We start from the raw sequence: 115,343 nt of genomic DNA, 5'->3' as shown, positions 1-115,343 counted from the left end.
GCGCCACCGGCCAGAACTCACTCGAAGCGAAGCGAGCCGTGATGAACGATCGTGTCGGCATCGGAGCCCAGCAGGCAGCGGGGGCCGCCGCGAAGCCGGCCGCCCCCGCGGCGCTGCCCGATGTGCCGCCGCCCAGCGACTGGATCGGCACCATCGACATCCCTTACCGCAACAGCGTTGTCACCAAGTCGGAGGGCGACCTGTGGCCGAACTGCTGGGCCGCCGACGACGCCGTCTACGCGGCCTGGGGTGACGGCGCCGGCTTCGCGCCGGCCAACACTTTCGTCGACGTCGGCACCGCAAGAATCACCGGCGACGTCAACAATCTCAGCGGCAGCAACACCGCCACCGCCGACGGTGTCAGCCAGGTGTGGACCAAGGGCGGGTTCACCCGCAAACCCACCGGCATGACCTGCGTCGGCAACACCCTGTACCTGGCCGTGCAAGACCTGGCGATCAACTTCGACCAGGCGCCGGCCGCCACCATCGTCAAATCCACCGACGGCGGCAAGACCTGGACCTGGGACAAGCGCGCGCCGATGTTCCCCGACCACGTCTTCACCACCATCTGGTTCGCCGACTACGGCAAGGGCGGCGGCGATGCCAGCAGCCCGGACGAAGGCGACAAGTACGTCTACGCCTACGGTCTCGACGGCAACTGGCGCGAATCGCCCCCGCCGTTCAACACCGTGCCGGACCCGCAGGACGTGTTCCTGGCCAGGGTGCCGAAAGACAAGGTGCAGCAGCGCCTCGCCTGGCAGTTCTTCTCCGGCTACCGCGCCGACGGCACCACGCCCACCTGGAGCAAGCGCATCTCCGACAAGAAGTCGGTGCTGCGGGACACCCGCCGCGACTACCCGCTGACCTTCAACGGCGGTGACGGCGAAGGGCTTTCGGTGATCAGCCAGGGCGGTGTGGTCTACAACAAGGCGCTGGGCAAGTACATCTACACCAGCTGGTCCGAGTTCAACTACCACTTCTACGAGTCCGACACCCCGTGGGGCCCGTGGAGCCGGATGGCCGACCAGAACTTCACCTCGTTCGACGACCGGGCCGTGCAGTACGGCGGCTACGGCACCACCTTCCCGTCCAAGTTCATCTCCGCCGACGGGAAAACCATGTGGCTGCAAAGCAATCGCTGCTGCCCAGGTCAGATCGGCTACTCGTTCGCGCTGCGCAAGGTGCAGCTGGAACCGGCGCAGGACGGGGTAGCCAACCCGGCACCGTCCGACGCCAACCTGGCCCGCGACCCCGGCACCCAGCCGATTTCCCGGTCGGTGCGGCAGGCCAGCCTCGCCGCGCTGAACGACGGCGTGAGCACCGGTTCCATCGACGACTACGACGGTGAGATCAAGAACGAATCGTTCTGGGGATACACCTGGCCGCAGTCCCGCCGGATGAACCAGCTCACCTTCACCACCGGAACCCCGGCCGCCGACGGTGGCTGGTTCGTCGCGGCCCCGCGGGTGCAGTACCGCGAGGACGGCGTGTGGAAGAACGTGCCCGGCGCGCTGTACACCACGCCGTTCAAGCCGGGCGCCGCCGACGGCACCAACGCCACCTACACGGTGCAGTTCCCGCCCGTCACCGGCGACGGGATCCGCATCGTCGGCGCACCGGGTGGCGACCACCGCTACTCGTCGATCGCCGAGATCAGCGTCGGGCACCGCGCCGGGCAGCTGATCGACGGCGGGTTCGAGAACACCGGCGGCTACGGCGAGGCCTGGACCTTCCGCGGCACCGCCCCGCACGGCATCGACAACGGCTGCTGCTCCCGCACCGGAAAACGCAACGCCTGGGTGCGCACCCAGGAGGCCCTCGGCCCGCAGTACGTGGAGCAGACCATCGCCGTCACGCCGGGCAGCACCATTGACGTGAGCGCCTGGATCCGCACCTTCGACCCGGTCACCACCGCCTACCTCGGGTTGCGCTGGGACGGCGGCGAAAACATTGCCAAGCTCACCACCAGCAACGGCGAGTACCGGCAGTACCAGCACAGCGTCACCGTGCCGGCCGGCGTCACCACAGCGACCGTGGTGACCGGCTACTCCGCCGACGGCGGCGACGCGATCTTCCAGCTGGACGACGTATCGGTGGCGGTCCGCTGATCGCCGCGCTGGTCTAGTCCCCGTCAGCCACGGTCCTCGCACCCCGCCGGATGCGAGGACCGTGGCTTTTGTTCCGGCGATGGCGCTCGCTAGGCGACGCTAGGGAAGTTGCTAGAAGGCCGAATACTCCGCGATCGGAGCGGTGCGTGTGGCGCTGGGCGGGGAGTGCGGCTCCGGTGGCGACCGGGTGGGGTGCGTGCGGCGCTGGAGATCGGGCGGGTACGGGCGGCGCTGGCGGTGCGGACGGCTCTAGCTGCGCCCGCCCCGGCGGCCGGCCCGGCGGATCACAGCTGTGTTTGCACGTCACAGCTGGGTTCGCCGACCAGCGCAGCTGTGATGTGCAAACTGAGCTGTGATGCGCAAACTGAGCTGTGATCTGCCCGGGACAGGGTTGGGAACCTGGGAATCGGGGAGGGGGTTGACCTCGGCGCTCGGCTACATCGCCGGGGCGAGATCGGCGAAGTGCATCAGGTGCAGCTTGGACGCCACCGGGATGGTGCGGGTCTCGCCGTTGCGGTGCTTGGCGACGATCAGGTCGGCCTCGCCGGCGCGCGGGTCTTCGGAGTCGTAGGCGTCCGGCCGGTGCACCAGGATCACCACGTCGGCGTCCTGCTCCAGCGAGCCGGACTCGCGCAGGTCGGAGATCATCGGCCGCTTGTCGGTGCGCTGCTCGGGGCCGCGGTTCAGCTGGGACAGCGCCACCACCGGCACCTCGAGTTCTTTGGCCAGCAGCTTCATCTGCCGGGAGAACTCGCTGACCTCCTGCTGCCGCGACTCCACCTTCTTGCCGGACGTCATCAGCTGCAGATAGTCGACGACGATCAGCTTCAGATCGTGCCGCTGCTTGAGTCGGCGGGCCTTGGCGCGGATCTCCATGATCGTCATGTTGGGGCTGTCGTCGATGAACAGCGGCGCCTCGGAGATGTCGCCCATCCGCTTCATGATCCGTTGCCAGTCGCGGTCGGTCATCGCGCCGCCGCGCATCGACGAGAACTTGACCTCGGCCTCCGCCGACAGCAGCCGCATGGTGAGGTCGTTGCGGCTCATCTCCAGCGAGAAGAACACGGTGGTGAGTTGGTGTTTGATGGCGGCGGTGCGGGCCATGTCCATGCCGACGGTGGACTTTCCCATGCCCGGCCGGCCGGCGACGATCACCATCTGACCGGGGTGCAGGCCGTTGGTGAGCGCGTCGAGATCGGTGTAGCCGGTGGGGATTCCGGACGCGGTACCGCCGTTGGCGGCGATGGCGTCGATCTCGTCCAGCGTCGGCTGCAGCAGGGTTTCCAGCAGGACGTAGTCCTCGGCGGTGCGCCGCTCGGTGACCTCGTAGATCTCGGCCTGCGCCCGGTCGACGATCTCGTCCACCTCGCCGCCGCCCAGCTCGCCGGCGGCGCCGCCGTAGCCGAGCTGCACGATGGTGGTGCCGGCCGACACCAGCCGCCGCAGGATGGCCTTCTCGGCGACGATCTGCGCGTAGTAGCCGGCGTTGGCGGCGGTCGGCACCGTTGACGTCAGGTGGTGCAGGTAGGTGGCGCCGCCGGCCCTGGCCAGTTGGCCGTTGCGGTCGAGTTCGGCGGAGACGGTGATCGGGTCGGCCGGCTCGCCCTTGGCGTACAGGTCGAGCACCGCGTCGAAGATCAGCGAGTGGGCCGGCTTGTAGAAGTCGGAGACCCGCAGCGACTCAACCACATCGGCGATGGCGTCCTTGCTCAGCAACATGCCGCCCAGCACCGACTGCTCGGCCGGTAGGTCTTGCGGTGGCTGCCTGTCGTAGCGGCGGTCCGCCCGATCCTGGCCCTCGCCGTTGACCCCTGCCGCGTCGCCGGCAGTTCCGGTGATGATGCCGGCCGTCATGAAGCTCCTGCCTTCCCTTCTTGTTGAGTCGGTGCCAGTAATCCTGGGTGTTGCGGGTGTTGCGGGTGTCGCGGGTGTTGCGGTGCTCTTGTCGCGCGTATGCGGTGCCGGTGCACCGGCTGGCGGCTACCTAGCAGGTGTACCGGCCGGCACCGACAGCGGGACGCGCCACGCCGGTGGGTGCGGCGGCCAACGCCGATCGGTGCGGCGGCGCTGTCGGAGCGGCAGGTGGCGCGGTGGGTTGGTGCGGTGGGTGGGTGCGGTCGTGAGTGCCGTGGGTGGGGCCGGTCAGTCGACGTTATGCGGGACTGTGCCGCGCTCCAACTGTCGATGTGAACGGCACTGTTGATGCGGTGTTGACAGGTGGTTGACAGGTCACCGTTGGTGCAGGTGACGACGCCGGGACGAAACACCCCGATTGTGGACAGACTGGGGAAATGTTTCCCGTGCTCTCGCGTCGTTCCAGGTGAGCACCGATCCAGCAGAGCCGTCAGTTGTGGACAACCGAGAAAATCTCGCGGTCCCCCGGCCGGCGGCGGCGCGTCACCGGCCCACCGCGGATCTCCGCGGAGGCGGGTTCGTCGTGCCGGAGGAGCGCAAATCCAGCGGGGCCCGGGCGCACCGTCTACGGTTCGTCTATGACCAGCCAGCAGCCCGGCCAGGGCGATCCGTGGGATGCACGCCGAGAGTCGTCCGAGGGTTACCAGGACAGCGCCGCCTCGGGTGGCGAGAAGCAACCCGGGTACCAGCAGGGTGGTTATCAGCAAGGCGGGTACCAGCAGGGTGGTTATCAACAGGGCGGGTACGAGCAGGGCGGCTATCAACAGGGTGCCGCGCAGGGCGGTTATCCCCAGCCCGGATATCCACAGGGCAGCTACCCGGGCGCGCCCGGCGGTCCGGTGCAGAGCACCAAGCCGAAGCCGCCCGGGACCGTCACCGGCGCGATGATCATCTACGTGCTGCAGGTGCTGTTCAGCATCATCGCGGTCTTCATGGTGGTGAACAGCGACATCTGGAAGCAGGCCCTGAACGACGCCACCAGCAACCAGACGGATCTGGGCGGCGCATCGGTTGACACCGTGATCAACACCGCCAAAACGCTGACCATCGTGATCGGTGTGGTACTTGCCGGGCTGATCCTGATGTTCGCGTTCTTCATGTGGGGTGGCCGGAACTGGGCAAGGGTGGTGCTGACTGTGCTGTCGGCGCTGAGCATCCTGTCGGCGCTGACTTCCGCAGCGGGAGCCGTCTCCGGTTCGGTGACGGTCAACGGCCGCACCTACGAGGCCGGCAGCAACTGGTCGAGCTGGGTGAGCCTGGTGCTGGCGATTCTGGCGATCGTGCTGATGTACCTGCCGCAGTCGAACCTGTACTTCCGGGAATCGAAGATCTACCGGTCGCAGCCCTACCGAGTCTGAGCCCCACCTGTCTGAGCCTTACCCTTCTGCGCCGCAACCGCCCGAGCCGCGACCGCCCGAGCCGCGACCGCGCGCGAGCCGCAACCGCTCGAGCCTCACCCAGCCGGCTCGTCCAGCAACAGCAGCCGCGGCCGGGCGGCGGCGCCGCGCCGCACGCACAATCGGCGTCGTTCCGGTCCGGCCAACCGCCGACCGCCGGCGCCGACCCCGGTGCGGGCCCCGACCCCGGCGGCATCCTCGTCGTCCCGCTGCTCACCCTGGTGGCGCACACCTCGTTCGCCACCGCGGTGGCGGTCAGCCTGGTGTCGGTGGTGTCGTGCTCGTGCGCCAGCGCGCCACGGTTCCTGACTGCCGGCCTGGCCAACCTGCGGCTGGCGGTGGTGCTGGAGGTGGCGACCACCGCAGGGGCACTGGCCGGGCTACTGCTGATCGCATCGATCCCGAACCCGTTGCTGTATGGGATCTTTGCGGCAATCCTGGTGGTCTCGGCTGTTCAGATGCTGGCCGGACGGCGGGAGGCGGTGCCGCCGCAGGGTTCGCGGTACCGTGCGCTGGACGGCACGGTGAGCGACGGCAACGGCGGCACCGCCCGCTATCAGGTGTCCAGGCTGCCGCTGGGCGTGACCATGATGTTCGGTGCCGGCACGCTGTCGGCGTTGCTGGGCATCGGCAGCGGGGTGCTCAAGATCCCGGCGATGGATGCGGCCATGCGGCTGCCGATCAAGGCGTCGTCGGCCACCGCGAACCTGATGATCGGGGTGACGGCCTGCGGGGCGGCGGGGGCGACGCTGATCTCCGGCGGGCTCGACCTGCGGCTGGCAGCGCCTGTCGTCCTCGGCTCGCTGGCCGGGTCGGTGCTCGGCGCCCGAATCCTGGTCCGCGCAACGGGTTCGGCGCTGCGGGTGGTGTTCACGGTTGTGCTCATCGCGGTGGCGGTGCCGATGGCGGCCCGCGCGTTCGGGCTCAACCTCGGGGTATCGGCATGACGGACTTTGGCCAGGACGCTGCCGACGACGAACGCCGGTTGAGCGAGCGGATCGCCACCGTCTTCCGGGTCGGCGTCGCGCTGGCAGCCGGGTTGCTGGCGCTGGGCACCCTGCTGTCGTCCGGCGCAGGCCCCGGCACCGCACCGTCCGGCATGGCGCCCGGCACGGCCGCATCCGACACGGCGCCCGGCACAGCATCCGCCGCGGCAGCGGCGGGCACCGCGCTGCTGATCGTCGGCTGCGGGTTGTTGCTGATACTGCCGGTGATCCGGCTGTTGATGATGGCCGTGCACTACGGCGCCCGCCGCCGGGGCAGTCGGGTCTTCGCCGCCGTCGCGGTGCTGGTGCTCGCCCTGGTCGGCGTCCAGCGGCCGTCGGTCTGCTGCACTGAGCCGCACTGCACTGGGTTGCACTGCACTGGGCTGCACTGGTTGCACTGCACGGCACTGACACCACACAGCCGCAGCGGCTCGCGGCGAGCCGAACCGACCGCGCCGACCTAGCATGAAACCCATGACACGCACCGGAGCACTTGTCGAGGCGGCATCATGACCAGCGCCGGAGGCGCCGGCGGCACTGTTGTCCGGTGCCCGCACTGCGGCACCAACAACCGGGTCCGCCCGAACGCGACCGGGACCCCACGCTGCGCCAAGTGTCACCAACCGCTGCCCTGGGTGGTGAGCGCCGACCAGGCCACCTTCCAGGCCGAGACCACCAGCTCGGTACCGGTGATCGTCGACTTCTGGGCGCCGTGGTGCGGCCCCTGCCGGATGATCTCGCCGGTGCTGGAGAAGCTCGCCGAGCGGTACGCCGGCCGACTCAAGGTGGTCAAGGTCAACGTGGACGAGAACCAGCAGCTGGCCCAGCGCTACCAGGCGATGAGCATCCCGCTGTTGGTGCTGATCGAGGACGGCAAAGAGGTGGACCGGCAGGTCGGCGCGGTGCCGCAGGCCCGCCTCGTCGACTGGATCGAACCCCGGCTCCGCCCCGCCACCGGCGCCGATGCGGCCGGGCACAACCACAGCTGACAACCACAGCCGGCAACCACAACCACAGGCGCTGCCGCCGTCGGCCCATCGCCACCGGCGGGCTGCGGTTCGAGCCCGAGCGCCGGTGGAGCGGTGACGTCGCCCGTGACGTGATCCGTCAGCGGTGATCGACACCTGCAGCGAAAACCCCAGCGGGGCCGCCCGAAATGGACGGCCCCGCTGGGGTTTTGCCGAAACGTGCTGGCGCAGATCAGCTTTCGCCGACGACCACCACGGTGAAGGTGGCGCTGACCTCGGGGTGCAGCTTGACCGTGACCGGGTGCTTGCCGGTGGTCTTGATGTGCCCGTCGGTGACGATGGTGCGGCGGTCGAGGGTCGGGCCGCCGGCCTTGCGGACAGCGTCGGCGACGTCGGCGTTGGTGATGGAGCCGAACAGCTTCTTGCCGTCGCCGGTGGTGCGGGAGGTGATGGAGACGTTCAGCGCCTCCAGCGCGGTCTTGACCTCGTTGGCGTGCTCGGTGCCGCGGATCTCGCGGGCGTTCTGCGCGCGCTTGATGGTCTGCACCTGCTTCTCGGCGCCCTTGGTGGCCGGCACGGCCATGCCCTGCGGCAGCAGGAAGTTACGGCCGTAGCCGTCCTTCACCTCGACGATATCGCCGGGGGCACCGAGGTTCTCCACATCGGTGGTAAGGATGAGCTTCATGATCTGATCTTTCTCCTTGGTCGGTAGCTGAGATCAGCGGGCGGTCGAGGTGTAGGGCAGCAGGGCGACCTCGCGGGCGTTCTTGACGGCGGTCGCGATGTCCCGCTGGTGCTGCACGCAGTTGCCGGTCACCCGGCGGGCGCGGATCTTGCCGCGGTCGGAGATGAAGCGGCGCAGCAGCGCGGTGTCCTTGTAGTCGATCACCGGTGCGGTGTCTTTGCAGAAGGCGCAGACCTTCTTCTTCGGCTTGCGCACGGGGGGCTTGGGCATGACATGAACTCCTGAAAATGATGGCCGGCTACCGGCTTTGGCCAGCAGCGGCGGGAAAGTTGGTGGGGTATCGGCGCTTTGAGTGCTCCAGTGATGCCGGCGATGTCAGTGATGTCGGCGACATCGCCGGAAACCGAAGCGTGCTTAGAAGGGAGGCTCGTCGGAGTAGCCGCCGCCGGAACCGCCGGCGGGCGGGGCGCTGCTCCACGGATCGTCCGCCGGGGCCTGTTGCCGGCCACCGGAGTTACCGCCGCCGCCGGAGGAGCCGTAGCCGCCCCCGCCGCCGTCGGAACGGGAGACCTTCTGCACCTTGGCGGTGGCGTACCGCAGCGACGGGCCGATCTCGTCGACGTCCAGCTCGATGACGGTGCGCTTCTCGCCCTCTTTGGTCTCAAACGAGCGCTGCTTCAACCGGCCCTGAACGATCACCCGGGCACCCCTGGTGAGCGACTCGGCCATGTTCTCGGCGGCCTGCCGCCACAGCGAACAACGCAGGAACAGCGCCTCGCCGTCCTTCCATTCGCCGGTGTTCCGGTCGAAGGTGCGGGGCGTCGACGCCACGGTGAAGCTGGCGACGGCCGCGCCGGAGGAGGTGAAGCGCAGTTCCGGGTCGGCGGTCAGGTTGCCGACGACGGTGATGACGGTTTCGCCTGCCATCTGCGCGTCCTCAGCTGGCGGCCGCGGCGGCGGTCGGGCGCTTGGGGGCCGGCGGGCGGGTGATCTTGGTGCGCATCACCGACTCGTTGAGGTTCAGCTGGCGGTCGAGCTCGTCGACCACCTCAGAGGTGGCGTTCACGTCGATGACGACGTAGATGCCCTCGGACTGCTTGCGGATCTCGTAGGCCAGCCGGCGCTTGCCCCAGATGTCGACGTTCTCCACGGTGCCGCCGCCGTTGCGGATGACGTTGAGGAAGGTGTCGACCGAGGTGGGAACGGTGCGCTCGTCGATGCTGGGCTCGAGGATGAGCAGAAGCTCGTAGTGACGCGGAGCGGTGGTGTCGCTCAACGTGCACCTCCTATGGACTCGAATCGGCCACGGCGTTTCCGTGGCAGGAGGGTGGTGCGGCGCTGTCGGCACCATCGGGGCGCCAACAGCAGGCGGCCCATCGCAGCGCCGGTGCGCTGGACGGGCAGCACCCATGTTACCAGCGCAGATCGGCCGGCCGCGCCGCTCGCCGCTGCGACCCAACTCGGGCTCCGGGCCCGGCACTACCGGCCGGCTACGGCGTGATGCCGGCGCAGGACGGTGCCGCTCAGCCGCCGCTCAGCCGTCGGACCCGCCCGCCTTCGCCGCGGTTGCCGCCTTGGACAACATCGGCACGTACTGCTCGAGCATCCACGGCAGGCTCAGCACGTTGACCGCCGAGGTGGCCTGCACCAGCGCCGGGTCGGTGATCGGGACGTAGCCGCCGGACTTCACCGCGGGCAGCGCCTTGAACAGCGGGTTCGCCTCGGTCTGCTGCTGCAGCTGGCTGGACAGGTACCAGGCCACCAGCACCTGTGACGGGTAGTTGCCGATCGATTCAAGGCTGGTGCTCAGCGAGAAGCTCGGCGCGTCCGCCGGCCGGTCGAACGCCGGCGTGGTGGCGAAGCCCAGCTGGTTCAGCAGCTGCACCCTTGAGTCGTTGTTGAAGTAGAAGTTGTACTTGCCGGCCTCGGTGGCGCTGCCGAACGCGACCGTGACGCCCTTGAACTCCGGGTGCGCCGCCGCGGTGTCGGCGATCAGCTTGTCGGTCTGGCTGACCAATGCCGCGGCGGCCTTGGACCGGCCCAAAGCCTTGCCGACCATGGTGATCTGGTCCTGCCAGCTGGTCAGCCAGGCCTGCCCCGGATAGCCAACGGTCGGCGCGATCTGGCTGAGCCTGGCGTACTGCTCCTCGGTGACGCCGGAGTTCACCGCCAGGATGACGTCCGGCTTGAGCGCGAGCACCGCCTCGTACGGGATCTCCGCGCTGCTGGCGTCGATCAGCGTCGGCTGTTCACCGCCCAGCCGTTCGGTCAGCCATGGCGGCAGGTTCGCGGAGCCGACCTCGATCTTCTGCATGCCGACGGGCACAACGCCGAGCGCCACCGCCGCTTCCGGGCTGCCCCAGCCCAGCGCCACCACCCGCTTGGGCTCGGCCGGGATGGTGGCCTTGCCCAGGGTGCTGTCGATGGTCACCGGGAAGGTGTCGGTGACGCCGGCCGGTAGCGCCGACCCGGCACTGCTCTGCGCGCCGGCCGAACCGGCAGCACTCACCGAGCCAGCACTCACCGAGCCAGCACCGGCCGAGCCAGCACCGGCCGAGCCGGCAGCACCCGCCGAGCCAGCACCGGCCGAGCCACCGGCTCCGGAGCCGGGATCCGTTGCGGCGGAGCCACTTCCGGCGACCACCGAGCCGCCGTCGGCGCCGGCTGTGGTGCCTGGACCGCTGGTCCCGGCGGCCCCGGCCGTCCCTGGACCGGACGACGAGTCGGCAGCGGGAGTGCTGGACCCGCAACCGGCCAACACGGCCAGCGCGGTGGCGGCAGCGACCAGCGCGGACCAGCGTCCGGTCCGGACCCGGGCCGGGGCATTCTTCGGCAGCTTCACGGTCAACTCCATACTCTCCTCTGTCTTGTTGTCGCTGTCTTGTTGTCGGTCTACTTGTCTGCTCATGCGGTGCCGCCTGTGCTTCCGGCGCGCCAGCACCGACAGCCCCGGACGCCGGCGCCGCGCCGCCGCCGGAGGCATCCAGCATGGGACCTGCGTAAGCACAGACCTGCCCAGCACAGACCTAACCCGGCACAGACTCACCCAGAGCGGCTGTGCCGCAACGGGTTCGGCAGCTCCGGGCGGCGTCGGCCGGTGTTGCTCCTGCTGGTTGCTACCGCTGGTTGCTCCTGCTTGGCGGCGCGGGGTTCGACGGCGGCCGGGCAGTTGGTTGCTGGTGCTCAGCCGGATCCGGCACCCGCCTGCTCTTAGGTCAGGCTAACCTATTCCGGTGAGACGGACGGCGCGCGGTGCGGGGACTCCCGTCAAGCCCGCCGGCACGCTCACCGGGCGGCGGGTCGCGGTGTTGACTGCGGCGCTCGCGGCGCTGCTGGTGGTGTGCGTGTTGAGCATCGCGATCGGCGAGAACCTCATCGGCCCGGCCGCCGTGCTGCGCGGGCTGTTCGCACCGCCGGGCAGCATCGAGCACAACATCGTCTGGGCCTCCAGGGTGCCGCGCACCGTCGTCGGTCTGGTGGTCGGGTTGGCGTTGGCGCTGGCCGGCGGCGTCATCCAGGCCCTGACCCGCAACCCACTGGCCGACCCCGGCATCCTCGGCGTCAACGCCGGCGCCGCCTTCGTGGTGGCGATCGGCATTGCCGTGCTCGGTGTCGACCGGCCGATCGGCTACGTGTGGTTCGCGCTGGTCGGGGCGGCCGTCACCACGGTGGCCGTCTATGCGATCGGCGGTGGCCGCGGTCGGGCCACCCCGGTGCGGCTGACGCTCGCCGGGGTGGCGCTGGGCGCGGTGCTGGCCGGCATCACCCAGGGCATCACGCTGCTCAACCCGAGGGCGTTCGACGAGTTCAGGGCGTGGAGCGCCGGCACGCTGGCCGGGCGCTACCTGGACACGGTGTGGCAGGTGCTGCCGTTCGTGGTGCTCGGCGCGCTGCTGGTGGCGGTGCTGCCGCGCAACCTCAACGGCATGGCGATGGGCGAGGACACCGCCACCGCGCTGGGCATCAACGTCGGCCGCACCAGGGCCGGCGCGGTGCTGGCGGTGACGCTGCTGGCCGGCGCGGCCACCGCGCTCGCCGGGCCGATCGCCTTTGTCGGGCTGATGGTTCCGCACCTTGCCCGCTGGTTGGTCGGCGCCGACCAGCGCTGGATCCTGGCGGTGTCGGCCGTCGGCGGCCCGATGCTGGTGCTGCTCGCCGACGTCATCGGGCGGGTCATCATCCGCCCCGACGAGATGCCGGTGTCGATCGTCGCGGCGTTCGTCGGGGCGCCGGTGCTGATCGCCCTGGTCCGGCGCAAGGGGGCGAGCGGGCTGTGACCGTACTGCCGAAACCCCTTGCGCCGCACCAACCGTCGTCGCGCTCGGCACACGTGCGGACCCGGCTGGTGGTTACCGTGCTGCTGGTGCTCGCGGCGTTGGTGGCGATCTACCTGCTGGGCAGCGGCGACGTGCAGGTCAGCCCCGGCAATGCGATCAGGGCGGTGTTCGGTGCCGGTGATCCGGCCGATGTGCTTGCGGTGCAGCAGTGGCGGTTGCCGCGGGTGCTGTCGGCGCTGCTGGTCGGGGCGATGCTGGGTGTCGCCGGCGCGATCTTCCAATCGCTCACCCGCAATCCGCTCGGCAGCCCCGACATCATCGGCTTCAACACCGGCGCCTACACCGGCGCGCTGGTGGTGCTGCTGGTGACCGGGTCGTCCGCGCCGCTCGGGGTGACGGCGGGGGCGTTGCTGGGCGGGCTCGGTACCGCCGTTGCGGTGTACCTGCTGGCGTATCGCCAAGGGGTGCAAGGGTTCCGGCTGATCATTGTCGGTATCGCGCTGAGTGCGATGCTGACCGCCGCGAACAGCTGGCTGATTCTGAAAGCCGAACTGCCGCAGGCGATCGGCGCCGCGCAGTGGGGCGCCGGCAGCCTCAACGACGCCACCTGGGGCAGCACCCTCGGCGTCTGCGTTGCCGCCGCGGTGCTGCTGGCGCCGTGCCTGTGGGCGACCCGGCCGCTGCGGCAGTTGGAACTCGGTGACGACCTGGCCGCTGCGCTCGGCCTGCGGGTGGAGCCGGCCCGGCGCGCGCTGCTGGTGCTCGGGGTGCTGCTCACCGCGGTCAGCGCTGCCAGCTACGGGCCGATCGCGTTCGTCGCGCTCGCCGCGCCGCAGCTGGCGAGGAGGCTCACCAGCGCCAGCGGTGCCGGTCTCGGCGCCGCGGCGGCCATGGGCGCTTTGGTGCTGCTGGCCAGCGACGGGCTCGCCCAGCGCCTGGTGACCGGCGGAACGCTTCCGGCAGGAGTGGTGACGGTGTGCGTCGGCGGGCTGTACCTGGTGTGGTTGCTGTTCCGAGAGGCGCGCCGAACATGACCACAGCACACTCCGCCGCCGGGACCGGGCCAGGGCAGCCCGCCGACCGGCTGCGCGCCGAACAGGTCAGCCTCGGCTACGCCGCCGCGGACGTCATCACCGAGCTGTCGCTGCGCATCCCGGACGACCGGTTCACGGTGATCGTCGGGCCGAACGCCTGCGGCAAGTCGACGTTGCTGCGCGCGCTGGCCAGGCTGTTGCCGGCGCGCGGCGGGTCGATCCTGTTGGACGGCAAGGACATTCACTCGCTGCCGGCCAAGCAGGTCGCCAGGGTGCTCGGCTTGCTACCGCAGACCTCGACGGCGCCGGAGGGCATCAGGGTGCGCGAGCTGGTGGCCCGCGGCCGGTACCCCTACCAGCGGCTGTGGAGCTCGTGGACCGACGCCGACGAGGCCGCGGTGGCGGAGGCCATGGCGGCCACCGAGATCACCGAGCTCGCCGACCGGCTGGTCGAGGAGCTGTCCGGCGGGCAGCGGCAGCGAGTGTGGATCGCGTTGGTGCTGGCCCAGCAGACGCCGCTGGTGCTGCTCGACGAGCCGACCACCTTTCTCGACGTCGGCCACCAGTACGCGCTGCTGAACCTGTGTCGTGATCTGCAGCGTCGGCACGGCCGGACGGTGGTGGCGGTGCTGCACGACCTGAACCAGGCCTGCCGCTACGCCGACCATCTGGTGGTGATGGACGCCGGCCGGATCGTGGCGGAGGGCGCGCCGGCCACGGTGATCACGCCCGAGCTGGTGGAGCGCACCTTCGAGCTGCCCTGCCGGGTGGTGCCCGACCCGGTGACCGGCTCACCGATGGTGGTGCCCGAGCTGAAATGACGCTTTGATCGCCGTCACGGACGCCGTGACGGAGTGCGTCCGGGGCCGGGCGTGTTCAGAAGGGCACCGCGGTGAGCACCACGTTGTCGGCGTAATGCCCGTTGGCGAAGGCGCCGCCGCAGGTGACCAGCGCCAGCCGACGCTCGCCGCGGGTGCCGCTCCACACCCACTCCGGCAGCGCCTGCTTGGAGAACGACTGCAGCGCAGTGGTTTTCCAGCGGGTCACCACGCCGTCAACGGTCAGGTAGATGGCATCGCCCGGCTGCAGCGTGTGCATCCAGAACAGCGCCCCGGTGCCCTGCCGCCGGTTGTCGACGTGCCCGGCGATCAGCATGGTGCCGGCATCGGAGTCCGCGGGGGCGGACCCGGCCCAGCGAGTCACCTGGTTCACTCGCTCCGGCAGCACCAGCGAGCCGTCGTCGAGGCCGCTGGTGGCGACCACCGCGTCCACCCCGAGTGCCGGGATCACCAGCCGGTTCGGCGCCAGCGCGCCGGCCGGCTGTTGGGGTCGCTGCGTGGGGTCGGCCGCAGCCGAGTGCGCCTGCGGGGTGATGTCGGCCTGCGGGTCGTCCGGTTCGCTGAGCGTGCCGCTGGTGGCGACGGCCGGGGCCGGCCTTGCGCCTGCGCCGCCAGGGTTGCCCGCCCCGGGGCCGACCGACGCCTGGCCAGATCCGTCGGGCCAGCCGGACCGGTCGGCCGCGGCTGACCGGCCGGGGCCGGCGGAGCTACCGCCCGGCGCGGACCCGCCCTGGCGCCGCAACGACGGCGGGGCGCCGGTGACCGGATCGGCCACCGACGCCTGCGCGAAGTCGCGGCTGGGCAGCGGCGCCGCGCTGGCGGCCGGCCCGCTGTCGCGGGTTCCGACCACCACCAGCGCGGCGCCGGCCAGCGCCGCGGCCACCAGCAGACCGGCGATCACGCCGATCGACCAGCGGCCGCCGCGCCGACGCGGAGCGGCGCCCCGCGGACTGCCTGATGGGGTGCGGTCGACCATTGGTCAGTGCTTGCGCTGACGCCGCACCAACAGCGCCAACCCGACACCGGCCGCGGCCAGCAGCGCGAACCCGGCCAGCGCGGCCACCGGGCTCTTGCCCCCGTCAGCCGGCAGGGTGCCGAAGCCCGCGTTGATCTCACCGGTCGTCATCGGCGGTGGTCCCGGCTGTTCGCTCGACCCGGTGGCCGGCGAGGTGTAGGTCGAACCGACGGTGCTGCTCACCGGCGTGCTCGACCCGGGAACGCTCGAACCAGGAACGCTCGAACCAGGAACGCTCGAACCGGGAACGCTCGAATCAGGAACGCTCGACCCCGGCTGCTGACTCGACACCGGCGGTTGGTCGCTTGAGGTGGGCGGCTGTTCGCTGGAGGTCGGGGGCTGCTCGCTCGAGGTAGGCGGCTGTTCGCTGGAGGTCGGGGGCTGCTCACTTGAGGTGGGCGGCTGCTCACTTGAGGTGGGCGGCTGTTCGCTGGAGGTCGGGGGCTGCTCACTTGAGGTGGGCGGCTGCTCACTTGAGGTGGGCGGCTCACTGGAGGTGGGTGGCTCGCTGGTCGGCGGAACCGCCGTCACCGGGTTCTCCAGGTTCACCTCAACGGTGCCACCGGCGCCGATGGTGACCTCCGCACCGCCATCCGTGGCGCGCACTCCGTCACCGGAGAAAACCGGTGTGCCGTAACGCACCTGGTCGGTATCGGTGGGCTGCACCTCCGACAGCGTCACCACGGTGCCGTCCGGCAGATCGGCCAGCGATGCGGTGCCGTCGGCCTGCAGGGTCCAGCTGCCGGTCACCTCCTCGCCGTCGGCACCGGGGTAGCGGTAGTTGACGGTGTACTCGGCGTCGGACACCTGATCGGCGGCGTCGCCGGTCACCTTCTTGGTGATCTGCATGCCGCCGGTGGACGGGAAGACGTTGGTGGCGGTCACCGCGATGGTGGCGGGCGACTCGGTGGTGACGTTGATGGGCCCGGACGGATCGAAGGTCACCGATTCGGCGCCGTGATCCTCGGTTTCCGTTGGGGTGCAGGTGGATCCGACGGGAATGTCGCTGACGGTCGCGGACGCACCGGCGGCCACCGACACCGTCTTCGGGAAGCCGGCGACCGGCTCACCGTTGCCGGCGACGCACTGCAGCGACAAGTCGTAAGAGACGTCGGCCGGCGCGGCGCCGGTCACCTTCTTGGTGATGCTGATCGAACGGGGCGAGTCGCCGGCGCCGTTACCGCCGGAGGTGATCTTGTAGGTGACGTCGCGGTTGACGGTGATCCCGGAACCGGTGGCGGTGTTGCCGAACACGTCACCGTCCTGCACACCGTCGGGCAGCGGCGTCTGGTAGGCGATCACGTACATGCCGCCTGGGGTCTTGTTGATGTTGGGCACCGTCACGGTGAAGGTGTTGCTGCCGTCGACGTAGTCGAGCGTGTGGTGCTCGCCCTCCGCGCCCCACTGGGCGTTCTTGGTGGGACCGTTGTCCCAGTCGCCCGGGGCCAGGTAGCCCACTCCGATGCGCTTGTTGCTCAGGCTGAGCCCTGGCTGAAGAGTGTCGGTCAGCACCAGCGTGTCCTCGAGCTCCTCGACCGGAACCAAGATCGTCCACTGGATCGCGGTGCCGTTGAAGGTGACGTCGCCCAGCTTGATCGGCTGGTTCGGCTGCTTCCAACCGCCGCTGCCGGGGCTGATCCCGCCGCCGCCCGGCAGCTCGGTGCTGATGGTGACGTTGTTCCCGGTCTCGAAATCGAGCGTCTTGGAATCGGTCTGCTTGCTCGCCGTGGCGGTGAAATCCAGTGTGCCGGAGACATTGTCGTGGGTGTCGACGTAATCGCTCAGGGTGCAGACGAAGGTGGTGTCCTGCACCTGGCAGGTGCCGATGCTGGATCCGTCCGGCGCTGTCAGGTCGAAGCTGCTGCGATACCCGGTGATGGTCGACGGGAAGCTCAGGGTGAAGGTGTCGCCCGCCTTCGCGGTGTCCGGCACCTGCCATTCGGCTTCCATCGAGAACCGCTCGCCGACCTTCAACTGCTTGGTCGGGTCTCCGGTGATCTTCACGGAGGTCACAGCTCCCGGAATTTCGGCGGCCGACGCGGCGGTCGCAATCGGCAGCGCGAGCAGGCCGATCACGGCCAGCAGGATGGTGATGATCCGGACCGGCTTTCGGCCGGCCGGCTTGGTGTAGTTCACGTAACAACTCCCCGGCCTACTGCGACGGGGTCTCTCCCCGCACGCAAGCGAGGACCTTGCCCCGCTCGTACAGGAGACGGGAGTGGTCACGAACGGTCACGGCAATGTGGGACGCATCACCCGTACCGGCTATTTCGGCGGTGGCGTATGCGCGCTCGGTGCCGGTTTCGCCGCGTTCGTGGGACTACGTAGCGCTTCCGCGCAACTTGCGGCGGGGCGCGTTGCGCCACCCGGGCGAACGTGCCGGGCGGTCCTGGACGGGTCAGCTTTGGACGGTTCAGCCGGGGACGGTCCGCTCGCGGGTGGTGGTCCGCCGGCGGTTCGGTGACCAGCGCCTGCGGTGCCGGATCCGACGCCGGCGAGCTCACCGGCAGCCGCGGGACGATCGTCACGGCGACGGCGGACCCGGCGCCACAGCGTCGGCAGCGACGGCAACGTGAAGCGGTCCGGTGCGCCGTCCAGCACGCCACCGGAAGGATCGTCGTCACCGGCCAGCCGCACCAGATCGTGCTGGGGCCGCAGCATGTCGCGGAACACCAGTACCGCGAGGTACGCCACCATCAGCCCGCGGACGATGGCCAGCACCGCGAACACCTGCACCGGCAGGCCGGTCTTGTTGTCGTTGACGTAGGCGAACTGGAACATCAGCAGCAGCCAGACACCGGCCTCGATCAGCTGCCAGATGATCACCGGCCGCCAGCGCGGCAGCGCCAGCACCACCAGCGGCACCAGCCACAGCGAATACTGCGGCGACCACACCTTGTTGGTGAGCAGGAAGGCCACCACCACCAGGAACGCCAGCTGCGCGAACCGCGGCCGGCGCTGCACCGACAGCCCGAAATAGCCGATCGCGGCGCAGCACAACAGGAACAGCACCAGCGACAGATTGTTCACCGTCGACGGGGTGTCGGAGCCGGGCTCCGGCGCCCACATGTTCGGGTCGGTGAAGGTGGCGAACAGGAAGTACCAGGAGTCGTACTCGGGTGGCCGGGTGGAGTTCAGCCGGAAGAACTCGTTCCACGCCTCCGGGTACCACAGCAGCAGCGGCAGGTTCGTCGCCAACCAGGCAAGGCCGGCGGCGACCAACGTCTTGGCGAAGGCGCCGAGCTTGCCGGCGCGCAGGCACAGGATGAACAGCGGCCCGAGCAGCAGCCCCGGGTACAGCTTGGCGGCCATCCCGAGCCCGAGCAGCACCCCGGCCAGCACCGGCCGTCTGGTGGCCCAGGCCCACATGCCGCCGGCGCACAGCCCGATCGCCAACAGGTCCCAGTTGGTGAACGCGTGCACCACCAGCAGCGGCGACAGACACATGATGGCGGTGTCCCAGACCCGGCGCCTGTTGATCTTCGCCGTGCACGCCACCGCCCAGAGATAGAACAGTCCGAGGAAGATCGCTCCGAGCGTGAAGTAGGCGGCCACGTCCAGTGGTACCGGCAGGATCGACGAACTCTTGGCGACGTTGAGGTACCCCTCGGTGACCCAGCTGATGCCCCACTGGAACAGGCCGGTCACCGCCGGGTACTCCAGGTAGCGCACCTGGCCGAGGTCGGCGATGTCGCTGACCGGCTGCAGCTGACCGCCGACCACCTGCTGGTAGCCGTCCTCGGCGCTGCCGACGATGTCCTGATCGGACAGCGTCACCGTGCCCTTGCTGGTGTTCGCGACGAGGTTGCCGTCCTGCTCGTGCACCGACCCGGCCGGGTAGATGCGCCGCTCCCCGCCGCTCTTCAGTTCGATGAACGAGTTGGCGTAGGGGAAATCCTTGGGACGGTCGAAGCCGCGGCTGCCGTACAGCGGGACGACGTCGTTGTAGCAGCCGGTGAGCCACGGCCGCTGGCCGGACTGATCCAGTTGCGCCACACCGCTTTTCGCGTCCTGCTGGATGCACGCCGACTTGGCCAGCCAGCCGAAGATCAACATCCCGATGGTCATCAACAGGCACACCCGCAGCGGGGTGAGGATCTTGTTCCGGCCGACCTGCGCGTGCCGGCCGAGCGGGCCGCCGATCAGCGCTGAGGCGCGCCGGGCGCTCGGGTCGGTCCAGGTCGGGATGACCCGCTCGGTGGGATCCAACGACGCCGCGGCCGGCGGCTGCTCAGGGGCGACCTTGGTGTCGCCCGGCTCGCCGGTGCCGGTGCCGGTGTCGGTACCGGCACCGGTGCCGGTGGGCTCGGCGCGCCCGCCGGAATCGCCGGCAGCGCCGGTGGTGGGCTCGGCGCCCCGACTCGCATCGCTCACCCGCGAGAGCCTACTGGCCGCGGATCTGTGCCGATGTCGTCGATCCGGGTCGCGTGGAGTTCTCACGCCCGAAATCGGGCCCGAACACCCCACGCGACCCGGATTCGCGACAACCACTGCCGGCGACAAGCACACCCGGCGACAACCAGCGCCGGGCGACAACCAGCGGCGGTTGGGCCGGCGGAGGTCAGGTGAGCGCGGCGCCGGCCTTGTCGATCAGGTCGGCGATGGCCTTCGGCTGCGAGGCAAGGGAGGCGTGGCTGGCGTCCAGCTCGATGGTCTCGCGGGGCTGCATGCGCTCGGCCATCCGGCGTTCGTTCTCCGGATTGAACATGCGGTCCTGGGTGGAGACCTGGTACCAGGACGGCTTGCAGCGCCAGGCCGGGGTGCTGACGTTGTCGCCGAAGGTGGATGCCAGCGGGGCCTTCTGGGTCACCGCCATCACCAGCGACTCGTCTTCGTCCAGGTCTTGGCAAAAGCTCTCACGGTACTTGTCCTGCGGCAGCCAGAGGTAGCCGTCGGAGTCCTGGGTGATGTTGTCGAACGCCGCGGGCGGTGCCTGCTGGCTGATGCCGCCCGGCGACTCGCCGGCGTCCGGTGCGAACGCGGCGACGTAGACCAGCCCGGCGACCTTGTCGTCGTTGCCGGCCTCGGTGATCACCGCGCCGCCGTACGAATGGCCGACCAGCAGCACCGGCCCGTCCGCCTGGCTGATCATCTTGGCGGTGCGGCCGGCGTCGTCGGCCAGCGAGGTGAGCGGGATCTCGACGGCGTTGAGCTTGTCGTAGCCGCGGCGGTGCAGTTCCAGGATCACCTTGCCCCAGTGGGCGGCCCCGCCCCAGAAACCGTGAACCAGGATGACGTGCGGTTTGTCTGCCATGACACTTTTTGCGATGGCGTGCAGATGCCGGGCGGCGCCCGCTGACCGGAGCGTAGGGGCCGGGCCCGGCGGGCGCCCGCTGAAACAACGGAGCGAACACGCCCACCAGCGGAGACCACATCTCGACGTGACATACTCGCGGTTTGTCACCTTGTATGTACGGCGTGCAGTGTCGCCGCCGGTGCTCGATCGCAACCGTCTGGAGTCGCCGTGTCCGTCCAACCCCCAGTCCCACCGCAAGCCCAGCCGGCCTCATCGCAAGCCGCCGCGCACTCCAAGGGGGCGGCGATCAAGGTGGCCGTCGTCGGGGTAGGCAACTGCGCGTCGGCGCTGGTCCAGGGGGTGCGCTACTACGCAGACGCCGCGCCGGACGCCGAGGTGCCCGGCCTGATGCACGTGCGGTTCGGTGACTATCACGTCGGCGATCTCGAGTTCGTGGCCGCGTTCGACGTCGACACCAAGAAGGTGGGCCTTGACCTCGCCGACGCGATCGGCGCCAGCGAGAACAACACCATCACCTTCGCCGAGGTGCCACCCACGGGCGTCACGGTGCAGCGCGGCCGCACTCTTGACGGTCTCGGCCGGTACTACCGCGAGGCCGTCACCGAGTCCGATGCCGAGCCGGTCGATGTGGTGGCGGCGCTGCAGGAGTCGGGAGCGCAGGTGGTGGTCTGCTATCTGCCGGTGGGCAGCGAGCAGGCCGCGCAGTTCTACGCGCAGTGCGCTATCGACGCCGGCTGCGCCTTTGTCAACGCGCTGCCGGTGTTCATCGCCAGCACGCCGCAGTGGGCCGAGAAGTTCACCGCCGCCGGGTTGCCGATCGTCGGCGACGACATCAAATCGCAAGTGGGAGCGACGATTACCCACCGGGTGCTGGCGAAGCTGTTCGCCGATCGAGGGGTGCACCTGGACCGGACCATGCAGCTGAACGTCGGCGGCAACATGGACTTCGCCAACATGCTGGAGCGGGAGCGCCTGGAGTCCAAGAAGGTGTCGAAGACCCAGGCCGTCACCAGCCAGGTCGATCACGAGCTTGGTGCCGGCAATGTGCACATCGGCCCCAGCGACTACGTTGCCTGGCTGGACGACCGCAAGTGGGCCTACGTGCGGCTGGAGGGCAGGGCCTTCGGTGACGTCCCGCTGAGCCTTGAGTACAAGCTGGAGGTGTGGGACTCGCCGAACTCGGCCGGCGTCATCATCGACGCGGTGCGGGCGGCGAAGATCGCGCTTGACCGCGGCATCGGCGGGCCGCTGCTCGGGCCGTCCTCGTACTTCATGAAGTCGCCGCCGGAGCAGTATCCGGACGACGTCGCCCGCGACAAGGTCGAGGCCTTCATCGCAGGCAGCTGACGTCCGTCCCCGGACTCCGCCGGCCGGGCGCGGGTCAGGTGGCGGCGGTGCGCCGATTGCGGGCGCTGCGTTTGCTGTGCGGCGGCGCGGTTTCGTCGCCGTGGAAGCCCATCACGAACGACGCCACCAGGTGGTTCCACGAGCAGGTGCGGCAGACCTCGACCTGGTACACGTCGAACTCGCCGACCCGGGCGGCAAGGCGCTCCAGCTCTTCCGGGGTGCGGGCCGAGCCGGCCAGGTGCTTGATCTCGTCGCCGTAGATCCAGAAGACGTTGGTCAGTTCCTCTTTGCGGCACACCGGGCACAGCACATCGGTGGGGGTGCCGTGGAACTTGGCCGCCCGCACCAGGTACGGGGAGGCGTCGCAGACCTCGCTGACACCGGTCTGGCCGCGCATCACCTCAGCGAGGACGGCGCGCCGCTTGAGCGCGTAGTCCACGAAGCCCCGCTGAGTTCTCACCCGGATCAGCGTACGCCCGGCACCCGTCGCAGGTCGGGTGAGTGCACAGCCTCGGCTCCGTCCCGGCAACCGCGAACTGAGCATCTTCGCCGGGAGACAGCCGGGGAGCCGCCGGGGCCGGGAACAAAACAGCGGCCCCGTCCGCTGACCGGGTGCAGGTGTCAAGCGGCCGCAGCGGCGGCCGGCACCAACGCACAGCGTCGACAGCCGGCGCCGCCGGCGCGAAGGGAGCAGCAGCGTGGAAACCGTCATCGGCATCATCGCGTTCATCGTGACGTTGGTTGGCGTGCTGGCCGCGCTGGGTTACACCGGCTACCTGTACCAACTGCAGCGGGTGGCGCAGCAGCGCGCCGGCGGTGAGGCCGCGATCGCCAGGGTGCGCAAGCGGATGCCGGTCTCGCTGGGGGCCAGCGGCGCCGCGATTCTCGGCCTGTTGCTGACCATGGGCGGCATCCCGCTGGACGTCGTCGGGATCATCCTCGGCGGCGGCGCAGGCTTGTTCGCTGCCGGTCAGCTCAAGCAGGCGAACAAGCAGCTCTGACCCTTCCGGCGCACCGCTGCCGCAGCTCCTTCCGCCCCGTGCCGATGACCTGTGCCGAGGAAGGTTTCGACCTGAGCTGCCTCCAGTGGGCCGAAACCCCTCCGTATCCGGCTGGACCGGCCACTGGCGGCAGCAGAAGTACAAGCCCGGCGGGTTGACAGACCCGTTCGGTGAGCGGGCGATGCTGCCAGCATGATGAGCAGCGTGACCGCGCTGCTGGAGCAGGCGCTGCCAGTGCTCATCTTCTTGGTGAGCATCACGGTGGTGGCCGAGATCGCCGAACTGGCGGGTGTTTTCGCCCTTGCCGGGCACTGGGCGGCCCGCGCCGCCGGCGGGCGCACCGTGCTGCTGTGGCTGCTGGTGGTGGTGCTGGCCACCGGGTGCACCATCGTGCTGAGCCTGGACACCACCGCGGTGCTGCTCACCCCGGTGGTGATCGCGGTGGCCAGGCGCACCGGGGTCGATCCGGTGCCGTTGGCCATGACGACGCTCTGGCTGGCGAACACCGCATCGCTGTTGCTGCCGGTGTCGAATCTGTCGAATTTGCTGGCGCTGCACCACTTTTCGCAGTTCGGTGGGCACCGCAGCTACCTGAGCGTCGCCTGGCGGCCGGCGCTGGCCGCGATCGTGGTGACCGTGCTGCTGCTGGCGCTGTTGCATCACCGGCGGCTGCGGGGCCGCTACTCGCCGGCGCCGGAAGAGCCGTGCGCGGACCGGCCGCTGCGGGCCATGGTCGCGGTGGTGTGTGTGCTGCTCGGCCCGGTGTTCGTCGTAGGGGTGATGCCCGCGGTCGCGGCCACCGGCGCCGCGCTGCTGCTGCTGGCGCTGCTCGCGGTGCGCGACCGGCAGGCGCTGCGCCGCATCAGGGTGCCGTGGCGGATGGTGCTGGCGATCGCCGCCTTGTTCGCGGTGGTGCGCTGGTTGGGCGGGTTGTTCCTGGACCGGTGGCTGGCCGCGGCCGTCGGAAGTGGCAACGGTGTGCTCGACCACCTGCGGATCGCCGGCATCGGCGGCGGCGGCGCGAACCTGATCAACAACCTGCCCGCGTACCTGGCCCTCGAACCGGCCGCGGCGGACAGCCCCGAGCGGCTGCTGGCGCTGCTGGTCGGCGTCAACGTCGGCCCGCTGGTGGTGCTGTGGGCGTCGTTGGCCACGCTGCTGTGGCGCGACCGCTGCGTCCGGCTCGGGGTGCGCATCCCGCTGACGACGCTGGCCTGGCAGGGCGCGCTGTTGGCCGGGCTCGCCGTTCCCGTTGCGGCGCTGGTGATCTGACCGGGGTTGCGGCTCAGCGAGTGCGGGCCACCCTGGTCTCGTCCCACACCGGCTCGTCCGACGAGTAGACGGTGCCGTCGGCGCCGAACACCAGGTGCCGGTCGAAGCGACGGGCGAACCAGCGGTCGTGGGTGACGGCGAGCACGGTCCCCTCGAATGCGTCCAGCGCGTGTTCCAGCGCCTCCGCCGAGTGCAGGTCGAGGTTGTCGGTCGGTTCGTCGAGCAGCAGCAGGGTCGCCCCGGACAACTCCAGCAGCAAGATCTGGAACCGTGCCTGCTGGCCGCCGGAGAGGGTGTCGAAGGTCTGCTCGCCGGACCGGGCCAGCTCGTAGCGGTCCAGCACCCTGGCCGCCTCCTCGCGCGGTCGGCCGCGCCGGTGCTCGTCGCCGCGATGCAGGATGTCCAGCAGGGTCCGGCCGCGCAGTGCAGGATGCTGGTGGGTCTGGGCGAACCAGCCGGGCCGCACCCGCGAGCCGAGCACCGCAGATCCGTTGTGCCGCACCGGTTTCGGGATGATGTCACCCACCGGTTGGTGCTCGACGTCCGGGTCGGTGCCGCCGGCGGCGAGCAGCCGCAGGAAGTGCGACTTGCCGGAACCGTTGCTGCCCAACACCGTCACCCGCTCGCCGAAGAAGATCTCGAGGTCGAACGGTTTCATCAGCTGCTCGGCCGAACCCGCCGAGCCGGCACCGGCACCGGCGGCAGCGCCGGAAGCGGTGACAGCCCCGGAAGCAGCGCCGGCGTCGGAAACAGCGCCCGAACCGGAAGATGCGGTGGAATCCGGGTCAGAGCCGTTGCCCAGCAACAACTCCAGCTGCCGGCAGACCACCGCCCGCTTGGCGGTGCGGCCGCCGGCGAGCCGCATCTTGACCTGCTGACGCAGCGGCTGCGCCTCCGGCGGCCCGGCGTCCTCGAAGCGGCGCAACCGGGTCTGCGCGGAGTGGTAGCGCGAGGCCATATCGCTGTTGTAGGCGGCCTTTTGCTTGTACATCAACACCAGCGCCTTGATCTTGGCGTGCTCTTCGTCCCAGCGCTTGCGCAGTTCCTCCAGCCGCTCGAAACGCTCGGTGCGGGCGGTGTCGTAGCTGGAGAACGGGCCGGGATGCACCCACAGGGTGCTGCCGGCGGCGCCGCGCTCCAGGGTGGCGACCCTGGTGGCCACCCGGTTCAGCAACTCCCTGTCGTGGCTGACGAACAGCACCGTCTTCGGTGAGTTGATCAGCGCATGTTCCAGCTCGCGTTTGGCCGGGACGTCGAGATAGTTGTCCGGCTCGTCCAGCAACAGCACCTCGTCGGGTCCGCGCAGCAGCGCCTGCAGCACCACCCGATTCTGCTCGCCGCCGGACAGCGAGTTGACCGAACGGAACTTGGCGCGGTCGTAGGGAACGCCGAGCGCGGCCACCGTGCAGACGTCCCACAGGGTTTCGTGGTCGTAACCACCGGCGTCCGCCCAGTCGGCCAGCGCCTGCGCGTAGGCCAGCTGGGTGGGCTCGTCGTCGCGGTCCATCAGCGCAAGCTCGGCGGCGTCAACGGCGTACGCCGCCTGCTGAATCTTCTGCGGCGCAACGGAAATCAGCAGATCACGCACCGTGGAGTCGTCCCGCACCGAACCGATGAACTGGCTCATCACGCCCAGCCCGCCGGAGCGGGTGACGCTGCCGTCGCTGGGCGCGAGCTCGCCGGAGATGATCCGGCTCAGTGTGGTCTTGCCGGTGCCGTTCGGGCCGATCAGCGCCATCTTGGCGCCCTCGCCGACCCGCAGGTTCACCTCGTTCAGCAGCGGTCGCCCGTCCGGCAGGTCGAAGCTGACGGTGTTGATGTCCAGGTGTCCCACGCCGCCTCACGATGCCAGGCGGGGCGCCGGGCGCCAACCGAGTTATCAGGCCGGACGGTCGGTGTGCCGGATCAGCCGGATCAGTGGCAGCACCCGGGGCGCCGCCTTGGCCTGGTACTCGGCGAACCCCGGCTCGCCGTCGAGGATGCGCTGGAAGTAGCTGTCGTACTCGGCGTCGCCGACGAACTCCGCCCTGACCCCGGTGGTCGCGATCTCGCCGTCGGCGGCGACCTCCACCTCGGCGTCGGGGTGGGCTCGCAGATTGCCGACCCAGGCCGGGTCGTCCGGCGCCCCGCCGTTGGGGCCGATGATCAGCCAGCCGTCCGGGTCGTCGAACCGGCGCAGCGGCGTGACGTAGTCGGTGCCGGTGCTGGCGCCGCGGTGGTGCAGCAACAGCAGCGTCGGGCCGAAGTTCACCGGCTCGCCCACCACGCCGCCGTTGCTGCGGAACTCGTCGATGATCTGCTGATTGAAGTCGCTCATACCCACTCCACAAGTCGTCGTCGCCCGCTGGTATTCCACCCGGCCGGCTGCGGTCCCGCCGGCCGGAGATTCCGATGGTTCGACGCTACCGGGGCGGCGGGCTGTGGCACCGTAGGGGCGTTCCGACCAGACCGAGACCACCAGGGGAGCCATGCCCGGTACACGGACATCAGGCACACGGACATCAGGCACACGGACATCGGGCATACGGACACCCGGTGCGCGGATGTCAGGTGCGCGGACGTCAGGCGCGCCGGCATCGGGCGCACGGAGCTCGGGTCCATCACGGCGCGTCACCGCGCTGGTGCTGGGGCTGCCGGTGCTGCTGGTGGCCGGCTGCACCTCCGATTCCGGCGAGGCGCAGTCGGCGAGCACCCCTGGCACCGCCGTCACCGGCGCGACGGGCGGACCCCGTCCGGCACCGGAGCGCCAGGTACCGCCGCGCCCGACGAGAGGCCCCGGCGGGAGCGGTCCCGGTGGGAGCGGCCCAGCGACCAGCGGTGCGCCGGCGTCGTCAGCGGGTGGTGCCGGTCAGGAGCTGGGCAGCCCGCCCTGCGTCAAGCTGCCGGCGATCGCCGCTGCCACCCTGAAACCGGTGACCGACAGCCCGTCCGGCGACAAGTCCGAGAGTCTCAAGTTCGGCGGCCGGGTCAGCTGGGACGGCAAGCTCACCGTGTCCGTTGCGGCGCCGACCAAGGAGTACACGCCGACGGCGCAGGAGAAGCAGGACGCCGTCCGCCAGTTCTCCGCGGAGGGAAAGGAGTCGGACAAGAAGATCACCCCGGCGTATCGCCTGCTGCCGGTCACCGTCGCCAACAACACCGGCGAGGCCTACGACGCGACCCGGGTGCTGTCCGGCAGCCTCTACTCCGGCCTGGAGACCGGCGACACCCTCGGCGCCGTTCAGGGCGCGTGGCTGGGCGAGCGGCCCGAATCGCTGGTACTGGCCGACGGTGAGCAGACCACGCTCGAGTTGCCGATCGCGGTGGCGGACGGCCGCAGCATCCAGTTCCTCCCCGAGCCGTGGGGTTCCAGCTCGGACGCCACCTTCAGCACTCAGGGCACCATCGACACCGCGTCGTACTCCAAGCCCGACGACGAAAAGGGCGTGGCTGCGGCCGCTTTCGGCAAGCCGGCTGAGGCCAACGGCGTGACGGTGGTGGCCACCGCGCCGGCGCCGTACCGCCCGTCGCCGGCGTCCGGAGCGGTCACCGCCAAGGGCGCGATGGCGGGGTCGGTGACGCTGACCAACACCAACGACGAGCCGGTCGACCTGCGTCGGGTGCAGGTGAACCCGGTGGTCGGAACCGCGGCCTGCGGCGTGATCTCTGACCCGGCGCTCGGCACCGGACTCGGCCCACAACTGTTGGCGCCCAAGGCCTCTGCCACCGTGCCCTACGCCTTCTCCGCCGCCGACCCGGCTGCCGGTGACGTCCGGTTGACGCTCACCGTGCCGGAGGCCGGGCCCGACCCTGACATGTCGGACAACGCTCAGGTGTTCTTCAGCGGCAAACCCGGCAGCGAGCCGCCCGCGCCGGCCGACCCGGCCAAGACGGCAGCAGCGGTGATCCCGGTGGCGAAGGGCACCAGCAGCGGGATGACCTTCGGCAAGCCGGTGCGCTGGCAGGACGCCACCCAGGCCACGGTCGCGGTGTCCGCGCCCAAGCCGCTGCCCAAAGACGTGGTGAAGCGGGAGGGCTCGGTGGTCGCGGAGCCCGGCGCCAGGGCCGTCACCGTCACGCTCACCCTGCAGGGAACCGGCGCCAAGACGATGGAAAGTGACCCTGGGGTGCTGGTGGTGGGCGACGGCAAGGTGGCCGCCGTTTCCGACGTTGACACCGAGTCGGGCGAGGGCAGCGTGCAGTGGACCGGCACCTTCTACGTTCCCGGTGCCGACAAGCCCACCGTGGTGCTGGCACCGCCCGGCCGGGAACCGGTGTGGGCAGCGGGGAGCAACCCCGGCGAGCTTGAGATCGGGGTGGTGCCGCCGGCTCCCGGCCCGGCCCTGTCGACGACCCTCGACAAGCCGGTGGAACTGCCGGGCGGGTTGAGCATGCAGGTCTTTGCGCCGAAGCCGGACGCCCAGGAGAGTTCCGACGCCGCAACAGGTTCCGCCGATGACGAGCCGTCCGCGTCGAGCCCGCGTGCCCTCGGGCAGATTCGCTTGACGAACACCTCGGACAAGGCCGTGCCGATAGCGCCCCAGGTGATCCTGGTGGACGGGGACGGCCGCCAGCTCAGCCAGCGGAGCACGCACAGCAGCGGTGAGGCGGGCGCGTTGGTCGACGCGGCCTCGCCGCTGCCGCCCGGCGCCACCCTCACCACCCCGTACTACGTTCCGCCGGGGGCTCGGCCGGTGCTGGCCACACCCGGTGGCGCCTCCGGGTGGGTGCGGCTGCAGGACTGACCGCGGGCCGCGTCCGCACCGGCCCGTGACAGCGCTGGTCCGTTCTCGCTGGGTTGTTGTCGCGCGGGGCGTCGTCGCTCCGGGTCGTTGTCGCGCTGGGTTGTTGCGCCGGGCGCGTCAGCGCAGGTAGCGCGAGAACCATTGCACCGCAAGGCGATCGAACTCGGCGGCGCCAGGGAGCTGGGGTGCGGGGTCGATGCCGGGTTGCTCGGCAAGGGCGTGCGCGACGCGGTCGACGCGCACCCACTCGGCACTGGCACCGGCACCGGCACCGGCGCTCGCCTGGTCGCCGGTGCCGGAGTCGGTTCCGGGGCGCTGGCGGTAGGCCTGCTGCAGGGCGGTGACGAATCGCTCTGCCGGGTCGAGCATTCCGGACGGATCGTCGTCGGCGCCGCTGATCACCAGCACAGCGGGGGCGCCGTGCGCGGCGATCTCGCCGGCGCGCGCCGGGTAGTCCATCCGGTCGGCGATCAGCTCGGACTCCGGCGTCCAGGTGTAGGTGATCCCGAACTCCTTGGCCATGCTGGCGACCGCCGGCCGGAGCTGGATCATCGGGTTCATCAGCACGGCCGCCCGCACCGGGGCCAGCCCGGCGGCCAACACCTCGGCCGCAACGCCGCCGCCGGCCGAGCCGCCCATGATGCCGAGCGGCCCCGCACCGAACCCGAACTCCGCCGACAGCGCGGCCAGAACCCCTGGAAACTCTTGGGACGCTTGCCGATTCACCGGGTCGTGACCGTTCAGCACCGCGTCGGTCATCCATCCCTGCTGGACCTGGTCGGCCTCGTCCGGGTCGATGCGCCGAGGCGTCTGCGGCAGCGCCAGGTAGAGCTTCCAGGCGTCCAGACCGTCCAACGGGATGGCCGCGTGAAAGGCTTCCGGCGTCATCGGAGAGTCCATCAGATGCCAGCCGGCGACAACCGGGGCCTGCGCGGAACTGCCGGGGATCAACAGATAGGGCACGTCCTGCGCGGTGCCGGTGATCGGAGTGGTCATGGTGCGCTCCTTGCGGTTCGCTCTACGAGAGACAAGCTGTACACCGTCCAACATAACTGGACAACGTACAGTTAACAAGACGGGGAGGGGTGGCTGGTGGACACAGCGCAGCAGCAAGGCAACGGCCGCGGCGTCGGACAGCGCGCGGGGCTGACCAGGGACGCCGTGGTGCGGGCCGCCAGGGAGATCCTGGATACCGATGGCTACCCGGCATTGAGCATGCGCTCGCTGGCCAGGGCGCTCGGCGTTCGGCCGAACACGTTGTACAGCCACGTTTCCGACAAGCTCGAGCTGGTGGACGCACTGTTGGACGACCGGCTCGGCGCCGTGGTGATTTCCCGTTCGCGTGACCCGCAGCGTCGGGTGCGGGACATGATGCGCTCCACCTACGACGTGCTGGTCGGCACCCCCGGTTTGGTGCCGCTGTACCTCACCAGGCAGGGCGCCAGCGGCGAGAACGCGCAGCGGCTTGGCCGTGCGCTGCGGGCCGACCTTGGTGAGCTCGGCCTGCCGGAGGCCCAGCGGCAACCGGCGCTGAGCACCCTGGTGGTGCACACCATTGGGTTCGCGGCCTATGCGACCGCGGATCCGGCGCGGGACGACGCCAGGCCGGCCCGCCCGGCCGCGGAGGCGCGCGCCGAGTTCCATCGCTCGCTGGACTGGCTGCTCGACGGCATGCTGAGTCGCGACGGTGCCCGTGCTGCGTCCGGAGCGCCCGATGCCGGCAGCGAGGACCCCGCTCGAGGGCGCGGCTAGCGTCAGCCGCCGGATGCTCGCGACCGCCGGCGGCTGGGCAGCCGGGTGATGACCACGCCGACCAGGCTGAGCACCCCGCCCAGCACGGTCAGCCACGCCGGCACCTCGCCCAACAGCAACCACCCGAGTGCGAAGGCCAGCGCCGGCACCACGTACGAGGATGCGCTGAGTACCCCGGCCGGCGTGCCCGACAGTGCATAGGCCCAGGTGGAGAAGGCGATGGCGGTGGGGAACACCCCGAGATAGATCACCGCCCAGATCGCCCCGCCGGAGGCCCGGCCCAGTTCGGAGAAGAAGGCAGGGGCGAACACCGCGCAGGCAACGCAGCCGATCAGGCAGCCGAAGAACGTCGCCGTCATCGGATTCACCAGGCCGAGCGCCTGCTTCTGCACCAGCACCCCGACGGCGTACAGCGCGGCCGCCGCCAGCCCGAGCAGCACGCCCAGCAGGTTGATCTTCCCGGTGAAGGTGGACGCCCCGATCACCACCACCCCGACGAACGCCACCCCCATGCCGATCGCCAGGTTCCGCGGAAACCCTTCTCCCAGAAAGGCTCCGGCGTACGCCGCGATCAATAGTGGCCCAATGTTCACCAGTACGGCGGCGGTGCCGGCATCGACGTGCACCTCGGCCGCGTTGAGCGCCACCGTGTAGCCGCCGAACCAGGCGACGCCGTAGATCGCGATCAGCGCCAATGCCCGGCCGCTTGGCCGGCGCACCCGTGCCGACTGTCGGCGCGGCCCCGGCAGCCAGCCGGTCAGCAGCGCGATCACGCCGAGGGCGGCGGTGCCGGCCAGCAGCCGCCCGAACGCCATCGCGCCCGGCGAGAACTCGTCACCGATACCGCGGATCGCGACGAACGCGGTGGCCCACAACACCATCGTGACACCGGTGGCGAGCAGTGCGGAGGTAGTGGGAACAGAACGGGGTGCGGCAACGGTCACCGCGTCATCCTGCCCCCGCCGACCGAGCCGGGACCAGCGAGAATCGGACACGGCTTCGCCCGGTTCCCGCCACGGGCATCCCACCGATGACCCCCACCGATGATCTCCCCGCCGGCCTTGCACATCACAGCCGAGTTCGCGCGTCACAGCTCGGTTCGTCAGCCATCTCGGCTGTGATGTGCAATCTCAGCTGTGAGGTGCGAGCCCGACCGAGCCAGGGAACTCTGGGACCATGGCGGGGTGAGCACCTTGCAGATTGCCGCCGTGCAGTTCTCCGCCGGCCCCGATCCCGCGGACAACCTGGAGCGGATCGGCGCGCTTGCCAGGACGGTGGCCGGGGCCGAGCTGATCGTCTTCCCCGAGGCCAGCATGGCGCGTTTCGGTACCAGGCTCACCGAGGTGGCCGAGCCGCCGGACGGACGGTTCGCCGACGGGGTGCGGGCGCTGGCCGCCGAACTCGGCAGCACCCTGGTGGTTGGCATGTTCACCCCCGCCGTCGACGACACTCCCGCAGCCGTCGACACTCCCGCAGCCGTCGACACTCCCGCTGCCGACACTCCCGCGGACGACACTCCCGCCGCCGGCGACACTCCCGCAGCCGGCGCGCCCAGGCCGCGGGTGCGGAACACCGTGCTGATCACCGGGCCCGGCGGCGAATGGGTTTACCACAAGATCCATCTGTACGACGCTTTCGGCGGCAAGGAGAGCACGGTGGTGCAGCCCGGTGCCGAGCTGGTCACCTTCGGCTGCGGCGGGCTGACGGTCGGCGTTGCCACCTGCTACGACCTGCGCTTTGCCGATCAGTTCACCGCGCTCGGCCAGGCGGGCGCCGAGCTGGTGGTGGTGCCGGCATCGTGGGGTGACGGGCCGGGCAAGGCCGAGCAGTGGGATCTGCTCACCAGGGTGCGCGCGATGGATGCGCAAAGTTGGCTGCTGGCAAGCGATCAGCCGGTTCCCGACCCGCTGCCCCGGGTCGCGGCCGGCTCCCCGCTCGGGGTGGGGCGCAGCGCATTGGTCGACCCGCTCGGCGGTCTGCGCGCCCGGCTGGACCACCGGCCCGGGGTGCTCGTCGCCACCGTCGACTCCGACACCGTCGAGCAGGCCCGCGCGCTGCTGCCGCTGCTGTAGCCCGAACCGGCGCGGCGCTGCTGCCCGACAGATCGGATGCTGATCCACTTCTGCCGGACGGTTCCGCCGCGGTAGTTGCACCTGGCCGGCGGCAGCGGACGACATCCGGCGCCGACTCGTCGCTCGCGGTCTCGGCGAGCAGGACGCCTGACCCCTGACGCGGCGGTCCTGGTGGCGGGCCGGCGCCGTCCTGCCTAACCTCGGAACGAGTCGACCCGAGGAGAAGCCAGATGACCAGCGCTGCGACGGACAAGGGCGGCACGACGCTGTCCGACTCGTACGACTACGTGATTGTCGGTGGGGGTGTGGTGTCGTACTCGGCGGCCAAGGCCATCCACCAGCAGGACCCGAAGGCGAGCATTGCGGTGATCGGCGCCGATCCCAACCGTGCGGTGTACCGGCCGGATCTGTCGAAGAAGCTGTGGACCGACCCGAAGTACGACTTCGACCAGATCTGGCTGCACACCGACACCGACGCGGATGCGGACGTGGCCACCGGCACCACTGTGGTGAGCATCGATCCGGCGCAGCGCACGGTGACCACCGATTCCGGGCAGACCATCGGCTACCGCACGCTGCTGCTGGCCACCGGCGGTGACCCGAAACAGCTGGAGGGACTGCCGGCCGGCGAGCGCGTCATCTACTACCGCACGGTGGCCGACTACCGGCGGTTGCGGTCGCTCACCGGGCCGGGAACCAGCGCGATCGTCGTCGGCGGTGGGTACATCGGCTCGGAGGTCGCTGCCGGGCTGGCTGTGACGGACACCGAGGTGACGTTGGTGTATCCGGCAGAGCACTTGCTGGGCAACATGTTTCCCGCCGATATCGTCGAGCACATCGAAGCACAGTTCACCGCGCACGGGGTGAAGCTGGTGCCGGGCACCAGGGTGACGGGCGGTGCGCTGCGCCACCATCGAGGTGCCGAGGGCGAGGCCGCTGAGACGGTGTTGTTGAACACCGACACCGGCGAGCAACTCTCGGCGGAGGTGGTGGTTCTCGGTCTTGGTATCAGCGTCGACGACGAGCTGGCCGCCGACGCCGGACTGCGGGTGGACGACGGCGTCGTGGTCGACGCGGACCTGCGTACGTCGGATCAAAACATTTATGCCGCAGGCGATGTCGCCAACTACCCGGACAAGCTGCTCGGCCGCCGCAGAGTGGAGCACGTGGACAATGCCGAAGCCATGGGTAAGCGCGCCGGCGCGAACATGGCCGGCGACGTCGCGCCTTACGACTACACCCCGCTGTTCTTCTCCGACCTGTTCGACGACGGCTACGAAGCGGTTGGCCGGCTGGACAGTTCGCTGACCATGGTGCAGGACTGGAACTCCGAGCACAGCGCCGCGGTGGTCTACTACGCCGTGCCGGTGCAGGGTGAGAAGTTGCAGGTGGTCGGCGTGCTGCTGTGGAACATCTTCGGCAAGACCGACGAGGCCCGCGCGGTGATCGCCGGCACCGAGCAAAAGCCCGCCACGGCAGGTCAACTTGCCGGCAGTATCGACCCGGCGTCCTGAGCCGGTGGCACCGGCGCGCGGCAACCGCTGCATGACGTCTGCTGAGTGATACCGCTCACCGCCGGCGCCGGCGTCCGCTGAGTGAGATATACCGCCGGTATACAACGAACTGGTAACGCTGGATCGTGCTGCCACTACAACGCGTCCCGCCGTCAACGGAGTTGCCGGTGTCCCAACGTTTTCGGTGGTCAGAGCGTTGCCAACGTTCGGTGACTGCGCACTTTTGGGACCGCATCGAAGCGCTAACCGATGTGCGACGGCCAGTTTCGGCGCCTGCCGGGATTCGCGTTGCCGACCCGATCGTGGCTAAGGTTGTCGGCGCATTCGTACGCTGTTCTCGGTTGGGGCACGGGAGAGACGAGCGCCGCCAATGCGCTTCGCAACGGACCGCATGAGTCGATGACGACGGCGGTCGGTTGTCACTTTCCGTCCGGGAGGGGCAGCCCGACAGGAAGGTAGCTATTGTCCACCCCGCCATCGTTGAGCAAACCCGCGCCGAACCAGCCGCCGGATCAGGCCGCGACACCGGCTGCCTCACCCGCCGTCAGGGTGCAGGACGTCTACAAGGTCTTCGGCCGCCGCGAGGGCGAACTGGTCAGGCGGCTCAAGGCCGGTGAAGATTCGGAACAGCTCAAGGGCCTTGGCACCGCCGCGGTGATCGACGCAACGTTCGATGTCGGCGCCGGCGAGATCTTCGTGGTGATGGGCCTGTCCGGCTCGGGCAAATCGACGTTGATCCGCACCATCAACGGACTCTGGAAGCCTTCTGCCGGAAAGGTTTTCGTCGGTGACGCCGACATCACCTCGGTGTCCGACTCACGGTTGCGCAGCATCAGGCGGGATCGAATCTCGATGGTGTTCCAGCACTTTGCGCTGCTGCCGCACCGCACCGTCCGGGAAAACGCCGCCTACGCCTTGAAAGAGCGCGGCGTCGGCAAGGCCGAACGGCTGGACCGGGCCGACCACTGGCTCGACGTCGTCGGCCTGAAGGGTTGGGGCGACAGGTATCCCAACCAACTGTCCGGCGGCATGCAACAGCGCGTCGGGCTCGCGCGGGCGCTGGCGGCCGAGACCGACATTCTGCTGATGGACGAGGCATTCTCGGCGCTGGACCCGTTGATCCGGCGGGAGATGCAGGATCAGCTGATCGAACTGCAGTCGACCCTCGGCAAGACCATCGTGTTCATCACCCACGACCTCAACGAGGCCATGTACGTCGGCGACCGGGTCGCGGTGATGCGGTCGGGTCGGATCGTGCAGATCGGCACCGCCGAGCAGATTCTCACCGACCCGGCCAACGACTACGTCGCCAGGTTCACCGCCGAGGTGGACAGGGCCAAGGTGCTCACCGCCGCGTCGGTGATGGAACAACCCGGCGCGGTGGTGCCGTTGACCAGCGGGCCGCGCGGCGCCGTCAACGAGATGCGGCAGCACCAGACCTCCGGGGTGCTGGTGGTCGACCGGGACCGCCGGTTGCTCGGCTACGTGACCGACAGCGACGTGGTCGCCGCCGTCAAGCAGGGCAGTACCGACCTGGAATCGCTGATTCGCCGCGATGGCCTTGTCACCGTGCAGGAGAGCACCCCGGTCGCCGACATGTTCGCGCCCGCCGCCGAATCGCCGGTGCCGCTGGCCGTGATCGGCGACAACGGGCGACTGCGCGGCGTGGTGCCCCGGGTCGGCCTGCTGGCGTCGATGGCGCCGCCGGCCGGCGAGCCGAACCCGATCGGCCGGCCGACCCCCATCGAGCCGTCCGGCGCTGAGCCTTCCGAGCCCGCGACCGAAAACCAGGCCGGCCCGGCCGAGCGCGCCGCCGCTGCGGAAAGCGCATCCATATCCGATCCATTAACCAAGCCGTCAAGAACCGGAGCCGAAGGGGAGGTGAGCTGAGATGGCCGATGTGATGAACCCGAAGATCCCGTTCGGCGACGTCGTCGAGAACGCCTTCGACTGGCTCACCACCCACGCCACCTGGCTGTTCGACTTCATCAAGACGGTGGTCACCGGCTTTTACGACGGCCTGTACCAGGTGCTGTCGACCCCGCCGTACTGGGTGATCATCCTGGTGTTCGCGGCGATCGCGCTGTTGGCCGGCGGCCTGCGCCGAGGGTGGCCGATCGCGCTGTTCGCGGTGATCGGCTTCTACCTGATTCGCGGCTTCGACCAGTGGCTGAACGCGATGAGCACGGTGGCGCTGGTGCTTGTATCCGTGGTGATCGCGCTGGTCCTGGCGATACCGATCGGCATCCTGGCGGCCAAGAGCCGCACCGTCTCGGCGATCGTGCGGCCGGTGCTCGACCTGATGCAGACCCTGCCGGGGCTGGTCTACCTGGTGCCGGTGATCATCATCTTCGGCATCGGCCCGACCCCGGGAGTGGTTGCCACGCTGGTGTTCTGCATGCCGCCGGGGATTCGGCTCACCGAGCTGGCGATCCGTCAGGTGGACCGCGAGGTGGTGGAAGCGGGGCAGGCCTTCGGTTCCAGCCCCGGCCGGATCCTGCGCGGTATCCAGATCCCGCTGGCCATGCCGACCATCATGGCCGGCGTCAACCAGGTGATCATGCTGGCGCTGTCCATGGTGGTGATCGCCGGGTTCGCCGGTGCCGGCGGTCTCGGCGGCCAGGTGAACCAGGCCCTGCAGACCCTCGACCTCGGCCTCGGCGCCGAGGCCGGGCTCGCCGTGGTGATCATCGCCGTCTATCTCGACCGGATCAGCTCGCTCGCCGGCAAACGGCGCGATCCGGCCGGCCGCTGACAAGACCCGACACACCGGCCGCCGCGTCCGCACGGCCGGAGGAGATAACACCGATCGAAGGGATTCACACGATGAGGCGCAAGCTTTCCGTGCTCACCGCGGTGCTGGCTGCCGGCACCGTCGCGCTGGCCGGCTGCGGCAGCTCCAACACCGACGCCGGTGCCAGCAGCAACGACTCGGCCACCACGGGCGACACCGCTGGTGACACCGGCGCACCCGCCGGTGATGGTTCCACCGCTGGTTCCGGTGCCGCTGGGTCCGGTGACGGCGCCGCTGGGTCGGGTGCCGCCGGTTCCGACTCGGCCGGGTCGGGTGCTGCCGGTTCCGATGCTGCCGGCTCCGGCGCGTCCAGTGCTGCAGGGTCCGCCGGGGGCGCGGCCGGTACCGACCAGGCCGGTTGCGACATGACCGCCGGAGTCAAGGACGCCAGCTCGATGCAGGCGGACAGCGAAAAGTCCATCACCATCGGCTCTTTCAGTGGTTGGGACGAGTCCACCGCGACCGCCTACCTGATGAAGAACGTCCTCGAGTCGGACGGCTACACCGTCGACGTCAAGACCCTGGATGCCGCACCGGCCTTCGTCGCGGCCGCCAAGGGCGACGTCGACGTGCTCACCGACGTGTGGCTGCCGACCACCCACAAGACCTACATCGACAAGTACGGCGACCAGCTGGAGCCGCTGGGCTGCTGGTACGACAACGCCAAGCTGACCATCGCGGTGAACTCGTCGTCGCCGGCCAAGTCGATCGAGGACCTGAAGTCCATGGCCGGTGAATACAACAACACGCTGGTCGGCATCGAGCCAGGCGCCGGCGAGACCGGTGTCGTCAAGGACACCATGATCCCGGCGTACGGCCTGCAGGACATCACGTTCACCACCTCGTCGACCTCGGCCATGCTGGCCTCGATCGTCAAGGCGGAGAAGGACAAGACCAACGTCGCGGTGACACTGTGGAAGCCGCACTGGGCCTACGCCGCCTACGACATCCGCGATCTGGAAGACCCGAAGGGCGCCATGGGCGGCAAGGAAGGCCTGTGGAACTACGCCACCAAGGGCTTCGAGGCCAAGTACCCCAAGGCGGCCCAGCTGTTCAAGAACATGATCATCCCGGACGCCGATCTGTCGGAGCTGGAAGATCTGATGACCCAGAAGTACGACGGCAAGAACCCGGACGCCGCCGTTGACGAGTGGCTGAAGGGCAAGCCCGAGTTCGCCAAGCAGCTGGCCGCCGGCGAACTGAAGTAACACCCCGCCGCCGCACCAGCGCTCGCGACCTCAACGCCGCGGCACCAGCGCCGACAAACGCCGCCCCCGTCGACCACCTCTGGGTGACGGGGGCGGCGTCGTTGTGCCCTCTCGGGCCGCTGCCGATGCGCTGCCGATACGCTCGCCGGCGGCGGCGCCACTGGCGAGCGTTACGGGACGATGGAGACCATCCGGCCGGGAACGACGACCACCTTCTTCGGCGTTGAAACACCCTGCGCGGCCAGCGCTTCCACAATCTTCGGGTCGGCCAGTGCGGCCGCCTCGATCGCTGCCGGATCGGCGTCGGCGGGCACCGAGATGCGCGATCGCACCTTGCCCTTCACCTGGATCGGGTACTCCACCGACTCCTGCACCAGCAGCGCCGGATCGGCCTGCGGGAACGGCCCGTGTGCCAGCGATGCGTTGTGCCCCAGCCGCTTCCACAGCTCCTCGGCGATGTGCGGGGCCAGCGGAGCCGTCATCAGCACCAGCGGCTCGGCCACTTCGCGGGAGATCACCCCGCCACCCTTGGTGACGTGGTTGGTCAGCACGATCAGCTTGGCCACCGCGGTGTTGTAGCTCATCTGCTGGTAGTCGCTGCGCACCCCGTCGATGGTGCGGTGCAGCAGCGCCCTGGTCTCTTCGGCGTCCGGCCCTTCGGTCGCCGCCGCGTCGACATCCCTGGTCTCGCCGGTGTTCTCGTCGACGATCAGCCGCCACAGCCGCTGCAGGTAGCGCTGCGAGCCGACCACATCGCGGGTCTGCCACGGCCGGGAATCGGCCAGTGGGCCCATGTTCATCTCGTACAGCCGGAACACGTCGGCGCCGTAGCGCGCACACATGTCGTCCGGGGTCACCACGTTGTTCAGCGACTTGCCCATCTTGCCGTACTCACGCTCCACCGGCTTGCCCTGATAGGTGAAGACATTGGCCGGATCTTCGATCACCTCCTCGGCAGGGACGTACACGCCGCGCTCGTCGGTGTAGGCGTAGGCCTGGATGTACCCCTGGTTGAACAACCGGCGGAACGGCTCCTCGCTCGACACGTGCCCCAGGTCGAACAGCGCCTTGTGCCAGAACCTGGCGTACAGCAGGTGCAGCACCGCGTGCTCGACGCCGCCGACGTACAGGTCGACGCCGCCGGGATCGCCTGCCACGTCAGCGTTCTTGCCCATCCAGTAGCGCTCGTTCTCCGGGGCGACGAACTGCTTGGAGTTGGTCGGGTCCAGGTAGCGCAGCTCGTACCAGCAGGAGCCGGCCCACTGCGGCATCACGTTCAGCTCGCGGGTGTAGGTCTGCTCGCCGTCGCCCAGATCCAGCGTGGCGGTGGTCCACTCGGTGGCCTTGCCCAGCGGCGGGACCGGCTCGGTGTTCGGATCGTTCGGGTCCAGCTTCGCCGGGCTGTAGTCGTCCAGCTCCGGCAGTGTCAGCGGCAGCTGGTCGTCCGGCAGGGCGTGGGCGATGCCGTCGGCGTCGTAGACGATCGGGAACGGCTCACCCCAGTAGCGCTGCCGGGAGAACAGCCAGTCGCGCAGCTTGTACTGGGTGCGTGGAGCGCCGAATCCCTTGCGCTGCAACCACTCGATCATCTCGGCCTTGGCCTGCTCCGCTGGCTTGCCGTTCAGATCGATCTCGTCGTTGGCCGAGTTGATCATCGGGCCGGAGCCGGTGTAGGCCGCGTCGTCGGGGAAGCCGTCCGGGCGCTGCACGGTGGGAATCACCGGCAGCCCGAACGCCTGCGCGAACTCGATGTCGCGGGTGTCTTCGGCTGGCACCGCCATGATGGCGCCGGTGCCGTATCCCATCAGCACGTAGTCGGCGATGAACACCGGAATCTGTTTGCCGGTGGCGGGATTGACGAAGTACGCGCCGGTGAAGACGCCGGTCTTGTCCTTGTTCTCCTGCCGGTCCAGGTCCGACTTGCGGGACGCCGCCAGCCGGTAGTCGGCCACCGCCTGCCGCGGGGTGTCGGCACCGCCGGTCCAGCGCGGGTCGACGCCGTCCGGCCAGGCGTCGGCCGTCAGCTGCTGCACCAGCGGGTGCTCGGGTGCCAGCACCAGATACGTTGCCCCGAACAGGGTGTCGGGGCGAGTGGTGTACACCTCGATCTCGGCGCCGGTCGCGTCCGTGCCGCCGGCGGCGCCGGGTGAGCCGGCCTGCCCGAACCGCACGGTGGCGCCGGTGCTGCGGCCGATCCAGTTGCGCTGCATCGACTTCACCGACTCCGGCCAGTCCAGCCGGTCCAGGTCGTCTAGCAGCCGGTCACCGTATGCGGTGATCCGCATCATCCACTGCCGCATGTTGCGGCGGAAGACCGGGAAGTTCCCGATCTCGCTGCGCCCGTCGGCCGTCACCTCTTCGTTGCTCAGCACGGTGCCCAGGCCTGGTGCCCAGTTGACCGGAGCCTCGGCGATGTAGGCCAGCCGGTGCCCGTCGATGATCTCCGCCTGCTCGGTGCGGCTCAGGTCGGTCCAGGCCCGGCCGTCCGCCAACTGCCGTGAGCCCGACTCGAACTCGCCGACCAGGTCGGCGATCGGCCTTGCCCTGCCCTTGCCGCGCTGCCCGCCTCCCGGTGCCGGGTCGGCGTCCGGATCGAACCAGGCCTCGAACAGCTGGGTGAAGATCCACTGTGTCCACCGCACGAACTCGGGGTCGGTGGTGGCGACGCTGCGGCGTTCGTCGTGCCCCAGCCCCAGCAGTTCCAGCTGGTCGCGGTAGCGCTTGATGTTCTGCGCGGTGGTGACCGCGGGGTGGGTGCCGGTGCGGATGGCGTACTGCTCAGCGGGCAGCCCGAACGAGTCGAAGCCCAGCGTGTGCAGCACGTTGTGGCCGGTCATCCGCAGATAGCGGGCCCAGACGTCGGTGCCGATGTAACCCAGCGGATGCCCGACGTGCAGTCCGGCGCCCGACGGGTACGGGAACATGTCCAGCACGTAGCACTTGTCCGAGGGCACCGGAGCGCCGTCGGAGGGTGCCAGGTCGCCCACCGGGTTCGGGGCGTGGAAGGTGCCGTTGCTGCGCCAGTAGTCGCGCCAGTACCGCTCGATCTGATTGGCCAGCTCGGCGGTGTACCGGTACGGCGGGGTCTCGGTGGCCGGCTGACCGGCCGGTGTCGCTGCGGCGGCGGTTTCAGTGGCGGCAGCGGTTTCAGCGGCGGGCTGGGTGTCGGCGACGCCGCTCGGCGCCGAGCCGGCCGGACCGGAACTGGTGGTGTCGGTGCGCTGGGTGGTCACGATGCTCACGTGCTTTCTGGTCTTCGGGGCCGGCTGCCGGCCCGGTTTGCTCGAGGTGGTGCCGGCGCCGTAGCCCGGGGACACCGGCGCCGAACAGCAAAAATCCCCTCGGCCCCGGTGGGCACGAAGGGATCGCCGCGCTGACTCTGCTCGCCGCTGGTCGCGGCGGATGGTCAGCGCGGCCCGGGAAGCAGCAGGTGATGGGCCATGTCATCAGTCTAAACCGACGCGCAACCCGTCCGGCCGGTGCGGCCGGAAGGCAGCGCGCTGCATCGGCTGGTTCATCACCAGCTGCAACCGTCGTCGATTCCCGCTCCGATCGGCCCGATTCGTCGCACTGGTGCAGCAGGTGATGAATTTCCCGCGGCGGCGATGAGTTCTGCCGGGCGCGGTGGTTGTAGCGGTGTCCGGATGGCGCTGAGCTCACCGGGCCCGGCACCACGGTTCTGACTATCCGTACACCCGCTCACAACCTCAGGAGTTCCCATGCCTCGCAAGTGCATCGCCGGCCTTTTCACCTCCATCGACGGCGTTGTCGAAGCGCCGAACCTGTTCCAGGGCGACGCCTTCGACGACAAGCTCGGCGAGCTGATCGGCCAGAGCCTGCAGTCGGTCGACGACGTGGTGCTCGGCCGGGTGTCGTACATCGAGTGGGCCGAGTACTGGCCCGGCAACGACGACGACTTCGGCGCCTTCATCAACCCGGTGCGCAAGCACGTCGCCTCGCGCACCCTGACCGGCCCGTTGGAGTGGAACAACTCGACGCTGATCGAGGGTGATCTTGTTGAGTTCGTCAGGGCGCTGAAACAGACCGACGGCGGCGACATCGCCGTCAACGGCAGCATCTCTGTGGTGCGGCAGCTGTTCCTTGCCGGTGTGATCGACGAACTGCTGCTCACCGTCCACCCGGTGATCGCCGGGAGCGGCCTGCGGCACCTGTTCACCCCGGACGAGGCGCAGACCCGGCTGCGGCTGCTCAGCGCCGACACCACACCGTCGGGCAACGCGGTGCTGACCTATGCGCTCCGCGACGAGCCGGCGGCGCACCGGTGAAACCGCCGACCCGGCAAGGAGTCTCGGCATGCACCAGCTGATTTTCGTCCACCTGCCCGTGTCCGACCTCCCGCGCAGCCGCCGGTTCTTCACCGCGCTCGGCTACCGCTTCAACGACGAGTTCTGCGACCCGGAGCGGGCGCTGTGCCTTGTGCTCGGCGGCAACATCTACGCGATGCTGCTGAAACCGGAGTGCTACGCCAGTTTCACCCGGACCGGCGCGGGTCACGCCGCGGTGCTGGCCGTCTCGGCGGACAGCCGCGAGCACGTCGACCGGCTCGCGGACGCGGCCATCGCCGCGGGCGGCACCGAGGTTCGCGTCCAGGATCAGGGCTTCATGTACGGCCGTTCCTATGCCGATCCGGACGGGCATGTCTGGGAGCTGATGTGGATGGACCCGCTGGCAGCGGCGGGTGCGTCCGCCCGGCGCAGCAGCACCGCAACCGCCTGAGCACCGGCGTCTTCCCAAATCGGCGGCAACCGGAGAGGATCGATCGATGACCAGCACCAGGCTCGACACCGCACCGGACGCCCGCGCGTCGGAGCGGGAGTTCGAGCGGCACACGTCCGCGCTGCGCCCTGAGCTGCTGGCGCACTGCTACCGGCTGCTCGGGTCGGTGACCGACGCCGAAGACCAGGTGCAGGAGACGTACCTGCGGGCCTGGAGGGCCTTCCACACCCTCGACTCGCTGAGCACCGTGCGAGCCTGGATGTACAAGATCGCCACCAACACCTGCCTGACCGCGCTGAAGGCGGCCGGGCGCCGGCCGATGCCGACCGGGATCGGTGCCGGCGGGCCGTCCGACCCGCGGGTGTCCGTCCAGACCAACAACGAAATCCCTTGGCTGGAACCGCTTCCCGACCATGTGCTGTGGGGCAACCGCACCCCCGACCCGGCCGAGGCGGCCGTCGTCAGGGAGGGCACCAGCCTGGCGATGGTGGCCGCCCTGCAGGATCTGCCTGCCAAGCAGCGGGCGGTGCTGATTCTGCGGGACGTGCTGCAATTCAGCGCCGCCGAGACGGCCGAGCTGATCGACACTTCCGTCGCCGCCTGCAACAGCGCGCTGCAGCGGGCCAGGGCGACGGTGGGCGAGGGCATGCGCGCCGAGGGCCGCAGGGCCAGCGAACTGTCCGAGCACGAGCAGCGGGTGTGGGACGAGTTCGTCGCGGCGTTCGACAACCACGACATCGCCACCGTGGTGAAACTGCTCGCCGATGACGCCACCTGGGAGATGCCACCGGTGGTGGGCTGGTACCGGGGCGCAACGAACATCGGCGAGTTGATTCTCGGTCAGTGCCCGGCCGCGGCGCCCGGCGACCTGAAGCTGGTACCGGTGGTGGTGAACGGCCAGCCGGCCGCCGGCGTGTACCTGCTCGACCACGCCGACAACACCTACCGACCGTTCCAGCTGCAGGTCGCCGACTTCGTTGACGGTGACATCGTGCATGTCGCGGCGTTCTTCGACCTGGAGATGTTCCCGCTGGCCGGGCTGCCGGCGACGCTGCCCGGGCCGGTCGGCTGACCGGACCGCGCCGCCTCTCGGCCGGCTACTTGCGGCGCCGGCGCGGCAGGTTCTTGGGCAGGTGGCCAGGGGTCGGCGTCGGCCGGTCGGCGATCACCGGGAAGGTGCCGGTGAAGCCCTTGCGTTCTTCGGCAATCTCCAGCACCCGCTTGCGCACCCGGTACCAGCCGAGGATCAGCGCCGGGATGATCACCACCAGCAGGCCGATGGTCCAGGTGCCGATCGGTTTGTCGAAGGCCATCAGCACCAGCACCAGCGCCAGGAAGCCGAGCGTGACGTAACCGGTCCACGGCGCGCCGGGCATCCGGTAGCTGGGTCGGTCGATGCGGCCGTTGCGCGACCACCGCCACAGCTGCAGCTGGCAGATCACGATGGTGGCCCAGGACGCGATGATGCCGAGCGCCGCAACGTTCAGCACGATCTCGAAGGCCTGGTCCGGCACGATGGCGTTCAGCCCGACGCCGAGCAGGGTGATGCTGGCGGTCAGCAGAATGCCGCCGTACGGCACCCCGTGCTTGTTCATCAGGCCGGTGAACTTCGGAGCCGAACCGTTCATTGCCAGCGACCGCAGGATCCGTCCGGTGGAGTACAGCCCGGCGTTCAGGCTGGACAGCGCGGCGGTCAGCACCACCAGGTTCATGATGCTGCCGGAGCCGGTGAAGCCGATCTTGGAGAAGAACGTGACGAACGGGCTCTCGTCCGCGGAGTAGGCGGTGTACGGCAGCAGCAGCGCCAGCAGCACCAGCGAGCCGACGTAGAACACCGCGATGCGGAAGATGACCGTGTTGATGGCCTTCGGCATGATCTTCTGCGGCTCCGGGGTCTCGCCGGCGGCGGTGCCGACCAGCTCGACGGCGGCATAGGCGAAGACGACGCCGGAGATCACCAGCACCAGCGGCAGGATGCCCTGCGGCAGCCAGCCGCCGCTGTCGTTGATCACCGACAGCCCGGTGCGCTGGCCCTCGATCTCGAACCGGCCGCCAAGGAAGACGACGCCGACCACCAGGAAGGCGACAAGCGCCACCACCTTCACCAGCGCGGCCCAGAACTCCAACTCGCCGAACAGTTTCACCGAGATGAGGTTCATGGTCAGCACGACGGCCAGCGCCAGCAGCGCCAGCAGCCACTGCGGGATGCCCTTGAAGGCGCCCCAGTAGTGCATGTACGTGGCGATGGCGGTGACATCGACGATCGACGTCATCGCCCAGTTCAGGAAGTACATCCAGCCGGCGACGAAGGCGGCGCGCTCACCGAGGAACTCACGTGCATAGCTGACAAATGATCCGGACGACGGGCGGTGCAGGACCAGCTCGCCCATCGCCCGCAGGATCAGGAAGACGAAGATGCCGCAGACCAGGTACACGATGAACAGGCCGGGCCCGGCGTTGGCCAGCCGGCCGCCGGCGCCGAGGAAAAGGCCGGTGCCGATGGCGCCACCGATCGCGATCATCTGCAGCTGCCGCGGCTTCAGATCCTTGTGGTAGCCGGAATCCTCGGCCTGCAGCCCCGGGTCGACGGGTGGCTTGCTCTCGGTCGACATACATACCTTTCGAACGGCAATTCGGCGGTGCATACGCCCCGGCGAGCGTAAACCGACGCTCAGCCGAGCGCTGACCGCAGCGCGCCGGCCGGTCCGGATCGTCCGGCCCCGCTGGCACCGACTCGGCTGTGACCCAGCCCGCAGCCGGCGGACTGTACAGATGTACATGTACGCATGTACAGTTCACGCATGACCTCGAGAGCTCAACGCGACCCGGCCGGGCGCAAGCGCGCCATCGTCGACGCCGCGGCCGAACTGATCATCGAAGCCGGCTTCAACGACGTCACCCACCGCAAGGTGGCGGAGCGGGCGGGAGTGCCGCTGGGTTCCACCACGCAGTACTTCACCTCGCTGGACGACCTGCGCGGGCAGGCGCTGGAGAAGCTCGCCACCTTTGTGGACGACGGGCTCGTCGGGCTCGCCGAGCAACTGCGCTCGGCCGCCGACGTGCCCGGCGCCCTGGTCCGCTACCTCGCCGACTACCTCACCGACCCGGTCAGGTTGCGCACGGACGCCGCGTTCTACGTGGCCAGCATGGAAGTCCCCGAGCTGCGTCCGCTGGCCGACCGCTACTACCAGGGGCTGGTGCAGCTGCTGTCGGGCTACACCAGCCGGCGGTCGGCCCGCGCCATTGCCATCTATGTCGACGGGCTGCTGATGCACGCGGTGTACCAGCCCGAGCTCGAAGACGACGACCTGTCCTATGCCCTCACCCGTTTGATGGAGAACCCCGATGCGTGACAGCAAACCGAATCAGGGCGCCGCGACGAAGGCGCCGAACACCGTTGAGTCGATGACGGCGCGTCAGCGCTGGGCGGCCCTCGCCATGTTGTGCGCCGGCCTGCTGGTCGTGGTGATGGACATGACGATCCTGATCATGGCGCTGCCGGATCTGGTCGGCGACCTCAACTCGACGGCGACCGAGCAGCTGTGGATCGTCGACGTCTATTCGCTGGTGCTGGCCGGACTGCTGATCCCGATCAGCGCCGTGGCAGATCGCTGGGGCCCGAAAACGCCTGCTGCTCATCGGTTTCGCGCTGTTCGGTGTGGTCTCGGTGTTGGTGTTGCTTGCCAAGAGTTCGGTGTCGGTGATCGCCCTGCGGGCGGCACTGGGCGCCGCCGGCGCGATGATCATGCCGACCACCCTTTCGATGATCCGCACCATCTTCACCGACCCGTCGGAACGGTCGAGGGCGCTGGCGGTGTGGTCGGTGGTCGCCGGGCTGGGCGCCATTGTCGGACCGCTGGTCGGCGGTGGGTTGCTGGAGTTCTTCAGCTGGCACGCCGCGTTCTTGATCAACGTGCCGTTCGTGCTGGTGGCTGTCGTCGCCGGCTGGAAGCTGTTGCCGGAGGCCTGCAATCCCAAGCCGCCGCGCTGGGATCTGGTCGCCACCGTGCTGTCGATCGCCGGGATGGTGCTGTTCGTCTGGGGCATCAAGAACCTGGCGAAGAAGGGCTTGGACCACCTGGGCTCGTGGGGGCTGCTGGTCGGCGGGCTGGCGCTGCTCGTGCTGTTCGTGCTGCGTTGCCTGACGCGGGACGATCCGCTGCTCGACGTGCGGCTGTTCCGCCGGAAGCCTTTCACGGCAGGCACTCTCGCCGCCCTGATGACGAGCTTGGCCATGGCCGGTGTGCTGTTGCTGGTGGCCCAGTGGCTGCAGACGGTCGCCAACTTCACGCCGATCGTCGCGGGTGTCGCGCTGCTGCCGATGGCACTCGGCGGGTTGCTGACCGCCCCGTTCGCGCCAGGCTTGGCCGAGCGCATCGGTGCCAGATTGGTGCTGGCCGCCGGGCTGGCCACCGCGGGTGTTGGCATGCTGATCATCCGGCTGCTGGGCGATCTGACCTCGTACTGGCAGTTCGTCGTTCCGCTGGTGCTGGTCGGCGCCGGCACCGGTGCGCTGGCGATCGCCTCCGCCATCATGATGGGCAGCACGCCGACCGAGAAGGCCGGCAGCGCCGCCGCCATCGAGGAGGCCATGTACGACGTCGGCAACGTGCTCGGAGTCGCGGTGCTGGGCAGTGTTGCGGCCGCGCTGTACCGTTCCGACCTCGACATCGGCAGCTTCGTGGCGAAGGGCCTCGACCCGAACGCGGCGAGCATCGCCAACGAGTCGTTGGTCGGCGCGCTCTCGGTGGCCGACCAGGCCGGCCTTCCGGAACTCGCCAGCAGAGCATCGGACGCCTTCGTCGACGGGCTCGGCCAGGCCTCGCTGGCCGGCGCCATCCTGATGGGACTGTCCGCCGCGCTGGTATTCCTGCTGGTGCCCAAGGGCTTTGACATCGCCCGCAACAACCACTGAGCGCTCTCGGTCGGTCGCAGCTGCGGCCACCCAGGCGCTGCGAAGCCCCGCTCCCGTCAGTCATGTCGGGCGCGGGGCTGCGGCGTCGCGAGCTGCGGGTGCACGCCGGGCACCAGTTCGAGTCCGGCGGCCAGCGCGGTCAGGGCGCGGCGTAGCTGACCGAGCTGCTGCGGGCTGAGCAGGTCGGCGAGGGTTGCGTCCAGGTGCGGGGCAACAGCACTGGCGCTGGTGAGTCGGCGGCGGCCCTCGGCGCTCAGCTCGACCCGCAGGGCGCGGCCGTCGTCGGGATGCGGGCGCCGGGTGATCAGTCCGGCGCGCTGCATCTGGTCGGCGGTGGTCGCCATGTTGTTGCGCTGCATGCCGAGAGCGTCGGCGAGCTGTTGTTGCGTTCGGCTGCCGTGCTGCTCGACCAGGTGCAGGACGGCGAACTCCCGTGGGGTCAGCTTGATAGCTTGCAGATCGGCGGCGAAGCGCTGCGCCACCTCGGCGCCCACCTGGGAGAGCAGGAACGACAGCGACGCCGGATAGTCCTGTGGCATCCGCTCACTGTACGACTGTCACCTATGGTGACAATATCGCTGTGGCTGAGTATTGTCACCGGAAGTGACAATAAGGCGACGGGACGGCGGAGATCAGATGCGTATTGCCGTGTTCGGAGCGAGCGGCCGTACCGGCCGGCAGGTGGTGCAGGCGGCGGCGCGAGCGGGCCACGACGTGCTCGCGGTGTCGCGCTCGGGCCGGCCGGCATCCGGTGCGGCCGATGCGGCGGGTGCGACTGGTGCTATGGGCGCTGGCGGTGCCGGTTCGGTGCGATGGCGGGCGGCGGACGTGCGCGATGCCGAGGCGGTGGACCGGATCGTTGCGGAAGTAGATGCGGTGATCTCCGCCGTCGGCGTCGGACGGGAGCGCGCCGAGACCAACATCTACTCGGCCGGCGTGTACAACATCGCCAAGGCCATGCGTCGTCACGACGTTCGGCGATTGGCGGTGGTGAGCGCGACCCCGGTGGGTCCGGCACGGCAAAGTCCTTGGCTGCAGCGAATTCTGGTGCGCCCGATGCTGTGGCGCTTCTTCGGTGCGTCGTACCGGGACATGCAGCGGATGGAAACCGAGCTGGAGCGCCGGCCGCAGCTCGACGCCGTGGTGCTGCGCCCGCCGTATCTGCGTGACGCAGCACCCAAAGGCGAGTACCGGGTGGACCCTGACCGTCCGGTATCAGGCGGAAACTCCATCACCACAGGCGATCTCGCCGCTGCGCTGCTGGCGGCCGTTGCCCGGCCGGTGCCGCCGTGGCGGACCGCCTACGTCGCCAACTGACGCGGCACTACAGCGCGTTGGCGACCTGCTCGGGCGTCGGCGGGGGGACAGGGCCGAGGTCGGCGAGTATGTCCGCCAGCAGCTCGTCGGTGCGGCGGTGGGCGCTCAGTACCCGTTCGCCGGCCAGGTCGAGCACGTCGTCGGTGAGATACCACTCGCGCAGTTGCTCCGGCGGCACCTGGCTCGACCACTCGCGGCGAGCGTGGCGGCGCTGCGACTCCGCCAGCTCGACGGCCAAGTAGTAGAACCGGCTCCGCCCGCCATGCCAGGCCGCCAGGTCGCGCAGCATCTCGCGGTAGTGCGCCGCGGGAAAGATGCCTTCCAGCACCACATTCCAGCCTGACCTCAGGCAATGACGGGCCGCGGCGGCGATCAAGCCGATGTTCGCCCCGCCGGCAACGTCGTGCTCGCGCAGGATGCGCCGCCGGAAATAGTCCTGGCCGATGTTCGCCGTCCCCTGGCCCAGCTCTGTCTGCAGCGCCCCGGCCAGCGTCGACTTGCCCGCAGCCGAATTGCCCCGCAGCACAACGAGAACCGGATCCACCTGCTCACCGTAGACAGACCGGGCGCGCTGGGCCGATCGGCTCCGGCCGGCGCTGACGGGCTGAATACCCGGCGCACCACCGGGAGCGCTTCCGCGGAAGCGCGCATGGCCTGCAACCCCAACCACGGGCTACGAAGAAGATGACGTGGTGGCGTCTAACTGCACACGTACGAGGTACCGGATCGATAGGCCGAACTGCCCCACCGGACCCCAATCGCAGGCAGCACTACTCGCTCCGAAGCAGCGCCACCTCGTCCCAAAATGCCGTCGGAATCCGCTCGGGCTTTCCATTAATGTCCCAGAGGAGAGGGTCATGGCTCGGATTCAGTACCTCGGATGCCCAGACTTGACCTCCGAGAAGGAAAACCTCACACGGCTCTCCGTCCAACTTTACATTTACCGCGCCCGCACGGGAAAGAGCTCCATACGCGACCCAGACTATTCCTTGCGGGGTCACGAATCGAGCATGACTCGTTACATCGTCGTCCTCAATTGACAGCCAGCCCTGCAGACCGCGCCAAGGAGCAAACAACCGCCAAGCGTACAGCTCGCTGGACAGTTCGAGGGTCGAGCCAGATAGCGGCAGAGAAACACTCTCGATATTCAATCTCAGCCGAACCATCTAGATAGGAACGGTCCGCCACATAGATTATCTGGAGTTCGAAAGCGATAGATTCCACCGCTTGGGTTGCCACTGTGGGCAACAATGCTACAAACCGTAGTGAACCATCTTCCTGGATATCCGGCCGCAGTCCAGGTTATGGTACTGACCATAGTATGATCGTAGGCCTTCTTGTCACTGAGCAGGCAGGCGTTCGTAGGTATAATTAGTCGACCGACCGAAGCGACATTGCCAAGTGACCTTACCGGACAGTCATGTATTGTCGAGCCCTGCTTCCCTTTTGCCGCGTTTGAAAGCGCACCCCCGAGTTTAACATCTTGAACAGCTCTTCCAAATGTATAGTCGCCGCGCTGTAGGGCAGTATTGGCCGCGCTTCCGCCACTAACTGCCCACTTGAGGTCGCCCTTCTGAAGTCCTAGAACCGCTTTTCCGTAATCCCATTGCACTCCAGAGATCAACATCTCGGCGTTCGTACCATCGTGGTAATACCAGCATCCTGCGCCTGCAATGCAGTAAGACGACAATGAAGGGGACGCGGACGCCGAGGCGCTACCCCCACTCGATGGACGCTGGTCCAGAGGTGCCTGCTGCGACTCTGCTGGGGTCGCCTCACGGACTCGCGATTCCCTTCCCCCACTAGTGGGGCAAGCCCAGCCACCCGTCCGACGCCCGAGGGGCACCGAGCATTGTTTCGCAGATTCACCTATGTCAGAGATCGAGGCGGTGGACTGTCCAGTGGCCTCAAGCAGAGTCGAAATGCTGCGATCGGCCGGATTCTCATCAGCCGCGGCACCCGATCCTCGACTGGTCCCATAGCCCCCCACCGATGGGAACGAGAATCCGATCAGCGCTACTACAGTTACTGCAGCCTTGGCAACCATGTCCAGCACCCCCAGCTTCCGACCTTTGTGTCGTGGATCACACCTTGACGAAGCGTACCACCTTTTGCCGATATCGCTGAGAGCAGGGCGAGCTGACCGCGGAATCCTCGTCGGTACGACGAGCAGGAGCCAATCTTGCCTGGCGGATCCGCACCGGGGCTCGGGTCATCACTGCTGTTCTCGTGCGCCCGGCGGGCATGCGCGACCGGGTGTCACTCGCAGAGTCCGCAAGGTCAGCTGCTGCTCAATGCCTGTGCGGGTCATCCGCATCGCCTCTCCAGCCTGGAGAATGCCCGCGAACCCGGGCAAGCACAAGGCATCCGAGTTGTCCACCTCACCCCACGCGGCGGTGCACCAGCAGCGGCAGGACCGCGTGGGCGCCGCGCTCGCGCAGTGCGGCGGCGGCCACCGTCACCGGCCAGGTGGAGGCGGTCGCGTCGCAGACCAGCAGCACGCTGCGGCCGTCGACGTCCAGCTCGCTCGGGACGCTGATGGACGCGCGCCAGGCGGCTGCCTCGTCCGGTGAGGCGAGGTCGGCGCTCGGCAACTCGGCGAGATCCAGCGCACCGGCGCCGAGCCGGCCGATATCGGCGATTCGCTCGGTGAGCGCGCTGGTCAGCCGGCGCTGCCCGGCGGCCGGCAGCGCCACCGCCAACTCCGGGCGAGCGGCCCAATCGCCGCGCCAGTCGGCGAGCACCCGCACCGCCGCCTGCACCAGCTCGTCCGGCGCTTGATCCGGATCGGCGCGCAGCTGGTCGAGCACCTCGCGCCACTCCGGGGCGTCGGCGTGGATGAGGATCCGGCCCGGCTCCGCCATCAGGCCGGCGGGAATCCGTCCGCGCGCCCCGAAGGCCCCGCCCGGCCACATCTTCCGCGGCTCCAGCACCAGCCGCTGCCCGCGCAGCGCGCCGCCCACCTCTCGGACCAGCTCGGCATCCGGTTGCGCCACCAGACCGCCGGGCAGCGCCGACGTGCAGACGCTGCACTGCCCGCACGGCGCCGCGGTCGGGTCGTCCAGCGACTGCTGCAACAGCTGCATCAGGCAGTGCCGCTCGCCCTGGGTGCGCACCCCGTAACCGGCGCCGACGCCGGCGTACTCGCGCATGATGTCGGCCTCCCGCTCGCGCGCCGCGACCACCGACGCATAGTGCTCGCCGTCGTAGTGCCATGGTGAACCTGTTGCGGCCCAACCTGATTCGTCTCGAACGACGGCACCGTCGACCGCCAGCTGCTTGAGCATCAGTTCGACCTTGGAACGCCGGAGCCCGGTCTCGGCCTCCAGCGCCGGCACGCTGGTCGGCTCGGCCGGCTGCTGCGGCAACGCCCGCAGCAGTTCCGTCATCGCCCGCTCGTCCGGGATGGATGCGGTGGCAAAGTAGTCCCAGATGCCGGCGTCGGACGGTGAGGACAACAGCACAACGGGAGCGTGCTCGATGCCACGACCGGCGCGGCCCACCTGCTGGTAATAGGCCACCGGCGACGGCGGCGAACCGACATGGACGCAGAAGCCCAGGTCCGGCTTGTCGTATCCCATGCCGAGCGCCGAGGTGGCGACCAGTGCCTTCAACTCGTTGCGGCGCAACGCTTCTTCCAACCGCTCACGTTGATCTCCTGGCAGCTGACCGGTGTAGGCGGCGACCGGGACCGCGTCGCCGTGCCGGCGCCTGATGGCCTCGGTGAGCCGCTCGGCGTCGGCCACCGTCAACGTGTAGACAATGCCGGAGCCGGGCAGCTCGGGCAGCTGCTGTACCACCCAGGCGTAGCGCTGCAGCGGGGTCAACCCGTCGATCACCGACAGCTGCAAGCTGCTGCGCGCCAACGGGCCGCGCAGGGTCAGCGTCTGGTCGCCCAGCTGGGCGGCGACGTCGGCCGTGACGCGGGAATTGGCGGTGGCGGTGGTGGCCAGCACCGGGGTCTGCGGGTGCAGCTCGCGGATGGTGTCGGCCACCCTGCGGTAGTCGGGACGGAAATCGTGACCCCAGTCCGACACCGCGTGCGCCTCGTCGATCACCAAGAGCCCCAAGCGATCTCGCAAACTGTCGAGCACCCGGCGGCCAAAACCCGGATTGGCCAACCGTTCCGGCGACACCAGCAGCACATCGAGCTGGTTGTCGGCCAGCTGGGCCTCAACGGCGCCCCAGTCGGAAATGTTGGACGAGTTCAGGGTGGCGGCGCGCAGCCCGGCCCGCTCGGCCGCGGCGACCTGGTCGCGCATCAGGCTGAGCAGCGGCGAGATCACCAGCGTCGGCCCGCTTCCCGCCGCCCGGAGCAGCGCGGTGGCGGTCCAGTACACCGCGGACTTGCCCCAGCCGGTTGCTTGCACAACCAATACTCTGGCGGCCGGCTGCAGCAACCCCGCCACAGCGGTGAGCTGATCGTCGCGCAGCTGCGCGCCCTGGCCGGCCAGCGCGGCAATGGTGCGGTCGGCAAGGTGCTGCTGCTCGGCGGTCAGCGTTGCGGTGGCTGGCATGCGTTCCACGGTAGAGAAGCCGGCCGACATGACGTGAAATTTCCCACCGTCACCGTCTGCGGGTTCCGTTGATACGTCATGCAGTAGCACGATGGACAGGTGACACCGGCAACCGCGATCCACCCGAGCACTCCGCGCAAACATCTCTCGACGGTGTTCACCGAGACGGTACGGATGTCGCCGGCGCCGCACGCGCACCGGGTGGCGGCCAGGGCCGCGATCACCCTGCTCACCTCGCTGCTGGTGCTGACCGCCTTCGGCCGACTGGATCTGGGCCTGGCCGCGGCGTTGGGCACGTTCCCCTCCGGATACGGCGGACGATTGCCGGTGCCCGGCCGCTGGCGCACCCAATTGGCCCTGACCGGCGTACTGACCGCGGGGGTGGCGCTGGGGACGCTGGTGGCGATCAGCCCCGAGCGCGGACTGCTGAGCATTCCGGCGGCGGCCGCCGCAGCCGGCGTCGGCGCCTGGCTCACCGACCGGTTCGGCTGGTTCCCGCCGCTGGCCATGTTCATGGTGTTCGCGGTCGGTGGCTGCGCGAGCATCCCGGCAGACGCCAGCCGACTGGGCCTGAGCGTGCTGGTGACGGCCGCCACCGGGCTGCTGACCGTGCTGTTGGGACGGTCAGAGGAGCTGATCTTCGGGTCCGAGAAGATGTCCGCTCACCAGCACGGACATGTGGTGCAGCACCGGCTCTGGGTGCACGTGACGCGCGCTGTCAGTGCCGTGGTGGTGGCCGGCGCGCTGTCCAGAATGCTGGCCGGCGCGCATCCGTACTGGTCGATGATGGCAGCGGTGGTACCGATCGCCATGCCGTCGATCCACCGCCAGGTGGCCAGAGGGGTGCAGCGCACCCTCGGCACCGTCGTCGGCCTCGGGATTGCCCTCGTCCTGCTGTCGTTCACCCTGCCGCCGCTGCTGATCGTGCTGATCGGCGTGGTGCTACAGGGGGTGGTCGAGCTCACCATCGGCCGCAACTACACGCTGGCGATGGTGGCCATCACCCCGTTGGCGCTGCTGCTGGGGCAGCTCGCGCTGGCGCGACCGATGGGTCCGTTGCTCACCGAACGCTTGTGGGAGACGGTGATCGGGGTGACGGTCGGGTGCTTGCCACCGTGCTGGTGCGGCCGTGGTCGCTGCGGCACCGGGCCGGCTGACCCTCCGCAGATCATCGCCGCCGCTGGCCGGTTGCCCGGATCTCGGCGGGGTTTTGGGTTTGCCGGTGCCGGCGGCCGGTTGCGGATGGTGGCTCGGCGCTGACCCCGACCCGGCGCTCAGCCGAGTCGTTCGTCCAGCCAGCTGCCGATCAGCGTGCCGATCCCGGGCAGATCCTTCTTCAGGCCGTGATCACCCGGCACCACCTCGACCCTGGTGGTTGCCGAGCCGGTGGGATTGCCGAACGGGTCGCTGGCGCCGGTGACGACCAGCGCAGGCACCGTCACCGCGTCCAGCTCGGCCTGCCGCGACTTGTCCGGCCGCCCGGGTGGATGCGTGGGAAAAGCCAGGCACAGCACCGCATCTGCGCCCACCTCGGCAGCGGTGTGACAGGCCACCCTGGCGCCGAAGCTGCGCCCGCCGGTGATCAGCGGACCGTTCGGAAAGCGTTCACGCACCGCGGAGACCACCGCGACCCAGTCCTCGTCGGCGACCGGCCCCCTTGGCGGCACCCGCTTGCCGGCGACGGAGTAGGGCGGCGTCACCAGGGCGGTGGCGAGCCCGCGCTCGGCGGCGGCCCGCAGGGCGACGGCCAGATCGCCGGCCTTGACGCTGCCGCTGGCGCCCGGACCGAGGACGAGCAGGCCGCGATCGCCAGGGGTGAGCTGCACGTGCGCAGGGCCGTGCGGGGTCTGGACCGTCAGATCCTCGGACATGTCGCTCACGGTAGCGGTGGGCGCGGCGTCAGCCGAACGGCAGCGCCGGTTGCCGTTCGTCGCGCGGCGCCGGCCGGTGCAGCGTGTAGGTGACGCGCACCTTGCGGACGCCGCGGCCGTCGGCGGCAAAACCGGTGCCGTCCAACAACTCCCTTGCCGTTGCGGCGAGCTCGTCCAGCACGTCGGTCGGATCGATGCTGGCGCGGACCGCGGTGGTGGTGCCGTCGTCGAAGGTGACGAGCACCTCGACGCGGCCGGCCAGCCCGCCACGGTGGTGCAGCCGTTCTCCGGCGCCGAGCAGCGCTGCAGCGAAGACCGTGTGCACCGCGGACACCGAGCGACTGGCCGGGATCACCGAACGCTCGGCCGCCAACTGCCGGCTCGGTTCCGGTGCGCGGACCGCGGCATCGTCGGTGCCCGCGGCGATACCGCACAGCCGCCGTGCCATGGCCCGGCCGACCACCGGGGCCAGCGTCGGCTCGTCCACCTGGTCGAGGTCGCGCAGGGTATGAATACCGATGGCGCACAACCGCTCTCGAGTCACCGTGCCGACACCCCACACGTCGGCAAGGGCCAGTGAATCGCGCAGCCTGGCCTCGGCGCTGCCCAGCACCACCAGCAGGCCGTCCGGTTTGGCGCGGCGACTGGCCAGCTTGGCGATGAGCTTGGTGCGGCCGATTCCCACCGACAACGGAAGGCCGATCTGCTCGCGCACCTCGGCGCGCAGCCGGCGGGCGGTGTCGAGCGCGTCCCGGCCGCCGACGTCCAAGAACGCCTCCTCCATCGACCCGGGTTCGACCGCGGCGGCGTGCTGCCCGAACAGCTCGAGCAGCAGCCGCGAACTGCGTTCGTATTCGGCGAACCTGGCGGGCACCGCGGCCAGCTCGGGGCACAACCGCTGCGCCTGCGGCAGGCCCATGCCGCCGCGCACCCCGAACGCCCTGGCCGGGTAGTTGGCGCAGGCCACGATCGGATGGTCGCCGGCCAGCACCACGAACGGACGCTCCGCCAGCTCGGGGGCGTCCCTGGCCTCCACCGACGCGAAGAACGCGTCGGCGTCGGCGTGCAGCAACGGTTGGGCTGGCATGGCGCACATGCAACACCGCGGCACCGACAGCGGCCGGCTCGGACGATGTCGTGAATCGGCGGCCAGTGCACCCGTCGCCGGGCGATTCGAGGTCGAAACCGCCACCGGACCCCGATCGGCGACATGGACCACGGCGGATCACGGCGAAAGCCCCAACGGGCTGGCCGATTAGGATTGCCGGGTGCCTGTTTCCTGGTTTCTGGCGGTCCCGCTGGCCGCGCTGCTGCTGTTGTTGGCGGTGCTGGCCGCGGTCACCGGATGGCGCGGGCGCGCCGGCACGTTGCGCCGCAGCGGCCGCCTCGGAGTGCACACCGAAGCCTCGGAGCTGACGGACAACGCCTTCGCGCTGGCCAACCGGGTCGCCGCTCCGATCCTGTTGGCCGCCGCCGCGGTCTTCGGCCTCGGTGGGGTGCTGGTACTCGCGCTCCGGCTGCCAACGGCGGCCACCCTCGTGGTGTTCGCCGTTGCGCTGGTCGGCGGCATGCTGCTGCTGCGCTCGGCCGCCGCGCTCGGCCAGCGCGCCGCCGCCTCCCTGCCCCGCCCGCTCACCAAGCAGGACCGGCCCGCCGGCTGCGACGGTTGCGCCTGTGGTGCGGGTGGCTGCGCGGTGAAAGCCCTGAAACAGGGCGCGAACTGAACGCACTGAACGCTCTGAACGTGACGAGCCGCCGACCGCCTGCCGCGGCGGCGTCGACATCCGCGGCCGGGTCCGGGCCGAACGGACCGAGCTGGTCGACACCATCCGGGCCGGAAGCACCTGGCGTTCGTTCGGCTACGTGGTCAACAGGTCGGTGACGGCGGTGTACACCAGGTCGGGCTGGTCGCGGTAGATGTAGTGCCCGCTGGAGGTGGCCACCACCATCCTGCTGTCGGTGGACAGCTCGAGCCACTGTTGTTGACCCTGCTGCCACGCCTTCTCGATGCCGGCGCCGTACTCCGGTACCGCGGCGAAGACCGGCTTACCGTGCCGCATCACCACAAGGGGAATGTCGCCGATGCTGCCGATCGGCGTGCCGTCGTACACCAGCCGTTCCGGATTCTGGCCGCTCTGCAGGGCCGTCATCTCGCCGCGCACCGCCCCGGCGACGTCACCGGCCGACGCCGGGATCAGCGTCGTCACCGCCCGCTGCATCGACGGCGGGGTGGCGTCAACCAGCACCACCCCCGCAGTCTGCTGCGGATGCGTTGCGGCGAACTCGGCGGCGACCAGACCGCCGAGCGAATGACCGACCAGCAGCACCGGACCGTCGATCTGCTGCGCGGCGAGAACTTTCGCCAAGAAGTCGGCGATCTCCGAGAGTTGTTGGTCGCCAGCGGGTTTCGAGCTGGTGCCCTCGCCCAGCCGGTCGTAACTGCACACTCGGGCCGAGCTGGCGATGGAACGCTGCAGCGACGCGAACGTGGTGAGCGGGTCGGGCATTCCGGCCAGCAGTACCACGGTGGGCTGACCTGCCTTCGCGGTGCCGCTGCAGGAGACCGTCACGCGGGCATCGCCAACGGTGAGCTGCTGCGCCGGCCCGGCTGCCGGTGCCGAACCCGCGGCGCTGGGCGCGGCGCTCGACCCGGCACCGTTGGACTCGGCTGCGCTGGACGCTCCGGCACTGGACCCAGCGGCACTGGACCCGGCAGCACTGGACCCAGCGGCACTGGACCCCGCGATGTCGGACCCGGCGGCTGCGCCGGCATCGCTGGAAGCCGCCGCAGCTGCTGACCCGGCGCCGGACGCTGCTGCGGACGATCCAGCGCCGGACGACCCGGCAGCCGCTCCCGCCGCCGGAGCCGAGTCGGCCGCCCCCGCCGCTGGGGGAGCTGAACCCGCGGTGGGAGTTGAGGCGGTGGGAGTTGAGGTGGAAGCGGAACTGGACGAATCGTCATTGCTGCAGCCGCTCAGCAGCAGCGCACCGGCAGCAGTGATGGCGCAGAAGCGACGAACGGGATGAACGACAGGGCGGGGACGCATCGCAACCTCCGGAGTGCTACGTGCTCGGGCGGTGCTCCCCGACGCGGCCTGGCAGGCACAGTGTCTTGGCCGGTTGCCGTGACATCAGCCAGTGCAGGCACTCTAGCCCGGTCCGACCAGCCTGGCCCGACCTTGCCGCGATCGCAACGACCGGTAGTTTTGACGCCGTGACACAGCCAGCCACCGGCCCCGACAAGCAGCCGCGCCAGCCGGACCCGAGCAGCGACGCCGAGACCTCCGCCGACCCGGCGGCCGGCCAACCGGCCGAGCCCACTGAGCCCACGGAGCCCACCGGGCCAACCGGGCAGAACGAGACCTCGGGATCACCGGACCCGGCCGCGACGGTTGAACCCACCGGCGAAGCGCTGGTGCTGACCACCGTCGCCGTGCCCTACGGCAACCGACTGACCAGCTACGACGCGGCGGGCACCGGCGTCATCTGGATCGTGCCGCCGGAGCTGTCCGCGCGGGTCGCGGCCGGCACCCTGCCCCGCCGCGAGGCCGGCGAGGGCACCACCGCCGAGTGTGTGGTGGTGGACGAAAAGCGCATGGTGCTCAAGGGAATCGACGACGACGAGTGGCCCGTCGCCATGTTCGACGAGTCCTCGCTGCCGGTGCCGATGCCCGAGTTCAGGGAGCGACTGCGGCAGCTGCTGGTGCAGGCCGCGCGCCGCGGCGAGTCGGTGATCTTCGCCCGTCCCGGGCTGATGGAACTGGAGCCGCCGTGTGTGCGAGCCTCCGTGCTGCAGGACGAGGACGGCACCTGGCTCAGCGTGGTCGAGTCGTTCCCGCCGATCGACAACGACGCCTGGGCCGACGCCGAGGCCGACGAGGAGAGCGCGATCAAGTCGGCACCGGCCAACGAGGCGGACATGATGGGCGCCGTGATGCTGATGCTGATGGCTGCCCAGCACTTCGCCCCCGGACCCGAACAGATCGGCTTGTTCTTCGAGGACGCACCCGACGGTGCGTGGCCGGCGGATCAGTAAACTCGCGGATCAGTGAGTTCGCGGATCTGAAGTACCTGGATCCGTAGTACCTGGATCCGTAGTACCTGAATCAGTAGTACCTGAATCCGCGGTACCCGGATCGCTGGTAGCGCAAGAGCAAGAGCGGGTGACGACCTGGCCCCCAGTCAGGTCGTCACCCGCAGCCTTTTCGCGGCGCAGTCTCGGTGCCCATCGCCGTGCGCACCCCCATGCGCACGGCTGGCACCAACTGCACGAACGCCGCGAAAGCTATGCGCCGCAGACGTAATCGGGGTTGCTGTCGCCGCAGAACTTGCTGCCGTCCAGGTCGACAACGCCGTTGCTGATCGAGATCGGATATTTCTGGCCGACCTTGTAGGCCTCGGTGCGGGACAGGTAGATCAGCACCGCCTGGCTGGCGCCGTCGTCCGGGCTCACCAGGAAGCCCTCAGCGGTTTGCGGTGCTGCGTCAGGGGTTTCGCCGCGCTGCGAGAGCTTCACCTGGCCGTTCTTGGCGATCTCAAGGCCGCGGCCGTGCCCGCTCCAGGTCCGCACCATGGCGTCAAACCCCACCGATGGCGGCCCCTGGTAGAAGTTGAAGCTGGTCCCCCGGCTGGTGCTCAGCCTGCCGGCACCCTCATCGAACGTGAAGGTGCTGGGCTGACCGACAGCGAGCCCCCTGGTTGAGTAGGTCGCCTTTGTCTCAAAAGTGTTGCCGCGGATCGATTTTGCCTGCAGGACGCTGACGCCGCCCTGCTGGTCGGTGATCACCACGACGCCAAGCGGCGACACCGCGACCGACAGATCGCCGCCCTCGCCGGTCCCGATGAAGGGCTGCATGGTGGTGTCGTTCACCGGCTGGGCGGCGCCGCCTTGCGCGGGGGCGGGCTGGGCCGAGGGGCCTTCCGCGGGGGTGGGCTGGGCCGGGCCGCCCTGTGCGGGGGTGGGCTGGGCCGCGCCACCCTGAGCCGGGGTCGGCTGGGCTGCGCCGCCGGCGGCCCCGGCTTCGGCCTTGGCGCTGGTCGCGCTGGTCGCCGTGACGGTGCTGCGCACGGTGTGGGTGGACCGCACCACCTCGGTCGGCTGCGCCGCTGGTGATTCGGCCGCATCGGTCGGCCGGCCGGCGTTCGTGCTGCTGGCGGCGGGCGTCGGCTCGGCGCCCTTGCTGTCCGCGGGAGCGGTGCCCGGCTCGGCCGGGGTGGCCGCGTCGGTCTGCGCTGCCGGCGACTGCTCGGCGGCACCGGACGCATTGCCGGCACCGGCTCCGGCGGTGGGCTTGGCGTCGGCGCCACCGGCGGTCTTGCCCTCGCCCGTCTGCTGGGTGTTTGCCTTGCCGCCGAGCCCCATCGGGTCGGACACCAGGCCGGTGCCGTTGTTCGGGGCGGCGCTCCCGGACGTCGTGCCCTGGCAGGCGGCCGTGCCGACGCCGATGACGACCGCCAGTGCGACGGTGCCGAGCGTCCGCGACAGCGTGCGGTGCGACCGCCGGCCCGCGGTGGCCGCGCCGTCGGCGCGATGGCTGGTGAGCATGGTGTCCTCCCGAAACCTCGCCTGAGCATCGATTTCTCACGCCGGCGAGCGCGTGCATGATCAGTTCGCTCTAGTAGACGCGCACGCTTGCGCCAGGTTCCGCTCCGGCGGCCGGTGTCGTATCCAGGTTTGTCCAGGGCGGTCCGGCACACGGCTGTACCGGCGCACGGCTGTAGCGGCGCACGGCTGGACCGCCGCTGGTGGCCTCAGGACTGGCCGGACGCCCGCTGGTCGGACGCCCGCTGATCGGCAGCCGCCGGCTCAGAGCTTGGCTGGTCGGACCGCGCCCCCACTGCCGCTCGCTTCGCCTTGCGGGCGACCCTGGCCTGGTAGCGCAGGTTCAGCACCTCGACGCCGATGGCAAAGGCGATGGGACCGTAGATCATCGCCTTGGAGACGTGGACGTTGAAGCCCTCGCCGATCAGGGTGGCACCGATCAGCACCAGGAAGCTCAGCGCCAGCATCTTCACGGTGGGGTGCGCGTCGACGAAGCTGGCGATCCGGTTGGCCAGGATCATCATCAGACCGATGGACAGCACGACGGCGGCGATCATGATGCCCAGCTCGTCGACCATGCCGACCGCGGTGATCACGCTGTCCAGGCTGAACACGGCGTCGATCAGGATGATCTGGACGATGATCTTGCCGAAGGTGGTCGACTTGGAGTCGGGGGTGTGCCCCTCGTTCGGCAGCCCGGCACCCTCGATCTTCTCGTGGATCTCGGTGACGGCCTTGTACACCAGGAACAGGCCGCCGATGATCAGAATCAGGTCGCGGCCGGATATCTCCAGCGCCTCGGCGCTGCCGATGGAGAAGATCGGGTCGGTCAGGCCGACGATCCATGACGCCGCGAACAGCAGCGCGATCCGCATGATCATCGCAAGGCTCAGGCCGATGATCCTGGCCTTGGGGCGATCCTCTTCCGGCAGCCGGCCGGTGAGAATCGAGATGAACACGACGTTGTCGATGCCGAGCACCAGCTCGAGCGCGAACAGTGTCAGGAAGGCGACCCAGAGTTCTGGACTCGTCAAGAATTCCACGGCGGGTCAACGTCCGACCGGCTTGCACAGTTCCGGCCAGCAGCGGCCGCGGACGCTGATGTCGCGTGCCGCCGCGCCGGCGCCCGCTCAGTTGAGCGTGGGGTCCAGCGGGGTGTAGGCGGCAAGGGCCAGCGGCATGCGCTGGCGCCGCAGCACCGAAAAGTACAGATCGTCCGAGCCGGAGGAGAGCACGTCGTCGCCGGTGGAATCGACAATGTGCCAAGAGTTCTCGGCCAGTTCCAGCTCGAGCTGGCCCGGCTCCCAGCCGGCGTGCCCTGCGAAGATCCGCAGCCCGCGCAGCTGCGGCATCACCTCGATCGGGTCGGCGTCCAAATCGACGAGCACCAGCTCGCCGGACACCCTGGCCAGCGGCGGGGCGACCGGGTCGAGCAGCGCGTCCACCTCGCCGGCCACCCTGGCGACCGGATCGTCGGGGTCGCCGAGGCTGGTGCCGGCTCTGCGCACCCCGACGCACAGCGCCGACCCCGGCTCCACCGGGCCGCCGAAGTACATCGCCCGCGGTCGGCTCACCACCCGCTGCCAGCCCGGCAGCACCTGCTGGACGGCGGTCTCGCTGCGCCGGTTCAGGATGACGCCGAGGCTGCCGTCCTCGCCGTGCGCCAGCATCAGCACGACGGTGCGCCGGAACGTCGGATCCAGCAGCCCACCGGTGGCCACCAGCAGGGTGCCGGGGCGCACCACCCGGCCACTCGTCGTCATGGGTCGAGTCTGCCAACTCCGGTGCGCCGAATGCGAACGGCCGCCTGCCCGGGTAGGGCAGGCGGCCGTTGCATCGGGTAGCGGCTGGGGCACCTTTGGCCAGCTCAGCCGGCCCAGCGAGCTCGGTGCCAAGGCTCAGGACGCGCCGAAGGTGATGTCGTCGTAGGAGTGCTCCATGTTGCCGACGTCCTCGGGTTTCTCCCCGGTGAACACCCGCAGCCCGGTGAACTGCGTGACCTGCGCCAACCGCTTGCTCGAGGTGCCCATGGTGGTGCCGTCCTTGGTGATGGTGGTGCCCTGCCCGGTGGAGTTCAGGGTGATCGTCATCCAGCCCTTGTTGGGTACGAACGGGCCGGCCTCGCCGATCACCTGCCAGGCCGCGCCGTCCCACTGCTTCACCACGTGCCGGTTCGGGTTGTAGACCGGCGCGAAGAGCAGCCGGTCGGCCACCACTTCCTTACCGGAGGCGTCCTTGCCGAGAATCTCCCAGATGGCGCCGGAGCCGTAGCCCCAGCCCTCGTAGCCGAACGAGATCTGTTGGGTGGCACCAGGTGTCGGGTTGGGGATGGTGGCCTGCGCGCGTGCGGTCTGGTCGTTGTCCTGCAGCGCCAGCCGGGTCTTGGAGTGCTGGTAGTACGGCACGTTGCCGACGTCGGCGGTCAGTGCGTAGCGGGTGTCCTTGAGCCCGCGTGGGATGCTGCCGACGGCGTCGTTCTCGAAGGTGTAGGTGCCCGCCGCGTACAGCTCCAGCTCGGTGACAGCGGTGAGTGGGGTGGTGCCGTCTCCGGTGATCCGGACGAACTTCGCCTGCTGCGGGGCAAAGTCGTTGTAGCGCATGGCGTAATCGGTGCGCATCCCGGTGCGGACGGGCCGGCCCCACGTCTTCCCGTCCATCGAGAATTGAACCTTTGCGGCGCCGGGTTCGCCCTTGCCCATCATCAGACCGAACCGGTTGATCGGGTACGCCTTGTCCAACTCCACCGTCAACCCGCGGGCGGCGGCGGCGCGATCGGAGAATCTGGCGGCGGCGCGGTACTCGCCGGAGCCGTCGATCGCGCCCTGCAGCCGCTGCTCGGGGAACCGGGCGTCGGCAGCGGCGACACTGCCCGACACCTTCACCACGCCTTCGTTGGCCTTGGTGATCAGGTCGATCTTGCCGATGTTGGGGCCTTTGGCGTCAACCACCTTGGCCCACACCGCGTTGTCGTGGCTGTACTCCCGGCACATCCAGACGTTGTGGCAGCGGTCGCCGAACGCGAGCGCGGTCGAGTTGGTGCGCTGGACGATGTCCATGTTGCCGCTCGACCCCATCCAGCGCCGCAGCGGATCTTCGCCCGGATACCGCGAATACAGCATGTTGCCCTCGTCCCAGGTGCGGCCGGTGCCGTCGCGGGAGACCACCACGTTGTTGTCCGGACGTCCGTAGGTGAGCAGCAGCTGGCCGTTGGGCATCAGCATCGGCTTGGGCATGATGCCGTTGTTCGGGAACCCGGCGGGCGGCACGTACGGCTTGACGTCGCGCCAGGTCTTGCCGTCGTCGTCGGAGAAGGCCTGGGTGAGCGGCATGGCGGGCGGACGCGGGGCCGGCTCGTCACCGCGCATCAGCGCCACCAGCTTGCCGTCGGAGGTGCGGCCGAAGCCGAGTTCGTTGGTGGAGTAGGAGGTTCCGCCGTTCACCGCGGAGCGCTGGGTCCAGGTTTTGCCGCCGTCGGTGGACTGCAGGATCAGCGAGTAGCCCTTCCGGACGCCGTTGACGGTGCCGTTGCCGTAGGCCCCGAGCAGCAGCGTGCCGTCGTCCAGTTCGAGCATGTCGCGGTGGATGCGGTACCAGCCGAACTGCCACTTGTCTTCGACGATCTTTGCCCGGTACTCGGTCCAGGTCTTCCCGACGTCGGACGAGCGGAACATGGCGAAGCCGTCGGTGCCGTCACCGTTGGCGGTTGGTACGAAGTTCGACGACAGCACATCGCCGTTGCGCAGCCGATAGGGCGCCACCATCGAGAAGTTGGAGGGCAGGCCCGAGTAGTCGTTGAAGATCTGGCCGCTGTTCTCCGAGATCAGGTACTTGGTCGCCAGGGACGCGTCCGGGGTGTCCTCGTTGCGGACGATGCCGACCCCTACCCGCTTCACGCTCTTGCCGTTCACCACCTGATCGAAGGAGAACGCCTGCGGGTTGGCGCCGAGCTCGCCCGGTCCGGGCGACCAGATCCACCACTGCGCTCCGCCGGACAGCACGGTGGCATTCGGGTCCTTGCCGTTGGCCAACTCGGGCGCCGCCGCCATCGCCGGGCCGGCCACGGTTCCGGTGGCACCGCCGCCCTGCGCGGCCAGCAGGCCGACCGCGGCGCCGGTGGCGAAGACGGTGGCCATGGTGATCGGTGCCCGCCAGCGCGGGCGCACCCGGCGGGGCAGACCGCTGCCGGCCGAGCCGCCAGGCGGCGGGGAAAAGCGTCGGGGGGATCCGGGCATCGGGGCAACCTCCGGGTCAACAGGTCCGCACCATTGCGAACATGAAACGCCATTTTCGCCTGACGCGGAGTTGCTTGACAACCCCCGTCACCCCTTCGGAGGACGAGGCTTCGTACCGTCCTGCCGCTCGGCTGGAGCAGCAAAAAGCAATGCCGGCACGGGTTTTCGGCTGCAGCGGGTTCGGCTCTCGCGCGGTCGGTGGGCGGCGGCGCTGGGTTAACCGGACCCGTGCCAGCGCTCGGTTACAGGGACAAACCGACCAGATGCCCGATGCCGTAGGTCACCGCCATCGCCAGCGCGCCACCGAGCACGTTGCGCAGCACCGCCCGCCGCACCGGCGCCTGGCCCAACCGCGCCGACACCGCACCGGTGAGCCACAGCGTCAGCAGCACCGCGACCACCGTCACCGGGACGCGCCAGCCCGGACCGGGGATCAGGATGGCCAGCAGCGGCAGCAACGCACCGACGGTGAATGCCGCCAGCGACGCCCATGCCGCGTGCCACGGGTTGGTCAGCTCGTCGGGGTCGAGGCCCAGCTCGACCTTGGCGTGTGCGCCGAGCGCATCCCGGGCGGTGAGCTGCGTGGCCACCTGTTCGGCCAGCTTCCGGTCGAGCCCGCGTTGCTGGTACAGCTCGGTGAGCTCCTCCAGCTCTTCTGCCGGCATCTCCCTGAGCTCGCGCGCCTCCTTCGCCAACAGCGCCCGCTCGCTGTCCCGCTGAGTGCTCACCGAGACGTACTCGCCGGTGGCCATGCTGAGCGCGCCGGCCACCAACCCGGCGATCCCGGCCACCGCGATCGCGCTGCGCGAGTTGCTGGCGCCGGCCACCCCGAGCACGATGCCGGCCACGCTCACCACGCCGTCGTTGGCACCGAGCACCGCGGCGCGCAGCCAGTTCAGCCGCCCGGAGACGATGCCGTCGTGCTCCTCGCCCTTGTGCAGCAGCGGACCGCTCAGCGAACTCATGCCAACACAGTGCGGCGCACCCGGGCGCGTTGTCCAGGCAGGTAAGGCTGACCACATGGGCTGCGAGGCGCCCGGAGAGCGGTGCGCGCGTTCGTGACTGCCGTTGGGGGCGCGTGACGCGTCCGGGGAGAGCGGTGCTCGCGTACGTGACTGGCGCTGGGGATGCGTGCGCCGGCTGGTGCAGAGCGGTGATCATGCTTGTGACAGCGGTGGGGGACACCTGCGCACACGCCGTTGCGCTGCCGTAGCGTCGGGGCGGTGGGGCACAACCAGTCGGTCGGTGCGCGCGGGCAACAGCCGCGGCACGATCCTGCGCTGACCATGCCCACTGACACCCATCCCACTCAGACCAACCCCGCACCCGCCGGCGCCGAACCGACCGGCCGCGTACCGATCGGCGCCGACCCGACGAGCGCCGATCGGAACCACCCTCCGGCGGCCGACCCGGCGCTCCGCCCCGGCGACGCGGATGCGCCTCCACCCGCCGACCCGGACGGCGCACCGGCCGGCACCGACCCGAGCGTGCGTGGCCCGAAGGCGCTGCTGGCTCTGGCCGGCCTGCGCCGGCTGATCCTGCTGCGGCTGCTGGGTGCCCTTGGCGATGGTGCATTCCAGGGTGCGCTGGCCGGCGCGGTGCTGTTCTCTCCCGAGCACAGCACCTCGGCCGCCGAGATCGCCGCGGGGTTTGCGGTGCTGCTGTTGCCGTACTCGGTGCTCGGCCCGTTCGCCGGGGCGTTGCTGGATCGGTGGTCGCGGCGTCAGGTGTTGGTGTGGGCCAACGTGTTACGTGCGGTGCTGGTGCTCGCCGTCGCCGGGATCCTTGCGTTGGACGCGCCCTACGGGGTGCTCTTCGTCGCTGCGTTGTTCGTCACCGGGACGTCCCGGTTTGTCGGGTCCGGTTTGTCGGCGAGCATCCCGCACACCGTCCCGCTCGATTCGCTGACCGGTGCCAACGCGCTCGCCACCACCGCCGGTTCGATAGCTACCTTGGTCGGCGCCGGGGTGGCGTTCGGGCTGCGTTCGCTGCTCGGCGACACCCACGGGCCGCTGGCCGTGGTGACCGCAGCGGTGGCGGTGTTCTATCTGGCGGCAGCGTTGGTGGCCAGGCGATTTGCCCGCGCTGCACTTGGGCCGGACGAGACCGATGAGCCGCCGCAGCCGCTGCTGGCCGTCGTCCAGGGCCTGTTCTCCGGCGTTCACCACCTGTGGGTGCGGCCGACCGTCGGGTTGGCCGTCGGGCTGATCGTGTTGGTGCGCTTCTGTTTCGGGCTCGCCACCCTGGTGGTGCTGCTGCTGTTCCAGCATCACTTTCACGGCAGCGGCATCTTCGCGGCCGGGGTGGCCGGGCTGGGCCAGGTGCTCGCGGTGTCCGGGGTCGGCTTGTTCGTGGGGGCGGTGACCACCGGCTACTTCGTCCGGTTGTTGGGGCAGTGCCGGTTCCTGGTGCTGGTGCTGGTGGTGTGCGCGGTGGTGGTCTGGACCTGCGGCACCCGCTTCACCGAGCCGATGACGATGGTGACGGCGTTCGTGCTGGCCTACGGCTACCAGTCGGCGAAGGTGTGCGCCGATGCGATCGCGCAACGCGACTCCGCCGACGACCACGTCGGCCGGGTCTTTGCCGTCTACGACACCGCCAACAACGTCTTCTACGTCGCGGCCTTTGCGCTCGGCGTCTGGCTGGTGCCCAGCGACGGGCACGGCCTCACCGGCCCGGTCCTGGTCGGCGCGGTGTATCTGCTCGGCGCGCTCGGCTACTGGCTCGCCACCGGAGTGGTGGAGCGCCGCACGGCGGCCAACACCGATCAAGCAGTTTCGGCGCGGCCGAGCTTCCAATAGCCCATGAAGGCGACGCGGTCGCGGGGCAGGCCGCACGGGCCCACCAGATGCCGCCGGATGGTCTTGACGGCGCCGGCCTCCCCGGCGACGAAGGCCAGGGTGCTGGACGGTGCGTTCGGGTCGGCGGCGCCATTGAGCATTGGGGTGTCCCAATGCAGCTCGTCGTCCCAGTCGGCGGGCTCCGCGGTGCCGGCGACGCTGCTCGATGCTCTGGCGGGACGCCACTGCAACGCGGCGTCGACCAGCTCCTTGCCGTACCCGCCGACGCCGTTCCGCGGCAGCCACTGCACCGAGATGCCCTGCGGCGCCACCAGTTCCATGGTGTCGTCGGGGTGCGGTACCTCGATCAGGGCGGTTCCGGTGACGTCCGGGTGGTCGGCCGCCAGCTGCTCGAGGATCACCGCGACGGCGGGTAGTGCGGTTTCGTCGGCGGCCAGCAGCAGATCGTCCCGGCAGCCGGGCACGAACTCCAGCCCACCGTGCGGGCCGGGATGCCTGGCGTCCGGGCCGAGCAGTGCCACCGGTAGCTCCCACCCGCAGCCGGCACCGCCCGCGGCGGGACCACCAGCGGGCTCGTCGCCGAGAATGCTTGCCAGCCAACGCGATGCCGGGCCGCACGGCCGCCCGTCGGCGTCGGTGTGCAGCACCATGTCGACCTCGACGATGGGCTCGCCGTCCCGCTGCCGGAGCCGGCGCACGGTGTAGGTGCGCACCTGGGCGCGACGCTCCTCGGGAAGCTGCCGCAGCGCGGTCCACCAACCGTCGCCGGTCGGCAGCTCGGACAGATCGCCGCCGTCGGGCGGCATCACCAGCTTGATGCGCTGATCAAAACCGTTGTCGGCAAAGGCGTCCAGCGCAGGGTCCGCGCCCGGCGCAGCGGCGAACCCGACCCGCACCAGGTGCGGCGACAGCCTCGTCACGTACCGGGGCCGGACGTGGAAAAACGTCCACGGCCGCACCTTGGGTTGCACTGCGGGCTCGCTGAGGGCCGCGCTCATCTGGCCTCCTTGGTCGCCGGGCGGTCCGGTGGGATTAGGACAGCCTAACCTGCTTTGGCGCGGCGTCGGTAGTCGCCGTCGGGTAATCGGTGTAGCCCACCGGCCCGGGCGTGTAGAGATGCGCATGGTCGAGCGGGTTCCACGGCAACCCGGCGCGAAGGCGATGCGGCAGATCGGGATTGACCAGGAATCCGCGCCCGAAGCTGATGGCATCGGCCACGCCGGCGCCCAGGGTTCGCTCGGCGGCTGCCGCCGTGGTCGCGTCGCGGTTCTCGCCGACGTTGCCGATCAGCACCCCGGACCAGCGCGGCCGAAGGTCGGTCAGCGCGGGGTAGGCGTCGTTGTCGGTCAGGTGCAGATAGCCAAGGCCGATCCGGTCCAACTCGCCGACCAAGGTGCGGTACAGCGGCGCCGGGTCGCGCTCCACCATGGCGAACTGCGGGTTTGCGGGGGAGAGCCGGATCCCGACGCGCTCGGCGCCGATCGCGTCGGCCAGCGCCTGCACCAACTCCAGGGCCAGTCGGATCCGGCCGGTGATGCTGCCGCCGTAACCGTCGGTGCGCAGGTTGGTGTTGTCGGCGAGGAACTGGTGGGTGAGGTAACTGTTGGCGGCGTGCAGCTCCACCCCGTCGAACCCGGCCGCAACGGCGTTGCGGGCCGCGGCGGCATGCTGGGCGACGACGGCGGCGATGTCCGCCGGGCTGAGCACCCGCGGCACCGGCGACGGTGCCTTGCCGCCTGCGGGAAGGTGCACCCACTCGGGGTCGGCCACCGCCGATGCGCCGGCCGGCGCGCTGCCGTCGTACCTGGCGTCGGGATGGCCCTTGCGCCCGCCGTGCATCAGCTGCGCGACGATCCGTCCGCCGGCGGCGTGCACCGCACCGGTGACGGTGCGCCAGCCGGCGACGTTGCCGGCGGTCGCCAGGCCGGGCACCCGCCACTCGCTCTGGCCGGCGCTGTGTGGCCATATCCCTTCGGACACTTGGAATCCGGCGCCGGCACGCTGGGCGTAGAAGTCGGCCATCTCGGGCGTTGGGGTGCCGTCCGGCTCGGCTCGCAGCCTGGTCATCGGGGCCATCACGATGCGGTTCGGCGCGGTGAAGGCCGGTAGCGGCAGTGGGTCGAACAGGGACGAGGGTGGGCTGGTTGCGGAGGTGGCGGCTGAACTGGTCACCCGACCAGCATGAAACCTGACACCGATGTTAGATTCAAGGCGCCCGAATCGTCATCCCCGCACGCAGATCGAGCAGGCGGCTGCTTCGGCAGCAGGGCAATCCCGTCGGCAGGGCAATCGGCCGACAGGGTAATCCCACCGGCAGGGCCATCCGCCAACGCCGCAATTCCGGCCGACGGTGCAATCCCGACGACACCGCAATCCGGCCGACGCTGCTGTTCCGGTCAACACTGCAGTTCCGGCCAACACCGCAAGCGCACTGTTGGCAGGAAGCGTCAAACCTGGCGGCCTGGACAACAACCCACGCGCCACGGCGCCGATCGGGAAGACGGCCGGGCATTGTCGGGCGAACTGGATTAGCGTCGAGGCTGGGACCGGACGCCTTGCCCGAGGCGGAGGTCGCCACGGAAGGAAGCCGCCGTTATGAGCGATTCGCGTGTGCCACTGTCCGTCCTCGACCTGGTCCCGATCGCCGACGGCAGCACCACCGCCGACGCGCTGAACCAATCGGTCGAGTTGGCCAGGCTCGCGGATTCGCTTGGCTACCAACGGTATTGGTACGCCGAGCACCACAACACCCAGACCTTCGCCTCGTCGGCGACGTCGTTGCTGATCGCGCGGGCCGCCGAGCACACCACCGGTATCCGGCTCGGCTCCGGCGGGGTGATGCTGCCCAACCACAGCCCGCTGATGGTCGCCGAGTACTACGGCACCCTGGCCGAGATGTACGGCGACCGGATCGACCTCGGTCTGGGTCGCGCACCCGGCACCGACCCGGTCACCGCCGCGGCCCTGCGCCGCGGCGCGGCCGGCGCCGACACCTTCGTCCAGGACGTCGTCGACCTGCACAACTACCTCGGCGACGGACCGGCCCCCGGCGGGGTCAGCGCCCGGCCCGGCCACGGCACCGATGTGCCGCTGTGGATGCTCGGCTCCAGCCTTGACGGCGCGGCGATCGCCGCCTATCTCGGCCTGCCGTACGCGTTCGCCTCGCACTTCGCGCCGCAGCTGCGGCACCAGGCACTCGAGCTCTACCGCGCCAGGTTCTCCGACGAGTTCGCCACCGCCGAGCTGCGCGAGCCGTACGCGATGGCCGGGGTGAACGTGCTGGTGGCACCGACCGACGCCGAGGCGCACTACCTGTTCACCACAGCGCAGCAGCTGGCCGCCGGGATCCGCACCGGCCGCCGCACCCCGCTGCAGCCGCCGGTGGACGAGCTGAGCTCGGTGCTACCGCGCGAAGTGGTGGCGTTCATCGAAGATTTCCAGCAGGTCCGCGCTGTCGGCTCCCCCGACACCGTTGTCGCCCAGCTGGAGGCGATCGTTGCCGACCTCGGCGTCGACGAACTGATCACCGTCACCTACACCTACGACCCGGCGCTGCGGACCCGCTCGTACCAACTGCTCGCCGACGCCTGGGGCCTCGCCCCGCGATAGCCCGGCCGCCCCGCCGTCGCCGGCCACTGGACCGCCGGCAGCAACAGTCGCCCTGAAAGACCACGAGAAAGACCAGACCATGACAACAAACAGTTCCGCCGCCGCGCCCGCCGCCGCGCCCGCCGCCGAGCCCGCCGCCGAGCCTGCCGGCCTGCTGCAGCCCGGCGTCAGCGCCCCCGACTTCACCCTGAAAGCCACTGCCGATCAAGAACTCTCACTGTCCGAACTGCGGGGCAATCCGGTGGTGCTGGTGTTCTACCCGGCCGACTGGAGCCCGGTCTGCGGCGACGAGCTGCTGGTGTTCAACCAGGCATTGCCGTTGCTGCGCAAGTACAACGCGACCGTGCTGGGCATCTCGGTCGACAGCGTGTGGTCGCACCAGGCCTTCGAGCAGGACCGCAAACTCGGTTTCGATCTGCTCGCCGACTACCAGCCCAAGGGTGCCGTCGCGCGCAGCTACGGCGTGTACGACGAACAGGGCGGGTTCGACAAACGTGCCCTGTTCGTGATCGACGGTGCCGGTGTCATCTTCTGGAGCTACTTGTCTCCCACCGCCATCAACCCAGGCGTGGACGGCGTGCTCGACGCGCTGGATCGCCTGCAGCACACCAGTTCCACCACAACACCCGCCCAGCAGTGAGGAGCGCACCGCCATGACGTTGCACCCACCCGTCGGACCGGACGACTACGTTCAGGGCCCGGCCGACGCACCGGCCACCCTGGTCGAGTACGGCGACTACCAATGCCCGTACTGCGGCGAGGCTTTCGGCATCATCAAGCAGCTGCAACAACAGTTCGGCGACGGGTTGCGGTTCTGTTTCCGCAACTTCCCGATCCCCGAGATCCATCCGCAGGCGCTGCCGGCGGCGGAGACCGCCGAGTTCTGCGGAGCCAACGACAAGTTCTGGCAGGCCCACGACACTCTCTACGACAACCAGGAACGTCTCGGCCCCGAGCTCTACACCGCGCTGGTCCGCGAGCTGGACCTCGGCGTCGACGACCTGGAGACCGCGCTGCGCGAGGGCACCTACCGCAACCGCATCCAAGATCAGGTGGACAGCGGACTGCGCAGCGGCGTCAACGGCACCCCGACGTTCTTCCTGAACGGCGAACGCGTTGCGCTGCAAGGCTCCTTCGCCGAACTCGCCGACCCGATCGAACGCGTCATCGAAGCGGCGCGGCGCTGAAACGCGATCACCGGGCCCGCGGTACGGGCCCGGTGATCACTGCTCCGGCCTGCCCCGTGCTGCTCGTGTGGTCAGCCGGCTGTCGACGAGCAGACGGTGCAGACGGATCAGAAGGTACGGAGCGGACGGATCAGAAGGTGTGGAAGTCGTTCGCGAACTGCTGGGCGTCCGCCGACACGATGTCGTCGCCGCCGGCGTCCGGCTGCTGCACGTAGCTGGCGCTGTCGTCGCTGCCGGTCTCCCCGCCCAGCTGGTCGACCCATGCCGGCTCCTGCGCACCGGCTTCGGAGCCGCCCGGCTGGTACCCCGCCTCGCTCCCGCTCGCCGCGTTCGGATCGGAACCTTCCGTGTCAGGGAAGTCTCCGGCACCGGGATCGGTGCTCAGATCGGCGGACCCGGCCTGGCCGTCGGCCTCGTCGAATCCCTCGAAGCTGCCGCCGGAGCTGTCCCCACTGGCGCCGTCGGCGCCGGCCGTGTCGTCACCCGATGCCGGGGGCGTCGGCGGCTCCGCGGCGGGGGGCTGGGCCGCTGCACCGGAACCAGCGCCGGCACCGGCCTGCGCGCCGTCGACCCGGCCGGCGTTGACGTCACCGTCGATCTGCTCGGCGACGTTCCAGCGCCCGTTGCCCTGCGGGTCGTGGTAGGCGACGTCGTAGGTGCCGTCGTGCTTGCTCGACACCAGAATGGTGTCGACCTTGCCGTCACCGTCGGAATCCCAGGCCACCGCGTCCTTCTGGCCGGAGCCGTCGAAATCCAGCTTGATCCCGTCGGCCTTGCCGTCGCCGTCGACGTCGGTGTCCGCGGCGCCGGAGAAGGTCTGGGTGGCCGAGCTGTCGCTGCCGAACGAGTACTGCAGCACGGTGCCCGTCGGGGAGCCGATCTCGCCGACGTCCACCGTCTTGTCGATCGCCTCGCTGCTGTCCCACTTGCCGCCGCCGCTGTGGTCGTAATAGGCGACGTCGTAGGTGCCGTCGTGCTTGCTTGACACCAGAATGGTGTCGACCTTGCCGTCACCGTCGGAATCCCAGGCGATGGAGTCCTTGTAGCCGGTGCCGTCGAAGTCGACCTTGATGCCGTCGGCGGTGCCGTTGCCGTCCACGTCGACGTTCGCCGGATCGGAGTAGGTCTGCGACCCGAACTGGTACTCCAGCTCGGGGCCGTCCGCTGCCGGGTTTCCGGACGCACTGCTGGCGCCCGACTCCGCCGGTACCGGCGTCGTCGGCGTGCTGCCGTCGGTCCCCGAGCTTCCAGCAGTTCCCGGCGAACCGGCACCTTCCGAACCGGCGCCTTCCGAACCGGCGCCTTCCGAACCGGCGCCAGCCGAACCAGCGCCAGCCGAACCGGCACCTTGCGAACCAGAACCAGCCGAGCCCGCACCTTCCGAACCGCTACCAGCCGAACCGGCGCCCTCCGGACCAGCGCCGGCGTCACCACCGGCGCCGCCGGTCCCACCCGCCGCGCTGCCGGTGCCGTCAGTGCCGTCGGTGCTGCCCGGCTGATCACCGCTGCCGGTCAGGTCGCCGGAGCTGGGCGTCCCAGCTCCGGAGCCTTCGCCCGGCTGCCCGCCGTCCTGCCCAGCAGTCGGGTCCTCGCCGGTCTTGGTCGGCGCCTGACCCTCGGCGTTCGGGTCCGTCCCCGCCGGGGTCGACTGGGCCGGGATCGGCTCGGTCGCACCCTTGTCGCTACCGCCGGGCGGAGTGGATTCCGCCGGGATCGGCTCGGTCGGGGTCTTGCCGGAGTCGCTGCCGCCGGGCGGAGTGGATTCCGCCGGGATCGGCTCGGTCGGCTTCGGGTCGTCCGGCTTGCCACCGTCCTGCCCTGCTGCGTTCGGATCGCCGGCCTGCTTGGACGGATCGAAACCGGTCTTGGTGGGCGCAACGCCCTCTGCGTTCGGATCCTTCGGACTCTCGGTCTGCACGTCGTCCCCCTTGGTAGTGGCGGCATCGGAACCGCCGTTGTTGTTGTCGCCCTTGTCGTTTGCTGAATTGTTCCCGGCACCTGGGGCGCCGGCGTCCGGTTGTGAGTCGTCACCGGGCGGTGCCGGATCCTGGCGATGATTCGCCGGTTGCGCGCTCGCGGCGTGCGCGCCGGCGGCGTCGGATGCGCTCGATTCGGCCTGCGGCGACAGCGCGGTGTCGGCGCCGCTCGTCCCGGCGTCGTCGGCCGCGGCATCGGCGGCCGGTCCGCCGGCGGGGTGCTGCGCCGGGTCGACGTCGGTCACCTTCGCCGACTTCAACTCCGGGAAGAGGCTGAGCAGCAAACCGGTCGGTGCCTCGACCTCATCGGTCCAGCTGCCCTTGCCGGCGGCATCGACATAGCCGACGTCGTAGTTCCCGTCGCCGTTCGAGTCCACCAAAATGATGTCGACCTTGCCGTCGCCGTTGGAGTCGAACGCGATGTCGCGCGACTGGGCGTCCGGATTGTCGGCGTCGGCGCCGGGAAAGCTGATCACAGCGGCGTCGGGCCGGCCGTCGCCGTCGATGTCGGCGACCGCGTTGAGCTTCAGCGGGTCCCCGGTCCCGAACTGGAAGCTGATGGTGCTGGCCATAACGTGTTCTCGCCCCTCAGGTGTGGATCGGCGGTGCGTCGGTCCGTGCTGCCCCCAGGTGCGTTGGTGCGGATGCGCGCCAGGTTCCGAGCTGCCTGCTTGTTACGTGCTTGTGCTGATGTCTTGGTGACGCCGGTTTTCTTGGTTGATGCTCGGTCGGACGTTACGGCGCTGCGCCGGGTTCCGCCGCCGATCCGGGCGCGGATGGGGAGCGCTCACCATGCCGGGCGCGGGGCCGCGGTGTCGTCCGTCCGAGTACTCAGTCCGGCTGGAACCGGAAGTCGACCACCGCGCTGTCGCCGGTGCCGATGTCGGTGCGGCGCAGCGTCAGCAGGTCGGGGGTGACGGCCACCGCGGAGAACGTCACCGAACCGCGGGCCGGCGAGCGCACCAGGAAGCGCCCGGCGGAGGTGTATTCGCCGGTCCTGGCGTCGGCGGAGCCAAGATCCTGCTTGGCGGCGGCGGGATCGGCCTCCGGCGATTCCCGCACCGCAGCGGCGGTGAATCGCAGCGCGCCGGCGCTGGAGTGATAGCTGCCGTCGGTACGCGGCCGCAGATCGATCGGGTCCGGCTCGCCCGGGTCAATCGGCCCGATCTCGGCACCGGAGCTGTCGGGCTGCTGCGTCCGGCGGCCCCGCAGCGAGTCGAACAGTCCCATGGCGCTACCTCTCATCCCGTGCTGTCGAGTTGCCGTCATCGACCGGCGACGGCCACCGCTGCATCCAGCCGACCCACGACCTCACGGTAGAACACCGCAGCCACCCCCGCCCCGGGACAGCCGCGCACCCCGGCAGCGGCTGGCTCACAATGGCTGGGTGTCCGACCGATCGCCACACACCGTGCAGGTCAGAGTGATCCCGCGGGCCCGCAAGGACGAGGTGGGCGGCGAGCGGGCCGGCCGGCTGGTGGTGCGCACCACCGCGGCGCCGGTGGACGGTCAGGCGAACGCCGCGGTCTGCGCGCTGCTGGCGGCGCACTTCGGCGTCGGGAAACGGCAGGTTCGGGTGATCGGCGGCGAGCGTTCCCGCGACAAGACGGTACGCATCGACCGGTGAGGCACCGAGCCCGCGGCACCGAGCCTCAGCCGTTGATGCCCTCGCGCTCGGCCCAGGCCAGCAGCTCGGCCTCGGCCTCGTCGCGGGTCAGTGGGCCGCGCTCGAGCCGCAACTCCTTGAGGTACTTCCAGGCCCGGCCGACGAGCGGTCCGGGTGGCAGGTCGAGCAACTGCATGATCGCGTTGCCGTCGAGGTCGGGGCGCACCCTGGCCAGGTCCTCGGCGGCGGCCAGTTCGGCGATGCGCTCCTCGAGCGAGTCGTACGAGCGCTGCAGCGCGGCCCGGCGGCGCGGATTGCGGGTGGTGCTGTCCGCGCGCACCAGCTTGTGCAGCCACGGCAGTAGCGGCCCGGCGTCGGTCACGTAACGACGCACGGCGGAATCGGTCCACTGGCCGCCGGAGTAGCCGTGAAACCGCAGGTGCAGAAACGTCAGATTGGCGACGTCCTCGGTGAGCTGCTTGGGAAACTTCAACGCCCGCATGCGTTTTCGGATCAGCTTGGCCCCCACCACCTCGTGATGGTGAAAGCTCACTCCGCCGCCGGATTCGAAGCGCCTGGTGGCCGGCTTGCCGACATCGTGCAGCAGTGCCGCCAGCCGCAGCGTCAGGTCCGGACCGTCTTCTTCCTGGGCGATGGCCTGCTCCAGCACCGTCAGGCTGTGCTGGTACACGTCCTTGTGCTGGTGGTGTTCGTCGCGTTCCAGGATCAGCGCGGGCAGTTCGGGCAGCACGAACTGCGCCAGCCCGCTGTCCACCAGCAGGGTCAGCCCGGCTCGCGGCGCCGCGCCCAGCAGCAGCTTCTCCAGCTCGGCCCGCACCCGCTCGGCGGTGATCCGCTGGATCTGCGGAGCCATCTGCCGCATCGCGGCCAGCACCCGCGGGGCCGGCGTCACCTGCAGCTGCGCGGCGAACCTGGCGGCGCGCAGCATCCGCAGCGGATCGTCCGAGAAGCTCTGTTCCGGGGCGGCCGGGGTGTCCAGCCGTCCGGTGGCCAGCGCCGCCAAGCCGCCGAACGGGTCGGTGAAGTCGTGGTCGGGCACCGACACGGCCATCGCGTTGATGGAGAAGTCGCGGCGCACCAGGTCGCCGTCCAGCGAGTCGCCGAAGGTGACCTCAGGATTGCGGGACTGCCCGTCGTAGGCGTCCGCCCGGAAGGTGGTGATCTCGATGATCCAGGTAGTGCCGGCGTCCCGCTTGCTCGCGCCGACGGTGCCGAAGGCAATCCCGGTGTCCCACACCGCATCTGCCCACGGCGCCAACAACCGCTGGATCTGTGCGGGGCGGGCATCGGTGGTGAAGTCGAGGTCGTTGCCCAGCCGGCCGAGCAGTGCGTCCCGCACCGAACCCCCCACCAGATGCAGGGTGAACCCGGCGGCGGCGAACAGCTCACCGAGCTCATCGGCGATCGGCGACAGTCGCAGCAGGTTCTCCACCGCCTGCCGCTGCGAGGCGTCCAACGCGCCGGCGTCCGCGATGGCCGCGGTGTCGGCCGGGCCGGCGGGCGGGGTGGCTGCCCGCTGGGAGGGGGAACGGTCCTGCGACACGGTGCGGAAGTCTACGGCGCCAACGGCGTGCCGCCCGCGCCCGGCGACGGGCCGGCGCAACCCGCTCCCGGCGACCTGCCGGGGCAACACCGCCTGATCCAACAGCGTGATCGAACAGCAACGTGAAATAGCATCGGATGGATGCCAACCCAACCGCGTGGAAAATCCCGCGGGGTTGCCGCTGGCCGCCGCCGGTCGCACCGGGCCGACGAGACCTCCGCCGGGGGCCTGGTCATCCGCACCGAGGACGGGGTCAGGGCGGCCGCGCTGATCGGCCGGCTCGACCGCCGGGGCCGGTTGCGTTGGTCGATGCCCAAGGGTCACGTCGAACCAGGGGAGACCACCGAACAGGCTGCCGTTCGGGAGGTGCGCGAGGAAACCGGCATCGACGGCCGGATCACCGCGCGGCTGGGCAGCGTCGACTACACCTTCACCGCCGCCGGCAAGCGCATTCACAAGCGGGTGCACCACTATCTGATGGTCGCCGAGGGCGGCGAGCTGTCCGACGAGGACGTTGAGGTCACCGAGGTGGCATGGGTGCCCATCACCGAGCTTGATCAGCGGCTCGCGTACGCCGGCGAGCGCCGGCTGGCCCGCAAGGCCAGTGCGCTGCTCGACCAGTCCCCGGACCCGACGACGTGACCCGCCGGTCCGGGCACTGGGCCGTTGGCGTGCTGATGTGCCTGCTGTTGATGGGTGCTGCCGTGCTCCCGGCCGCCGCGTCGGTGCGTCCGGCCGGCGCGGTGTCCGCCGCGGTATCCGGTGCGGCGGGTGTCGGGTCGGCTTCCCCGGAGGTCGGCGCCCGGACGGGTGTCAGCGCCCAGGCGGGTGCCGCCGGGTCGCCGGGCTGGCGGGCGGCCGAGCAGTACTCCAACTCGGGGACGCTCGAGTTCACCGTCAGCAGCGTCACCCCGCAGGTGGTGACGGCCAGCAGCGGCAACGTGCTGACCATCCGCGGCAGCGTCCGCAACGTCTCGGGCGCCGACGTCACCGGCCTGCGGTTCCGGCTGCAGCGCGGGGCGGCGCTGCCGGACACCGCCGCGGTGCGCAAGAGCCTGGTCGAGCCGGCCACCGACCCGACCGCGGCGATCGGTCCGTTCCGGCCGTTCGCCGCCGCTCCCGGGGCGGCGGGAGGGGCCGACCAGCCCAGCGGCGGTGCCGTCGCCGCCGGCCAGCAGGTCGACTTCGCGGTGGCGGAATGGATCGGCGGCAGCAGCGGACTGCAGATCACCAGCCCCGGCGTGTACCCGCTGCTGTTGAACGTGAACGGCACCACCGAGATCGACGGCCGGCAGCGCCCGCTGCGGCTCGGCGAACTGCATCTGCTGCTGACGGTGACAGCGGTTCCGGGACAGGCCGACGGAAAAGTGTTGCAGGCCAAGCAGTCCGTTCCGGTCGGCTTGTTGTGGCAGCTGTCCAGCCGGCCACATCGCGGGGTGCAGGGCTACTTTCTGGACGACCAGCTCGCCGCCGAGATCAGCGCGGGTGGCCGGCTCGACACCACGCTGCGAGCGATCGAAACCAGCGCACTGCCCGGTGCGGTGGTGCCGGTGATCGACCCGATGCTGCTGGACGAGCTGGCCGCGATGAGCGCCGGCTACCGGGTGCTGCAGGGCGGTGGCAACGGTCGTCCGGCGGTGCAGCCGCCGCTGACCGACTCGCCGCAGCCGCCCCCGACCGCACCGGCCACTCCGCCCCAACAACCGGCCGGGTCGGACGCCGCCGGCAGTGCCGCGGCGCCCGTCACCGCCGAACCGGCCCGTCCGGACGGCGCCGATCCGCTGCGGCTGCCCGAGCCGGCGACCGTCCCTGGCCCTGGCGCGGCGGCAGCAGCGGCGTTCCTGCAGCGCATCACCGCTCTGACTCGGACCCACCGGCTGATCGTGTTGCCCACCTCCGACCCCGACGTGCAGTCGGCATTGGACGGCGGGGTGACCGACGCCGGCGCGCAACTGGCGGCGTTGGCCGAAGCCGGGCGGCGCACCGCGGCCGCTCGACTCGGCTCCGCGACCGGCATCGCCACCGAGGTCGCGGTGCCGCCGGGACCGGCGACCACCGACACCCTCGCGCAGTACCTCGGCGCCGGGCAGACCGGTGCGGTGCTGCGCCGGTCCAGCGTCGCCGCCGGGTCGACAGTTGGCTCCAGCAACCAGGTTCGGGTCGAACTCGGCGAGGGCCGGGCGTTGCCCGCGGTACTCACCGACGCGGAGGTGGGCCCGCTGCTCGACCGCGCGCTGGCGCCCGCCCCGGCCGCTGGGGGTGCGGCGGCGACGCCCGCGCAGACCAAGCTCGCCGGCAGCAACGTGGTGCCGACGCCCAGCTCGGCGCTGAACACCACGGTCGCGCTGCTGGCCGCCAGGGCCGTCGACGGCGACACCGAGCCGGTGCTGCAGTTGCCCTCCGACACCGTCGACACCCGTGGCCTTGCCGAGCTCGGCGACGCGCTCGCCGCGTTGTCCGGTGCCGACGTGGTGACCGGTGCGGACCCGAGCGCGCTGCTGCAGCGGACCCCGACGACGGCGCCGCGCGTCGAGCCGGTGGCCGAAGCCACCGGCGCCGGACTGAACCCCGACTACCTGCGGCACTATCGCGACACCAAGGCCGAACTCGCCGAGGTGGCGACCGCGCTGGCGGTGCCCAACCGCCCCGCCGGCTCCGCGCTCACCCGCACCCTGGCCGCCGCCACCGCCCCGCTGTTGTCGGCGTCGTTGCGGTCCGACACCGCGCCAGGTGACGCCGTGCTGGCCACCATCGACGGCACCACCGCGTTCCTGCGGCAGGGTGTGCAGCTGCGGCTGACCCAGGGCTCGTACACGCTGGCCTCCAAGGACGCGCCGCTGCGGCTGGACATCACCAACTCGCTGCCGTACCCGGTGCTGGTGAACGTCACCGTGAGCGCACCGGCCAACCAGGGATTGACGGCGATCTCGCCGGCGCAGCCCAAGCTGATCGAGCCGGGGCAGACCGCGATTCTGCAGTTGCAGACCTCCGTCCAGAAGGCCGGCCGGCTGCAGGCGCAGGCGCAGTTGGTGTCGCCGAGCGGTGCGCCGTGGGGCCCGCCGGCCGTGCTGAACATCCGCTCGGACGCCTACGGCGCGCTGACCGTTGTGCTGATCGCCGTCGCCGGCGGTGTGCTGTTTTTGATGGTGGTGCTGCGGCTGTGGCAGCGTTGGCGCCAGCGCGGCAACCCGGACGGTGGTGACGCAGCTGGTGACGCGGCGGGTGGTGACGCTGTGGGTGGTGATGCAGGGCGCGGCGCCGCAGCCGGCCGTGCCGCAGCGGGTGGTGACACGGCTGGTGGTGACCCGGCTGGTGGAGACCCGGCTGGTAGTGACACGGCTGGTAGTGACACGGCCAAAGCGGGCCGTCCCCGGAACTCGGGCGGTACCGATCACACTGGTGACGTCCGCGTCGCGGATGCGCTCACTCCGGCGGCGCCGACGCCGGGCCCACCTCCGGTCCCGGCACCCCGCGCCGACGACACCACCGGATCTGCTGAACCTGCTGGGCCTGCTGGAAAGGAACGATGACCACACCGCCGTCCTCTGGACCGTGGGAACGCCGGCCGCGGCAGCGGTCGGGGCCGCGGCATGCCAGTGCCGAGCCGCCGGAAGAGGGCAGCACCGGCGCTGACGGCGCGCACGGAACCGATGGCGCTGCCGGCACTTCCGGCGCTCATGGCGCTGGCAACTCCGGTGCTGGTAACTCCGGTGCCGGTGGCTCGGGTGCTGGTAGCTCAGGCGCTGGTGGCTCGGGTGCTGGTGGCTCGGGCGCAGGGGCGGCCGGCGGAGGGCAAGGCTCCGGGCGGGACGAGGCTGCCGACCCGACGCGGCAGCTCTGGCGCTCCGAGATTCCGGCCAGCTGGCGACGGCAGGGCCCCGGCCGGCACGCCGCTGATCGCCAACCCGGAGATCGCCAACCCGGAGATCGCGGCGACGGGCAGCACCGTGCCGGAGCCCGCCAGCCCGGATCGCCAGCAGCGCCGGGTCGGCCCGCCCCGCCTCCGTCGTCGCGACCGCCGTTCGGCCCGCCGGCGGGGTCTGATCAGCACGGGGCGCAGCCGCCTGCTGGCCAAGCGTCGCCGGGCCAGCAGGCGTCCCCACGCCAGCGACCGCCCGCGCGTCAGCAGCCGCCGCGCGCCCAGCCGTTGCAGGGCGGACAGTGCCCGTCCGGCTCGAGTCAGCCCGGCGGATCGCAACCGCCGCCGCTGAGCCAGCAGCCGACGTCGCGCCGACCTCACGTTCCCGGCCAGCAGCCGGGCGCACCGCAGCCGCCGGGTCCGGGCGACCGGCAGGAAGCGCGCCAGCAGCCCGCGTCCCGGCAGCCCGCGTCCCGGCAGCCGCAGCCGCCGAGCCAGCAGCCGAATCAGCGAGCGGACGGGCAATCGTGGTCGCCGTCCGGTCGGCACGCCCAGCCGCACCAGCAGCAACCGCCGGAGGCGGACCAGGCGAGCCCGCCTCGTTCGGCGACTCCGCAGGCACAGCAGCAGTCGGCACAGCGTCGGTCGGCGCGGCAGCAGTCGGCACAGCAGCAGCAGTCGGCACAGCAGCAGCCGTCTCAGGCCCGGTCAACGCAGTGGCCACCGTCGTCGACGGAGTCCGCGCGCGGACCGCAGCCGCAGGGCGGACAGCCGGGTGCGCGGCAGCGCCCGGGTGAGCAACCGCGCCCGCAGAGCCGCGAGCCGCGCCCGCAGGGCCGCGAGTTCGGTCAGCCGGTGTGGTCGACCGGCAGCCAGCACTCGCTGCAGCCGTCGGACAAGGCGCCGCCGTACGCGCCGCCGGTGGTGCGTCGCCCGCCGGTGCGGCCACCGGTGCAGGCCGCGTTCTTCCCCGGTCAGGAAGACGCGACCATGTTGATCCAGCGGATCACCGACGAGGCCGTTCCGCCGGAGACCTGGACCAGCGCGGCCGCCGAAGAGACCATGCGACTGGCCGGCCTGGCCGGGCCGTCCCGCACCGGTGCCCCGCATCGCACCGCGGGACCGCGGCCCGGGATCGGCGCGGACCCGGGCAGCCGCCAGCAACCCGGCAGGCCGCACCCAGCGGACCCTTCCGGCCTCCAGCGACCGGGCGTGGGGCAGCCACCCGGCACTTACCAGCCCGGCCCCGGTCAGCTACCCGGCTCCGGTCAGCCGCCCGGCATCGAGCAGCCGCCTGGCATCCGGCAGCGCCCCGGCAGTCTGAGCCAACCCGGCGCGCCAGAAATCCCGGGTACGCACCGGCAGGGACGGCGCGACCACCGCTCGACCGGACCTGGCGTGGCGCCCGGTGGGCACGGCTACCGTGCTGGTGACGCCGGCGTGCTGCCGCAGCCGCCGGGCGTGCTGAGCCCGGACGGGCAGCCGGGCACGGACAGCATCCAGCCCGACCCGGAGCACGTCGCCGAAGTTGCCGACGGCGCCGCAGCCCAGGTAGGCGCAGCGGGTCAAGCGGGCAGCCGAGCCGGCGCCGACGACACCAGCAAAACCGCGCGCACCGGTGGAGTGGTGCGCGCCGGCGGCATGATGGCCGTCGCCACCCTGACCTCGCGGCTGACCGGCTTCGTCGCCAAGGCGGCGCTCGCGGCCTGGCTGGGACTGTGGATCGTCAACGACTCGTACACGCTGGCGAACACGTTGCCCAACATCGTTTTTGAGTTGGTTGTCGGTGGGGTTCTCACCTCCGTCGCCATTCCGTTGTTGTCGCGGGCCAGGTCTGACCCGGACGGCGGCACCGCCTACACCCAGCGGCTGATGACGATGGCCATCGTCGGGCTGCTGGGCGTCACCGTTATCGCGGTGGTGCTGGCGCCGTACATCACCAGCATCTACATGAAGTCCGACAGTCATGCCGATCGCGAGCTGGCCACCCAGCTGGCCAGGCTGCTGCTGCCGGAGATCTTCTTCTACGGGCTGGCGGCGCTGTTCGGTGCGATCCTCAACACCAAGGAGCGGTTCGCGGCGCCGGCCTGGGCGCCGCTGGTCAACAACCTGGTGGTGATCGCCACCGCCGGCGTGCTGTTCACCACCAGCGGGCAGACCCAGCACCTCGGTCCGAACGGCGAACAACTCGGCCTGTCCGCCATCACCCCGACCCAGCTGCTCATCCTCGGTCTCGGCACCACGCTCGGCATCGTGGTGCAGGCGCTGGTGATGCTGCCCTCGCTGCTGCGTTCCGGTTTCCGGTTCCGCTGGCGCTGGGGCTCCGACGAGCGCCTCGCCGAGGCCGGTGGCCTGCTGTTGTGGTCGATCGGCTACGCGCTGATCTCGGCGGTCAGCTACGTGGTGGTGTCGCGGGTGGCGACCGGCCAGGGCGGCGCGCTGAGCACCTACGCCTACGCCTCCATGCTGTTCCAGATGCCGTACGGGATCCTCGGCGTCTCGGTGCTGACCGCGATCATGCCGCGGATGAGCCGGCACGCCGCCGACGGCAACATCGAGGCCGTCAAGGACGACGCCTCGCTGGCCAACCGGCTGTCGGCGATCACGCTCGGCCCGATCACGGCCGCGATGGTGGCGATGGCCCTGCCGCTGGCCTTCCTCACCTACCGGGGCACCGGCGCGTCCACGTCTGCGCCGATCCTCGGGCACACCCTGATGGCGCTGGCGCTCGGACTGGTGCCGCTGGCCATCACGCTGGTGCAGATGCGGGTGTTCTACGCGATGAAGGACGCCCGCACCCCGACACTGATCAACGCGGTGATGGTCGGCATCCGGATCCCGCTGATCCTGCTCTGCGGGCAATTGCCGGACGAGGCTGTGGCCCCCGGCATCGCCGCGGCCACCTCGCTGAGCTACGTGATCGGTGCCGCGGTCGGCGAGATCTGGCTGACGGCACGCTATGGCCGGATGGGCACCTGGCGGTTGTTCATCACACTGTGCAAGGTCGGGCTGGCCTCGGTGGTCGCCGGCGTCGTTGCCTGGATCGTGTTGTCGGTGCTCGGGGTGTCGAACTCGTTGCTGGAGCTGGTGATCGGCTCCATCGTCGGGGTGATGGTGGTGGTGCCGCTGCTGCTGATGCTGCGCATCCCCGAGGTGGAGCCGCTGCGCCGACGGCTCGGCACCCTGTTCGGCTTCCCGACCGGTCGCTGAACCGCGACTCCGCGCCGGCCACAGCCGGCCCCCGGCAGGAAGCCCCCTACCAGCAGAGTGCCAGCGCCGCAGGCGGTTCGGTGCAGTCGAGCCGGTCCGCTGTTCGCCGTGAGACCGGAACTCGCCCGACCCTGGAAACCATCCGAGTCCGGACACCGGACAGGGCCCGTCCAACCCCTCAATGGACGGGCCCTGCGTTCCGGGTACGCCGGCGCTGCGGTCCTGGTGGTGCAGTCCGGCGGTGCGGTGGTGGTTGTCGCGGGTGGTGCTGGCAGGTTGCGGTCGGGCTCAGCCGGCCGAGCGCATCGCGGCCGAGGTGACGGCGGCAGTGGCGGGCACCGCTGTCTGCTGAACCGGTGCCGCAGAGTGCTTGGTGTCGTTGCTGTTTCCCCACTCGGCGGGGTCGCGCAGCGGGTCGAACTCGGTCAGGTAACGCTCCAGCCGCGCGGCGTCGACGCGGTGGTGGATCGCGTTCGCCTCGTCCCGGTCACGGATCACCTTCGACATGGTCACCGTCGAGGTGATCAGGTAGAGCACGCCGAGCAGCAGGAACGCCCGGATCCACGTCGAGACGTCCAGGTAGAGCACGCCGACGATCACTGCGCCGGCGGACACCACGAACGACGCGATGGCCTGCAGGTAGAAAGCGTTGGTGTGCTTGGTGTTTGCTGCGGTTGCGGACATGACGGTTCCCCCTCGGGTGTGCGGTTCTTCTCCCCGGCGACGGTGCGCGATCGTTGACCGCGACCGCGGTGTGCGGAGATTTCGGGTAGCCGGGACCATCCCGGCTACCGACGAATGGTGCGGGTTGCTGAACTGCGGTGCTGCGGCTTGCCTGGTGACCGGTGCGGTCAGCCGGCTTCCGGTGTGCCTGAGAGGACCGGGGTCGCCGGCTGCTCAGGAGGGTCGGTGTCTTCGGCGATGCGGACTCTGCGGGTGCCGCGACCGACGGCCTGCACGACGGTGGCAGGACGCGGTTTGCGTTCCGGCAGGTCGGCGTACGGGTCGACGGCGGCCGTCAGGTGCGGGTTCGGCACAACGGTGCGGACCCGGTGGGTGACCGGCGGCAGGTTCCGGCTGGCCCATTCCAGGGTGACCGGCCGGTACCGCATCGGTGGCGGCCCGTCGGTGCCGGCTGCGCCGTCACCGGAGCCGGCAGCGACACCGGCACTGGCCCCGTCACCGGAGCCGGCATCGGAGCCGGCGCTGGCAGCGGAACCACCTGTGGCGTCCTCGGCAGCTTCGGCGGCCTGTTGGGCCTGCCGCGCGGCCGCCACCTTGGTGCGGGCGGCCTGCTTGGAGATGCCGAGTGCGGAACCGAGCGTGGTGTAGTCCAGCCGGGTGGTGGCCAGCATTTCCCGCTCCAGCCGCGCCATGGCGGCCTTGGTCTGCGCCAGGTAGTGCGCCGCCAACAGGTCTTGAACGTCAGGGTCGAGGCCGGTCTGAGTGTTGTGGTTGGACATGCCGTCCTGAACCAGCCTGGTGAACAGGTCGACCATCAGCTCCGCGATCTGGTCTGCGTCCATGGCATCAGCTTGTTCCAGACAGCACACGTTGTCAATAGACAATTATTGTTGTCAGCATGTGACCTGAGTCACGATAGCTCCAAGCTGTGTCGAGGGTGAGACAGGGCGGCCCGACGCTGAGTCGGGCCGAGCGGCCGGCCGCTCGAGGTGCATGGTCAGCGCTGAGCCACGGCCGGCGAGCGGGGCGTGCCGGTCTGCGGCACAGGTCAGCGCCGGTAACCTCGTCGCGTGGCCAACGACCAGCCGGACGCGCAGGTGCCGGGTAATCCCAGCGGTGACGGCACCCCCGCTGGCGGCGCCACTCCCGCCGGTGACGCGGGCCACCGCAGCGACCCGGCCGCCGGCCACGGCGCCCCCGGCAACAATTCCGCCGACCCCAACGCCGACCCCGGCACTGCCGCCGCCAACAACGCCGCCGACAACACTGCCGGTAACAACTCCGCCAACAGCAACAACGACACCGCCACCGACGCGCTGCCCAACACCGGGCAGGACGCCATCCACGGCGACACCCAACAAGGCGACACCCAACAAGGCGACACCCAACAAGGCGACACCCAACAAGGCGACACCCAACAAGAGGAAACGCCGGAACTGGCGCCCGGCGCGACGGTGGGCGGCCGCTACCGGCTGGTCACGCTGGTCACCACCGATCATGCGGGGAACCGGTTCTGGCGCGCCCGCGACACCGTGCTGCCGCGGGACATGGCCATCACCCTGCTGCCGGACTCGTCCGGGGCGTCGGCAACGGTGGCGCGCACCCTGCGGGCCGGCCGGCTGCATCACATCGGGCTGCCGCAGACCCTTGACCTCGGCACCGACCACGGCCAGACGTTCGTCGTCGGGCAATGGGTCGACGGCGCGACGCTGACCGATCTGCTCTCGCACGGTCCGCTGGAGCCGGCGGTGGCGTCGTCGATCGCCGGACGGCTGGCCGACGCGGTGGCCGAGGCGCACCGCAACGGTCTGGCGCTCGGTTCCATCACCCCGTCGCTGATCCGCGTCAACGTCGACGGGCAGGTCCGGTTCTCGCACGTGATCGCGCACGCAGCTGCGGCGCCCGACGCCGACATCCGCGCCGTCGGCGGCCTGCTGTACCTGATGCTGACGGGCCTGTGGCCCGCCAGCAACACCCTGCCGGCCCTCACCGAGCCCGGCATCAGGTCCGCCCCGATGCGCGACGGGCGTGAGGCGCCCGCCGACGAGGTGAACCCGGCCGTCCCGCCGGCGCTTGCCCAGCTCACCGAACGGGCGCTGCACCCGGAGGACCCGGACGGCATCAGCGCGGTCGCCGCGCTCGCCACCCTGTTGCGCACCCCGGAGAACGCGGCGGGCGGCTTCGATCCGCGGGCCGCAGCCACGCCCGCCCATGGCCCGGTCGAACCGCCGCCCACCATGTCGCCCGCGGACAAGCGGCTGCGCCGCGAACGCCGGTTGAAACTGTCGGTGGCGGTGGCGTTCCTGGCCGCGTTCGTCGCGCTGATCCTGATCGTTGTCGGCACCTTGGCGCGGAACACGTTGGCCGACATCGACCGCAGCAACAAGTCCGATCTCGGCCTGATCACCACCGGCTCGTCCACTACGGCGCGGGCCACCACCGTCGCCGGTGGCGCCCCCGCCGCGTCCGGGGCGGCGTCGTCCGGCCCGCAGACCAGCGGCAGCCCGAGCAGCTCGGCGGCGCCGTCGGCTCCGGTCGCGATCGTCGGCGGGCAGGTGTACGACCCGAACGGGACGGGCAAGCCGGACAACCCCGACCTGGTGGACCTGCTCTGGGACAAGAACGCGGCGAAGGGCTGGCAGACCGATCAGTACAAGCAGCAGTTCGGGCCGAACGGCTACAAGACCGGGGTCGGGGTGACGCTGCAGTTCGACAAGCCGGTGAAGCCGACGTCCGTCACGGTGACGCCGGCGCTCGATCCGACCACGGGGCAGGCGGCCACGCAGGGCATGCAGGTGCAGATCCGCTCGGCCGACTCGATCAACCCGCCGCTGGACGCCACCCAGGTGCTGGCCCAGGGCACCATCAACGCCGCCCCCGCCGAGTTCCCGATCAACAACGCGCCCACCTCGCGGTACCTCATCGTGTTCGTCACCAGAACCGTCGACAACGCCCCCGGCGGCCGCTGGTGGGCGCAGATCGGCGAGGTCTCCGTCCAGGGCACCCAGTAACCGATTGCTGGGCGGTGGCCCAGCCGGGCCGGTGCCTTGCGTGAACTGACCCCGCGAGACAGATAGGCTCACGCGGTGCCTGTGCTGGACTCCGGTCGAACGGACGCCGAGCTGATCGCCGCGCATACCGCCGGCGACCGCACCGCGTTCGGTGAATTGGCGACCAGACACCGCGACCGGATGTGGGCGGTCGCGCTGCGCACCATGCGCGATCCGGAAGAGGCCGCCGACGCCGTCCAGGACGCGCTGATCTCCGCTTTCCGCGCGGCCGACCGGTTCCGGGCCGAGTCGGCGGTCACCACCTGGCTGCACCGGATCGTGGTCAACGCCTGTCTCGACCGGATCCGGCGCCGGCAGGCGCGGCCGTCGGTGCCGCTGACCGAGGAGATCAACGAACCCCCGGCCCCGCGCGATGCGATGGCCGACCGGGAACTGCAGCTGGACCTGGCCGAGGCGCTGGGCACGCTGCCCGACGACCAGCGGGCAGCGATCGTATTGGTGGACGTCGAGGGCTACCCGGTGGCCGAAGCGGCGTCGATGCTGGGGGTGGCTGAGGGGACCATCAAGAGTCGTTGTGCGCGGGGGCGAGCAAAGCTGGCAATTCTGCTCGGACATCTGCGGAACCCGGACGCCGGAAGTTCCGTCGAATCGGAGATTGCCGGTCGTCCGAGAACCGGCGCAGGCACAGGATCGGGTGCCGCGCCTGGGCGTTCGGCGGACGCAACCCAGCGAGGGAGTAGTTGATGACTGACGAGCAGGCGGTCGCCGGCGGCGCGCCGCCAGGGCCGCCGTGGACCGTTGATGTCGTGGCCGACGTGCAGGCCGGTGTGTATCCGGCCGAGCAGACCGCCGAGCTGCGCGCCCGTATCCTTGCCGATCCGGAGGGTGCGGCGATCCTGACTGCCCTCGACTCGATGGTCGACGAGCTCTCGCTGCTCCCGCCGGTGCAGATGCCGCGCCAGTACGTGACGCGGATGGACGCCGTCATCGCAGCGGAGTGGGACGCCCGCGACCAGGGCGTGACGTCGGGTGCGACCCGGCAGGCGCCGCAGCGGCAGGCCCATGGGGCCGACCGCCGGCTGCCCGAGCAGGCCGGCCCGCCCCCGCTGACCGGACGCAGCGGCTTCACCGCGCTGCTGTCCGGACCGAACCGCACCGTTCAACCCGGCGGACGGCTGCCGGACGGGCACGCCCGTCCGGCTCCCGGCCGCATCGCCGGACCGGGCGCCGCCGGAACCGGCCCCGCTGGACCTGGCCCCGCAGGCCGTGGCGCCGCCGGACCCAACCCGGGCGGGCCCAACCCTGCTGGATCCAACAACGTCGTGCGGCTGCCGGCGCAGCGCGCGCCGCAGGAGTCGGCCCCGCCGCCGCAGCGGCACCGTCCGGTGATCCCGGCTCGACTGCCGGGCGGACCGGTGAGCTCCGATGCCCCGCGGGCCACCTCAGGCTCTGCCGTCACCCCGCCGCCGCAGGCGACGCAACCACCGGCCGGCGAGAACGGGCGTCCGCGCCCGGTTCCGGTCGGTGCCCCTGACGCGGTGACCCAGCTCGCTGACCGGCGCAAAGCCAGGGTCGGGTCGCTCGAGGCGCAGCGTTCCCGGCGGCGCAAGTGGACCGGTGGTCTGCTCGCCGCGGCCGCGGTGGTCGCGATCGGTGCCGTCACCGCGGTGGCGTTGACCGGGAACAAGGCCAGCAACGAGGCCGGAACTCCGCAGCCAGGCCCTGCCGTGACGCTGCCGACCAACGTCGGCACCCTGACCGGGGGCAACAACGGTGGCGCTCCGGCCCCCGGCGCCGAGGTGCCGTCCGGTGGCGAGCTGCTGCAACTGGAACCGGGCAATCTGGCCGGGCAGATGAGCCAGATCGACGGCAGCGAGCCCGATGGTGCGCTGGCCAACCGCAGCACCTTCACGCAGTGCCTGAGCGACAACAACATCGTGGTCACCCAGGTGAAGGGCACCAGGTCCGGCACCTACCAGGGACAGCCCGCCTACGCGATTCTGGTCGAGACGGCGCCCGGCAAGCAGGAGATCGTTGTGGTCGGCGCCAACTGCGGCACCAGCGGCGCGAACCTGCTTGACCGCGAGCCGGTAGGGCAGTGACCGGGTTCGACCCGACCTGCCTGTTCTGCCGGATCGCCGCCGGTGACGAGCCCGCGGCGATGGTCGCCGAGACGCCGGAGGCCGTCGCGTTTCTGGACGTCCGCCCGGTGTTCCGCGGCCACACCCTGGTGGTGCCGCGCGCGCATGTGGTCACCCTGCCGGAGCTCTCGCCGGACCTGCTGACCCCGACAATGACGCTGGCACAACGGGTCTCCGCCGCGGTGCTGCCGGCGTTCGACGCGCAGGGCAGCTTCGTGGCGATCAACAACACCATCAGCCAGAGCGTGCCGCACCTGCATGTGCACGTAGTGCCGCGCACCAAGGGCGACGGGCTGCGCGGCTTCTTCTGGCCGCGCACCCGCTACACCGACGACGCCGAGCGCGACTCCTACGCCGCGCGGCTGCGCGCCGCACTCGACCGCTGAGCGCCCGCCGGCCGTGAGCACCTGCCTGGCCCACGCGCGTGCGCTGCGTCCGGCCGCGGATTCATACCAGTGGCCGCCAGACGCCCTCAACTGGCCGAAATCGGCCCGTTCTGGCGCTCTTGCGGCCACTGGTATGAATCATCCGCAGGCAACCTTGTACCTCAGCTGCCTCCAGTGGCGTGAAAACCGCAGAATCGGCGCGTTTTCGGCGACTGGAGGCAGCTCAGGTACGAGGCAGCGCCGGGACAGCGCTCAGGCGGTGGCGGACTCGCTGACGACCGGGTCGAGGCCGAAGCTGATCACCCGGCGCGGGAAGACGCGGATCACGGCGCCGTCGCCGACGCCGCCGGGGCGGTGCTGGTCGGCGATGGCCTCGGCGGTGCCGCGGATCTCGACGCAGCGCACCCGCCAGGGCTGCACGGAGGCGACATCGTCGATCACCAGGGCGATCTGGCCGGTGGCGGCGACGTTGCGGTATTTCTGCGTCGAACTCATGGCCCGGCCGCGGATGTCGATGCTGCCGTCGTCGTTCAAGAAGTAGCCGACCGGGCTGTTCTGCAGGGTGCCGTCGGGGCGCAGGGTGGCCAGCCGGCCCAGCCGGTTACCGCGCAGGTAATGCAGCTCCGGCTCGGTGAACCCGGCAAAGCCGTCGGTGTCGCTGGCCTTCGGGACGGCCGCGGAGAGGGCCCCGGAAACGCTGTCGCTCATGCCGCCGACGGTAGGAGTTCAAGCGCACTCGAGGTCAACCCGATGTGGGCGGCGCCACCGTGCGCGCCGACAAACTGGCCGGCCCGCGCGGCCGCGGTAACGCTGCGATACTCGCGGGCATGTCGCAGCCACGTTTCAGCGGGATCACCGTCATCGGCACCGGCCGGGCCAGCGCCCCGTCCGATCAGGTGCTGCTCACCCTGCGCGTCGAGGTGCTACGGCCGGACGCCGGCGAGGCGTTCACGGTCGCGTCGGAGACCACCAGCAACGTGTTGGCTGTGCTGTCCGACAACGGCATCGACGCCCGCTCGGTGCGCACCGCCGAACTGTCGCTCGGTCCCCGCACCGACTTCAGGGACGGGCGCGAGATCCTGCTCGGATACGTTGCGGCGCAACGGTTGCAGGCCCGCGTCGAGACGCTCGGGCAGTTGCCGCGGCTGCTCACCGATGTGGTGCACCGCGGCGGCAACGGCATCCGGATCGAGAACGTGCAGCTGCAGGCGGCCGACCCGGTGGCGGCCCGCCGCCGGGCCCGCGACGCCGCCTTCGCCGACGCCACCGCGATCGCCGAACAGTACGCCGCGCTGGCCGGGCGGAGCCTCGGTCAACTACGCAACCTCGACGAGACCATGGGTGCGCCCGGTCAACCGCAGCCGATGCTGGCGGCCAAAGCGATGACCGCCGCCGCGGACATGCCGATCGCCACCGGCGACGAGCAGGTCGAGGTGAAGGTGTTGGCACACTGGGACTTTGCCGAAGCGGCAGAGTGAATCAGTGCGCAGCACACGTCAACCGCCGGCCGCGATCGCCGAACAGCCAACGGCGCACCGGCCCGCGGGGTGGGGCGGCCGAGGTCAGGCAGCCAGCACGTCGGCGATGATCACCGTGACGTTGTCGGGGGCGCCGGCGCCCAGTGCCAGCTCGATCAGCCGGTCGGCGGCCGCGTCCGCCGGGGTCTGGTCGATGGCGCCAAGAATGTCGGCAGCGGGTACATAGTCGCTCAAACCATCACTGCACAGCAGGAACCGGTCGCCGGGGCGGGGCGCGAACGTGGCGAACGACGGTGCCACCGTCATACCGTTGAGCGCCTTCAGGATCACGTTCCGGCGCGGGTGCGTCGATGCCTCAGACGGCTGCAGCAACCCACGGTCGATCAGGTACTGGACAAAGGAATCGTCCTTGGTGACCTGGTGCAGTTCCGCTGGTTGCTCCGTTCGCGGTTGCGCACCAGGACCGCCGGCGCTGACGAAGTACGCCCTGGAGTCGCCGATCTGGGCGAACACCAGCGGGCCGCCCGACCACATCATCGCGGTGACGGTGGTGCCCATCCCCTCCAGCTCGGGGTCGGCCTGTACCTGCTCGAGCAGCGAGTGGGTGCTGCGCTCGACCGCGTCGGACAGCAGCGCATAGATGTCGACCGCGGCGGCCTCGTCGGCCCCGGCGCGGTCGACTCCGGTCTCGTCGGCCCCGGTTCGGTCCGCCCCGGTTCGGTCCGCCCCGGTTTCGTCGGCCCGAACCCGGGCTCCGTCCGCGGAAGCCCCAGCCCCGACGGCGAGCGTCGCGGCCCGCCGCTCGGCGTGCTCGCGTTCGACGGTGGCGAACATGTCGACGACGGTGCGTGAGGCCACCTCACCAGCGGCGCTTCCGCCCACTCCGTCGGCGACCAAGATCAACCCTGAGCCAATATGAAACGCGTCTTCATTGTTCGGTTTCACCCGGCCGACGTGCGTCCGCCCGACCGCTGTTATCGAATAGCGCCGCACAGCGAATCACCCTAGCGAACCTGTGCCAACGCACCGAATGCCTGTCAACAGCGGCGGCGGCGCCGCACCACCGCGGCGGACACCGGCGCCGCCGGCCGCCGGCGGACTTCACCAAGCGCCGCCGCCACAATCTGGTACACCTTGGCCCATGACGACTCCCGTGAATCCGCCCGCCGACAACGATCCCGCTGCCGTCGCGGCCGCCGCTGCGGCCAGCATCAATGCCGTTCCCGACGTGACACTGATCAACGGCCGCAGCATCCCGCAGCTCGGGTTCGGGGTGTTCAAGGTCGATCCCGACACCACCGCCGAGATCGTCGCCGAGGCCCTCAAGGTCGGCTACCGGCACATCGACACCGCGGCGATCTACCGCAACGAAGAAGGTGTCGGCGCGGCCATCGCGCAGTCCGGCATCCCGCGCGAGGAACTGTTCATCACCACCAAGCTCTGGAACGACGATCAGGGCACCGACTCGGCGCGCAAGGCGCTGGACACCTCACTCGGCAAGCTCGGGCTCGATTACGTCGACCTTTACCTGATTCATTGGCCGGCGCCGCAGCGCGACACCTATGTGCAGAGCTGGCAGACGCTTGAGCAGCTCAATGCCGACGGCAAGGCCCGCTCGATCGGCGTCTCGAACTTCCTGCCGGAGCACCTGGAGCGGCTGGCCGACGAGTCCGACACCGTTCCGGCGGTCAACCAGATCGAGCTGCACCCGGCCTACCAGCAGCGTGAGGTCACCGACTACTGCCGCAGCCACGGCATCAAGATCGAGGCCTGGGGTCCGCTGGGGCAGGGCAAGTACGACCTGCTGGAGCTTCCCGAGGTCACCGGACCGGCGCAGGCCCACGGCAAGACGCCGGCGCAGGTGGTGCTGCGCTGGCACCTGCAGCAGGGCCACATCGTGTTCCCCAAGTCGTCGAACCCGGAGCGCATCGCCGAGAACTTCCAGGTCACCGACTGTTCGCTCACCGACGACGAGATGGCCGGCATCACCGGTCTGGAGCGCGGAGGGAGGGTCTCGGCTCACCCGTCCGAGGTGAACTGAGCGCGCACCGACAAGCGACTGCCGTACCGTGTCGGGTTGAGTTGTCGAGTTCTTAGGTCGGGTGAGCGCAGCAGAACCGTCTTGAGGCGACCCCCGATCAGCAAGGAGAACCGGTGACGAACGGCCCGCACGGACCGCAGAGTCCGGAGAACTGGAACGAGATCACCGTCCCGAACATCTTCGGCGGTGTTCCCGCCGACGATGATCCTGACCGGGTGCTGCCGAAGCTCACTGCCCCACCCCAGCCGCAGGTTCCGGCCTGGGAAGAGGTGCCAGACCAGCCCACCACCGCGATGCCGACCGGTGCTGCCGGCTCACCGCAGCCGTGGTCGGCTGTCGGTGGGGCGCCGGGGACGGCCGTTCCGCCGACCACCGCGATTGCGGCCGCGGGGCAGCGCGGCACTGCCGGGTATGACGGGTACGCCGGTGCCGCTGGTGGTGCCGGCGCCGCGGCCGGCTTCGGTGCCGACGCGGCCCGCGCCATGCCGGTGCGGGTCGATCCGACGCGGATGCAGCCGACTGTCACCGGCGGACCGTCGGGGCCGGGTGGTCTCGGCCCGCTGCAGTTCGCCGGCGCGCCGGCCGGACCCGGTGACGGGTCCGTGCATCGCCGGCGCGCCGTGATCGGTGTGGTGGCGGTGGCGGTGGCGACGGTCGCCGTTGTGGTGGCGGCGCTGGTCATCGCGCCGTGGCTGTCGAACGACTCAGCGGCGCCCAGCCCGGACGGGCCGACCGCGACCGGGCCGGCCACCGCAACCGGAAGCGACGGACAGGTGCCGGTGCCGGTGCCGTCCGGGCCCACTCCGCTGCCGGCGACGACGGTCAGCAACACGCTGAGCCCGGAAAGCACCAGCTCGGGCAGCTCGGCCGCGACGAGCCGCCGAGCGACGTCGACAACCGCCTCGTCCGCCGGCTCGAAGCCGAGCAGGCCGGCCACGCCGGCAACTAAGTCAGGGCCGGCAACCACGTCAGCGACAAGGTCGGCACCCGCGGGACGGCCGACCGGGCCGGGTACGTCGACCGGGTCGGCAAAGGCGACCGTTGGTGGGACGTCGACGGCCGCCACCGGCGTTCAGGTGACCGGCACCAAGGCGGGTGGAACGGGTACCGGCACGTCCAGCGCCGCACCGAAGCCAACACCCAAGCCGAAGCCCACACCGAAACCCAAGCCGAAGCCGAAACCAGCACCCAAGCCCACACCGAAACCCAAGCCCGCGCCGAAGCCGACCGGGCCGCAGGTCGGCGTCCCGGTGCAGGACATCGCTTGTGGCAACGGCTTTGTGGTGCAGCTGGCGTCGGAGCTGACCGAGCAGTCGTTCGCCCAGCACGTCGCCGAGCTGCGGGCCAAGGGGCAGGTGCCGGCCGGGGCCAAGGCCGCCCGCACCACCGGTTCCTGTCAGATCTTCAGCGGTCAGTCCAATGCCTGGGTGCTGTACACCGGGCCGTTCGCCGACCAGTACGCCGGCTGCGGCAACCGCATCGCCGGCCCGCCGGACGCGTTCATCAAGGGCCAGAACCCCGGCACCGCAAAGAATTTCGTCTCCTGCATCTGCCCGCCGCCGCTGCCGGTGCTGCCGCCGCTCGGGCCAGGGGTGAACAGTCCCGGCTGGACCGGGGAGCTGCAACGGGTGCTCGCCGGGCAGCTGAACTTCGGCATCAGCCCGCTGGGCGCCGAACAGTGGGGCGTCTATACCCCGCAGACCGGCGAGGCCGTCAAGCGCTTCCAGCAGGCCAGCAACCTTCCCGGCACCGGCACCCTGAACCGTGAAACCTGGGATGCCTTGCGCCGCAACGTGTGCTAGCTGTTCGCCGGGTTTCCTGGCCCGGGGCCGTCGATGATGATCAGATCGAGATAGGCCGCCAACTGGGCGGGAACGTCCACCCGGTCGGGCTCAAGCAGCCACTGCACCTGCAGCCCGTCCCACAGCGCGATCAGGCCGGTGGCGGCGGTTTCCGGGTCGACGCCGGCGCGGAGCCGGCCGCAGCCGGCCAGCGCGCTGAGGAAACGCGTGTAGTCGCAACGCAGTTCGGCGAAACGGTCGATGAAGTACTGCCGCCCGGGGTGGCCGTCGGTGACGGATTCGGCCGACACCACGGAGTACAGCTCGACCAGTTCGGGGAGTTCCCGGTTCGCGGTGGCCCGGCCGAGGATGTGGGCGGGAAAATCTTCGGCCCGCTCGGGGACGTCGCCCGCGCCCAGCTCGTCCCGGCGGCGCAGCGCCGCCAGCAACAGCGCCTCCTTGTCGGGGAAGTGGTGCCGCAGCGTCGACTGGCCGATACCGGCGGCGGCCGCGACGTCACGCAGTGAGGTGTTGTGAAAGCCGTGGGCGGCGAACAAAGCCATTGCGGCGTCGATGATCTGCCGGCGGCGCGCCGGTGTCTTCGCGTAGGGCCCGCGGCGTTGCGGGCTGGGGGACGGCATCGGGTCTCCTCGGTGGCGCGCTGTGATCATCCATCTCCCGACGGAAGTCAATCTAGTGCAACTGCACCATTTTCAGGTACGGTCGGAGCCACGTCCACAGTGAGGTGATGCGTCCATGGCCGATCCCACCGATCCAGCTGCGCCGCCAGGCGGCGCCGCGCGGACAGCGCAGGCGCCGAGCGCGCTCACCCGCCGCCGGCTGCTCTCGCTCGGCGCGGCCGGCCTGGCCGGCGGCGCTGCCTCCCTGCTGAGCGGTTGCGCCACACCGGGAACCACCAGCGTCAACACCCAACCCACCATCCCGGCCGCCGGTGAGCCGGTGCGGCTGCAGTACTGGGCCTGGCTGAAAGACCTGCAGAAGGTGTGCGACGTCTGGAACGCGCAGCGGCCGGACATTCAGGTGGAGGCGGTCTGGATCCCCGGCGGCAACAGCGGCGGCTACCAGAAGCTGTTCGCCGCGTCGGCCGCCGGCGGCTCTCCCGATCTCGCCCAGGTCGAGTTCCGGTCGATCCCCGAGTTCATGCTGGTCAACGCGCTCGTCGACCTCAGCCGCTACGGAGTCGATCAGTACGCCGACCGGTACAACAAGGCGCTGTGGCAACAGGTGTCGTACGTCGACGGGGTGTACGGCATCCCACAGGACTCCGGGCCGATGGCGCTGTACTACCGTCCCGATCTGCTGCAGCGGGTGGGAGCGGAGCCGCCGGCCACCTGGGACGAATGGGCCGAGCTGGCGGCGGAGGTGCGCAAGATCGGCGCCTACCTCGACGTTTTCGCGGTGAGCGACGCTTCCGGCTTCTGCGCCTACGCCACCCAGGCCGGTGCCACCTGGTTCGCCGTCGACGGCGACCATTGGACGGTCAACATGACCGATGAGGCCACCCTGAACACCGCGGCGTTCTTCGACAAGGCGATCGACCGTGGCCTGGTGAGCACGGCATTCACCTTGTTCAGCCCGCCGTGGTACGCCGCCGCGGCGAACAATCAGATCGCCGGTGCGGTCACCGCGAGTTGGGGCGATGCCCTGATCGAGAGCGTCTCCGGTGGCGCCGGCAAGTGGAAGGTGGCGCCGATGCCGCTGTGGCAGAACGGATCCCAGACCACCGGGTACGGCTCCAGCTTCATCGGTGGCTCGACGGCCGCGGTGATGGCCGACAGCAAACACCCGAAGGAGGCGATGGAGTTCGCGGTCTGGATGACCACCAGCAGGGCGGGCATCGACGCGATGATCGCGAACTCGGGAATCGGCTGGTCGCCCACCGATTCCTACATCGGTGCGACCCGGCAGCAGCCGAGCGAGTTCTTCAGCGGCCAGAACTACAACGAGGACGTCTTCGTGAAGATGGCGACCGAGCAGAACCCGGACTGGCAGTGGTGGCCGCTGACAACGCAATCGTTCAACATTCTCGCCGACGCGTTCCGCCGCAAGGGCGGGAGCTACACGTTGGTGGACGCGGTCCGTGACGCCGAGGGACAGATCATCGAGGCGTTCCGCAACAAGGGTCTGAGCATCGAGCGCCGGGGGTCGTCGTCATGACCAGCAGCGTGCCCCGCGCCGAACCGCCCACCGTCGCCGACGCTATCGAGGTCGGCGCCGCCAAGGCGAAACGTGGCGCCAACAAACAGGTTCGACGGGCGCCCTGGCTGCTGCTGGCGCCGTTCATGGTGTTGTTCCTGCTGACGTTCGTGCTGCCGATTCTGGCGGCGATCGGCAGCTCGTTCACCAAGGTCACCCGCAAGGGCGTGTTCGGCGAGCTGGGGGTGGAGACCACGTTCGCCGGATTCTCCAACTACACCCAGGCTTTCGCCGACGGCACGCTGGCCAAGTCGCTGGGCCGGATGCTGCTGTTCGGCGTGGTGCAGGTTCCGGTGATGATCGTGCTCTGCACGGTACTGGCCCTGATGCTGGAGTCGGCCAGCGCGCGGTGGCCCGGCTTCTTCCGGGCCGTGTACTTCATGCCCTACGGTGTGCCCGGCGTCATCGCCACCATCTTGTGGTCGTTCCTTTACGTGCCAGGGCTTTCGCCGCTGGTCGGCCTGTTCGACAAGCTCGGCGTCCAGATCGACTTTCTCGGCGAGGGCACCGTGCTGTGGTCCATCGCCAACATCGTCACCTGGACCTACACCGGCTACAACATGATGATCATCGTGGCCCAGTTGAAGTCGATCCCCGGTGACATCTACGAGGCCGCGCGGGTCGACGGCGCCAGTACCTGGCGGATCGCCCGCACCATCCAGCTGCCGCTGATCCGGCCGGCACTGGTGCTGACGACGGTGTTCTCGATCATCGGGACGCTGCAGCTGTTCGCCGAAGCCCAACTGCTGCAAAGCTTTGCGCCGTCCATCACCAACACCTACACGCCCAACCTCGCCGCCTACACCACGGCCTTCGCCTACAACGACTACAACGTCGCGGCGGCGCAGTCGGTGATCATCGCGCTGATCGCCTTCGTGCTGTCGTTCGTGTTCTTGACCTTGACGTCCAGGAGGCAGCGATGACCGCACCGTCAGCACCGGAGCAGACCGCGGCGCGACGCACCGACGGACAGCCGGCAGCGGCCAATAAGATGACGGAGGGCGTCCGCAGCAGCCCGGCGTCCACCATCGTCGTCACCGGGCTGCTGGTGGTGGTGGCGCTCTACTTCCTGGTGCCGATCTACTGGGTGTTCGTTGCGGCCACCAAGTCGACGGACGACCTGTTCGCCACCAATGGTTTCTGGTTCTCGTCCGATTTCGCGTTGTGGTCGAACCTGTCGCAGGTGTTGACGTTCGACAACGGCATCTTCCTGCGCTGGTTCCTCAACTCGGTGATCTACGCCGGACTCGGCGCGCTGCTGGCCACCTACTTCGCCGCCGCCGGCGGATATGCATTGGCCAAGTACAACTTCCGCGGACGCAACTTCGTGTTCGGCACCATCCTGGCCGGGGTGCTGGTGCCGGGAACCGCCATCGCGCTCCCGCTGTTCCTGCTGTTCGCCAACCTCGGGCTGACCAACACCTACTTTTCGGTGCTGATCCCTTCGCTGGTGTCGCCGTTCGGCCTGTTCCTGTGCCGCATCTACGCCGACGCGACGGTGAGCAGCTCGTTGATGGAGGCGGCCAGGATCGACGGAGCCAGCGAGCTGCGCATCTTCCACACCGTCGGGTTGCGGGTGATGACGCCGGCATTGGTCACCGTTTTCCTGTTCCAGCTGGTGGGTATCTGGAACAACTACTTCCTGCCGTTGGTGATGCTCTCCGACACCAACCTCTACCCGATCACCTTGGGGCTCAACAACTGGCGGTCCCAGGTCGACCGGTTGCCCGAGTTCTACGAGCTCACCACCGGCGGTGTGCTGTTGTCGGTGATCCCGCTCGGGATCGCCATGATCGTGCTGCAGCGCTACTGGCGCGGCGGCCTCACTGAAGGAGCTGTCAAAGGTTGATCTCGGCGCAGACCAGGAACTATCTGGAATCGACTGAGCCGTACCGAGGGGAGCTGGCAGCGCCGCGTTCGTGGCTGCACTCCGACGCGCCCCGTATCGACGCCACCGGGCAGTGGGAGTTCCGGCTGCTGCCCCAAGCTGAACCTCCTGACGAGGCGGTGGATGCGTTCGCCGCCAACGACTATGACGGCGGCGACGGCTGGGGCAGTATCGAGGTTCCGGGGCACTGGGTGCTCAACGGGGGAGCCGACAGGAACAGCCCGTACGGCGCGCCGATCTACACCAACGTGCAGTACCCGTTCCCTATCGACCCTCCGCACGTACCGGACGCGAACCCGACCGGCGACTATCGGCGCAGCGTCGACGTGCCGGCCGAGTTCGCCGATGCCGAGCGGCTGCTGCTGCGCTTCGACGGCGTCGAGTCGACCTTCAAGGTATGGGTCAACGGACAGGAGATCGGCAGCGCCTCCGGCAGTCGGCTGGCCCACGAGTTCGACGTCACCGCCGCGGTGAAACCTGGGCAGCCCAACGTGATCGCCGTGCGGGTGCACCAATGGTCGGCGGCCAGCTACCTGGAAGATCAGGACCAGTGGTGGCTGCCGGGCATCTTCCGTGAGGTGACGCTGCTGGCCCGGCCGGCCGGCGGCATCGACGACGTCTGGCTGCGTACCGGGTACGACGGGGCCGTGATGGGTCCGGGCCGGGGCACACTCGACCCGGAGATCAGCGCCGGCGCAGCGGCTTTCCCGGTGCGACTGCAGATCGAGGAGCTTGGCGTTGACGTCACCTGGACCGAACCTGCCGAGGTAAAGCCGCTGGCGCTGGACGGGGTGTACCCGTGGAGCGCGGACAGCCCGCGGCTGTACACCGCGGTGATCTCCGGCGCCGCCGAGCGCATTGAGCAGCGGATCGGGTTCCGCACCGTGCAGATCGTCGGCGACCAGCTGCTGGTGAACGGCCGAAAGGTGGTGCTGCACGGCGTCAACCGGCACGAGATCCAGGCGGAGCGCGGCAGGGTGTTCGCCGAGGACGGCCCGACCGGCGCGCGTGCCGACCTGGCATTGATGAAGCAGCACAACGTCAATGCCATCCGCACCAGCCACTACCCGCCGCATCCGAGGCTGCTCGATCTGGCCGACGAGCTGGGCTTCTGGGTGATCGACGAGTGCGACCTTGAGACCCACGGGTTCTTCTACAACAACTGGGTGGACAACCCCAGCGACGATCCACGGTGGCGGGCCGCCTATCTGGACCGCATCCGGCGCACCGTCGAGCGCGACAAGAACCACCCGAGCGTCATCATCTGGTCGCTGGGCAACGAGTCGCACACCGGGCAGAACCTGGCGGCGATGTCCGCCTGGGTGCACCAGCGTGACGCCGGGCGGCCGGTGCACTACGAGGGCGATTATCGCGGCGAGTACACCGACGTGTACTCCCGGATGTACGCCACCATCGGCGAAGTCACCTCGATCGGCTCCGACCACGACCATCGACCGCTGCTGCACTGCAGCATCGCCGAGGGTGCCCGCCAGCGCAGCAAGCCTTTCCTGCAGTGCGAGTACGTGCACGCGATGGGCAACGGGCCAGGCGCCATCGATCGCTACGAGGCTCTGGTCGACGAATACCCGCGGGTGCACGGCGGTTTCGTGTGGGAGTGGCGCGACCACGGCCTGGCCACCACCGCCGCCGACGGCACCCCGTTCTATGCCTACGGTGGCGATTTCGGCGAAGTGGTGCACGACGGCAACTTCGTGATGGACGGGATGATCTTCTCCGACGGCACCCCGTCGCCGGGGCTGAAGGAGTGGGCGACCGTCGTCGCGCCGATCCGGTTCACCCTGGATCCGGCCGCCGGAACCGTTGCGGTGCAGAACCTTCGGCACAGTGCCGACACCGCCGACCTGGTGATCCGGTGGCGCTTGGAACGCGATGGAGAGCCCGTGGCTGACGGGGTTCTCGACGTCGCGCCGGTGGCGCCGGGCAAGACCGAGACGGTAGCGCTGCCGGTTTCGGCGACGGCCGTCGAACCAGCAACCGACACCGGCTCCGCGCCGGGCGGCGAGTACTGGTTGACCGTCTCCGCCGAGTTGGCCGCCGACACCGCATGGGGCAGCGCCGGGCACGAGCTGGCGTTCAGTCAGGCCCAGCTCGCGGCGGATGCCAGCCCAGCACCGGCCCGTGCGGTTGGCGTCACCGCGGCCGAGTTCGCCGCACCGTTGACGCCGGCGACGGCGACCGTCCCGCGACGATTGTTGTTGGGGCCGGCCGTGTTCGACGGCGGAGCGCTGGTGGAACTGGCGGGCGCCCCGGCGGCCGGACCGCTGCCCGAGCTGTGGCGCGCACCCACCGACAACGACAGGGGCCAGTCGTTCGCCTCCAACGACACGGTCGATCCCTACAGCGAGCTGCGCAACGAGTTCGACCGTCCGGAGCGTCCCGATCCGCTGTCGGTGCGCTGGCGGGCGGCCGGGCTGCACCGGCTGCAGCACCGGGTGCTGGCGCAGCAGTCCGGCGAAGGCTGGCTGCGCACCGAGCTGGTGTCGATGCCGGCCACCTCGGCGCGACAGTTGCACAGCACGGTGCTGTGGCGGCTGCGCGGCGACGGCACACTGGCCCTGTCGGTCGACCTCACCCCCGGTACCGGCTGGGACCTGATCTGGCCGCGGCTGGGTGTGCGGTTCGATCTGCCCGGCGATGTCGACCGGGTGAGCTGGTTCGGCCGCGGGCCGGGCGAGGCCTACCCTGATTCCTTGCGCGCCAGCCGGATCGGGCGGTTCAGCTCGTCCGTCGACGAGCTGGCCGCCCCGTACTCGCGCCCGCAGGAGACCGGGCACCGGCCGGAGTTCCGGCGACTGGAGTTGTTGCGCGGCAACGGATCGGTGCTCGCCCTGGAATCGGTGCCCGACGCGTCGGGTGCCCGGCCGGGCTTCACCGTCAGCGGCTGGACCGCCCAGCAGCTGGCGCAGGCCGACCACCCGCACGAGCTGCCGGAATCGACGCAGCGCTACCTGTACCTCGACGTCGCGCAGCACGGGCTGGGCAGCCAGGCCTGCGGCCCCGACGTCTGGCCGGACGAAACCCTGCGCCCCCGCGCCGGGTCCATCAGGGTGGTGATCGCCCCCGGCGGGTGAGGCCCAGCGCTGCTGGTCGGTGTTGGTCGGGTGGCGTCCGGCCGGTGGTGGCGCTGGCGGGCCGGCATCACAGCTGAGTTTGCACATCACAGCCGGATTCGTTGACGATCTGGGCTGTGTTGCAAAAGCTCGGCTGTGATGTGCCGACGGGGTCGGATCGGCCGGCGGTCAGGACGCTCGGAATGCCGCGCCGCGGGGTCGGATCGGCCGGCGGTCAGGACGCTCGGAACGCCGCGCCGCGGGCCCGCTCCACCTCGGCGGTGATGGCCGCCATGACGGCAGCCGTGTTGTCCGCGGTACTGGCCGCCGTTGCCCCGGCAGGAGCCAGTTCGACCGGCGGGCCGGCGCACAGCCGCACCCGGCTGCGGGTCAGCGCCGCCCGCCACCCCGGTCGAGCGCCCCACTGACCCACCGGAATCACCGGCACGTCAGGGAACTCGGCGGCCAGCAGCGCAGCGCCTGCCTTGCCCGGGCCGGGACGCTGGTCCGGCTCGCGGGTGATCCGGCCCTCCGGGTAGATCACCACAAGGTGCCCGGCCCGCAGTTGGTCGGCGGCGGCCTGCACTGCGGCGCGCGCCGAGGTGGTGCCGCGGGCCACCGGGATCTGTCCCATCGCACGGGCGACCGCGCCCACCAACGGCACCCTGAACACCCCCGCGGTGATCAGAAAGTGCGGAAAACGCCGGTGCGCCACCACGAATCGGGCGACGGCGAGGGTCTCGGTGACGGCCTGGTGGTTCACCACCACCAGCGCCGGCCCGGTGCGCGGAATGCTCGGCGACAGCTCGAAGCTGACCCGGTGCGGGATCCGGCCGAGCACCCAGAACACCGCGAAGCCGGCGCCGAGTCGGCACCGGTACCACGCCCGACGCCACCAGGGCCCGATCTTCACAGCCGCTCGACCCGGAAATGCATGGTGGGCTGGGCGATTTCGTCCTGGGCCGTGATGAGTTGGATTTCGCGGGAGCCGGCGTCGACGGTCGCTTTCAGAATGGCGAACACCGAGCCGGCCACCTTCTCCATCGCGGCCGGCAACCCGGCGGACAGGTGCGCCAGCAGCAGCGCGGCGGTCACATCACCGAGCCCGTTGACGTCGGCGTCCAGCCGCGGGGTGGTGACCAGATAACTGCCGGTGTCGTCCACCCCGAGCATCCCGATGTGGTCGGGCGCGATGCCGTCGATGTTGCTGTGCTCCACGCTGGTGACCAGCACGGTGCGCGGCCCGCGGGCGCGGACGCGTTCCACCGCCGCCTGCACCGCCTCCAGGGACGACACGTCGGCGAACTGGTCGAGCGGCGGCTGCCCGCCCTCGGGCGCCACCGCGTCGGACGCCAGATAGGCAAGCTCAAAAACGTTGGGGGTCACCATGTCTGCCTGCGGCAGCACCTCGTCGCGCATCAGCGCGGGCAGGCCGGGCAGCACGAAGAAGCCGGTCCCGATGTCGCCGAGCACCGGATCACAGCAGTACACCGCCCGCGGATTCAACTGGCGCACCTTCGCCACCGTGTCGAGCACGATGGCGGCGACGCCGGGCGAGCCCTGGTAGCCGGTGAGCACGGCGTCGGCGGTGCCGAGCACACCGAGATCTTCGATGCCGGCGAGCACCGCGCGCACGTCCGCAGGGTCGAGTACCGGCCCCTGCCACTGGCCGTACCCGGTGTGGTTGGAGAAGTGCACCGTCAGCACCGGCCACACCTCATGTCCCAGTCGCTGCAGCGGGAAGGCGGCGGCGCTGTTGCCGACATGTCCGTAGGCCACCGACGACTGGATGGACAAGATGCGCATCGGACAAGGGTAGAAGCAGTCGGGCCGCGGCCCGGGTCAAGCCGTGCCATGCTGGGGCCACGGATCGCCCGGCTGCCACCCGTGCACACCACCTCACCACGACCGCGACGCACACCGGCAGCAGAACGAGCCAGCAAGCGAAGGAGCGTCATGACCGATCGCACCCGAGCGGCCACCGAGCCGGCGCCAACCGACAACACCGGCGTCGCCACCGCAGCAGTCGACCCCGGCGCACCGGACGCCGACCGCGCGGACGCTGCGATCGCCGAGCTGACGCCGGCGCAGATCGCCGGGCGCATTCAGCACACCCTGATCGGCCAGGCCATCACCGAGAACGAGGTGCGCGAGCACGTCAGGGAAACCGTCAAGTACGGATTCGACGCCGCCATCGTCCCGCCCACCTGGGTGCAGGCGGCCCGCACCGAGTTGTCCGGCACCCACATCAGGGTGGGCTCGATCATCGATTTTCCGTACGGGATGATGACCACCGCCGGCCGGGTCGCCGAGGCGAAAGCGTTGGTGGACGCCGGGGTTGACGAGTTGGACGCGACGGTCAACATCGCCCTGCTGCTGTCGCACCGCATCGATCGCTTTGTGGAAGACCTGCGGGCCCTGGTGCAGGCCGCAGCACCGATCGGCGTCAAGGTGATGCTGGAGCTGCCGCTGCTCAACCAGGATCAACGGGTGCGGGTGGTGCAGGCGGCGGTCGATGCCGGGGTGGCCTTCGTGAAGAACGCGTCCCGCGGAGCGGTGGGAATCGCCGATCCGGCCAGCATCAGCTTTCTGCGGCGCAGCGTGCCACCGTCCATCGGGGTCAAGGCCTCCGGCGGCATCAAGACCATCGAGCAGGTGCGGGCGCTGCTGGCGGCGGGTGCCGACCTGATCGGCACCTCGTCCGGGGTCGCCATCGTCGGCGGGGACGCCACCGCCCGCGGCTCGCTGTACTCGTACTGACAGCTGGTCCCGACAGCTCGCCCCCGAGAGCTCGTCCCGACAGCTCATGCGGACACGTCGTCCCGACACCGCGCGGTCTCCCGAACCGCTCGGTCTCTCGAACCGCGCGGTCTCCCGAACCGCGCGGGGCCCCGAAACCGCCCGCGCGGCAACGCGATGCCGGATCCGGGATGCCCTCAGTCGGCGCTGGCCGCCTGCACCGCCATCGCGATCGCACCGAGCAGACCGGCCCGTTCGCCCAGCACCCCGCCGGCCACCTTGAGGTTGGACGAGACGTAGGGCTGGGTGTAGCGGTGCACCGCTGCGGTGAAGCCGTCGAGCAGTGGCCCCGGGTCGTCCACCAGTGGCCCGCCGACCACCACCAGCTCCGGGTCGAGGTTGGCCGACACCGCCGCCACCACCCGGCCGATCGCCGTTCCCATGTCGGTGAACAACCGCACCGCACCCGGGTCACCCGCCCGGACGATCTCCAGCGCCTCGTCCATGGTGACGGCGCGACCGTGCGCCGCCGACAGCACCCCGAGCGCCGCCTCCGCCGACGCTTGCGTCTCGAGGCAGCCGCGGCTGCCGCACCGGCACAGCGCTCCGTCCTCGGAGACCTGAACGTGACCGATCTCGCCCGCGGTGCCGCGGGTGCCGCGATACAGCTTGCCCTCCAACACCATCCCGGCACCGATGCCGGTGGACACCTTGACGTACAACAGATTTCGGATCCCGCGGGCCCGGCCGTAGCGCAGCTCGCCGATGGCGCCGAGGTTCGCGTCGTTGTCCAGCACCACCGGTCGCCCGAGCCGTGCGGCGAACTCGTCGGCCGGTTGCATGCCGACCCAGCCGGGCAGGATGGTGCCGGAGCGCAGCGCACCGGTGTGCCCGTCGATCGGCCCTGGCACCCCGATGACGATGCTGCGCAAGTCATCCGGCCGCTGCCGGGTCGGCAGCTCGTCCAGCAGCGCGGTGAGCATGTCGGTGGCGAAATCGATCGCCACCGTCGCGGACGCACCGACATTCAGCGCCGCCCTGCGCTCGGCGAGGATGGTGCCGGACAGGTCGGTCAGCGCGATGGACAGGTGGGAATGACCGAGGTCGAGCGCCGCGGCCACCCCCTGCTGCGGCCGCAGCTGCAGCAGCTGCGGCGGCCGGCCCCGCCCGGCGGGCACGCCCTCCAACCGCTGCACCCTGCCCTCGGCGGCCAACTCGGAGATCACCGATGCCACCGTGGTGCGGGACAGGCCGGTGCGCCGGGCCAGCTCGGACTGCGCCAGCGCGTCGACGCCGCCGAGCTGGTCGAGAATCAGCCGCCTGCTGGCGGCGCGCAGCCGCGACCCGGCCAGGTCGCCCTGGCCCGAGCGCGTGGCGGCGAGACGGTCCGATGTCACGCCTCAAAATTGCTTAGAGTCTGGACAGAAGTCAAGACTCTGCGGGTGACAGATCCGACTGAATTGGTCCCGGTGGCGGCGGCTCGATCTGGACAGACCCCGTGACGCTCACGGATTGTTCACTCTGACAACGTTAACCGGCGTCACCGGAACACCGCGGGCCTCGTTCTCCGCCCGGAGGCCGCCATCCAGCGACCCACCCGCGCCTGATTCTGATTAAACCCGCGATAAAACGATCCGATAAACCTCCGAACAACGCTTGGCAGAAATGGGCGAAGAGTCTTAGCATCGCTGGCGACCACCGAACCGGCGTCGCTGCGGTGCCCGACCTCTCTTGAGCCCGGGCTGCGGGCCTGGGAACGAGTGAGCACAGCCGCTCCCATCCGGTGACCGTGGCCGTGCACGATCTCCCGTGCCCCCGAAGAGCTATGTGAGAGGACTCTCGATGCGCCGAACTCCTTGGATCGCCGGCCTCGCGGCCGCGAGCCTGGTGCTGGCCGCCTGCGGATCCAGCGACAACAACGATGCCAGCGCCGGCGCCGGTACGACCGGCGACACCACCGCGACCAGCACCGACTCCGGTTCCACCGGCGGTGCCGGCAGTTCCGGTGATGCCTCCGCTTCCGGGGGTGCCGACAGCAGCGCCGCCGGTGGCGGTGCCAGCTCCGATGCCGGCAGTTCGGCTGCCGGAGGCGGCGGCGCGATGAGCTCGGGTGCCGACAGCTCGGCAGCAGGTGGCGCCGGCGGCACCCCGATGAACCCGTCGGACGTCAAGGGCACCAAGCAGGGCAACGGCGGTGCCGGCGGCACGGTCGGCGTCTTCACCTGGTGGGCGGACGGTTCCGAGAAGCTCGGCCTCGACCAGCTGACCCGGCTGTTCGGCGAGATGTACCCGAACGACAAGTTCCAGAACCTGGCGGTGGCCGGCGGTGCCGGGTCCAACGCCAAGGCCAAGCTGGCCTCCGACCTGCAGGCCGGCAACCCGCCGGACACCTTCCAGGGCCACGCCGGCGCCGAGCTCACCGACTACATCAACGCCGGCCAGATCGAGCCGGTCAACGACGTCATCGACGGTCTCGGCGGCGAGAAGGTTTTCCCGAAGGACCTGCTGGACCGGCTCACCGTCGACGGCAAGATCTACTCGGTGCCGTCGAACATCCACCGCGCCAACGTGGTGTGGGTCAACAACGATGTGCTGACCAAGGCCGGCATCGACCCGAAGAAGGCCCCGACCGACATCAAGAGCTGGATCGCCGACCTCGACAAGGTCAAGGCCTCCGGCATCGCCACCCCGCTGTCGATCGGTGGCACCTGGACCCAGGTCGAGCTGTTCGAGACGGTGCTGATCTCCGACCTCGGGCCCGACGCCTACTCCGGTCTGTTCGACGGCTCCACCAAGTGGGACGACCCGAAGGTCAAGACCGCCATCGACGACTACGCCAAGCTGCTCACCTACGCCAACAAAGCGGCCGACGGTGACGACTGGCCGCCGGCCACCGACATGGTGATCGAGGGCAAGGCCGGCTACAACGTGATGGGTGACTGGGCCGTCGCTGAGTTCACCAGCAAGGGCAAGAAGGACGGCGTCGACTACTCCTACTGGGCCGTTCCAGGCCAGGAGGGTGTCTACGACTTCCTCGCCGACTCGTTCACCCTGCCCAAGGGCGCCCCGAACCCCGGCGGCACCAAGGATTGGCTGAACACCATCGGTTCCAAGGAAGGCCAGACCGCGTTCAACCTGGCCAAGGGTTCGATCCCGGCGCGCACCGACATCAGCGCCGACATCTTCCCGCCGTACCAGCAGTGGGCCATGGGCGAGTTCAAGAAAGACAAGATCGTTTCGTCGATCGCCCACGGTGCCGCGGTGCCGGTGGCGTGGCTGACCGCCATCCAGCAGGCCACCAGCAAGTTCATGTCGACCAGGGACACCGGCGCCTTCCAGAGCGATCTGGTGAACGCCGCGTCCGACGCGCTGGGCGGCTGACCCACCCGATTGCGCGCGGCTGATCGTCGCGCGGTCGACGGCAAGACAGCGACGGGGCTGGTCCCGCGGGCGTCCGCACCGGACGTGCGTGGGGCCGGCCCCGTTGGCATGACGGCCGTCGTCGTCACCGGCACCGGCATTCAGCCGACACCCAGCCAGCAGCAGTAGCGGTCGCCACCGGCCGCCCGGTCTGATGAACTACCTGTGATCGCCTAGCCCTGTGGAGAACAGCATGCCCGATACCGCAGCGCCGTCGACTCAGCCGACGCCGTCCGAACCGACACCATCGGCACCACCACCGTCGTCGGGCCGGACGTCCGGCGCGGGCGCCGCTTCCGCGAAACCCGAGCCACGGCGCGGGATGCCGACCTGGGTGCCAGGCTTTCTGCTGGTGCTGCCGTCGATCATCCTGATGGGCGTCTTCATCTACTACCTGATCGTCCGGAACCTGCTGACCAGCTTCACCAACCGCAACTCCAACAGCCGGTTGCTCAAGGTCCGTTACATAGGTTTCGACAACTACGAGCGGCTGCTGAACGACTCGAACTACACCCACGCCTGGTGGAACCTGCTGGTGCTGACGGTGGCATTCCTGGTCGGCACCATGCTGTTCGGCATCATCTGGGCGGTGCTGCTGGAGAAGGCGCCGAAGGGTGAGGGCTTGTTCCGCGGCATCTACCTGTTCCCGATGGCGGTGTCGTTCATCGCCGCCGCAGTGGCGTGGAAGTGGTTGCTGAGTCCGGCGATGGGCCCGAATGCCGTTGGCCTCAACCAACTTTTTCAGAACATCGGACTGTCCGGCCTGCAGAACGAATGGTTCTCCAGCAACTCGAAGTTCAACATGGTGGCGATGGCGATGCCGGCCATCTGGCAGCTGTCCGGCTACATCATGGCGCTGTTCCTTGCCGGCTTCCGCGGCATCTCCGAGGACCAGCGCGAGGCCGCCAGGATGGACGGCGCCAGCGAGTTCCGGATCTACCGTTACATCCTGTTCCCGCAGCTGTCGCCGGTCGCGCTGAGTGCGCTGATCATCATCGGCCACATGTCGATGAAGATGTTCGACCTGATCTACGCGCTGGCCGGCGCCAACTCCTACGTCGCCGGGGTGCCGGCGACGCTGCTGTGGGCGCAGCTGTCCAGCTACCAGTACGGGCGGGCCGCGGCGAACGCCACGATGATTCTGGTGGTGGTGGCCATCTTCGTTGTGCCGTACCTGATCTACACCCGCAGGGTCGAGAAGAAGCAGGGGATCTGAGTCATGACGACGGCCACCATCGATACCCAGCTCGAGGCCCCCGCCAAGGGCGACGCGACCAAGGGCGGCGCCACCGCGCCGCCGTCACCGATCGCCACCACCGTGCGGTACGTGCTGCTGATCGTCTTCGCGGTGATTGTGCTGGTGCCGCTGTACGTGATGATCGTGACCAGCTTCAAGCCGGCCGGTGAGATCTCCACCAGCCGCGCCTGGAACCTGCCGATGCACTGGAGCTGGGACGGCTGGAGCAAGGCCTGGGACGCGCTGGCCGCTCCGCTGGTCCGCTCGCTGGCGATCGCGTCGGTGGCGGCGGTGGTGTCGTCGATTCTCGGCTCGATGAACGGGTTCGTGTTCTCCAAGTGGCGCTTCCCCGGCGCCAACATCGTTTTCACGTTCTTCCTGTTCGGCATGTTCCTGCCGTACCCGGCCATCATGATCCCGTTGCAGCAGTTGGTGTCTCAGGATCTCGGCCTCGGCCAGGGCGTTGTCACCCTGATGCTGGTGCACACCGTTTTCGGCATCCCGATCTGCACCCTGATCTTCCGCAACTACTACGCCACCGCGGTGCCCAACGAGATTCTCGAGGCGGCGCGGGTCGACGGTGCCGGTATGTGGAAGACCTATACGTCCATCGTGCTGCCGGTGTCCATCCCCGGATTCGTGGTGACGCTGATCTGGCAGTTCACCTCCGCGTGGAACGATTTCTTGTTCGCGCTGTTCCTGTCGCAGCCGTCCAACGGGCCGGTAACCTATGCGCTGCAACAGCTTTCCGGTGGACAGAACCCCGACTACGCCTCGTCGATGGCGGGTGCGCTGATCGCCTCGGCCCCGACTCTGGTGATCTACATCGTGCTCGGTCGCTACTTCATCTCCGGGATGATGTCCGGCTCGGTGAAGTAGTCGCGCGGTGCAGCCCGGACCGTCAGCAGCGACGGGTCACATAGCACGGTGAAGTAAGGGATCAGCAAGGTCTGGCAGATCCGTCGGGACGTGCGTCCGGATGGGTAGGGGAACACTGCCCAACCGATTTGCCGCCGGCCGGCTACCGCAGTCGCACTGCCACCACCACAATCGGTCGCGGGGGGGAGCCACGGTGACCGATCGCCGCGGTTGATCAACAACAGTGCGACTCCCCAGGAGGTGTCAGCGGTGGTTCAGCTGACCTTGAGCGGCGACCCGACCAGCATCAGAGCATCCGGCTTGGCGTGGAACACCTTCGGTGGTGACGCCGCGACCGCCGGCGGTGGCATCAGGACGCTGCAGACCAATGAGTGCATGGGTCAGGAACTGGTCGACCTGGTCAATGCGTACAAGGAGGGTCTGCCGCCGCGGTTGGACAAGGTGGACCGGGCCTGGACCATGGTGGGCGCGGCGCTGGTCACCTACGCCGGCACTCTCGAGGGCTTGCAGCGCAGGATGCAGTCGGTGGCGCTGCGCTACACCAGCCAGCAGACCGCGGTGAGCAACGCCAACACCGCGCTCGGGTCGGCCAGGCGGGCCGACAGTACCCACGCCCAATCGCGCAAGTCCCAACAGCAGCTGCTCGACCCCGGAGAGAAACTGCCGGCTGACGGCTATGTGTCGCAGGTCGGCGCCAAGCAGACCGCGCTGAGCAACGCTCGAACCACGCTGCACAACATCGAGGGTGAGGCGGCGCAAATCCTCCGTGAACACGACGCCGCGGTGCGCACGCTGAACGGGCAGATCAACGACGCGAAGGCGCTCCGTCCGGACAGCCCGCCGGGCTGGCTGGAACGCAAGTGGCAGGGCATCAAAGACTTTGTGGTCAGTCACGCCGGCACGCTGAAGATGATCTCGGCGGTGCTCAAGACCGTCGCCGCGATCGCGACCGTGCTGTCGTTCGTTCCTGGCCTCAACGTCGTCATGGGGCCGATCGCACTGGTCGCCGGAGGTATCGCCCTCGGTCTGGACGTGCTGATGAAGCTTTCCGGCGTTCCAGGGATGAGCTGGTCGCAGATCGGCATCGACGCGGTCGGGCTGATTCCAGGCGGACGCAGCCTGCGGCTGCTCTCCGCGACGGGCAAGATGGGCAAGTTTGCCAGGGGCGCCCGCGCCATCGACCCGTTCATGTCGAAGGCGGAAACCGTTGGCTCGTATTACGTCGCCGGCCAAACGACGTACCAGGCCGCCAACGACATCAAGAACAAGAACTTCGCCGACGCCGCTCTGGCTGTCACCGGCGTCAAAGTTCCCGGTCTCGGCCAGCGTGCCAAGAACGTCCAGGCGATCGCCACCAACTCGGGCAACTTCGTCAACGGCGAGTACAAGGCCGTGAAGTATTGGAACGACCCGAATGCCAAGTGGTACGACCGGATGTACTCGGTCGCGGCGCCGGCCACCGCGGCCGGCAAAGCCGGCATCACCCGGTACAACGCCAAGAAGTATGCGACGGCCGGAACGCACCCGTTCGACGGCAGCGCCCGCAAAGCCGGTGAAGCGCCGGTGTTGGGTAGCGCGCAGGCCAAGCAAGTGCGCCGAGGCTGGTACTCGTCGGCGGCCCTCGATTACGCGGTACGTACCGGTCCGACCCGCGCACCGGCACAGCCGTCGCCGACGTCCGTGCACAGTCCGGCTGTGGCCGGCCAGCGTCCGCCCCGGCTGCCGGGCGCATCGACCGGGCCTTCTGGCTCGGTGCGCGGGCCGTTCGCGCCTGGCCAGCGGGTGGCGCGATTGCCCGGCGCTCGCGGCTAGCCCCGCCCGACCAGGAAGGTGTCCCGGGCGCGGGCGCGGCCTGTGGTGATCAGGGCGCCACGTGACTGAGATGTAGGAGGATATAGCGGCCTGTCTACGGTTGCGGTGGAGTAGGCCCTGGCCGAACTGACGGCTGGGGGCGGGTTCGGCATTGGACCCGCCACGCGGCCGCCGGCCCGGCGTCGGCGCTTCCCCCGGCCGGGGGAGGGCGTGGGGAGGGGAGTTGTCCCCATGCCGAATCGGGTCGTTGATGCGTCGCAGGGGTATCGGTCCGGCCAGAATCAAGGGCGTACGCGCACCGCGCGATGCCTGGCGCGGACCACAGAAGATGCCGCGCAGCGGAATGGACAAGGGGAGGGTCGGCCGTGGTTCAGCTGACATTGAGCGGAGAGCCCGACAGCATCAGGGCCTCGGGAGTGCTGTGGAACACCTTCGGCGGCGACGCCGGCACCGCGCTCACCGATATCAACGGCTTGCAGACCGACGAGGTCAAGGGCCAGGAACTGGTCGATCTGGTCAGGACCTACAAGGAGGACCTGCCACCGCGGTTACAGCGGGTGCAGGACGCCTGGACCAAGGTCGGTGCGGCGCTGACCACCTACGCCGGCACCCTGCAGAGCCTGCAGACCCGGATGCAGGCGGTGGCCATCCGCCACGGCAACCAGCAGACAACGGTGAACAACGCCAACGCCGCGCTCGGCTCGGCGCGGCAGGCCGACAGCACCCACGCCCAGTCGCGCAAGTCGCAGCAGCAGCAGCTGAAGCCCGGCGAGACTCTCCCTTCGGACAGCTATGTTTCGCAGGTCGGCGCCAAGCAGACCGCGCTGACCAATGCCAAGAATGCCCTCACCCAGATTGAGGGCGAGGCGGCACAGATCCACCGCGAGCACGAGGAGGCGGTGCGCAGGCTGACCGGCGAGATCAACACGGCCAAGGGCTTGCGGCCGGACGATCCACCCAACCTGCTGCAGGCTGCCTGGCAGGGCTTCAAGGACTTCGTCGCCAACAACGCCGACGTGCTCAAGCAGATCTCCGGAGTGCTGAAGATCGTGTCTGCGGTCGCCGGTCTGCTTGCCTTCATTCCGGTGTTGGCACCCATCATGGGGCCCATCGCCCTTGTCACCGGGGCGGCTGCGCTGCTGATCGATGTCAGCGTCAAACTCGTCACCGGCCAGGGGTCGTGGGCGGACATTGGCATCGATGCCATCGGGATGATTCCCGGTGGCCGCATAGCAGGCGCGCTGGCCAAGGGCGGCAAGGCATTCAAGGCCGCCGAAACGGCCGCCGACGGCAAGAAGATCATCGACAGCGCGAAACGAGTTGGCGACTTCAGCGTATCGGCTGCCGGAGTCGCCGCTACCGGCGCCGCGGCTGCCACCGGCTGGGACGGGTCGAAAAAGACGTGGGGTGACGTCTTCGTCAAGGCCCTCGGAATCAAGGGCGTCACCAAG

94 protein-coding genes and 1 pseudogene (2 of these 95 cut by a window edge) are annotated in these 115,343 nt (G+C 69.9%); 53 read left to right on the top strand and 42 right to left on the bottom strand.

The features are described from left to right. A protein-coding gene (locus HKD39_RS14200) for a DUF4185 domain-containing protein (protein WP_171200530.1) crosses the window boundary here: on the top strand, positions 1–2,108 show its 3' portion. The gene continues 190 nt to the left of window position 1, outside the view; the window shows 2,108 of its 2,298 coding nt (coding positions 191–2,298); its start codon lies off the left edge, out of view; its stop codon occupies positions 2,106–2,108. 435 nt (positions 2,109–2,543) lie between these two features. Here the strand turns inward: HKD39_RS14200 and dnaB are convergent, their stop codons facing one another. Continuing rightward, the gene (dnaB, locus tag HKD39_RS14195; protein WP_171200529.1) at positions 2,544–3,962 is read right to left on the bottom strand and encodes a replicative DNA helicase; all 1,419 of its coding nucleotides are present in this window, start codon (positions 3,960–3,962) and stop codon (positions 2,544–2,546) included. A 638-nt stretch (positions 3,963–4,600) separates the two neighbouring features. Here dnaB and HKD39_RS18910 point away from each other — a divergent pair. Then, positions 4,601–5,380, top strand: coding sequence for a hypothetical protein (locus tag HKD39_RS18910; protein ID WP_212754570.1), 780 nt, complete (start codon positions 4,601–4,603; stop codon positions 5,378–5,380). Positions 5,381–5,475: 95 nt separating this feature from the next. Here the strand turns inward: HKD39_RS18910 and HKD39_RS14185 are convergent, their stop codons facing one another. Then, on the bottom strand, positions 5,476–5,649 hold the full coding sequence (locus HKD39_RS14185) for a hypothetical protein (RefSeq protein WP_171200417.1): 174 nt from the start codon (positions 5,647–5,649) through the stop codon (positions 5,476–5,478). Here HKD39_RS14185 and HKD39_RS14180 point away from each other — a divergent pair. From HKD39_RS14180 to trxA, 3 genes are read left to right on the top strand one after another with little or no spacing between them, the layout of a single operon-like run. Beyond that, positions 5,641–6,366, top strand: coding sequence for a sulfite exporter TauE/SafE family protein (locus HKD39_RS14180; protein WP_212754569.1), 726 nt, complete (start codon positions 5,641–5,643; stop codon positions 6,364–6,366). The genes HKD39_RS14185 and HKD39_RS14180 overlap by 9 nt on opposite strands. Continuing rightward, on the top strand, positions 6,363–6,869 hold the full coding sequence (locus HKD39_RS14175) for a DUF1634 domain-containing protein (RefSeq protein WP_171200528.1): 507 nt from the start codon (positions 6,363–6,365) through the stop codon (positions 6,867–6,869). The genes HKD39_RS14180 and HKD39_RS14175 overlap by 4 nt, the downstream gene beginning before the upstream one ends. 45 nt (positions 6,870–6,914) lie before the next feature. Continuing rightward, a complete protein-coding gene (trxA, locus tag HKD39_RS14170) occupies positions 6,915–7,394 on the top strand; it encodes a thioredoxin (RefSeq protein WP_171200527.1) in 480 nt (159 codons plus the stop codon). Positions 7,395–7,605: 211 nt separating this feature from the next. On the opposite strand, the gene rplI is transcribed toward trxA, so the two are convergent. From rplI to HKD39_RS14145, 5 genes are all read right to left on the bottom strand, one after another. Continuing rightward, entirely contained in the window at positions 7,606–8,058 is a 453-nt protein-coding gene (gene rplI / locus HKD39_RS14165; protein WP_171200526.1) for a 50S ribosomal protein L9, read from the bottom strand. 33 nt (positions 8,059–8,091) lie between these two features. Beyond that, positions 8,092–8,328 (bottom strand): 30S ribosomal protein S18, encoded by a 237-nt coding sequence (gene rpsR, locus HKD39_RS14160; RefSeq protein WP_171200525.1) that lies wholly within the window; start codon positions 8,326–8,328, stop codon positions 8,092–8,094. Positions 8,329–8,472: 144 nt separating this feature from the next. Beyond that, entirely contained in the window at positions 8,473–8,985 is a 513-nt protein-coding gene (locus HKD39_RS14155) for a single-stranded DNA-binding protein (protein WP_171200524.1), read from the bottom strand. Between the two features lie 10 nt (positions 8,986–8,995). After that, complete coding sequence (rpsF, locus tag HKD39_RS14150; RefSeq protein WP_246232705.1) at positions 8,996–9,334, bottom strand: 30S ribosomal protein S6; 339 nt, start codon at positions 9,332–9,334, stop codon at positions 8,996–8,998. A gap of 258 nt (positions 9,335–9,592) precedes the next feature. Continuing rightward, positions 9,593–10,912: an iron-siderophore ABC transporter substrate-binding protein gene (locus HKD39_RS14145; protein WP_171200522.1), complete on the bottom strand. Its 1,320-nt coding sequence runs from the start codon at positions 10,910–10,912 to the stop codon at positions 9,593–9,595. 379 nt (positions 10,913–11,291) lie between these two features. Here HKD39_RS14145 and HKD39_RS14140 point away from each other — a divergent pair, with 379 nt between their 5' ends. From HKD39_RS14140 to HKD39_RS14130, 3 genes are read left to right on the top strand one after another with little or no spacing between them, the layout of a single operon-like run. Continuing rightward, on the top strand, positions 11,292–12,335 hold the full coding sequence (locus tag HKD39_RS14140; protein ID WP_343074720.1) for a FecCD family ABC transporter permease: 1,044 nt from the start codon (positions 11,292–11,294) through the stop codon (positions 12,333–12,335). After that, positions 12,332–13,369, top strand: coding sequence for an iron chelate uptake ABC transporter family permease subunit (locus HKD39_RS14135; protein WP_171200521.1), 1,038 nt, complete (start codon positions 12,332–12,334; stop codon positions 13,367–13,369). The genes HKD39_RS14140 and HKD39_RS14135 overlap by 4 nt, the downstream gene beginning before the upstream one ends. Further along, positions 13,366–14,190: an ABC transporter ATP-binding protein gene (locus tag HKD39_RS14130; protein WP_171200520.1), complete on the top strand. Its 825-nt coding sequence runs from the start codon at positions 13,366–13,368 to the stop codon at positions 14,188–14,190. The genes HKD39_RS14135 and HKD39_RS14130 overlap by 4 nt, the downstream gene beginning before the upstream one ends. Before the next feature lie 55 nt (positions 14,191–14,245). Here the strand turns inward: HKD39_RS14130 and HKD39_RS14125 are convergent, their stop codons facing one another. The 4 genes from HKD39_RS14125 to HKD39_RS14105 form a co-directional block, all read right to left on the bottom strand. Next, on the bottom strand, positions 14,246–15,184 hold the full coding sequence (locus HKD39_RS14125) for a class F sortase (protein WP_171200519.1): 939 nt from the start codon (positions 15,182–15,184) through the stop codon (positions 14,246–14,248). A 3-nt stretch (positions 15,185–15,187) separates the two neighbouring features. Next, a complete protein-coding gene (locus tag HKD39_RS14120; protein WP_171200518.1) occupies positions 15,188–17,359 on the bottom strand; it encodes a DUF5979 domain-containing protein in 2,172 nt (723 codons plus the stop codon). A 129-nt stretch (positions 17,360–17,488) separates the two neighbouring features. After that, on the bottom strand, positions 17,489–19,597 hold the full coding sequence (locus HKD39_RS14115) for a glycosyltransferase family 87 protein (RefSeq protein WP_212754568.1): 2,109 nt from the start codon (positions 19,595–19,597) through the stop codon (positions 17,489–17,491). Between the two features lie 187 nt (positions 19,598–19,784). Next, positions 19,785–20,477, bottom strand: coding sequence for an alpha/beta hydrolase (locus HKD39_RS14105; RefSeq protein WP_171200516.1), 693 nt, complete (start codon positions 20,475–20,477; stop codon positions 19,785–19,787). Between the two features lie 294 nt (positions 20,478–20,771). Here HKD39_RS14105 and HKD39_RS14100 point away from each other — a divergent pair, with 294 nt between their 5' ends. Then, positions 20,772–21,827, top strand: coding sequence for an inositol-3-phosphate synthase (locus HKD39_RS14100; RefSeq protein ID WP_171200591.1), 1,056 nt, complete (start codon positions 20,772–20,774; stop codon positions 21,825–21,827). Positions 21,828–21,861: 34 nt separating this feature from the next. Here the strand turns inward: HKD39_RS14100 and HKD39_RS14095 are convergent, their stop codons facing one another. Beyond that, on the bottom strand, positions 21,862–22,287 hold the full coding sequence (locus HKD39_RS14095; protein WP_343074719.1) for a DUF5318 family protein: 426 nt from the start codon (positions 22,285–22,287) through the stop codon (positions 21,862–21,864). 238 nt (positions 22,288–22,525) lie between these two features. On the opposite strand from HKD39_RS14095, the gene HKD39_RS14090 reads away from it, so the two are divergent. Continuing rightward, complete coding sequence (locus HKD39_RS14090; protein ID WP_171200514.1) at positions 22,526–22,828, top strand: hypothetical protein; 303 nt, start codon at positions 22,526–22,528, stop codon at positions 22,826–22,828. 192 nt (positions 22,829–23,020) lie between these two features. Continuing rightward, entirely contained in the window at positions 23,021–24,100 is a 1,080-nt protein-coding gene (locus tag HKD39_RS14085) for an SLC13 family permease (RefSeq protein ID WP_212754567.1), read from the top strand. Between the two features lie 13 nt (positions 24,101–24,113). Here HKD39_RS14085 and HKD39_RS19720 read toward each other — a convergent pair whose 3' ends face one another. Next, entirely contained in the window at positions 24,114–25,934 is a 1,821-nt protein-coding gene (locus tag HKD39_RS19720) for an ATP-binding cassette domain-containing protein (protein WP_171200513.1), read from the bottom strand. Between the two features lie 45 nt (positions 25,935–25,979). Then, positions 25,980–26,417 carry a nitroreductase/quinone reductase family protein gene (locus HKD39_RS14075; protein WP_171200512.1) on the bottom strand — a complete coding sequence of 146 codons (438 nt, stop codon included), beginning with the start codon at positions 26,415–26,417 and terminating at the stop codon, positions 25,980–25,982. A gap of 226 nt (positions 26,418–26,643) precedes the next feature. On the opposite strand from HKD39_RS14075, the gene HKD39_RS14070 reads away from it, so the two are divergent. Beyond that, positions 26,644–28,824, top strand: a complete 2,181-nt coding sequence (locus HKD39_RS14070) for a hypothetical protein (RefSeq protein ID WP_171200511.1) — start codon at positions 26,644–26,646, stop codon at positions 28,822–28,824. A 117-nt stretch (positions 28,825–28,941) separates the two neighbouring features. On the opposite strand, the gene HKD39_RS14065 is transcribed toward HKD39_RS14070, so the two are convergent. Further along, positions 28,942–29,820 carry an alpha/beta hydrolase gene (locus HKD39_RS14065; RefSeq protein WP_171200510.1) on the bottom strand — a complete coding sequence of 293 codons (879 nt, stop codon included), beginning with the start codon at positions 29,818–29,820 and terminating at the stop codon, positions 28,942–28,944. Positions 29,821–29,916: 96 nt separating this feature from the next. Between HKD39_RS14065 and HKD39_RS14060 the strand changes: the two genes are divergently transcribed. After that, entirely contained in the window at positions 29,917–30,576 is a 660-nt protein-coding gene (locus tag HKD39_RS14060) for a TetR family transcriptional regulator (protein ID WP_171200509.1), read from the top strand. 2 nt (positions 30,577–30,578) lie between these two features. Here HKD39_RS14060 and HKD39_RS14055 read toward each other — a convergent pair whose 3' ends face one another. Continuing rightward, positions 30,579–31,520: an EamA family transporter gene (locus tag HKD39_RS14055; protein WP_171200508.1), complete on the bottom strand. Its 942-nt coding sequence runs from the start codon at positions 31,518–31,520 to the stop codon at positions 30,579–30,581. Between the two features lie 240 nt (positions 31,521–31,760). Between HKD39_RS14055 and HKD39_RS14050 the strand changes: the two genes are divergently transcribed. The 5 genes from HKD39_RS14050 (at position 31,761) to HKD39_RS14030 (ending at position 38,164) form a co-directional block, all read left to right on the top strand. Next, positions 31,761–32,648, top strand: a complete 888-nt coding sequence (locus tag HKD39_RS14050; protein ID WP_171200507.1) for a nitrilase-related carbon-nitrogen hydrolase — start codon at positions 31,761–31,763, stop codon at positions 32,646–32,648. 230 nt (positions 32,649–32,878) lie between these two features. Beyond that, positions 32,879–34,162 (top strand): NAD(P)/FAD-dependent oxidoreductase, encoded by a 1,284-nt coding sequence (locus HKD39_RS14045; protein ID WP_171200506.1) that lies wholly within the window; start codon positions 32,879–32,881, stop codon positions 34,160–34,162. A 480-nt stretch (positions 34,163–34,642) separates the two neighbouring features. Further along, positions 34,643–36,052, top strand: a complete 1,410-nt coding sequence (locus HKD39_RS14040) for a quaternary amine ABC transporter ATP-binding protein (protein WP_171200505.1) — start codon at positions 34,643–34,645, stop codon at positions 36,050–36,052. A 1-nt stretch (position 36,053) separates the two neighbouring features. Next, positions 36,054–36,917, top strand: coding sequence for an ABC transporter permease (locus HKD39_RS14035; protein WP_171200504.1), 864 nt, complete (start codon positions 36,054–36,056; stop codon positions 36,915–36,917). A 62-nt stretch (positions 36,918–36,979) separates the two neighbouring features. After that, positions 36,980–38,164, top strand: a complete 1,185-nt coding sequence (locus tag HKD39_RS14030; RefSeq protein ID WP_425488461.1) for a glycine betaine ABC transporter substrate-binding protein — start codon at positions 36,980–36,982, stop codon at positions 38,162–38,164. Positions 38,165–38,334: 170 nt separating this feature from the next. Here HKD39_RS14030 and leuS read toward each other — a convergent pair whose 3' ends face one another. Beyond that, a complete protein-coding gene (gene leuS, locus HKD39_RS14025) occupies positions 38,335–41,223 on the bottom strand; it encodes a leucine--tRNA ligase (RefSeq protein WP_212754580.1) in 2,889 nt (962 codons plus the stop codon). 660 nt (positions 41,224–41,883) lie between these two features. On the opposite strand from leuS, the gene HKD39_RS14020 reads away from it, so the two are divergent. Genes HKD39_RS14020 through HKD39_RS14010 form a run of 3 tightly spaced genes read left to right on the top strand, consistent with a single transcriptional unit; the run spans position 41,884 to position 43,973 of the window. After that, positions 41,884–42,450: a dihydrofolate reductase family protein gene (locus HKD39_RS14020; RefSeq protein WP_171200502.1), complete on the top strand. Its 567-nt coding sequence runs from the start codon at positions 41,884–41,886 to the stop codon at positions 42,448–42,450. Positions 42,451–42,478: 28 nt separating this feature from the next. Next, the gene (locus HKD39_RS14015) at positions 42,479–42,901 is read left to right on the top strand and encodes a VOC family protein (RefSeq protein WP_171200501.1); all 423 of its coding nucleotides are present in this window, start codon (positions 42,479–42,481) and stop codon (positions 42,899–42,901) included. Positions 42,902–42,947: 46 nt separating this feature from the next. Beyond that, complete coding sequence (locus HKD39_RS14010) at positions 42,948–43,973, top strand: sigma-70 family RNA polymerase sigma factor (protein WP_171200500.1); 1,026 nt, start codon at positions 42,948–42,950, stop codon at positions 43,971–43,973. Between the two features lie 25 nt (positions 43,974–43,998). On the opposite strand, the gene HKD39_RS14005 is transcribed toward HKD39_RS14010, so the two are convergent. Then, entirely contained in the window at positions 43,999–45,513 is a 1,515-nt protein-coding gene (locus HKD39_RS14005; protein WP_171200499.1) for an amino acid permease, read from the bottom strand. A gap of 189 nt (positions 45,514–45,702) precedes the next feature. Here HKD39_RS14005 and HKD39_RS14000 point away from each other — a divergent pair, with 189 nt between their 5' ends. Further along, positions 45,703–46,254 (top strand): TetR/AcrR family transcriptional regulator, encoded by a 552-nt coding sequence (locus HKD39_RS14000; RefSeq protein WP_171200498.1) that lies wholly within the window; start codon positions 45,703–45,705, stop codon positions 46,252–46,254. Further along, positions 46,247–47,816, top strand: a pseudogene (locus HKD39_RS13995) (MFS transporter). Before HKD39_RS14000 ends, HKD39_RS13995 begins: the two are co-directional and overlap by 8 nt. Positions 47,817–47,872: 56 nt before the next feature. On the opposite strand, the gene HKD39_RS13990 reads toward HKD39_RS13995, so the two are convergent. Beyond that, positions 47,873–48,355, bottom strand: coding sequence for a MarR family winged helix-turn-helix transcriptional regulator (locus HKD39_RS13990; RefSeq protein WP_171200497.1), 483 nt, complete (start codon positions 48,353–48,355; stop codon positions 47,873–47,875). A 97-nt stretch (positions 48,356–48,452) separates the two neighbouring features. On the opposite strand from HKD39_RS13990, the gene HKD39_RS13985 reads away from it, so the two are divergent. Beyond that, on the top strand, positions 48,453–49,133 hold the full coding sequence (locus tag HKD39_RS13985; protein ID WP_171200496.1) for an NAD(P)-dependent oxidoreductase: 681 nt from the start codon (positions 48,453–48,455) through the stop codon (positions 49,131–49,133). A gap of 7 nt (positions 49,134–49,140) precedes the next feature. On the opposite strand, the gene HKD39_RS13980 is transcribed toward HKD39_RS13985, so the two are convergent. Next, entirely contained in the window at positions 49,141–49,803 is a 663-nt protein-coding gene (locus HKD39_RS13980; RefSeq protein ID WP_425488459.1) for an AAA family ATPase, read from the bottom strand. Positions 49,804–51,514: 1,711 nt separating this feature from the next. After that, complete coding sequence (locus tag HKD39_RS13975; protein WP_212754566.1) at positions 51,515–53,650, bottom strand: RecQ family ATP-dependent DNA helicase; 2,136 nt, start codon at positions 53,648–53,650, stop codon at positions 51,515–51,517. Positions 53,651–53,749: 99 nt separating this feature from the next. Between HKD39_RS13975 and HKD39_RS20605 the strand changes: the two genes are divergently transcribed. Next, positions 53,750–54,910 (top strand): FUSC family protein, encoded by a 1,161-nt coding sequence (locus HKD39_RS20605; protein ID WP_171200493.1) that lies wholly within the window; start codon positions 53,750–53,752, stop codon positions 54,908–54,910. 14 nt (positions 54,911–54,924) lie between these two features. Here HKD39_RS20605 and HKD39_RS13965 read toward each other — a convergent pair whose 3' ends face one another. Next, positions 54,925–55,521, bottom strand: coding sequence for an alpha/beta hydrolase family protein (locus HKD39_RS13965; protein ID WP_171200492.1), 597 nt, complete (start codon positions 55,519–55,521; stop codon positions 54,925–54,927). 28 nt (positions 55,522–55,549) lie between these two features. Then, positions 55,550–56,608, bottom strand: coding sequence for a Y-family DNA polymerase (locus HKD39_RS13960; protein ID WP_171200491.1), 1,059 nt, complete (start codon positions 56,606–56,608; stop codon positions 55,550–55,552). A gap of 181 nt (positions 56,609–56,789) precedes the next feature. Between HKD39_RS13960 and HKD39_RS13955 the strand changes: the two genes are divergently transcribed. Then, a complete protein-coding gene (locus HKD39_RS13955; protein WP_212754565.1) occupies positions 56,790–57,245 on the top strand; it encodes a hypothetical protein in 456 nt (151 codons plus the stop codon). A gap of 135 nt (positions 57,246–57,380) precedes the next feature. On the opposite strand, the gene HKD39_RS13950 is transcribed toward HKD39_RS13955, so the two are convergent. Next, entirely contained in the window at positions 57,381–58,091 is a 711-nt protein-coding gene (locus tag HKD39_RS13950; RefSeq protein WP_171200490.1) for an alpha/beta fold hydrolase, read from the bottom strand. Here HKD39_RS13950 and HKD39_RS13945 point away from each other — a divergent pair. Then, on the top strand, positions 58,069–58,548 hold the full coding sequence (locus HKD39_RS13945; protein WP_171200489.1) for a hypothetical protein: 480 nt from the start codon (positions 58,069–58,071) through the stop codon (positions 58,546–58,548). The genes HKD39_RS13950 and HKD39_RS13945 overlap by 23 nt on opposite strands. A gap of 187 nt (positions 58,549–58,735) precedes the next feature. Beyond that, entirely contained in the window at positions 58,736–59,557 is an 822-nt protein-coding gene (locus tag HKD39_RS13940; protein WP_171200488.1) for a hypothetical protein, read from the top strand. A 249-nt stretch (positions 59,558–59,806) separates the two neighbouring features. Here HKD39_RS13940 and HKD39_RS13935 read toward each other — a convergent pair whose 3' ends face one another. The 5 genes from HKD39_RS13935 to HKD39_RS13915 form a co-directional block, all read right to left on the bottom strand. Then, positions 59,807–61,066, bottom strand: a complete 1,260-nt coding sequence (locus HKD39_RS13935) for a hypothetical protein (protein WP_171200487.1) — start codon at positions 61,064–61,066, stop codon at positions 59,807–59,809. A gap of 206 nt (positions 61,067–61,272) precedes the next feature. Continuing rightward, positions 61,273–62,106 (bottom strand): TerC family protein, encoded by an 834-nt coding sequence (locus HKD39_RS13930; protein ID WP_171200486.1) that lies wholly within the window; start codon positions 62,104–62,106, stop codon positions 61,273–61,275. 87 nt (positions 62,107–62,193) lie between these two features. Then, complete coding sequence (locus tag HKD39_RS13925; RefSeq protein WP_171200485.1) at positions 62,194–62,826, bottom strand: YqgE/AlgH family protein; 633 nt, start codon at positions 62,824–62,826, stop codon at positions 62,194–62,196. A gap of 135 nt (positions 62,827–62,961) precedes the next feature. Beyond that, positions 62,962–65,295 carry an exo-alpha-sialidase gene (locus tag HKD39_RS13920; protein ID WP_171200484.1) on the bottom strand — a complete coding sequence of 778 codons (2,334 nt, stop codon included), beginning with the start codon at positions 65,293–65,295 and terminating at the stop codon, positions 62,962–62,964. Positions 65,296–65,537: 242 nt separating this feature from the next. Then, positions 65,538–66,260, bottom strand: a complete 723-nt coding sequence (locus tag HKD39_RS13915) for a VIT1/CCC1 transporter family protein (protein WP_171200483.1) — start codon at positions 66,258–66,260, stop codon at positions 65,538–65,540. 258 nt (positions 66,261–66,518) lie between these two features. Here HKD39_RS13915 and HKD39_RS13910 point away from each other — a divergent pair, with 258 nt between their 5' ends. Continuing rightward, positions 66,519–68,096, top strand: a complete 1,578-nt coding sequence (locus HKD39_RS13910; RefSeq protein WP_171200482.1) for an MFS transporter — start codon at positions 66,519–66,521, stop codon at positions 68,094–68,096. Here HKD39_RS13910 and HKD39_RS13905 read toward each other — a convergent pair. Next, positions 68,063–69,094, bottom strand: coding sequence for a siderophore-interacting protein (locus tag HKD39_RS13905; protein WP_171200481.1), 1,032 nt, complete (start codon positions 69,092–69,094; stop codon positions 68,063–68,065). The genes HKD39_RS13910 and HKD39_RS13905 overlap by 34 nt on opposite strands. 34 nt (positions 69,095–69,128) lie before the next feature. Continuing rightward, complete coding sequence (locus HKD39_RS13900) at positions 69,129–70,268, bottom strand: oxidoreductase (RefSeq protein ID WP_212754563.1); 1,140 nt, start codon at positions 70,266–70,268, stop codon at positions 69,129–69,131. A gap of 423 nt (positions 70,269–70,691) precedes the next feature. Between HKD39_RS13900 and HKD39_RS13895 the strand changes: the two genes are divergently transcribed. The 3 genes from HKD39_RS13895 (at position 70,692) to HKD39_RS13885 (ending at position 72,892) form a co-directional block, all read left to right on the top strand. Then, on the top strand, positions 70,692–71,705 hold the full coding sequence (locus HKD39_RS13895) for an LLM class flavin-dependent oxidoreductase (protein ID WP_171200480.1): 1,014 nt from the start codon (positions 70,692–70,694) through the stop codon (positions 71,703–71,705). A gap of 79 nt (positions 71,706–71,784) precedes the next feature. After that, the gene (locus tag HKD39_RS13890; RefSeq protein ID WP_171200479.1) at positions 71,785–72,345 is read left to right on the top strand and encodes a redoxin domain-containing protein; all 561 of its coding nucleotides are present in this window, start codon (positions 71,785–71,787) and stop codon (positions 72,343–72,345) included. 13 nt (positions 72,346–72,358) lie between these two features. After that, positions 72,359–72,892 (top strand): DsbA family protein, encoded by a 534-nt coding sequence (locus tag HKD39_RS13885; protein WP_171200478.1) that lies wholly within the window; start codon positions 72,359–72,361, stop codon positions 72,890–72,892. 130 nt (positions 72,893–73,022) lie between these two features. Here the strand turns inward: HKD39_RS13885 and HKD39_RS13880 are convergent, their stop codons facing one another. Continuing rightward, positions 73,023–75,440, bottom strand: coding sequence for a hypothetical protein (locus tag HKD39_RS13880; protein ID WP_171200477.1), 2,418 nt, complete (start codon positions 75,438–75,440; stop codon positions 73,023–73,025). A 259-nt stretch (positions 75,441–75,699) separates the two neighbouring features. After that, positions 75,700–76,098: a hypothetical protein gene (locus tag HKD39_RS13875; RefSeq protein ID WP_171200476.1), complete on the bottom strand. Its 399-nt coding sequence runs from the start codon at positions 76,096–76,098 to the stop codon at positions 75,700–75,702. Positions 76,099–76,255: 157 nt separating this feature from the next. Here HKD39_RS13875 and HKD39_RS20600 point away from each other — a divergent pair, with 157 nt between their 5' ends. After that, the gene (locus HKD39_RS20600) at positions 76,256–76,495 is read left to right on the top strand and encodes a DUF167 domain-containing protein (protein WP_212754562.1); all 240 of its coding nucleotides are present in this window, start codon (positions 76,256–76,258) and stop codon (positions 76,493–76,495) included. A 25-nt stretch (positions 76,496–76,520) separates the two neighbouring features. Here the strand turns inward: HKD39_RS20600 and HKD39_RS13865 are convergent, their stop codons facing one another. Beyond that, entirely contained in the window at positions 76,521–77,951 is a 1,431-nt protein-coding gene (locus HKD39_RS13865) for a CCA tRNA nucleotidyltransferase (RefSeq protein ID WP_171200586.1), read from the bottom strand. A 228-nt stretch (positions 77,952–78,179) separates the two neighbouring features. Here HKD39_RS13865 and HKD39_RS13860 point away from each other — a divergent pair, with 228 nt between their 5' ends. The 3 genes from HKD39_RS13860 to murJ all read left to right on the top strand — a co-directional run bounded on the left by HKD39_RS13860 (position 78,180) and on the right by murJ (position 85,107). Beyond that, positions 78,180–78,680 (top strand): NUDIX hydrolase, encoded by a 501-nt coding sequence (locus tag HKD39_RS13860; RefSeq protein ID WP_171200474.1) that lies wholly within the window; start codon positions 78,180–78,182, stop codon positions 78,678–78,680. Then, on the top strand, positions 78,677–81,568 hold the full coding sequence (locus tag HKD39_RS13855; RefSeq protein WP_171200473.1) for a hypothetical protein: 2,892 nt from the start codon (positions 78,677–78,679) through the stop codon (positions 81,566–81,568). The genes HKD39_RS13860 and HKD39_RS13855 overlap by 4 nt, the downstream gene beginning before the upstream one ends. 1,184 nt (positions 81,569–82,752) lie before the next feature. Next, positions 82,753–85,107, top strand: a complete 2,355-nt coding sequence (gene murJ / locus HKD39_RS13850) for a murein biosynthesis integral membrane protein MurJ (RefSeq protein WP_171200472.1) — start codon at positions 82,753–82,755, stop codon at positions 85,105–85,107. A 288-nt stretch (positions 85,108–85,395) separates the two neighbouring features. Here the strand turns inward: murJ and HKD39_RS13845 are convergent, their stop codons facing one another. Together HKD39_RS13845 and HKD39_RS13840 are read right to left on the bottom strand one after the other, a co-directional pair. Continuing rightward, a complete protein-coding gene (locus HKD39_RS13845) occupies positions 85,396–85,791 on the bottom strand; it encodes a YiaA/YiaB family inner membrane protein (RefSeq protein ID WP_171200471.1) in 396 nt (131 codons plus the stop codon). Positions 85,792–85,958: 167 nt separating this feature from the next. After that, entirely contained in the window at positions 85,959–86,633 is a 675-nt protein-coding gene (locus HKD39_RS13840; RefSeq protein WP_171200470.1) for a hypothetical protein, read from the bottom strand. 228 nt (positions 86,634–86,861) lie between these two features. Here HKD39_RS13840 and HKD39_RS13835 point away from each other — a divergent pair, with 228 nt between their 5' ends. From HKD39_RS13835 to HKD39_RS13820, 4 genes are all read left to right on the top strand, one after another. After that, positions 86,862–88,802, top strand: coding sequence for a protein kinase family protein (locus HKD39_RS13835; protein ID WP_171200469.1), 1,941 nt, complete (start codon positions 86,862–86,864; stop codon positions 88,800–88,802). A gap of 81 nt (positions 88,803–88,883) precedes the next feature. Beyond that, on the top strand, positions 88,884–89,546 hold the full coding sequence (sigM, locus tag HKD39_RS13830; protein ID WP_171200585.1) for an RNA polymerase sigma factor SigM: 663 nt from the start codon (positions 88,884–88,886) through the stop codon (positions 89,544–89,546). Beyond that, entirely contained in the window at positions 89,546–90,904 is a 1,359-nt protein-coding gene (locus tag HKD39_RS13825; protein WP_171200468.1) for a hypothetical protein, read from the top strand. The genes sigM and HKD39_RS13825 overlap by 1 nt, the downstream gene beginning before the upstream one ends. Continuing rightward, entirely contained in the window at positions 90,901–91,329 is a 429-nt protein-coding gene (locus tag HKD39_RS13820) for an HIT family protein (RefSeq protein ID WP_212754560.1), read from the top strand. Before HKD39_RS13825 ends, HKD39_RS13820 begins: the two co-directional genes overlap by 4 nt. 252 nt (positions 91,330–91,581) lie before the next feature. Here HKD39_RS13820 and HKD39_RS13815 read toward each other — a convergent pair whose 3' ends face one another. Then, entirely contained in the window at positions 91,582–92,037 is a 456-nt protein-coding gene (locus HKD39_RS13815) for a PPOX class F420-dependent oxidoreductase (protein WP_171200467.1), read from the bottom strand. 119 nt (positions 92,038–92,156) lie between these two features. On the opposite strand from HKD39_RS13815, the gene HKD39_RS13810 reads away from it, so the two are divergent. Next, a complete protein-coding gene (locus tag HKD39_RS13810) occupies positions 92,157–92,807 on the top strand; it encodes an SIMPL domain-containing protein (RefSeq protein WP_171200466.1) in 651 nt (216 codons plus the stop codon). A gap of 84 nt (positions 92,808–92,891) precedes the next feature. On the opposite strand, the gene HKD39_RS13805 is transcribed toward HKD39_RS13810, so the two are convergent. Next, a complete protein-coding gene (locus HKD39_RS13805; protein ID WP_212754559.1) occupies positions 92,892–93,800 on the bottom strand; it encodes a PP2C family protein-serine/threonine phosphatase in 909 nt (302 codons plus the stop codon). A gap of 148 nt (positions 93,801–93,948) precedes the next feature. Between HKD39_RS13805 and HKD39_RS13800 the strand changes: the two genes are divergently transcribed. Together HKD39_RS13800 and HKD39_RS13795 are read left to right on the top strand one after the other, a co-directional pair. Continuing rightward, positions 93,949–94,848, top strand: a complete 900-nt coding sequence (locus tag HKD39_RS13800) for an aldo/keto reductase (RefSeq protein ID WP_171200464.1) — start codon at positions 93,949–93,951, stop codon at positions 94,846–94,848. A 113-nt stretch (positions 94,849–94,961) separates the two neighbouring features. Further along, the gene (locus HKD39_RS13795; RefSeq protein ID WP_171200463.1) at positions 94,962–96,650 is read left to right on the top strand and encodes a peptidoglycan-binding protein; all 1,689 of its coding nucleotides are present in this window, start codon (positions 94,962–94,964) and stop codon (positions 96,648–96,650) included. Here HKD39_RS13795 and HKD39_RS13790 read toward each other — a convergent pair. After that, positions 96,647–97,270, bottom strand: a complete 624-nt coding sequence (locus HKD39_RS13790) for a TetR/AcrR family transcriptional regulator (RefSeq protein ID WP_171200462.1) — start codon at positions 97,268–97,270, stop codon at positions 96,647–96,649. The two genes, HKD39_RS13795 and HKD39_RS13790, sit on opposite strands and share 4 nt — an antisense overlap. Before the next feature lie 115 nt (positions 97,271–97,385). Between HKD39_RS13790 and HKD39_RS13785 the strand changes: the two genes are divergently transcribed. From HKD39_RS13785 to HKD39_RS13770, 4 genes are all read left to right on the top strand, one after another. After that, positions 97,386–98,807, top strand: a complete 1,422-nt coding sequence (locus tag HKD39_RS13785) for an extracellular solute-binding protein (RefSeq protein WP_171200461.1) — start codon at positions 97,386–97,388, stop codon at positions 98,805–98,807. 125 nt (positions 98,808–98,932) lie between these two features. Next, positions 98,933–99,769 (top strand): carbohydrate ABC transporter permease, encoded by an 837-nt coding sequence (locus HKD39_RS13780; protein WP_343074726.1) that lies wholly within the window; start codon positions 98,933–98,935, stop codon positions 99,767–99,769. Further along, positions 99,766–100,695, top strand: coding sequence for a carbohydrate ABC transporter permease (locus HKD39_RS13775; RefSeq protein WP_171200459.1), 930 nt, complete (start codon positions 99,766–99,768; stop codon positions 100,693–100,695). Before HKD39_RS13780 ends, HKD39_RS13775 begins: the two co-directional genes overlap by 4 nt. After that, complete coding sequence (locus HKD39_RS13770) at positions 100,695–103,826, top strand: glycoside hydrolase family 2 TIM barrel-domain containing protein (protein WP_425488460.1); 3,132 nt, start codon at positions 100,695–100,697, stop codon at positions 103,824–103,826. The genes HKD39_RS13775 and HKD39_RS13770 overlap by 1 nt, the downstream gene beginning before the upstream one ends. A 214-nt stretch (positions 103,827–104,040) precedes the next feature. Here HKD39_RS13770 and HKD39_RS13765 read toward each other — a convergent pair whose 3' ends face one another. Together HKD39_RS13765 and pdxY are read right to left on the bottom strand one after the other, a co-directional pair. Beyond that, a complete protein-coding gene (locus HKD39_RS13765) occupies positions 104,041–104,718 on the bottom strand; it encodes a lysophospholipid acyltransferase family protein (RefSeq protein WP_212754557.1) in 678 nt (225 codons plus the stop codon). Beyond that, on the bottom strand, positions 104,715–105,611 hold the full coding sequence (gene pdxY, locus HKD39_RS13760; RefSeq protein WP_171200458.1) for a pyridoxal kinase PdxY: 897 nt from the start codon (positions 105,609–105,611) through the stop codon (positions 104,715–104,717). Before pdxY ends, HKD39_RS13765 begins: the two co-directional genes overlap by 4 nt. A 150-nt stretch (positions 105,612–105,761) precedes the next feature. Here pdxY and deoC point away from each other — a divergent pair, with 150 nt between their 5' ends. Further along, positions 105,762–106,565: a deoxyribose-phosphate aldolase gene (deoC, locus tag HKD39_RS13755; RefSeq protein ID WP_171200457.1), complete on the top strand. Its 804-nt coding sequence runs from the start codon at positions 105,762–105,764 to the stop codon at positions 106,563–106,565. Between the two features lie 176 nt (positions 106,566–106,741). On the opposite strand, the gene HKD39_RS13750 is transcribed toward deoC, so the two are convergent. Next, the gene (locus HKD39_RS13750; protein ID WP_171200456.1) at positions 106,742–107,941 is read right to left on the bottom strand and encodes an ROK family protein; all 1,200 of its coding nucleotides are present in this window, start codon (positions 107,939–107,941) and stop codon (positions 106,742–106,744) included. A gap of 703 nt (positions 107,942–108,644) precedes the next feature. On the opposite strand from HKD39_RS13750, the gene HKD39_RS13745 reads away from it, so the two are divergent. The 5 genes from HKD39_RS13745 to HKD39_RS13725 all read left to right on the top strand — a co-directional run. Further along, entirely contained in the window at positions 108,645–109,925 is a 1,281-nt protein-coding gene (locus HKD39_RS13745) for an ABC transporter substrate-binding protein (protein ID WP_171200581.1), read from the top strand. A gap of 232 nt (positions 109,926–110,157) precedes the next feature. Continuing rightward, a complete protein-coding gene (locus HKD39_RS13740) occupies positions 110,158–111,180 on the top strand; it encodes a carbohydrate ABC transporter permease (RefSeq protein WP_212754555.1) in 1,023 nt (340 codons plus the stop codon). Positions 111,181–111,183: 3 nt separating this feature from the next. Continuing rightward, on the top strand, positions 111,184–112,080 hold the full coding sequence (locus tag HKD39_RS13735; protein ID WP_171200455.1) for a carbohydrate ABC transporter permease: 897 nt from the start codon (positions 111,184–111,186) through the stop codon (positions 112,078–112,080). A gap of 249 nt (positions 112,081–112,329) precedes the next feature. After that, positions 112,330–113,892: a hypothetical protein gene (locus tag HKD39_RS13730; protein WP_171200454.1), complete on the top strand. Its 1,563-nt coding sequence runs from the start codon at positions 112,330–112,332 to the stop codon at positions 113,890–113,892. Between the two features lie 365 nt (positions 113,893–114,257). Then, on the top strand, positions 114,258–115,343 hold the 5' portion of the coding sequence (locus HKD39_RS13725) for a hypothetical protein (protein WP_171200453.1). The gene runs 426 nt beyond the window's last position; only the first 1,086 of its 1,512 coding nucleotides appear in the window; the start codon lies at positions 114,258–114,260; its stop codon lies beyond the right edge, outside the window.

Source organism: Nakamurella aerolata (assembly GCF_013002705.1).
Taxonomy (GTDB): domain Bacteria; phylum Actinomycetota; class Actinomycetes; order Mycobacteriales; family Nakamurellaceae; genus Nakamurella; species Nakamurella aerolata.
Note: the sequence above shows the minus strand (reverse complement) of the source record. Positions and strands in the feature narration are given on the sequence as shown.

What these genes read in the sequence shown, in the direction of transcription:
- dnaB (WP_171200529.1), bottom strand. Translation starts at nt 3,962, where the DNA reads ATGACGGCCGGCATCATCACCGGAACTGCCGGCGACGCGGCAGGGGTC.
- HKD39_RS18910 (WP_212754570.1), top strand. Translation starts at nt 4,601, where the DNA reads ATGACCAGCCAGCAGCCCGGCCAGGGCGATCCGTGGGATGCACGCCGA.
- HKD39_RS14175 (WP_171200528.1), top strand. Translation starts at nt 6,363, where the DNA reads ATGACGGACTTTGGCCAGGACGCTGCCGACGACGAACGCCGGTTGAGC.
- trxA (WP_171200527.1), top strand. Translation starts at nt 6,915, where the DNA reads ATGACCAGCGCCGGAGGCGCCGGCGGCACTGTTGTCCGGTGCCCGCAC.
- rplI (WP_171200526.1), bottom strand. Translation starts at nt 8,058, where the DNA reads ATGAAGCTCATCCTTACCACCGATGTGGAGAACCTCGGTGCCCCCGGC.
- rpsR (WP_171200525.1), bottom strand. Translation starts at nt 8,328, where the DNA reads ATGCCCAAGCCCCCCGTGCGCAAGCCGAAGAAGAAGGTCTGCGCCTTC.
- HKD39_RS14155 (WP_171200524.1), bottom strand. Translation starts at nt 8,985, where the DNA reads ATGGCAGGCGAAACCGTCATCACCGTCGTCGGCAACCTGACCGCCGAC.
- HKD39_RS14145 (WP_171200522.1), bottom strand. Translation starts at nt 10,912, where the DNA reads ATGGAGTTGACCGTGAAGCTGCCGAAGAATGCCCCGGCCCGGGTCCGG.
- HKD39_RS14130 (WP_171200520.1), top strand. Translation starts at nt 13,366, where the DNA reads ATGACCACAGCACACTCCGCCGCCGGGACCGGGCCAGGGCAGCCCGCC.
- HKD39_RS14125 (WP_171200519.1), bottom strand. Translation starts at nt 15,184, where the DNA reads ATGGTCGACCGCACCCCATCAGGCAGTCCGCGGGGCGCCGCTCCGCGT.
- HKD39_RS14105 (WP_171200516.1), bottom strand. Translation starts at nt 20,477, where the DNA reads ATGGCAGACAAACCGCACGTCATCCTGGTTCACGGTTTCTGGGGCGGG.
- HKD39_RS14085 (WP_212754567.1), top strand. Translation starts at nt 23,021, where the DNA reads ATGATGAGCAGCGTGACCGCGCTGCTGGAGCAGGCGCTGCCAGTGCTC.
- HKD39_RS14075 (WP_171200512.1), bottom strand. Translation starts at nt 26,417, where the DNA reads ATGAGCGACTTCAATCAGCAGATCATCGACGAGTTCCGCAGCAACGGC.
- HKD39_RS14070 (WP_171200511.1), top strand. Translation starts at nt 26,644, where the DNA reads ATGTCAGGTGCGCGGACGTCAGGCGCGCCGGCATCGGGCGCACGGAGC.
- HKD39_RS14065 (WP_171200510.1), bottom strand. Translation starts at nt 29,820, where the DNA reads ATGACCACTCCGATCACCGGCACCGCGCAGGACGTGCCCTATCTGTTG.
- HKD39_RS14045 (WP_171200506.1), top strand. Translation starts at nt 32,879, where the DNA reads ATGACCAGCGCTGCGACGGACAAGGGCGGCACGACGCTGTCCGACTCG.
- HKD39_RS14035 (WP_171200504.1), top strand. Translation starts at nt 36,054, where the DNA reads ATGGCCGATGTGATGAACCCGAAGATCCCGTTCGGCGACGTCGTCGAG.
- HKD39_RS14020 (WP_171200502.1), top strand. Translation starts at nt 41,884, where the DNA reads ATGCCTCGCAAGTGCATCGCCGGCCTTTTCACCTCCATCGACGGCGTT.
- HKD39_RS14015 (WP_171200501.1), top strand. Translation starts at nt 42,479, where the DNA reads ATGCACCAGCTGATTTTCGTCCACCTGCCCGTGTCCGACCTCCCGCGC.
- HKD39_RS14010 (WP_171200500.1), top strand. Translation starts at nt 42,948, where the DNA reads ATGACCAGCACCAGGCTCGACACCGCACCGGACGCCCGCGCGTCGGAG.
- HKD39_RS14005 (WP_171200499.1), bottom strand. Translation starts at nt 45,513, where the DNA reads ATGTCGACCGAGAGCAAGCCACCCGTCGACCCGGGGCTGCAGGCCGAG.
- HKD39_RS14000 (WP_171200498.1), top strand. Translation starts at nt 45,703, where the DNA reads ATGACCTCGAGAGCTCAACGCGACCCGGCCGGGCGCAAGCGCGCCATC.
- HKD39_RS13990 (WP_171200497.1), bottom strand. Translation starts at nt 48,355, where the DNA reads ATGCCACAGGACTATCCGGCGTCGCTGTCGTTCCTGCTCTCCCAGGTG.
- HKD39_RS13985 (WP_171200496.1), top strand. Translation starts at nt 48,453, where the DNA reads ATGCGTATTGCCGTGTTCGGAGCGAGCGGCCGTACCGGCCGGCAGGTG.
- HKD39_RS13975 (WP_212754566.1), bottom strand. Translation starts at nt 53,650, where the DNA reads ATGCCAGCCACCGCAACGCTGACCGCCGAGCAGCAGCACCTTGCCGAC.
- HKD39_RS13965 (WP_171200492.1), bottom strand. Translation starts at nt 55,521, where the DNA reads ATGTCCGAGGATCTGACGGTCCAGACCCCGCACGGCCCTGCGCACGTG.
- HKD39_RS13960 (WP_171200491.1), bottom strand. Translation starts at nt 56,608, where the DNA reads ATGCCAGCCCAACCGTTGCTGCACGCCGACGCCGACGCGTTCTTCGCG.
- HKD39_RS13935 (WP_171200487.1), bottom strand. Translation starts at nt 61,066, where the DNA reads ATGCTCACCAGCCATCGCGCCGACGGCGCGGCCACCGCGGGCCGGCGG.
- HKD39_RS13925 (WP_171200485.1), bottom strand. Translation starts at nt 62,826, where the DNA reads ATGACGACGAGTGGCCGGGTGGTGCGCCCCGGCACCCTGCTGGTGGCC.
- HKD39_RS13920 (WP_171200484.1), bottom strand. Translation starts at nt 65,295, where the DNA reads ATGCCCGGATCCCCCCGACGCTTTTCCCCGCCGCCTGGCGGCTCGGCC.
- HKD39_RS13915 (WP_171200483.1), bottom strand. Translation starts at nt 66,260, where the DNA reads ATGAGTTCGCTGAGCGGTCCGCTGCTGCACAAGGGCGAGGAGCACGAC.
- HKD39_RS13905 (WP_171200481.1), bottom strand. Translation starts at nt 69,094, where the DNA reads ATGAGCGCGGCCCTCAGCGAGCCCGCAGTGCAACCCAAGGTGCGGCCG.
- HKD39_RS13895 (WP_171200480.1), top strand. Translation starts at nt 70,692, where the DNA reads ATGAGCGATTCGCGTGTGCCACTGTCCGTCCTCGACCTGGTCCCGATC.
- HKD39_RS13890 (WP_171200479.1), top strand. Translation starts at nt 71,785, where the DNA reads ATGACAACAAACAGTTCCGCCGCCGCGCCCGCCGCCGCGCCCGCCGCC.
- HKD39_RS13885 (WP_171200478.1), top strand. Translation starts at nt 72,359, where the DNA reads ATGACGTTGCACCCACCCGTCGGACCGGACGACTACGTTCAGGGCCCG.
- HKD39_RS13880 (WP_171200477.1), bottom strand. Translation starts at nt 75,440, where the DNA reads ATGGCCAGCACCATCAGCTTCCAGTTCGGGACCGGGGACCCGCTGAAG.
- HKD39_RS13875 (WP_171200476.1), bottom strand. Translation starts at nt 76,098, where the DNA reads ATGGGACTGTTCGACTCGCTGCGGGGCCGCCGGACGCAGCAGCCCGAC.
- HKD39_RS13860 (WP_171200474.1), top strand. Translation starts at nt 78,180, where the DNA reads ATGCCAACCCAACCGCGTGGAAAATCCCGCGGGGTTGCCGCTGGCCGC.
- HKD39_RS13845 (WP_171200471.1), bottom strand. Translation starts at nt 85,791, where the DNA reads ATGTCCGCAACCGCAGCAAACACCAAGCACACCAACGCTTTCTACCTG.
- HKD39_RS13840 (WP_171200470.1), bottom strand. Translation starts at nt 86,633, where the DNA reads ATGGACGCAGACCAGATCGCGGAGCTGATGGTCGACCTGTTCACCAGG.
- HKD39_RS13825 (WP_171200468.1), top strand. Translation starts at nt 89,546, where the DNA reads ATGACTGACGAGCAGGCGGTCGCCGGCGGCGCGCCGCCAGGGCCGCCG.
- HKD39_RS13815 (WP_171200467.1), bottom strand. Translation starts at nt 92,037, where the DNA reads ATGAGCGACAGCGTTTCCGGGGCCCTCTCCGCGGCCGTCCCGAAGGCC.
- HKD39_RS13810 (WP_171200466.1), top strand. Translation starts at nt 92,157, where the DNA reads ATGTCGCAGCCACGTTTCAGCGGGATCACCGTCATCGGCACCGGCCGG.
- HKD39_RS13800 (WP_171200464.1), top strand. Translation starts at nt 93,949, where the DNA reads ATGACGACTCCCGTGAATCCGCCCGCCGACAACGATCCCGCTGCCGTC.
- HKD39_RS13790 (WP_171200462.1), bottom strand. Translation starts at nt 97,270, where the DNA reads ATGCCGTCCCCCAGCCCGCAACGCCGCGGGCCCTACGCGAAGACACCG.
- HKD39_RS13785 (WP_171200461.1), top strand. Translation starts at nt 97,386, where the DNA reads ATGGCCGATCCCACCGATCCAGCTGCGCCGCCAGGCGGCGCCGCGCGG.
- HKD39_RS13780 (WP_343074726.1), top strand. Translation starts at nt 98,933, where the DNA reads ATGGTGTTGTTCCTGCTGACGTTCGTGCTGCCGATTCTGGCGGCGATC.
- HKD39_RS13775 (WP_171200459.1), top strand. Translation starts at nt 99,766, where the DNA reads ATGACCGCACCGTCAGCACCGGAGCAGACCGCGGCGCGACGCACCGAC.
- pdxY (WP_171200458.1), bottom strand. Translation starts at nt 105,611, where the DNA reads ATGCGCATCTTGTCCATCCAGTCGTCGGTGGCCTACGGACATGTCGGC.
- deoC (WP_171200457.1), top strand. Translation starts at nt 105,762, where the DNA reads ATGACCGATCGCACCCGAGCGGCCACCGAGCCGGCGCCAACCGACAAC.
- HKD39_RS13745 (WP_171200581.1), top strand. Translation starts at nt 108,645, where the DNA reads ATGAGCTCGGGTGCCGACAGCTCGGCAGCAGGTGGCGCCGGCGGCACC.
- HKD39_RS13740 (WP_212754555.1), top strand. Translation starts at nt 110,158, where the DNA reads ATGCCCGATACCGCAGCGCCGTCGACTCAGCCGACGCCGTCCGAACCG.
- HKD39_RS13735 (WP_171200455.1), top strand. Translation starts at nt 111,184, where the DNA reads ATGACGACGGCCACCATCGATACCCAGCTCGAGGCCCCCGCCAAGGGC.